Origin of the sequence: Microvirga sp. Mcv34 (genome assembly GCF_024519725.1) — a bacterium.
Lineage (GTDB): Bacteria > Pseudomonadota > Alphaproteobacteria > Rhizobiales > Beijerinckiaceae > Microvirga.
Window position 1 is genome coordinate 1 of record NZ_JALJRK010000003.1, and the last position, 115,343, is coordinate 115,343.

The 115,343-nt window shown below is 62.7% G+C and carries 103 protein-coding genes and 1 pseudogene (1 of these 104 running past the window's edge); 47 read left to right on the top strand and 57 right to left on the bottom strand.

Features of this window, described 5'->3' with window-relative positions; genetic code table 11:
- The 6 genes from OC446_RS02380 to OC446_RS02405 all read left to right on the top strand — a co-directional run.
- Nucleotides 1-1,767: glycosyltransferase (locus OC446_RS02380; RefSeq protein ID WP_262027446.1), on the top strand; the 1,767-nt coding region annotated here is incomplete at its 5' end.
- A gap of 185 nt (nt 1,768-1,952) precedes the next feature.
- The gene (gene rfbB / locus OC446_RS02385) at nt 1,953-3,014 is read left to right on the top strand and encodes a dTDP-glucose 4,6-dehydratase (protein ID WP_262027447.1); all 1,062 of its coding nucleotides are present in this window, start codon (nt 1,953-1,955) and stop codon (nt 3,012-3,014) included.
- A gap of 66 nt (nt 3,015-3,080) precedes the next feature.
- On the top strand, nt 3,081-3,638 hold the full coding sequence (rfbC, locus tag OC446_RS02390) for a dTDP-4-dehydrorhamnose 3,5-epimerase (RefSeq protein WP_262027448.1): 558 nt from the start codon (nt 3,081-3,083) through the stop codon (nt 3,636-3,638).
- A 144-nt stretch (nt 3,639-3,782) separates the two neighbouring features.
- Nucleotides 3,783-4,652: a glucose-1-phosphate thymidylyltransferase RfbA gene (rfbA, locus tag OC446_RS02395; protein ID WP_262027449.1), complete on the top strand. Its 870-nt coding sequence runs from the start codon at nt 3,783-3,785 to the stop codon at nt 4,650-4,652.
- Nucleotides 4,653-4,960: 308 nt separating this feature from the next.
- A complete protein-coding gene (locus tag OC446_RS02400) occupies nt 4,961-5,890 on the top strand; it encodes a glycosyltransferase (RefSeq protein WP_262027450.1) in 930 nt (309 codons plus the stop codon).
- A 6-nt stretch (nt 5,891-5,896) separates the two neighbouring features.
- On the top strand, nt 5,897-7,537 hold the full coding sequence (locus OC446_RS02405) for a hypothetical protein (protein ID WP_262027451.1): 1,641 nt from the start codon (nt 5,897-5,899) through the stop codon (nt 7,535-7,537).
- 33 nt (nt 7,538-7,570) lie between these two features.
- Here OC446_RS02405 and OC446_RS02410 read toward each other — a convergent pair whose 3' ends face one another.
- Nucleotides 7,571-8,365 (bottom strand): glycosyltransferase, encoded by a 795-nt coding sequence (locus OC446_RS02410; RefSeq protein WP_262027452.1) that lies wholly within the window; start codon nt 8,363-8,365, stop codon nt 7,571-7,573.
- A gap of 317 nt (nt 8,366-8,682) precedes the next feature.
- Entirely contained in the window at nt 8,683-10,581 is a 1,899-nt protein-coding gene (locus tag OC446_RS02415) for a glycosyltransferase family 2 protein (protein WP_262027453.1), read from the bottom strand.
- 570 nt (nt 10,582-11,151) lie between these two features.
- Here OC446_RS02415 and OC446_RS02420 point away from each other — a divergent pair.
- Complete coding sequence (locus OC446_RS02420) at nt 11,152-13,230, top strand: glycosyltransferase (protein WP_262027454.1); 2,079 nt, start codon at nt 11,152-11,154, stop codon at nt 13,228-13,230.
- Between the two features lie 172 nt (nt 13,231-13,402).
- Here OC446_RS02420 and OC446_RS02425 read toward each other — a convergent pair whose 3' ends face one another.
- A complete protein-coding gene (locus tag OC446_RS02425) occupies nt 13,403-17,959 on the bottom strand; it encodes a glycosyltransferase (protein ID WP_262027455.1) in 4,557 nt (1,518 codons plus the stop codon).
- Between the two features lie 273 nt (nt 17,960-18,232).
- On the opposite strand from OC446_RS02425, the gene OC446_RS02430 reads away from it, so the two are divergent.
- Complete coding sequence (locus OC446_RS02430) at nt 18,233-18,463, top strand: transposase (protein ID WP_262027456.1); 231 nt, start codon at nt 18,233-18,235, stop codon at nt 18,461-18,463.
- A gap of 39 nt (nt 18,464-18,502) precedes the next feature.
- On the opposite strand, the gene OC446_RS02435 is transcribed toward OC446_RS02430, so the two are convergent.
- Nucleotides 18,503-19,696: an acyltransferase family protein gene (locus OC446_RS02435; RefSeq protein ID WP_262027457.1), complete on the bottom strand. Its 1,194-nt coding sequence runs from the start codon at nt 19,694-19,696 to the stop codon at nt 18,503-18,505.
- A 615-nt stretch (nt 19,697-20,311) separates the two neighbouring features.
- Here OC446_RS02435 and OC446_RS02440 point away from each other — a divergent pair.
- The 3 genes from OC446_RS02440 to OC446_RS02450 all read left to right on the top strand — a co-directional run bounded on the left by OC446_RS02440 (nt 20,312) and on the right by OC446_RS02450 (nt 24,292).
- A complete protein-coding gene (locus OC446_RS02440) occupies nt 20,312-21,430 on the top strand; it encodes an acyltransferase family protein (protein ID WP_262027458.1) in 1,119 nt (372 codons plus the stop codon).
- Between the two features lie 415 nt (nt 21,431-21,845).
- Nucleotides 21,846-23,267: a mannose-1-phosphate guanylyltransferase/mannose-6-phosphate isomerase gene (locus OC446_RS02445; RefSeq protein WP_262027459.1), complete on the top strand. Its 1,422-nt coding sequence runs from the start codon at nt 21,846-21,848 to the stop codon at nt 23,265-23,267.
- Nucleotides 23,268-23,344: 77 nt separating this feature from the next.
- Nucleotides 23,345-24,292 carry an NAD(P)/FAD-dependent oxidoreductase gene (locus OC446_RS02450; RefSeq protein WP_262027460.1) on the top strand — a complete coding sequence of 316 codons (948 nt, stop codon included), beginning with the start codon at nt 23,345-23,347 and terminating at the stop codon, nt 24,290-24,292.
- A 9-nt stretch (nt 24,293-24,301) separates the two neighbouring features.
- Here the strand turns inward: OC446_RS02450 and OC446_RS02455 are convergent, their stop codons facing one another.
- Nucleotides 24,302-25,321, bottom strand: coding sequence for an alpha/beta hydrolase (locus OC446_RS02455; RefSeq protein ID WP_262027461.1), 1,020 nt, complete (start codon nt 25,319-25,321; stop codon nt 24,302-24,304).
- A gap of 165 nt (nt 25,322-25,486) precedes the next feature.
- Between OC446_RS02455 and OC446_RS02460 the strand changes: the two genes are divergently transcribed.
- Nucleotides 25,487-26,818, top strand: coding sequence for a solute carrier family 23 protein (locus OC446_RS02460; protein WP_262027462.1), 1,332 nt, complete (start codon nt 25,487-25,489; stop codon nt 26,816-26,818).
- A 134-nt stretch (nt 26,819-26,952) separates the two neighbouring features.
- Entirely contained in the window at nt 26,953-27,813 is an 861-nt protein-coding gene (locus OC446_RS02465) for an SDR family oxidoreductase (protein ID WP_262027463.1), read from the top strand.
- A 54-nt stretch (nt 27,814-27,867) separates the two neighbouring features.
- On the opposite strand, the gene OC446_RS02470 is transcribed toward OC446_RS02465, so the two are convergent.
- Nucleotides 27,868-28,164: a hypothetical protein gene (locus OC446_RS02470; protein WP_262027464.1), complete on the bottom strand. Its 297-nt coding sequence runs from the start codon at nt 28,162-28,164 to the stop codon at nt 27,868-27,870.
- Nucleotides 28,165-28,267: 103 nt separating this feature from the next.
- On the opposite strand from OC446_RS02470, the gene OC446_RS02475 reads away from it, so the two are divergent.
- Nucleotides 28,268-28,441 (top strand): DUF1328 domain-containing protein, encoded by a 174-nt coding sequence (locus OC446_RS02475; protein ID WP_009494036.1) that lies wholly within the window; start codon nt 28,268-28,270, stop codon nt 28,439-28,441.
- A 93-nt stretch (nt 28,442-28,534) separates the two neighbouring features.
- On the opposite strand, the gene OC446_RS02480 is transcribed toward OC446_RS02475, so the two are convergent.
- Nucleotides 28,535-29,080 carry a sigma-70 family RNA polymerase sigma factor gene (locus tag OC446_RS02480; RefSeq protein WP_262027465.1) on the bottom strand — a complete coding sequence of 182 codons (546 nt, stop codon included), beginning with the start codon at nt 29,078-29,080 and terminating at the stop codon, nt 28,535-28,537.
- Nucleotides 29,077-29,301: a NepR family anti-sigma factor gene (locus OC446_RS02485; protein WP_262027466.1), complete on the bottom strand. Its 225-nt coding sequence runs from the start codon at nt 29,299-29,301 to the stop codon at nt 29,077-29,079. The genes OC446_RS02480 and OC446_RS02485 overlap by 4 nt, the downstream gene beginning before the upstream one ends.
- Nucleotides 29,302-29,484: 183 nt before the next feature.
- Between OC446_RS02485 and OC446_RS02490 the strand changes: the two genes are divergently transcribed.
- From OC446_RS02490 to OC446_RS02515, 6 genes are all read left to right on the top strand, one after another.
- Nucleotides 29,485-30,291, top strand: a complete 807-nt coding sequence (locus tag OC446_RS02490; protein ID WP_009494033.1) for a response regulator — start codon at nt 29,485-29,487, stop codon at nt 30,289-30,291.
- A gap of 302 nt (nt 30,292-30,593) precedes the next feature.
- Entirely contained in the window at nt 30,594-31,109 is a 516-nt protein-coding gene (locus OC446_RS02495) for a hypothetical protein (RefSeq protein ID WP_262027467.1), read from the top strand.
- A gap of 403 nt (nt 31,110-31,512) precedes the next feature.
- Nucleotides 31,513-32,301, top strand: coding sequence for a PRC-barrel domain-containing protein (locus OC446_RS02500; protein WP_262027468.1), 789 nt, complete (start codon nt 31,513-31,515; stop codon nt 32,299-32,301).
- A 353-nt stretch (nt 32,302-32,654) separates the two neighbouring features.
- Nucleotides 32,655-32,891 carry a hypothetical protein gene (locus tag OC446_RS02505; RefSeq protein ID WP_262027469.1) on the top strand — a complete coding sequence of 79 codons (237 nt, stop codon included), beginning with the start codon at nt 32,655-32,657 and terminating at the stop codon, nt 32,889-32,891.
- Between the two features lie 11 nt (nt 32,892-32,902).
- Nucleotides 32,903-33,451 (top strand): hypothetical protein, encoded by a 549-nt coding sequence (locus OC446_RS02510; RefSeq protein ID WP_262027470.1) that lies wholly within the window; start codon nt 32,903-32,905, stop codon nt 33,449-33,451.
- 142 nt (nt 33,452-33,593) lie between these two features.
- On the top strand, nt 33,594-34,556 hold the full coding sequence (locus tag OC446_RS02515; protein ID WP_262027471.1) for a DMT family transporter: 963 nt from the start codon (nt 33,594-33,596) through the stop codon (nt 34,554-34,556).
- Nucleotides 34,557-34,578: 22 nt separating this feature from the next.
- On the opposite strand, the gene OC446_RS02520 is transcribed toward OC446_RS02515, so the two are convergent.
- On the bottom strand, nt 34,579-34,770 hold the full coding sequence (locus tag OC446_RS02520; protein ID WP_009494027.1) for a general stress protein: 192 nt from the start codon (nt 34,768-34,770) through the stop codon (nt 34,579-34,581).
- 411 nt (nt 34,771-35,181) lie between these two features.
- Between OC446_RS02520 and OC446_RS02525 the strand changes: the two genes are divergently transcribed.
- Complete coding sequence (locus OC446_RS02525) at nt 35,182-35,607, top strand: HIT family protein (protein WP_262027472.1); 426 nt, start codon at nt 35,182-35,184, stop codon at nt 35,605-35,607.
- A 184-nt stretch (nt 35,608-35,791) separates the two neighbouring features.
- On the opposite strand, the gene glpK is transcribed toward OC446_RS02525, so the two are convergent.
- Genes glpK through OC446_RS02540 form a run of 3 tightly spaced genes read right to left on the bottom strand, consistent with a single transcriptional unit; the run spans nt 35,792 to nt 40,113 of the window.
- A complete protein-coding gene (gene glpK, locus OC446_RS02530) occupies nt 35,792-37,288 on the bottom strand; it encodes a glycerol kinase GlpK (protein WP_262027473.1) in 1,497 nt (498 codons plus the stop codon).
- A 14-nt stretch (nt 37,289-37,302) separates the two neighbouring features.
- Nucleotides 37,303-38,823: a glycerol-3-phosphate dehydrogenase gene (locus OC446_RS02535; protein ID WP_262027474.1), complete on the bottom strand. Its 1,521-nt coding sequence runs from the start codon at nt 38,821-38,823 to the stop codon at nt 37,303-37,305.
- A gap of 54 nt (nt 38,824-38,877) precedes the next feature.
- Nucleotides 38,878-40,113 (bottom strand): MFS transporter, encoded by a 1,236-nt coding sequence (locus OC446_RS02540; RefSeq protein WP_262027475.1) that lies wholly within the window; start codon nt 40,111-40,113, stop codon nt 38,878-38,880.
- A 289-nt stretch (nt 40,114-40,402) separates the two neighbouring features.
- Between OC446_RS02540 and OC446_RS02545 the strand changes: the two genes are divergently transcribed.
- Both OC446_RS02545 and OC446_RS02550 read left to right on the top strand, forming a co-directional pair.
- Complete coding sequence (locus OC446_RS02545; protein WP_262027476.1) at nt 40,403-41,917, top strand: DEAD/DEAH box helicase; 1,515 nt, start codon at nt 40,403-40,405, stop codon at nt 41,915-41,917.
- 168 nt (nt 41,918-42,085) lie between these two features.
- Nucleotides 42,086-43,339 carry a DUF763 domain-containing protein gene (locus OC446_RS02550; RefSeq protein WP_262027477.1) on the top strand — a complete coding sequence of 418 codons (1,254 nt, stop codon included), beginning with the start codon at nt 42,086-42,088 and terminating at the stop codon, nt 43,337-43,339.
- Nucleotides 43,340-43,437: 98 nt separating this feature from the next.
- On the opposite strand, the gene OC446_RS02555 is transcribed toward OC446_RS02550, so the two are convergent.
- The 10 genes from OC446_RS02555 to OC446_RS02600 all read right to left on the bottom strand — a co-directional run bounded on the left by OC446_RS02555 (nt 43,438) and on the right by OC446_RS02600 (nt 56,362).
- On the bottom strand, nt 43,438-44,385 hold the full coding sequence (locus tag OC446_RS02555) for an acetamidase/formamidase family protein (protein ID WP_262027478.1): 948 nt from the start codon (nt 44,383-44,385) through the stop codon (nt 43,438-43,440).
- A gap of 92 nt (nt 44,386-44,477) precedes the next feature.
- Nucleotides 44,478-44,741, bottom strand: a complete 264-nt coding sequence (locus OC446_RS02560; protein WP_262027479.1) for a hypothetical protein — start codon at nt 44,739-44,741, stop codon at nt 44,478-44,480.
- Between the two features lie 11 nt (nt 44,742-44,752).
- Nucleotides 44,753-45,916 carry an ABC transporter permease gene (locus OC446_RS02565; protein WP_262027480.1) on the bottom strand — a complete coding sequence of 388 codons (1,164 nt, stop codon included), beginning with the start codon at nt 45,914-45,916 and terminating at the stop codon, nt 44,753-44,755.
- On the bottom strand, nt 45,913-46,932 hold the full coding sequence (locus OC446_RS02570) for an ABC transporter permease (protein WP_262027481.1): 1,020 nt from the start codon (nt 46,930-46,932) through the stop codon (nt 45,913-45,915). The genes OC446_RS02565 and OC446_RS02570 overlap by 4 nt, the downstream gene beginning before the upstream one ends.
- Nucleotides 46,929-48,842 (bottom strand): ABC transporter substrate-binding protein, encoded by a 1,914-nt coding sequence (locus tag OC446_RS02575; protein WP_262027482.1) that lies wholly within the window; start codon nt 48,840-48,842, stop codon nt 46,929-46,931. Before OC446_RS02575 ends, OC446_RS02570 begins: the two co-directional genes overlap by 4 nt.
- On the bottom strand, nt 48,842-50,707 hold the full coding sequence (locus OC446_RS02580) for an ABC transporter ATP-binding protein (RefSeq protein ID WP_262027664.1): 1,866 nt from the start codon (nt 50,705-50,707) through the stop codon (nt 48,842-48,844). The genes OC446_RS02575 and OC446_RS02580 overlap by 1 nt, the downstream gene beginning before the upstream one ends.
- Before the next feature lie 32 nt (nt 50,708-50,739).
- Nucleotides 50,740-52,680 carry a glycosyltransferase gene (locus OC446_RS02585; RefSeq protein WP_262027483.1) on the bottom strand — a complete coding sequence of 647 codons (1,941 nt, stop codon included), beginning with the start codon at nt 52,678-52,680 and terminating at the stop codon, nt 50,740-50,742.
- Nucleotides 52,681-52,689: 9 nt separating this feature from the next.
- Nucleotides 52,690-53,808, bottom strand: a complete 1,119-nt coding sequence (locus OC446_RS02590) for a glycosyltransferase family 4 protein (RefSeq protein WP_262027484.1) — start codon at nt 53,806-53,808, stop codon at nt 52,690-52,692.
- Nucleotides 53,805-55,076, bottom strand: a complete 1,272-nt coding sequence (locus OC446_RS02595) for a glycosyltransferase (protein ID WP_262027485.1) — start codon at nt 55,074-55,076, stop codon at nt 53,805-53,807. The genes OC446_RS02590 and OC446_RS02595 overlap by 4 nt, the downstream gene beginning before the upstream one ends.
- Nucleotides 55,077-55,084: 8 nt before the next feature.
- The gene (locus OC446_RS02600) at nt 55,085-56,362 is read right to left on the bottom strand and encodes a glycosyltransferase family protein (protein WP_262027486.1); all 1,278 of its coding nucleotides are present in this window, start codon (nt 56,360-56,362) and stop codon (nt 55,085-55,087) included.
- A gap of 242 nt (nt 56,363-56,604) precedes the next feature.
- On the opposite strand from OC446_RS02600, the gene OC446_RS02605 reads away from it, so the two are divergent.
- The 3 genes from OC446_RS02605 (at nt 56,605) to OC446_RS02615 (ending at nt 60,935) form a co-directional block, all read left to right on the top strand.
- Nucleotides 56,605-59,229 carry an ABC transporter ATP-binding protein/permease gene (locus tag OC446_RS02605; RefSeq protein ID WP_262027487.1) on the top strand — a complete coding sequence of 875 codons (2,625 nt, stop codon included), beginning with the start codon at nt 56,605-56,607 and terminating at the stop codon, nt 59,227-59,229.
- A complete protein-coding gene (locus OC446_RS02610; RefSeq protein ID WP_152712473.1) occupies nt 59,226-59,672 on the top strand; it encodes a Crp/Fnr family transcriptional regulator in 447 nt (148 codons plus the stop codon). Before OC446_RS02605 ends, OC446_RS02610 begins: the two co-directional genes overlap by 4 nt.
- Nucleotides 59,673-59,843: 171 nt before the next feature.
- Nucleotides 59,844-60,935, top strand: a complete 1,092-nt coding sequence (locus OC446_RS02615; protein WP_262027488.1) for a lytic transglycosylase domain-containing protein — start codon at nt 59,844-59,846, stop codon at nt 60,933-60,935.
- 18 nt (nt 60,936-60,953) lie between these two features.
- Here OC446_RS02615 and OC446_RS02620 read toward each other — a convergent pair whose 3' ends face one another.
- Nucleotides 60,954-61,619, bottom strand: a complete 666-nt coding sequence (locus OC446_RS02620) for a DUF924 family protein (RefSeq protein ID WP_262027489.1) — start codon at nt 61,617-61,619, stop codon at nt 60,954-60,956.
- Nucleotides 61,620-61,836: 217 nt separating this feature from the next.
- Between OC446_RS02620 and OC446_RS02625 the strand changes: the two are divergent.
- A pseudogene (locus tag OC446_RS02625) lies at nt 61,837-62,794 on the top strand (IS630 family transposase).
- A 12-nt stretch (nt 62,795-62,806) separates the two neighbouring features.
- On the opposite strand, the gene OC446_RS02630 reads toward OC446_RS02625, so the two are convergent.
- Entirely contained in the window at nt 62,807-63,043 is a 237-nt protein-coding gene (locus OC446_RS02630; RefSeq protein ID WP_009494007.1) for an Lrp/AsnC ligand binding domain-containing protein, read from the bottom strand.
- A 95-nt stretch (nt 63,044-63,138) separates the two neighbouring features.
- Nucleotides 63,139-64,443, bottom strand: a complete 1,305-nt coding sequence (locus tag OC446_RS02635) for a UDP-glucose dehydrogenase family protein (RefSeq protein ID WP_262027490.1) — start codon at nt 64,441-64,443, stop codon at nt 63,139-63,141.
- 168 nt (nt 64,444-64,611) lie between these two features.
- Here OC446_RS02635 and OC446_RS02640 point away from each other — a divergent pair, with 168 nt between their 5' ends.
- Nucleotides 64,612-65,625: an asparaginase gene (locus tag OC446_RS02640; protein WP_262027491.1), complete on the top strand. Its 1,014-nt coding sequence runs from the start codon at nt 64,612-64,614 to the stop codon at nt 65,623-65,625.
- Nucleotides 65,626-65,723: 98 nt separating this feature from the next.
- Here OC446_RS02640 and meaB read toward each other — a convergent pair whose 3' ends face one another.
- The 3 genes from meaB to OC446_RS02655 form a co-directional block, all read right to left on the bottom strand.
- Nucleotides 65,724-66,713 carry a methylmalonyl Co-A mutase-associated GTPase MeaB gene (gene meaB / locus OC446_RS02645; RefSeq protein WP_262027492.1) on the bottom strand — a complete coding sequence of 330 codons (990 nt, stop codon included), beginning with the start codon at nt 66,711-66,713 and terminating at the stop codon, nt 65,724-65,726.
- A gap of 85 nt (nt 66,714-66,798) precedes the next feature.
- On the bottom strand, nt 66,799-67,362 hold the full coding sequence (locus tag OC446_RS02650; protein WP_262027493.1) for an SMI1/KNR4 family protein: 564 nt from the start codon (nt 67,360-67,362) through the stop codon (nt 66,799-66,801).
- 53 nt (nt 67,363-67,415) lie between these two features.
- Entirely contained in the window at nt 67,416-68,174 is a 759-nt protein-coding gene (locus OC446_RS02655; RefSeq protein ID WP_262027494.1) for a DUF3750 domain-containing protein, read from the bottom strand.
- 174 nt (nt 68,175-68,348) lie between these two features.
- Here OC446_RS02655 and OC446_RS02660 point away from each other — a divergent pair, with 174 nt between their 5' ends.
- A complete protein-coding gene (locus OC446_RS02660; protein ID WP_262027495.1) occupies nt 68,349-69,320 on the top strand; it encodes an alpha/beta hydrolase in 972 nt (323 codons plus the stop codon).
- Nucleotides 69,321-69,326: 6 nt separating this feature from the next.
- Here OC446_RS02660 and OC446_RS02665 read toward each other — a convergent pair whose 3' ends face one another.
- The 5 genes from OC446_RS02665 to OC446_RS02685 all read right to left on the bottom strand — a co-directional run bounded on the left by OC446_RS02665 (nt 69,327) and on the right by OC446_RS02685 (nt 76,270).
- On the bottom strand, nt 69,327-70,103 hold the full coding sequence (locus tag OC446_RS02665) for a glucose 1-dehydrogenase (RefSeq protein ID WP_262027496.1): 777 nt from the start codon (nt 70,101-70,103) through the stop codon (nt 69,327-69,329).
- Nucleotides 70,104-70,182: 79 nt separating this feature from the next.
- On the bottom strand, nt 70,183-72,345 hold the full coding sequence (scpA, locus tag OC446_RS02670) for a methylmalonyl-CoA mutase (RefSeq protein WP_262027497.1): 2,163 nt from the start codon (nt 72,343-72,345) through the stop codon (nt 70,183-70,185).
- 237 nt (nt 72,346-72,582) lie between these two features.
- Entirely contained in the window at nt 72,583-72,954 is a 372-nt protein-coding gene (locus OC446_RS02675) for a hypothetical protein (RefSeq protein WP_262027498.1), read from the bottom strand.
- Nucleotides 72,955-73,154: 200 nt separating this feature from the next.
- Complete coding sequence (locus OC446_RS02680; protein ID WP_262027499.1) at nt 73,155-75,128, bottom strand: methylmalonyl-CoA mutase subunit beta; 1,974 nt, start codon at nt 75,126-75,128, stop codon at nt 73,155-73,157.
- A 761-nt stretch (nt 75,129-75,889) separates the two neighbouring features.
- Nucleotides 75,890-76,270: a DUF2267 domain-containing protein gene (locus OC446_RS02685; RefSeq protein WP_262027500.1), complete on the bottom strand. Its 381-nt coding sequence runs from the start codon at nt 76,268-76,270 to the stop codon at nt 75,890-75,892.
- 124 nt (nt 76,271-76,394) lie between these two features.
- On the opposite strand from OC446_RS02685, the gene OC446_RS02690 reads away from it, so the two are divergent.
- From OC446_RS02690 to OC446_RS02705, 4 genes are all read left to right on the top strand, one after another.
- On the top strand, nt 76,395-77,933 hold the full coding sequence (locus OC446_RS02690; RefSeq protein WP_262027665.1) for a DUF853 domain-containing protein: 1,539 nt from the start codon (nt 76,395-76,397) through the stop codon (nt 77,931-77,933).
- 30 nt (nt 77,934-77,963) lie between these two features.
- Nucleotides 77,964-78,422, top strand: a complete 459-nt coding sequence (locus tag OC446_RS02695; protein WP_262027501.1) for a GNAT family N-acetyltransferase — start codon at nt 77,964-77,966, stop codon at nt 78,420-78,422.
- 79 nt (nt 78,423-78,501) lie between these two features.
- Complete coding sequence (locus OC446_RS02700; protein ID WP_262027502.1) at nt 78,502-79,884, top strand: M20/M25/M40 family metallo-hydrolase; 1,383 nt, start codon at nt 78,502-78,504, stop codon at nt 79,882-79,884.
- A 23-nt stretch (nt 79,885-79,907) separates the two neighbouring features.
- Nucleotides 79,908-80,261 carry an endonuclease domain-containing protein gene (locus OC446_RS02705; protein WP_262027503.1) on the top strand — a complete coding sequence of 118 codons (354 nt, stop codon included), beginning with the start codon at nt 79,908-79,910 and terminating at the stop codon, nt 80,259-80,261.
- Nucleotides 80,262-80,424: 163 nt separating this feature from the next.
- Here the strand turns inward: OC446_RS02705 and OC446_RS02710 are convergent, their stop codons facing one another.
- Nucleotides 80,425-81,099 carry a haloacid dehalogenase type II gene (locus tag OC446_RS02710; protein WP_262027504.1) on the bottom strand — a complete coding sequence of 225 codons (675 nt, stop codon included), beginning with the start codon at nt 81,097-81,099 and terminating at the stop codon, nt 80,425-80,427.
- A 167-nt stretch (nt 81,100-81,266) separates the two neighbouring features.
- Between OC446_RS02710 and OC446_RS02715 the strand changes: the two genes are divergently transcribed.
- From OC446_RS02715 to OC446_RS02730, 4 genes are all read left to right on the top strand, one after another.
- Complete coding sequence (locus tag OC446_RS02715; protein ID WP_262027505.1) at nt 81,267-82,142, top strand: branched-chain amino acid aminotransferase; 876 nt, start codon at nt 81,267-81,269, stop codon at nt 82,140-82,142.
- A 106-nt stretch (nt 82,143-82,248) separates the two neighbouring features.
- Nucleotides 82,249-83,595 (top strand): esterase-like activity of phytase family protein, encoded by a 1,347-nt coding sequence (locus OC446_RS02720; protein WP_262027506.1) that lies wholly within the window; start codon nt 82,249-82,251, stop codon nt 83,593-83,595.
- A gap of 178 nt (nt 83,596-83,773) precedes the next feature.
- On the top strand, nt 83,774-84,493 hold the full coding sequence (locus tag OC446_RS02725) for a DUF1194 domain-containing protein (RefSeq protein WP_262027507.1): 720 nt from the start codon (nt 83,774-83,776) through the stop codon (nt 84,491-84,493).
- 147 nt (nt 84,494-84,640) lie between these two features.
- A complete protein-coding gene (locus OC446_RS02730; protein WP_262027508.1) occupies nt 84,641-85,819 on the top strand; it encodes an adenylate/guanylate cyclase domain-containing protein in 1,179 nt (392 codons plus the stop codon).
- A gap of 26 nt (nt 85,820-85,845) precedes the next feature.
- Here OC446_RS02730 and OC446_RS02735 read toward each other — a convergent pair whose 3' ends face one another.
- The 5 genes from OC446_RS02735 to OC446_RS02755 form a co-directional block, all read right to left on the bottom strand.
- Complete coding sequence (locus OC446_RS02735; RefSeq protein WP_262027509.1) at nt 85,846-86,547, bottom strand: RNA polymerase sigma factor; 702 nt, start codon at nt 86,545-86,547, stop codon at nt 85,846-85,848.
- Between the two features lie 68 nt (nt 86,548-86,615).
- Nucleotides 86,616-87,029 carry a plastocyanin/azurin family copper-binding protein gene (locus OC446_RS02740; protein ID WP_262027510.1) on the bottom strand — a complete coding sequence of 138 codons (414 nt, stop codon included), beginning with the start codon at nt 87,027-87,029 and terminating at the stop codon, nt 86,616-86,618.
- A gap of 98 nt (nt 87,030-87,127) precedes the next feature.
- On the bottom strand, nt 87,128-87,550 hold the full coding sequence (locus OC446_RS02745) for a DUF5602 domain-containing protein (protein ID WP_262027511.1): 423 nt from the start codon (nt 87,548-87,550) through the stop codon (nt 87,128-87,130).
- An 86-nt stretch (nt 87,551-87,636) separates the two neighbouring features.
- Nucleotides 87,637-89,163: a murein biosynthesis integral membrane protein MurJ gene (gene murJ / locus OC446_RS02750; protein ID WP_262027512.1), complete on the bottom strand. Its 1,527-nt coding sequence runs from the start codon at nt 89,161-89,163 to the stop codon at nt 87,637-87,639.
- Between the two features lie 5 nt (nt 89,164-89,168).
- A complete protein-coding gene (locus OC446_RS02755) occupies nt 89,169-90,155 on the bottom strand; it encodes a glycosyltransferase family 2 protein (protein ID WP_262027513.1) in 987 nt (328 codons plus the stop codon).
- 96 nt (nt 90,156-90,251) lie between these two features.
- On the opposite strand from OC446_RS02755, the gene OC446_RS02760 reads away from it, so the two are divergent.
- On the top strand, nt 90,252-91,103 hold the full coding sequence (locus tag OC446_RS02760) for a ChbG/HpnK family deacetylase (RefSeq protein ID WP_262027514.1): 852 nt from the start codon (nt 90,252-90,254) through the stop codon (nt 91,101-91,103).
- A gap of 5 nt (nt 91,104-91,108) precedes the next feature.
- Here OC446_RS02760 and OC446_RS02765 read toward each other — a convergent pair whose 3' ends face one another.
- The gene (locus tag OC446_RS02765) at nt 91,109-91,588 is read right to left on the bottom strand and encodes a DUF2938 domain-containing protein (RefSeq protein WP_262027515.1); all 480 of its coding nucleotides are present in this window, start codon (nt 91,586-91,588) and stop codon (nt 91,109-91,111) included.
- 70 nt (nt 91,589-91,658) lie between these two features.
- Nucleotides 91,659-92,258, bottom strand: a complete 600-nt coding sequence (locus tag OC446_RS02770) for a superoxide dismutase (protein ID WP_262027516.1) — start codon at nt 92,256-92,258, stop codon at nt 91,659-91,661.
- Nucleotides 92,259-92,565: 307 nt separating this feature from the next.
- On the opposite strand from OC446_RS02770, the gene OC446_RS02775 reads away from it, so the two are divergent.
- Nucleotides 92,566-93,525: a hypothetical protein gene (locus OC446_RS02775; protein WP_262027517.1), complete on the top strand. Its 960-nt coding sequence runs from the start codon at nt 92,566-92,568 to the stop codon at nt 93,523-93,525.
- Here the strand turns inward: OC446_RS02775 and OC446_RS02780 are convergent.
- The 3 genes from OC446_RS02780 to OC446_RS02790 all read right to left on the bottom strand — a co-directional run bounded on the left by OC446_RS02780 (nt 93,518) and on the right by OC446_RS02790 (nt 98,658).
- On the bottom strand, nt 93,518-94,072 hold the full coding sequence (locus tag OC446_RS02780) for a hydrolase (RefSeq protein WP_262027518.1): 555 nt from the start codon (nt 94,070-94,072) through the stop codon (nt 93,518-93,520). The two genes, OC446_RS02775 and OC446_RS02780, sit on opposite strands and share 8 nt — an antisense overlap.
- 5 nt (nt 94,073-94,077) lie before the next feature.
- Complete coding sequence (locus tag OC446_RS02785) at nt 94,078-96,459, bottom strand: PAS domain-containing protein (RefSeq protein ID WP_262027519.1); 2,382 nt, start codon at nt 96,457-96,459, stop codon at nt 94,078-94,080.
- 87 nt (nt 96,460-96,546) lie between these two features.
- Nucleotides 96,547-98,658: a S9 family peptidase gene (locus tag OC446_RS02790; RefSeq protein WP_262027520.1), complete on the bottom strand. Its 2,112-nt coding sequence runs from the start codon at nt 98,656-98,658 to the stop codon at nt 96,547-96,549.
- 424 nt (nt 98,659-99,082) lie between these two features.
- Here OC446_RS02790 and OC446_RS02795 point away from each other — a divergent pair, with 424 nt between their 5' ends.
- Nucleotides 99,083-99,517, top strand: coding sequence for a MucR family transcriptional regulator (locus tag OC446_RS02795; RefSeq protein WP_262027521.1), 435 nt, complete (start codon nt 99,083-99,085; stop codon nt 99,515-99,517).
- A gap of 478 nt (nt 99,518-99,995) precedes the next feature.
- Entirely contained in the window at nt 99,996-100,964 is a 969-nt protein-coding gene (locus OC446_RS02800; RefSeq protein WP_262027522.1) for a DUF6456 domain-containing protein, read from the top strand.
- On the opposite strand, the gene OC446_RS02805 is transcribed toward OC446_RS02800, so the two are convergent.
- A complete protein-coding gene (locus tag OC446_RS02805; protein WP_262027523.1) occupies nt 100,961-101,389 on the bottom strand; it encodes a SufE family protein in 429 nt (142 codons plus the stop codon). The two genes, OC446_RS02800 and OC446_RS02805, sit on opposite strands and share 4 nt — an antisense overlap.
- Nucleotides 101,390-101,457: 68 nt before the next feature.
- Nucleotides 101,458-101,778: a hypothetical protein gene (locus tag OC446_RS02810; protein ID WP_262027524.1), complete on the bottom strand. Its 321-nt coding sequence runs from the start codon at nt 101,776-101,778 to the stop codon at nt 101,458-101,460.
- A 353-nt stretch (nt 101,779-102,131) separates the two neighbouring features.
- Between OC446_RS02810 and OC446_RS02815 the strand changes: the two genes are divergently transcribed.
- A complete protein-coding gene (locus OC446_RS02815) occupies nt 102,132-102,980 on the top strand; it encodes a peptidoglycan-binding domain-containing protein (RefSeq protein WP_262027525.1) in 849 nt (282 codons plus the stop codon).
- Complete coding sequence (locus tag OC446_RS02820; protein ID WP_181053509.1) at nt 102,980-103,321, top strand: DUF1491 family protein; 342 nt, start codon at nt 102,980-102,982, stop codon at nt 103,319-103,321. The genes OC446_RS02815 and OC446_RS02820 overlap by 1 nt, the downstream gene beginning before the upstream one ends.
- 49 nt (nt 103,322-103,370) lie before the next feature.
- Here the strand turns inward: OC446_RS02820 and OC446_RS02825 are convergent, their stop codons facing one another.
- Together OC446_RS02825 and OC446_RS02830 are read right to left on the bottom strand one after the other, a co-directional pair.
- Nucleotides 103,371-103,955, bottom strand: coding sequence for a carboxymuconolactone decarboxylase family protein (locus tag OC446_RS02825; RefSeq protein WP_262027526.1), 585 nt, complete (start codon nt 103,953-103,955; stop codon nt 103,371-103,373).
- A 159-nt stretch (nt 103,956-104,114) separates the two neighbouring features.
- Complete coding sequence (locus OC446_RS02830) at nt 104,115-105,125, bottom strand: DUF2336 domain-containing protein (RefSeq protein WP_262027527.1); 1,011 nt, start codon at nt 105,123-105,125, stop codon at nt 104,115-104,117.
- Between the two features lie 249 nt (nt 105,126-105,374).
- Between OC446_RS02830 and OC446_RS02835 the strand changes: the two genes are divergently transcribed.
- A complete protein-coding gene (locus OC446_RS02835; protein WP_262027528.1) occupies nt 105,375-105,578 on the top strand; it encodes a hypothetical protein in 204 nt (67 codons plus the stop codon).
- Between the two features lie 33 nt (nt 105,579-105,611).
- Here the strand turns inward: OC446_RS02835 and OC446_RS02840 are convergent, their stop codons facing one another.
- Genes OC446_RS02840 through OC446_RS02855 form a run of 4 tightly spaced genes read right to left on the bottom strand, consistent with a single transcriptional unit; the run spans nt 105,612 to nt 109,542 of the window.
- Complete coding sequence (locus OC446_RS02840) at nt 105,612-106,121, bottom strand: GNAT family N-acetyltransferase (protein ID WP_262027529.1); 510 nt, start codon at nt 106,119-106,121, stop codon at nt 105,612-105,614.
- Between the two features lie 5 nt (nt 106,122-106,126).
- Nucleotides 106,127-106,690: a hypothetical protein gene (locus tag OC446_RS02845; RefSeq protein WP_262027530.1), complete on the bottom strand. Its 564-nt coding sequence runs from the start codon at nt 106,688-106,690 to the stop codon at nt 106,127-106,129.
- The gene (locus tag OC446_RS02850) at nt 106,687-107,337 is read right to left on the bottom strand and encodes a DUF1214 domain-containing protein (protein WP_262027531.1); all 651 of its coding nucleotides are present in this window, start codon (nt 107,335-107,337) and stop codon (nt 106,687-106,689) included. Before OC446_RS02850 ends, OC446_RS02845 begins: the two co-directional genes overlap by 4 nt.
- 21 nt (nt 107,338-107,358) lie before the next feature.
- Nucleotides 107,359-109,542: a transglycosylase domain-containing protein gene (locus OC446_RS02855; RefSeq protein WP_262027532.1), complete on the bottom strand. Its 2,184-nt coding sequence runs from the start codon at nt 109,540-109,542 to the stop codon at nt 107,359-107,361.
- Between the two features lie 239 nt (nt 109,543-109,781).
- Here OC446_RS02855 and OC446_RS02860 point away from each other — a divergent pair, with 239 nt between their 5' ends.
- From OC446_RS02860 to OC446_RS02870, 3 genes are all read left to right on the top strand, one after another.
- Nucleotides 109,782-110,285, top strand: a complete 504-nt coding sequence (locus tag OC446_RS02860) for a YcgN family cysteine cluster protein (protein WP_262027533.1) — start codon at nt 109,782-109,784, stop codon at nt 110,283-110,285.
- 244 nt (nt 110,286-110,529) lie between these two features.
- Nucleotides 110,530-111,921: a M10 family metallopeptidase gene (locus OC446_RS02865; protein WP_262027666.1), complete on the top strand. Its 1,392-nt coding sequence runs from the start codon at nt 110,530-110,532 to the stop codon at nt 111,919-111,921.
- A 23-nt stretch (nt 111,922-111,944) separates the two neighbouring features.
- Entirely contained in the window at nt 111,945-112,166 is a 222-nt protein-coding gene (locus OC446_RS02870; protein WP_262027534.1) for a hypothetical protein, read from the top strand.
- A gap of 54 nt (nt 112,167-112,220) precedes the next feature.
- Here OC446_RS02870 and OC446_RS02875 read toward each other — a convergent pair whose 3' ends face one another.
- The 5 genes from OC446_RS02875 to OC446_RS02895 form a co-directional block, all read right to left on the bottom strand.
- The gene (locus tag OC446_RS02875) at nt 112,221-112,565 is read right to left on the bottom strand and encodes a hypothetical protein (RefSeq protein WP_262027535.1); all 345 of its coding nucleotides are present in this window, start codon (nt 112,563-112,565) and stop codon (nt 112,221-112,223) included.
- Nucleotides 112,566-112,681: 116 nt separating this feature from the next.
- Nucleotides 112,682-113,764 carry an AI-2E family transporter gene (locus tag OC446_RS02880; protein ID WP_262027536.1) on the bottom strand — a complete coding sequence of 361 codons (1,083 nt, stop codon included), beginning with the start codon at nt 113,762-113,764 and terminating at the stop codon, nt 112,682-112,684.
- Nucleotides 113,765-114,157: 393 nt separating this feature from the next.
- A complete protein-coding gene (locus OC446_RS02885) occupies nt 114,158-114,472 on the bottom strand; it encodes a YMGG-like glycine zipper-containing protein (RefSeq protein ID WP_262027537.1) in 315 nt (104 codons plus the stop codon).
- An 85-nt stretch (nt 114,473-114,557) separates the two neighbouring features.
- A complete protein-coding gene (locus OC446_RS02890) occupies nt 114,558-115,148 on the bottom strand; it encodes a DUF2939 domain-containing protein (protein WP_262027538.1) in 591 nt (196 codons plus the stop codon).
- Nucleotides 115,149-115,306: 158 nt separating this feature from the next.
- Nucleotides 115,307-115,343, bottom strand: partial view of a TRAP transporter substrate-binding protein gene (locus OC446_RS02895; protein ID WP_262027539.1) — the 3' end only. Its footprint extends 1,052 nt past the window's final position; only the last 37 of its 1,089 coding nucleotides appear in the window; its start codon lies beyond the right edge, outside the window — the gene reads right to left on this strand; its stop codon occupies nt 115,307-115,309.

Below are 115,343 nucleotides of genomic sequence, written 5' to 3' on the forward strand. Positions count from 1 at the left end.
ACAAAGGATGCTCTGGTCACCAGGCTGCCGAAACGGACCGCGCAGGCCTTGTTCGGCCATCGGTGGGAGATCAGCGCTGACTTGGCTGAGCAGATCTCCGCCTATCGACGTTCCGCATCCGGCGGGCGGCGGATCGTTTTCTACACGGCGATATTCGGCGAATACGATACCCTGCTCCTCCCCGCGCGCATCGATCCCAGTGTCGATTATGTGTGCTTCACGGATCGGCCGCGAAACGACTACGGCGTCTGGCAGATGCGGGCCTCGCCGTATTATCACCCAGATCCGACGAGAATCGCCCGTTGGGTCAAGACGCATCCGCACGAGCTTTTCCGAGAGCAGGATGTGGCCGTCTGGCTCGACGCCAACATTATCCTGAAGGGCGACATCCGAAGCTACGTCGACCTCGTTGGAAGCAGCGACGCCCATCTCGGACTCATCACCCATCCGCATCGCGCCTGCTTCTACGACGAAGTGGAAGCCTGCAAGCGCTTGAACAAGGACTCCGCAAAGCTCATCAACCGCCAAGCCGAAGACTACCGAAAGGCCGGATTGCCCCTCAAGCAGCCGCTGTTCGAAACCGGCTTCATGGTCGTTCCTCTCCGAAAGCAGGAGAGCGCCGATGCGCTTCACCTGTGGTGGCAGCAGATCGAAAGGTACAGCCGACGGGATCAGCTTGGCTTGGCATGGGTGAGCTACCGCTGCCCGGGGCTCAATATCGTTTCCCTTCTGCCCCAAGGGGCCTCCGTAAGGGATCAAGACGATTTCACGTATTTCCGCCATAGCTTCGCGCGGACTCTCGTGGTCCCGGACGAACTCATGCGGTCGGGCGCTCTCGCCAACCCGCTGGCAGGCAACTCCTTCGCCGACGTGAAGAGGCAGCGGCTGACGCCCTTGGCCGACGTTCCTGTCGACATCATTGTGTGTGTCCACAACGCTCTTGAGGATGTTCGCCTCTGCCTGGAGGCGGCTTGGGCATGCCTCCTGCCTCAGCACCGGATCATCCTTGTCAATGATCGGTCCGATGAGGCGACGACCGCCTATCTTCGACAGTTCGCCACCGACAGAGACCGGATCGAACTCATCGAGAACAGCGACAATCTCGGTTATACGCGCTCGGCCAACCGGGGCCTCGCCGCCGGAACGGCCGCATTTCGCATTCTCCTGAACAGCGACACCATCGTCAGCCCGGATTGGGCCCTGAAGCTTCTCGATGCGGCCAATCGCAGCCCGAGAATCGGGGTTATCGGGCCGCTCTCCAATGCCGCCGGGGCCCAGTCTATCCCCCGGGTCAAGTCCAAGGGAAAGAACACGGCCATCAATCTGCTGCCGTCCGGCGTAACGCCCGCCGATCTCGACTTGGCCTGTGAGCGGTGGAGCGTCGCGGATCTGTTGCCGCGTGTGCCGCTGGTGCACGGCTTCTGCTTCGGCATCAAGAAAGAGGTCATCGACGCAGTCGGCTTCTTCGACGAAGAGAATTTCAAGCTCTTCTATGGGGAGGAGAACGATTACTGCTTCCGGGTGGGGGAGGCCGGCTTCGAGCTTGCCGTTGCGACCAACACGTTCGTCTTCCATCGCAAATCGAGGAGCATCGACGAGGAAAAGCGGGTGGTCCACATGGCGGAGGCCTGGAAGCGCCTGCGGGAGATATATGGTGCGGACCGAATCCTCGCAGCCTACCGGCAGGTGGAAGAGCATCCTCTGCTCGATCACATCCGCAAGGAGGCTGAGCGATACTTCCAGACATCTCCGGCCGGGAAGAGATAGTTTACGGATTCAATCTCGAGTTGTTTTCTTGAGGAGGCGTGGCGCAATGCCCCGCATTCCGGTCGGAGGCCGGAAGCCGTGGACGATGTTACCATTTTGGGTTAGTAGCCTGCCGGAGACGCGCCAAACGGGCGCCTGTGCCGTACGGCAAGGGGCCCATCCGTGAACGAAGAAGAGCAGGGGTCATGGCAAAGAGATATTTGGTTACCGGCGGTGCTGGCTTCATTGGCTCCGCCGTGGTCCGCAAGCTGATGTCCGACACGCCGCACGAGGTGCTCGTCGTCGACAAGCTCACTTATGCGGGCAATCTCGATTCTCTCGAGCCCGTCACCGGCAACGACCGCTACCGCTTCGTCCGCGCCGATATCGCCGATAACCAGCAGATGCAGACCGTGATCGGCGAGTACCAGCCGGACGTGATCATGCATCTTGCTGCAGAGAGTCACGTCGATCGTTCGATCGACGGTCCGGGGGAGTTCGTGCAGACCAATGTGGTGGGCACGTTCACGCTGCTTCAAGCCGCCTTGTCCTATTGGAACAAGCTCGATCCCGCCAGGCGCGACGCTTTCCGCTTCCATCATATCTCGACGGACGAGGTCTTCGGTTCCCTGGGCGAGGAGGGGTTCTTCCACGAGGAGTATCCCTACCAGCCGAACTCGCCATACTCGGCATCCAAGGCCGCGTCCGACCATTTCGTGCGCGCGTGGCACCACACCTACGGCCTGCCGACGCTGATCACCAACTGCTCGAACAATTATGGGCCGTATCACTTCCCCGAGAAGCTCATCCCGCTGATGATCCTGAATGCCCTCGAGGGCAAGCCATTGCCGGTTTATGGCAAGGGCGAGAACGTGCGGGACTGGCTCTATGTGGATGACCACGCTGAGGCTCTGATCCTCGTGGCCGAAAAGGGCAGAGTCGGAGAGAACTACAATATCGGAGGCTGGAACGAGCGCACGAACATCGACGTCGTGCGGTCCATCTGCCATCTCGTCGATGAGATGGCGCCGAGCGATGCGATCGGCCCCCGGGAGAAGCTGATCTCCTATGTCGCCGACCGGCCCGGCCACGATCTGCGGTATGCCATCGACGCGCGCAAGATCGAGCACGAACTGGGATGGCGCCCGGCGGAGACGTTCGAGACGGGCCTTAGAAAAACCGTTGCTTGGTATCTTGAGAATCGGCCCTGGTGGGAGCGCGTTCGCTCGGGAGGGTATCGCGGAGAGCGGCTCGGGATCACGATTTGATCGAACGGGCTTTGCCCTACGGGCCGATCTCCAAGCGAGACGTTATCGCATGAAGAGAGATGAAACGTGCTGAATGTCGAAACCACTGCAATCCCCGATGTGAAAATCGTCACGCCCGCACGGCTGGGCGATCATCGTGGATATTTTTCGGAGACCTATAATCGGCAGCGTTTCATCGGAGCGGGGATAGACACGGAGTTCGTGCAGGACAACCAGTCTCGTTCCGCGTCTGTCGGCACGGTGCGCGGTCTCCACTTCCAGAGTGCGCCGTTCGCTCAGGTCAAATTAATCCGCGTTGTAAAAGGCAGCATCTTCGATGTTGCGGTCGATATCCGCCGCTCATCCCCGACCTATGGTCAACACGTAGCCGTCGAGCTTTCGGCCGAGAACGGCCGTCAATTCCTCATCCCTGTTGGATTTGCGCACGGTTTTTGCACGCTTGAGCCAGATACAGAGATTCAATATAAAGTGTCGGCCTACTATTCAGCGGAGCATGACCATGGCTTGGCCTGGGATGATGCCTCGCTTGGGATCAAGTGGCCCGTTGATCCGGACAAGGCCATTTTGTCCGATAAGGATCGCCGACAGCCGACTCTCGCAGAACTGCCGGTTTATTTCCGTTGACGGAAGTGAACCGATGCTCATTCTCGCCTTGAGCACGAAGTTTCACAATACGGCGCAGGAGCAGGAGCGGTCAGAACTGGATCTTGTGCTGCTAAACCACGTAGTGTCTGTTGAGACACCAGATAAGGACGATGAGGTGCGGTCATGAAGGGCATCATCTTAGCTGGCGGGAGCGGCACCCGCTTACATCCGATGACCTATGTCACGTCGAAGCAACTGCTTCCGATCTACGATAAGCCGATGATTTACTACCCTCTGACCACGCTCATGCTGGCCGGAATCCGCGACATCCTGATCATTTCCACGCCGGAAGACCTGCCCCGGTTCCGGCAGCTCCTCGGAAGCGGAGAACAATGGGGGATTCGGCTGTCCTACGCAGAGCAGCCAAAGCCTGAGGGGCTGGCCCAGGCTTATATCATCGGCGCCGACTTCGTGGCGGGCGGACCGTCGGTCCTTATCCTCGGTGATAATGTTTACTATGGCCACGGCCTGACCGAGCTGCTGCGGTCGGCGGCCAGCCGGACCTCTGGAGCTTCGGTTTTCGCCTATCACGTGACCGATCCCGAGCGGTATGGCGTTGTCGAGTTCGATGGCAAAGGAAAAGCGATCTCAATTGAAGAAAAACCACGGCTCCCTCGCTCGAACTGGGCGGTCACTGGCCTGTATTTCTACGACCATCAAGTCGTCGACATTGCCGCGAACCTGAAACCCTCCGCAAGAGGGGAGCTCGAGATCACCGACGTCAATCGGGTTTACCTCGAGAAAGGGCAGTTGCAGGTCGAACTCATGGGCCGCGGTTACGCTTGGCTCGATACCGGGACACCGGACAGCTTGGTCGAGGCGGCCGAGTTCGTCCGCGCTCTCGAGAAGCGTCAAGGCTTCCGGATCGCTTGTCCCGAGGAGATCTCCTACAGCGCCGGTTGGATCGAGCGTGAGCAACTCATTGCTCTTGGCACGAAGCTCGCCAAAAGCACGTATGGGCAGTATCTCCTACGGATCGCCGAAGGGATGTAGGAGTTCGCAAGGGCTCGGCCGATGTGCGAAACGTCCTAGCAAAGTTGCCTAGAAAATCGCTGGTAATACCAAGGTGCAAAAATGACCTTGGAAGATACTCTTCTAAGAAGAGAAAGCCGCGTTTCCGGTGGACGAGGATAACTCACTTAGATTGAAGAGCCGCAACATTGCCCGTGATCAAGCGCCCGCCTAGGATCTGCTTTGTCTCTCATACAGCGCGGCACGACCGGCCGATCCTGGATCTATCGACGCGATATCGATGTTATCATCTCGCCGAGGCTCTTCAGGTGAAGGGACACCATTGCGCCGTGGTCTCACTCACCGATTTTCTTGAGAATCCATGCTTCGCGTATGATGTCTACGTTTTTCATAGACCGAGTGCTGATGTTTGCGGCTTTCAATCCTCTCTCGAAGACTTGCGCCGGCTCGGAAAGAGGCTGCTGGCTGATTATGATGACCTGATTTTTGGTACTGATGAGGAAGCGCTATCATATTCAACTTTCAGAAGTGGCCTGCGCTCTAAGAAGCAGGTCACTGCTATGTTCAGTGCAAATCTGCTGGCGTTGCTGGAGTTCGATTTATTCTCGACATCCACTGATCCCCTGAAACAGCAAGTCATGCGGTTTAAGCCCAGCGGTCGTTGTGAAACCATTCCAAATGCTGTGCCTGCTTCTATTATTTCCATCGCAGAAGAGAATGCGTTCTTTTTGGCGCCGCGCTCCTCCAATACAGTCGGCTACTTTGCTGGTACAAAGACCCATGACAAGGATCTTCCTGTGGCTGAGGAGGGGGTCCTAAGTTTCCTTGAAAACGATCGTACGGGACGATTTCTAGTGGTTGGGCCTGTGTCGCTTCCGGCCACTCTGACAGATCATCCGCGCGTGGTTCAGCACGGACTTGTCGATTACCTCTATCTTCCGAAACTGATGCAGCAGTGCTCGACCGTCGTTGCGCCGCTGGAACAGACAAGTTTCAACGATTGCAAGTCGCGAGTGAAGTTTCTGGAAGCCTCGTTAGCCGGGTGCCGACTCGTTGCCACCCCTATTCCTGATATAAGGGCAGTGGCCTCTCATTCGGCTGATCTGCCGCAAACCCGTGATGAGTGGGTGGCAGCCTTGGCGCGCCAGCACGTCGAGCCAGTTCGCGCTGCCTTGGCAGCCGAGAGATTCAGGTACTTGAAGGAGGAGTGCCACGCTGCGCGGTCTGCTGATGCCCTCCTATTATTGCTGGGAGAGTAGGCGAACATGCGCATTCTCCTCTATCTCGACCCGTATCCGATCCGCGGCTCTATGGTCACCCAACGGCAGGTCGCGTATAAATTTGCTCGCATGTTTGATGTTGCAGGCCAAGTGCCTGACAATTGTGACTATCGTTTGTACAGCAACTACGATGTCCTAGCGGCGACAATAGCAAAGTATCCAAGGGTCAAAGATATTTGCCTGATGCCTTTAGAGACGGAGCAGGCACTGTTCCAGCAAAATCTTTTCCCATGGCTTGAAAGAGGCATGCAGGAGTGGGTCGCCCTCGCGAAGGGCGAAGGATTGGCTGATCAATACTGCGAGATTCTTGCAGACATACACGCCCGTTTCCCCTTCGACTTGGTGGTTCACTGGGGGGCGAATGGCGCCGTTGCCCGCTTCTGTGACAAGAATGGTCTCAGACGAGTAGCTATGGAATGGGGATGCACCCATAAGCCGTACGTCAGCACCATTGTGTTCGATCCAAATGGTGTCCGTGGAAATGCCTCACCGTCGGTCGTGGACTTCGCCGATATCCATGAAACCGTTGGGGGTAAGGGTAGTTCAGCTGCACTGGATCTAATGACTTACGGCGAGCCTGGGGGGGCGAACCTCTATGAGGCACAGTTTCAGTATGAACCTACTTTCACCGAGCAGATTACTGGCATGGCTTCCGGAAGGCCGATTGCGTTCTTGCCGCTACCAGCGCACGATGATGCGAACCTCTTGTTGCACTCGGATTTCCTAAGCCCGACCGAAGTCATCGACCATCTGCTGCCACAACTTACGGAGGCCGGCTACTTCTGCTTTGTGAAGCCACATCCTGCGATGCTCGCACACCCTGGCGGTGGCGCTGAACTCTTCCGGGTACATCGATCCGTCTACAAGCACCCGAATGCATTTTGCATTGATCCTCAAGCATGGGGGGCGGAGAGCCGACGCTTTCTCGCCGTCTCAGATCTAGTTGTGACCGTCAACAGCTCTATGGGATTTGAGGCGATGCTTCATGATAAGCCGGTCTGTGTTCTAGGAAAGGCGATGTATAAGCCTGGCAACGTGTTTCCGACGCTCGACAACGTCAGATCGCGTGAGATCTTCGAGAAAGATTTCATGCTTGACTATAGAATTAAGATCTCCGTTTTGAGAAAGTTCTTTTTGGATGCCTACTTAGTGCCTGACACATATGCGTTTGAACTCACCGCGTTTACGGATCGGGTGCTTCATCTGTCAGGACTAAGGCATTCCGCAGCTCAGGCGGTGCAATCGATTTATAATCGGTTTGGCCCAGATGGACGACAGCAAAGGTTGGCACGAGTCTACAGCGTAGAACCAGAGCCCAGCTTCACTCCTACTAAGCGGGAACAGAACAGGGAGCTAGCCAATATTCAAGTTCGGGTCTCGGAACTCCTCAGTTCTACGTCGTGGCGAACAACGCTTCCTTTGCGACTTGCCGCTGCACTCCTGCGCGGTTCTCCTTATAAGGATCCATCTGAACCGAGGTCGATTGAAGAGGGGATCCGTACGATCGAGACCGTCATGTCGTCTGGCAGTTGGGCCGTTAGCTGGCCTCTGCGGTTGGCTAAGGGGTGGACCGCAGCAAGACGGCGGTCCAAAGACATAGCGGCGGACTCAAATGGGCCGACCTGAAGCACAAGAATGAGTCTGTGCTCCACCTATTAGTCAGCTTAACGGTTGGCCTGTACCCTTGAACCTGCTTACGATGGGAGTTCGCCGGCGCTCCTCTGGGTTCATGACGCTCGGCTCGTCCTCATGGATGAGGAGGGAATCCGTCACGAGATACATCGAGGCCTTCCGCTGATGGAGCCGTCGCGAAATCTGCATTCCGACACCGCTCGAGAGGTGGGGATCCTTGTCCCATCGACCCGGATCGACCGGATCGATCCGATACTCCAGCTCCTCCAGAAAACGGCGGTCAAACATCATCAGCATGTCGACCCACTGGGACTTGTAGACTTTGCCTTGAGGCGTCTCGACCAAGTGAGGCTGATAGTTGGTCCAGCACGGCTTCCCCTCGCGTTGATCCAGGAGAAGGTGAAGCGAAACTTTGTGGCGATCCTTGATCTCGTTCCATATCCCAATGGTCCGTTCGAAGAATTTCGGAACAAGCTGTACGTCGTCAGCAAGATAATAAAAGTAATCGCTGTTCGTGGATCGTAGTGTCGAGAGGGCTCGATGAACGAGCTTCCAATATTTCTTCTTGCCGTGATTGGTCGATCGTGAAATCGAAAGGCTCGCGATGTGCGCGTAGGAGGACCACTCGACTTGGGTTGGCTCGGAACTCCCGTCATCGTAGACATGAACACTGACCTCGAAGCCGGGGGCTTCTCTGTCGATTTGCGATAGCAGACGCCGCAGTTCGTTGGGCCGGTTGTAGGTCGGGACAATGACGTGCACACGGGGCCTTCCTGACAGTTCGGGGGCTTGGGTGCCGTCCGGCGTCGAGGTTGCGCGCATACGACCGCGGTCCTTCTGGTCCGAGAAGGCTTGGGCAAAGGACTTGAACCTTTGGTATCCACGACGAAGAAGAGAAGAGCGCATATTCGTGTCCTCTGGAAGCATCAGGGCTGTTGCGGGATGCGCCCGCGGTCTGAGTTTCTGCTGCTGTTCATTCTCTACACACCGACTTATGCCTTCAGGGTCCGTGGTCCCATCCTATAGCAGGCTTCTCGACCGGAGGTGGCGATTGAGCGTTTTCCCTGGGCTCCCGGCTGAAGCGAAACTGCCTGGAGCCGGTCCGCTCGCGTACCAGGCGAGCATCGGCTTCGGCGCTGTTAAAGACGCCAGTCGCCATGTTGTTTCAGGATCTCGGTATGCTCATCGTCGTTTTCCCGGAACTCCTCCCAGAGGCTTTGGTCATCCTGTCCTTTCACGAGAATAGGGGTTAGCCATTTTTCCGGTCGCGTGACGGCAATCATGTCCACATTGTTGACCTTTGCGGCGATCGCCACTCCGATATCGGCCATGCCTTTAGGGAGGGAGCCTGGCTCGAAAGCGATGGTTGACGAGTGGAAGGCCATCGTCCCAGTCCCGATGAGGTTCACTTTCGCGTCGACATCGAGCGCGCGCTGAAACCGGAACGTCGTCCTGTTCGGACTGAAGAACCGTTGGAGCGGGTGCTCGAAAATGACCCCATGAACGCCGACGATTGCTTTTCTGTCGTAGTCCTCGATCTTGCGTACAAGAGTATCGCAGTAGTCGTCGGGATATTCGATGTCGTCGTCGACAGTGAAGAAGTAGCCTGTTGGTACATCCGACATATGGTAGAACTTACCGATATCGCGAAGATCTTCCAGATGCGAGGCGGGTAGAGCCGTGATGCGCTCATTCAGCAGAAAATCGGGAATTTTCTCATAATCATTCATATAGATGAACAGATGATCGACCTGCGGGAGCAGGGACTGGACAGCCCGCGCCAAATGTTTCTGACGTTTCGGAAACGTGGCCATAAAAGCGACGACGGGCTCCGCCAGGAACCTCTTTCCTTCAACCAGGATGTCCTCATGAGGGGAGAATGACCGGTTGGTCACCGGAAACGGCACATAAGGCTGTGAACGGGCGTCCGAAACAGCCTTGTGCCAAGCTTGATAGGATCTGATATAGTGTGCCGTCTTTTCGGCTGAGATCTCCAGGGCGGAATGGCCCGCGCCCGGAATGGCGCTGCATACAGGGTCCGTCACGGCCTGAAGCGATCCCGCTCCGTAAGCGAGCTGGATCCGGTCGCGCATCTCTGCTTCTGCCAGCGCTGTGACGGTGTCGAAATAGCCGATCTCGTCGAACACATGCCTCTTGAGCATCAGCGCCGCCGGAGCAGGGGCGCTCACCAAGTCCGACCTGGATGTCGCGGGGCGGGGGGCCTCCAGTGCGGGTTCGCCATAGGAGACCGTGGCGACAACGCCCCTTTTGCGAAGCGCCTTCAAATGGACCTCAAGGAAAGTCGGGTGGCATCGTAGCCCGTCGGAAAGAAGCATTATGACCTCTCCGCGAGCCTCTGAGATGGCCGTATTCCATCCCCAATAAACGCCTCGGCTGCGGTTCAGCCGGATCAACCGGACCCTGGGATCCGCGGCCACCAGCTCATCGATGAGCGCGCACGTGCTGTCGCGGCTCGCATCATCGGCGACCAGCAGTTCCAACCCTGAATATGTCTGCTGCAGAACCGACTGTAGAACATCTCGTATATATGAGGCTGAATCACAGGTCGTCAGGATGATGGTGATCAGAGGCTCCGACGGGATTTGCGACCGCCCAACTGCCAGGGTTCGCGGGCGCTCCATACGGAGCTTACGGTCGACCCTCACGGGCCAGGGGAGATCTTCTGCCGGGGGCAGGGAAGCTTCCGCATAGGAAGGCTGTAGCGGTTGAGCGGCCTCGACGGACTTGGCCGGTCCGCGTAGTCCGCGTTCGTGCCAGCGCTGAGAAAGCGACCGGTAGTCGCGCCGGAGACGGCGGTTGAGCGAGCGTGCAAGGTCTTGAATGTGCTTCAATGTCCGAAAGACCGGTCCAGAGAGAAGGCTGTCCTCGCGTTGCTTCGCATCCTTGATAGCCGTCTCGGCTCTGTCGAGACGAGCGCTCTGCGCGAGAAGCGCCTTCTCAAGCTGAGCGATTTTCTGCGTCAAATCTTGGACTTGAGCAGCATCTCGTTCGCCTTCCAACCGCTTGTTATCCGTCATAGGATGCGCACTCATTCGTTTGTCTTGGCGACCGGAAGCGTCCACCAGAGTGCGAAGCTTTACGGGCCGCCTCCGCGGAAAGGCGCTTGCAACGTCTGATGAGGATATATTCTTTGCAAGCCAGTCCCCAAAGATTGTCAGGTTCTAAGAGATTGACCATCGTCCGGCCAGATACCGTAAGCGGCGAAGAAGAGCAATCAAGGGAGAGCCGTGAAGCTTGGCATTGCGGAAAGGCGCCTGCGGAGGGGCATCTCCGAGAGTATCCGGCAGTGAACCGCCCGATGCGATATGGCGGCGCCGCCTTCGCCGGGATGCCGCCTGGTTTTCTCGGAAGGCGGGCAGCGCCTCTCCTGATTCCCGCACTCCGCTTGTCTCGCGAAGAGGGTTGAAGTACCGCTTCACGCGCAGGCTGGCGAAGCACAATTCCATTGATGCGTGAGAGCGTATAAGACCTTGGCAGCCTGAAGGTGGATCCCTGGCGTTGCGGTCAAAGTCCGCACCACCGCCCCGCTGAACATTGCAGCGGGCCATGAAATCAAACAGTGGTCGAGATTACCCATGAATCCTTGCTTGACAGTTGGCGTTACCACCCATAATGAGCGTGATAACATAACTGTTCTGCTTGATCGCCTCCTTAGGCTTCCGAAGGGTCGCATTCTTATCCTTCTGTATGACGACAGGAGTGATGACGGTACGGCAGCGCTGATCGCGAAGCACCCGCTTTTCGGCCAAGAGAATTTCCAAGCTCACCTCGCCGATGTGAATTTCGGTTCACCTTCCATTGGGCGAAGGTACATCGCCGAGCATGCGACAACTCCGTATCTCACCTTCGTTGATGGCGATGACTTGATCGACCCGGATGCGCTCGCCGCCGCCGCGGAGCGTCTGAGGCCCGGGTTTGATATTGTGATGACCCCGTTCGTCCTCAGAAACAAAATAAACTTCGTGAAGGAGTTCGATAACGATCGGCCGATCTCCAACAGCACGATCAGTCGTCTTCTCTCGGGCATTGCCGGCAAGATTTACAATCGCGAAGCCGTATTCCTGCATGCGAAAGATGAAATCAAGGGGCGAAGCGAAGACGTTCGCCTCAACATGCGCATATTGCTGGCTGGATTTGATCGTGTCCGTATAGAAAAAATCAAGCCTTTCTACTTCATCGAAACGTCAAGAAAATCAACATACTCGAAAAATATATTGCCGAAGGAGTTATCGGCGCGCGTCTCGAACTATAAAGTGCTCAAGGATAGGTATGGACTCGACGACATTTACCTTAAGACGCTGCACAGAAATCTTCTTGAGGTGGTCCAGAGGGATCCCACACTGACGGAGTCTGAGCGGAAGATGCAGCGCAGGACCATCCACGCTGCAATGACCTTCCAGTTCAGGCATGTTATTCATGTGATGCGGGATCTCTCCGGCCTCGGCACCAGGATGCGCGCCACGCCGGCTATGATCCAAGCCGCTGACCATAGGGAGATCCGGCATACCTGGATGGCTTTGCAGGGAAGCGAGACCCATCCTGCCGTCAAAAACGCGCAGCGCCCGTCCGACGAGCAGGCGAGCTGCTCGTTCCTCGACCAATGTCACTTTGCAGAAGCAGTCGTGATCGTCCACGATGACAGCATCAAGCACTTTCCCATATCGATCCAGAGCCGGCTGTCGCGGCTGCCTGTCGTTCAGATGAGATGGCTGCCATTGATGTCCGCCCGCCCTAAAGCCCCCGCTCACGATGCCCCCGCATGGGAGACGATGGAATCGTGCACGGCCTCTCGGATCGTATGCGCCAACGGCCCGGATGTTGCGCTCTATAAACAGTGCGGCATCAATGAATCGGGAACGATCAAACGCCCTGTGCAGGTACGCTCTTCCAACAGCTATGATGTTCGGGAGAACAAGCGGTTTTCGTACGTAATGTCGTCGGATGGTCGCCCGGAAGAGGTCAACTTCCTTGTGGAACTTGCCAGGGTGATGAAGGATCGGGAGCTTGCGCCGCTGCATATCTTTGCTGTGAACCCCGAACAAGCGCCCGTTCTGGAGGAGTTGGCCGCGAGGCTGATGCATGTTGGTGCGCTTGAGGCCGCAATTGTCGAGGGCGGGCTTGCGAGCAGGAGCGCAATCCACGATCAAGCTCGGATCGTCATCCTGCCGCCGTGGGGCAACGATGCCGGGGATTCGATCTTGGAATCCTTCTCCTTCGGCGTGCCCGTCATTGCCCCCGGCTATGTCCCAGGAGCAGCCGAGATCATTCGAGATGGAGAGGACGGCTTCATCCTCGATGAGTTCTCCCCGCAGGACGTCGCCGCACGCCTCGCGCACGTATCGTTAGAGAACTATGCGGCGCTTTCGGCGAATTGCTTTGCCCGTCACAAGGAATTCTCGGTCGAGCAGTATCTCACCTCGATCGAAACGATCGCCTCCGACGTGGCCCGAGACTTTCCCGGTGAGAATTCTCTCCCGATCGTCGACAGCCTGCATGTTTGGGATGCTCTCGAGACGCACGGCGCTTTCCCTCTCCCGGCGATCAGATCCTATGCTCGCAGAAGAGTATTCAGGCTTAGAGGAAAGGCCGTTCGGGTCCTTGTCTTGCTCCGCGTGGCTGAGCCGCTGCGCTGGATCAAGAAGAGGATGACATCGGCTCGCGGATAGTCGCAGAGACTCATTCTTCATCCGTCGCCTTGAGCGCTGGACGCCATCGATGGCGCAGCACCGTCCTTCGAGAGCCACTCTTATCGACTTGGCATCATCCCGCTTCTCCCCAATCTTCCGACGCCGGTCTTGACGCCCTTTGCCGAAAAACGGCTCTGGGGACGCCGTGGCATCAGATCATGCGACGATTCCACTCCTGAATCTTGCGCATGATCGTCGCGGCACGGGCATCGAACGAATGATGTGCTGCTATGTAGGCTGCGATATCCGCACGACGCGCCAAGTCCACCGTTTCGGGGTGCCTTATGAGAGAGGCCAGTTCCTCCCCGTTCCTGAACACTTGGTATGACCCCTTTGGAAGCAGGTCGGACAGACCTTCGACAGGATCAACGGCCAAAGCTCCGCCCGACGCGAGGACGTCGAAGACCCGGTTCGAGACGTATCCCAGACGTCGCATGTCCTCCCAGTGGTCGCACAATACCAGCCGGCTCGATGCGTAGAACTCGCCCAGGACGGAGTTCGGCACCTTTCGGCCTTTGAGGCGATTGTCGGTGATGAATGGCTCCCAACCGCTCCCATAAATATGGATGTTCAAGCTATGCTCAACGGCCCAGCGCACCGAGTCCCGGAAGGTGCCGCGGGAGTTTCCGACGAAAACGACCCGATCCTTGGGATGGTTCACAAATGCCGGATCGAACTTGAAGCGGGTTATGTCGGTGCATTGAGGCATATGCTCCACCGACACCTTACATTGCTTTCGCAGGATCTCCGAATGTACGGATGACGCGACATAGATTTGATCGTATCTATTCAGCTCCTGCGTCGACACAGCTTCGGGGTGGCTGATCAGCCAGAGAATATTCTTCTGGTGTGGCTTCGGTTTCAGGCCCTTCAGGCCTCGCAGCATGATCACGATGTCGTCGATCTCGGATAAGGCGCATTCCCAGTCCTCGCGCATGTCCACCCGAACCACGCACCCGATGCGGCGGAGAGCGCCTGCGAGGCTTTGTGCGAAGTGGTAATCGCCCCAATCCGTCCCGCCGATCAACGGAGCCGGACATTTGATCGCCACGCGTGGTGAGACAGAAGAGGGCGTGAGAAGCTCCACGACCTTCTGGGCGCGGTGTTTATAGGTGTGCCGTTCTTCCACTGCCTGGCGGAGTTCCGCGACGCGCTGGTTCCGCTCCTCGTCGTGGCTGAGCCAATAGTTGAGTGTTTCGGTCAGTGATTGGCGATCCCGGTAGGTCGGCACTCGGTCGCCGAAGAGCTCACGGACGCTTTCCGCGCGATTCGTAATGACGAGGCAGCCTGCACTCAGCGCATCGAACAGCCTTTTCCCGCATGAATCCAATCCGCTCTCGAAACCTCGCGCATCGTCGATGACGATTTTCGTCGATGCGTACACATCCGGATATTTCCTGTCGTCCAAGGGCGACCGGCTGATCGGGGCGAGAGGGGTACGCTCCCAATTCGCGCCAAAGACAAGCCCTTGCCCATGGATCGATGGTGGATCAAGATTGAACTGGATGGTCCGCGGCGCTCCGGAATTGCTGCCGATGAAGCAGTAGTCACAAGTGAATTCCGCGTCTCCTCGGCCGTTCGAAGAGAGTTTCGTGTTGGTGGCCATCGTGAGAACGATGACTTCACGCCCAGTCTTCTTCCGAAGATATTCCGCCGCGTGCCCGGACCCCGTCCAAACATGGTCGTAGATGTCGATGCGCGGAGATTCAGCCCAAGGTTGATCCCAATGCTGGACCCAGCTTACAGTCGTCACATAGGGACTAATGGCATTGACCTTGGCAAGATCGAACCCGCTTGCCATGACAATCAGGATGTCGATGCCTCCCACGCTGTACCAATCACGCTTCCCTAGAAAACGGAGGTGAACCGGTGCCAGCGTTTGAAGTGCACGTCCGAGTTCGAGCGCCGCCAGAAAGTCATCGCTGTTTGACGTATCGCCGACGATGAAACCTATGGTTGGGCGGGCGCCGAGCCAATAGCCCGGTCGGGTCAACACATCATGACGGATGTTGCCGCGAAGCCACTGTGCCCATTGCCGGTTGAAGTGCTGATTGTTGTTGCGGCGCCGCAAGGCGGCACTGTCATCTTTGCTTCGACTGTAGCCGTGCCGATGAACGATCTCCAGTCCTTGATCGCAGAGCACTTCCTTCTTCAACTGGCTTTTGACCTTGAAGCTGAGGTCCACATCCTCGAGTCCGTAGGAATAGGCTTCATCGAAGCCTCCGACTGCGTCGAAGTCGCTCCGGCGCATCGCGATGAATGCGGCCGTGACCGCCGGGCGTGATTGCCGGGCGTTCGGAAGAACAGGTGTTTCTCTCGTCAGCCGCGACTCGTAGGGCCGCAGAAATCCATTCTCGATCCCAGGCTTCATGAAAACGCCGAGGTGTTGCACAGGAGCGCGAGCGTCCCAGCCTGGCGCATCGACATGATCGAGGAGCTTGGCGCCGACGATGCCAACGCGATCGTCTTCGAGGGTGTCGAGTATGCGCTCGTAGATCGAGTCTCGAAGGATCAAGTCGTTGTTGGCGAATACCAGCACGTCGCCGGTTGCCTTCTGGGCGCCGAAATTGTTGGACTCGCTAAAACTGAAATTCCCGTGCCGATCGAAGAAATGAATGATCGCTCCGCTGCTCTTAGCTTTGGCGCAGACGTCGGCCGAGGTGTCGGTCGACTGGTGGTCAACTACGATCCACTCGAACCGCCCGAGATCGCCTGTCTTCCGGGCCGATTCCAGAAGGCCCTCCAGAACGTCTGCACCATTGCGGTTCAGGACGATGACCGAAATCTTCTGACCGCGTGGAATCCGGGAACACGCCTCGAAGAGATGGGCTTCAGGGTCGCGCCTCGACCCAAGATGATGGCCCGGCAGATGGATCTCGCGAATGTTCTGAGCAATCGATGGTCGTCCCATCGAAGGTTCCACTTTTGCCTTGATGCTACCGCCGGCAAGGACATTCGGCGCAAGGGGAAATTCGAATCCGACGAAGCCATTGCCGCCTTCGACCTTTTGAACGTCTTCACGCAAGCTTATGGCTTTCGTGCGAGCGTAAGGCTCGTCGTCGACGGTTAGAATGACTTCCACCGGGGCGCTCCGGGGATTGCTTCTGTTCAAAGCCCAGCCGCTGATCCTGCTCGGCTTCGCCGTTTCGACCTGGCCAGCGATCAGATCAGTCGTGCCGACCTCCTCCTCCATGCTGGAGGATGTCGTTTCATCGCGCCGGGTGGATCGTCCGCTGCCCCAGTTTATGAGCAGATCCTCGAAGACGACGCCATCATTCACCGCCCGGATCTGGAAATCCTCGCCGACCAGGCTTTCGGGGATGTCATGCGAGATGGTGAAATACAGAGCGGAGTCAGGAAGTCCCCATGCGATGTCTCCAGACGGCATGGACGCGAAGAAGGTTTCGAGAGGGACGAGAGCACCTTTGGTCTCAATAGCAAGCTCCATGGGCAGGCCTGGATATTGCTCATGGATCACCCATCCTGAAATCGAGAGTGTGAAATCACGCACCTCCGCCGTCAGCAGGCCCAACCGCACCTGAGTGGGCTTGCTTGGGCGGATTTCGGTGGCCTCCCACTCGTCTGCCGGATGCGCTCCTTGGACACGGTCCTTCGCAGGCCGTAACGGCGGCATGCTGTCCTTGGAGGGGCGGCGGGTTTCCGTCCGCTGCACCGAGGTTTCAGCATTCATGCGGGCCCGCAGAAGCGCGATGCGCGCCGGCATCCGATGGGGTGTCAGGAGCCACCAGGCGGCTTTCGCACTGCGACTAACGAACATGCGAAGAGACTTGGGAACGCGTCCGATTAGGCTGCTAAGCTGCTGGAGCGCCTTTTCCTGAGCGGCGATCTCGGCCTCGTATCGATGCCTTTGCTCCGCCAGGTCGCAGCGCAAACGGCGTTGCTCCGCGACAGCGTCGACGAGACGGCTCTTGGACTCCCCGAGCTCGAGTTGTTTCCTTAGGGCGCCGCCCAATTGGGCATAGCTCGCACGAATGATGTCGATGTCGCCGTCACGCGCAGCAAATAAGGCTTGCAATGGAGCCGGCGCGTCCGATCCAGCCGCCAGCACACCCAATCCACGGCCGTGAACAAACGCAAACGACGGAAATTGCGGTCTCAGTTCGGACCAGAAGCGCCAGACACCGGAATTGTCGTCACGGGCATTGATATTGTGGAGCAGCACCACTCCGCGCGCGGAAAGCTTGGGTTGCCAGTTCTGAAACTTGGCTTTTATTTGCTCATAGCTGTGACAGCCGTCGATATGAAGCAGATCGATGCTGCCGTCGACAATGTGCGGGAGGGGAGTGTCGGACGTGACATCCAACACATGCGAGAAGTTCGCATAGCTCTCCTGATTGAGCGTCATTAAGCGAGCGAACGCGTCTTCGCGGGGCAGGCCCGAACCTTGGTCGCTCTTTCGAGCCCCGACAGCATAACAGGTCGCGGCGTAACCAAGGTCGCGCACGGCCTGGCAAAAAGTCAGATAGGAAAATCCATCCTGGGAGTTCAGTTCAACCAATACGCTTGGCCGGAGGGCGTCAATCAGCCATAGCGCGAACGGGGCGTGTTCCAGCCAGGCAGACTCGATGAGGTGCGAGACTGACCAAAAGGACGCAGGGGATATGCATTGTGTCCACTGTTCGGAGGCAATTGCACGCCGAGGTTCAGTTCCAAAAAGGAAAGTTCCGTTCGGGGAGGATTCGATCATGACTAATGCCAGTGGCTGTGAGGCCTAAATCTCGGCCCACTAAAGATTAGAAGATCAATAAGTTTAACCGACCAGGACCGCAATACCTTAACCCTAAGATACCATCCGCCGGAGCCTCCCGCCCAAGTACAGCGTTGGAAGTTCTGTTGTTTGTTAGGATGCAGGGGCAGCCGGGGGCGCTGACCACCTCGATACGTTCAGCCCGGAGCAAATGAGAGGGCCTGACCACCTTTGTCACACCAGCCCCGATTCTGATAACGCGTTCGGGAGATCGTGGATCTGCTCCAGGCTCTCCTCGATCAATCTCCTGACAAGACCATGTACGTGGCGTGGGGCAATGCCAGCACGCATGAGGAGGTAAAGGTGGCGCTGCGAGGCGCGGCGGACCGTCCCATGCTGCATTATCTGCCGACTACACTCGGCGCCCTGGAGAACCTGATCGCTGCCACCGGACTACTTTCGAACCTTGCAATCGCAGTCCCGGTAGAGTGCGCGCCGTCGTGACGCGCATCCTACATGAGTTCTGACGCTTTACTGAGAGACCTACTGTGAGGTTGTCGTTGCCCCTTTGTCATAGCTGCTCATGTGAGGCGACAGAAGCCTATTGCTTTCTCTATTGACCAATCTCACCCACCAGCGCTCAAACAATACCAATGGAAGCGCGAAGATCATGGACGCTGCGACAGTCACGGCGGCGGCAATGATGTTGGGGTACGGAGGCCTAATCATAGAATTCGTTAGTACGAGTGTAAGGCTGCCAATTGAGCACAACACTAGAACATGAATCAGATACAGCGGGAATGACAACTGACCAAGTAACAGGGCCCAGCGTTTTGATAAGAATTGCCGCAGCGCGAAAGATGACTCAACGGCAACGATCAACAGAACAGCACCGAACATGTAAACATAGTTTAGCCAGAGACTTGGCATGTTTGGCAGGATTATGTTCAGAGGGAGAAAAGCACCGACCCCCCGACCTGTATAGCCCCAAAGATAAATCGCTAGGATAATCATGCCAACAGCACCCCAAGTCGGCATGTTCAAGCGCTTCTCCGGCATAAGTGCCGCCAGCAACACCCCGACAGGGAACGCCACATAGTACGGTGACGCGAAATGGCAGAGAATAGCGACTACGCCCAATAAGGCAGCGGCGACCGCAGGGCGGGGTCGACGGATAGGTGATAGAAGGAGCGCCAGACCGAAAGCGATGAACTCATATCGCATCGTCCAGAGGCTTGTGTCGTAGTAAGCGTCCCCTCGAAAAAAAGTGAAATAGCTGACCTGAGTGAAGGCATCCCACATACTTGGAGTGAACGCGGTCATAGTCCCGGTTGCAAAAGTAGCGAGCCAAGGAGAACCGGTTATTCGACCCGCTTCTTGGTAGTGATAGAGTCCGAGTGCAAAAAGGATGGATGATGTGAGAGTGGCGACCGTCACGGTGCCGGCCAAGCGCGGCCAGCGCTTTACAGCGCCTCGAAGGATTGTTAAAGGGTTCTGTGAGAGGAAAAATCCTCTCGTCAGAACGTATCCCGATAATACGAAAAAGAATACGACGGCCGGAGTGCCATAGATAAGCCCAAACCACATCTTTCCCACTGCGGCTTTATCTGGGTCAAACCCATCAAATATCCCTGATTTACTCGGAAAAAACCCCAGCATCGTATGCCATAGTAGGACTATGATTGCGGCAAGGCCGCGCAGCGCCTCAAGGGGTGCATTTCGTTGTGCATGGGGCATGGGAAGTTCCAGATCGTGAAGTGATCCGTTACAGAACCTCACCCTCGAGGACAAGCCTCCCCATGGGCGCACCGAGGTGAGTGCCGACGATCGCAATGGATCGGGGGGCACCGGCTCGGGTCCTTCATGTCTCGCATCAGTGAAGCCGGGTTCATTGGATACGCAATGCCACAGCACAACTAGCTCATAAGCAGCGCCCAGACGTGGCCGTGATGCTCAGGATGATTTTTACCAGTACACGGCCAAGCGGCCCGGGAGCATCGGTCCCACTGGCTGACGTCCTGCGCGAGTGGTGCCCCTGGCTGATCAAGCCAATGCATCGCCCTGTGGAGTTGTTGGTGTACTTGGAAAGTGCAGCGGGAGGCGTGCCAATTCCTCTTGTAGGCGCGACGAGCAATGATGTCGGCTCAGCCGTGTCCGCGTTTGGAAGGCCCGGGCATGAACGAATCGAGACATTCACAGGCGGTGCTCTGACGAACAGGATATAACTCCACCAAGGAATATACTCGGCAACAACCTACAGGTTTCGTTATCATCCATTGCACGGAGCCCTGAGATAATATTGCCGTCACGTTAACTGTCGTGTAATCGAATCCGACAACTCAAGGGCGGCAGATGCAACGAGACCGGCTTGATTTTCTCGATAACCTTCGTGGGATGGCGGCTCTGTACGTGCTTCTCTTCCACGTTTATCGTGTGCTCACGCCGAATTTGGCGCCCCCTCCTGCCATGTCTCCCTTCATTGGGTTTGGTTATTCAGGGGTGTGGCTGTTCTTCGCAATCAGTGCATTCTCTTTGAGCCTGACGATGCCACGCCACATCGCAACAGGCATGCCTTTGACGAGCTTCGCAGCCAGCCGCTTCTTCCGGATCGCGCCCCTATTCTATGTGTTAATCATCTACTCGACTCTCCATTACTGCCTGACGTCAGGGAAGCCGCCTGAGTGGGGGCTCATCGCAGGATCTATTTCATTCCTCTTTAATCTTTTTCCAAGCTGGAGCCGAAGTGCCGTTTCAGGAGGATGGGCCATAGGCACGGAGGTTATGTTTTACGCTATGTTTCCGCTTTTGTACTTCTTCGCCAAAGGGATAAAGACGCGTCTCTTTATTATGTTTGCGGGAATTGTTCTGTACTACATCTTTGCGAACTATTTCTCGCCGCTGATCTCAAATGTACGTCTGTGGGAACGGTTTGAGACCCGCTCGATAGTCCGCTTTTTTCCCTCCTTCATGATGGGGTTGATCGCGTTCGACGTCTATGCAGTGCTCAAGGGAAGCCAACAGGCGAAAACTTTCGGCTCCGGAGCTCTGATCGCAGGCATGCTGCTGTTCGCGTGGCAGGTCTCAGGCGGGCAGGGGTGGGGAATACTTCACCAAGTCCACGTTGACTCGATCGCCTATGCATTGATCCTGCTAGGGGCTGGGTTGTGCCAGCCTCGAGTTCTGGCGTCCCGTATATTATCGTATTACGGACGGGTCAGTTATTCCGTCTATCTCTGGCATATCCCTATGATCGTCCTAATCGGGCCCTTCCTGCAGAGCGTATATGCTATCGAAGCTCCTCAATGGCTCCGGTTCGCTGCCGTGTCGGCCATTGTGCTTGGCTTGGTTACCGTCGTCGCTCAAATCAGCTATCGCGTGATCGAACGTCCCGTTGAGGAATATGGCAAGCGTCTGATCAAACAACTCTCGGAAGCACGTCGTCTAGCCGCATTTAGACATGGGGCTGAGTAGGCTCTCCGTGACCCCGATCCACTAGGCGGCCATGCGATTGACAACGGTTCTCGGGACGAATGAGAAATCGTCCAGTTAGTCAGGTTCTTCGTCATCGTAGTAGGCCGGCTACATACAGGCAGTGCATTCGCGGCTGACGAAGGCGACTGCGACTCCGCGATCAGGCAAACCATCTCCGAGGATAGGGCGGATTATTCGGCTCGACTCACGTGGGTCGTACAAACACTCCATTGCGGCATGTTCATTTCTCAGATGCATCGGAAGTTGGCTTCGAAACGGCCACCTGCAGGCCCTCGCGTGGGATGCATAAACATCTTCAGATCTCACATCATAGCCAATGACACTGGCTAAATCCAAACGGGACATTTATATGTTATATAATTTATGAACGCCCGCCGTTGCACGAGAAACCTGCTTGGAAGCTCATACCCATCGCATCTTCCCCGTCATCCTCTGCGGTGGTTCGGGGACGCGGCTCTGGCCTGCCTCGCGGGAGAGCAGGCCAAAGCCGTTCATCGATCTTCTCGGGTCTCATTCGACGTTTCAGATGACCGCACAACGGGTCGCGGCATCCGATATTTTCTCGCGTCCGGCCGTCATCATGAGCGGCGCGGCCCGGTTCATCGCCGCGGAGCAACTGGCGCAGATCGGGGTTGAGGCGGACATCGTCCTGGAGCCCGTCCAGCGTGATTCCGCGGCCGCCGTCGCGGTCGCCGCCTGCTATGCGGCGCGGCGTGATCCCGAGGCGCTCGTCCTCATCGTCGCCTCGGATCATGTCATCGACGATGTCGGGTCTTTCGTGGCGTCATGCGAAGCCGCTATGGAGCCGGCGCGGCAGGGGCACATCATGACCCTCGGCGTGGTGCCGCAGCGCGCGACCACGAGCTATGGCTATATTCGCCCTGGGGAACCCATCGCGGGGACCGCGGCCTTCACGGTCGGACGCTTCGTCGAGAAGCCCAACCAGGCGAATGCGGAGCGGTATGTCGGGCAAGGATTCCTCTGGAACAGCGGAAACCTCATCTTCCGAGCCGATGTGATGCTGGAGGAGTTGGAACGCCTCGCGCCGACCATCCTTGCCGCCGCGCGGCAGGCACTCGAGCAGGCCGCCATCGACCTGGATTTCATCCGCCTCCACGAGGAAGCCTTCAAGCGGGCGCTCCGAATCTCCATCGATCGCGCGGTCATGGAGCGAACGAAGCGGGCAGGGGTCCTGCCGGTGACCTTTTCCTGGTCGGATATCGGGACCTGGGATGCTCTCTGGGATGTCGCGCCCCGGGATGCGGACGGAAACTGCATCCGGGGCGATGTGGAGGTGGTCGGGTCCCGCAACAGCCTCGTTCACAGCGACGACATCCTCACGGCTGTCGTGGGGTTGGAGGATGTCGTGGTCGTCGCCAAGCCCGATGCCGTGCTGGTGGCCTCGCGCAGGAGCTCGGAGCTCGTGAAGGGGCTCGTGGCCACGCTGCGCGCCCGTCGCCGGTCCGAGGCCAGTGATCACATCCGTGTCTACCGTCCGTGGGGATGGTATCAGAGGATCGACCGCGGCTCCCGCTTCCAGGTCAAACGCATCATGGTCAAACCAGGTGGCCGCCTCTCGCTGCAGAAGCACCATCATCGCGCGGAGCATTGGGTCGTCGTGCATGGCGTTGCGGAAGTGACAGTCGGGGACAGCGTCTCGCTCGTGCATGAGAACCAGGCGATCTACATCCCGATCGGGGCCACGCACCGCCTTGCCAATCCCGGTCATATTCCCCTCGATATGATCGAGGTCCAGGTCGGCAGCTATACCGGCGAGGACGACATCATCCGGATCGAGGACGATTACGGACGCTGACAGGCTTCGCGGTCGCGATCTTTTCCCGCCCTCATGTGTTGTGCCTCCTGTGAAGCCAGCGGGAGGGAAGTGCCGGGATGGGGTCGAACGGTGATATTGTGGATTGCCTGATCGTGGGCGGGGGGCCTGCGGGGCTGACGACGGCGCTGTATCTGGCGCGGTTCAAGCGCCGGTTCCTCGTGGTGGACAGCGGCACACCCCGGGCGGCCTGGATTCCCACAAGCCATAACATCCCGGTCTTCGCGGAAGGCATCTCCGGCAAGGATATCCTGGCCCGGGCCCGCGCCAATCTCGCGCAATACGGAGACGCGATCCGGGCTGGACGGGTCACGGGGTTGAGCAAGCAGCCTGATCGCTTCATCGCGGTCGTCGAGGACAATGACGGGGGCATGAGCCAGATCGCGGCCCGGCGCGTGGTGCTGGCCACGGGCTCGGTCGATATCGAGCCGGACCTGCCCGACGTACCGAACGCCGTCCAGCGCGGCCTCGTCCGCTACTGCCCGATCTGTGATGGCTACGAGTCCCGGGACCGGAAGATCGCCGTCATCGCCTATGGGGCCCATGGGATCGGGGAGGCGGTCTTCATCGCCCGCACCTATTCCCGCGACGTGACCCTTCTCACCCTGGGGCAGCCGCTGGAGCTGAACCCGGAGCAGCGGGCCCGGCTCGATGAGCATCAGGTCAAGATCGTGGAAACCCCCGTCGAGTCCCTTGACATGGAGAAAGACCGGATCTCCGCCGTGCATATGGGCGGCAAAGAGCATCGCTTCGACGTGCTCTATTCGGCGCTCGGGCTGAAATACCGATCGGATCTCGCCATTTCGCTCGGCGCCGAGCACGACAAGTCGGGCGCGCTCATGGTCGACAGCCATTGCCAGACGACCGTGAAGGGCCTCTACGCCGCCGGCGACATCGTCCGCGGCCTCGACCAGATCGTGGTCGGCATGGGTCATGCGGCGCTCGCCGCGACCCACATCCACAACCATTGCGAATTGCCCACCGAGGACGAGCCGGGTGGGGCGTGATGCTGTCCCTCAGGCCAGCGCCTTCGCGAGAAGCGGCAGACTAATATCCATGCGGTAATCGACCGACGAATGGTCGTCGTGGAATTCCTCGTAGGTGTGGCGAATGCCGGCGGCTTCGAGCTTTCGGTGCATGATCCGCGAGCCGTAGACCATGTTGTATTGGTCGATGTCGCCGCAATCGATGTAGAAGGTCTTCAGCTTGCGCAGGTTCTCCTGGCATTCGGGCTGGTCGACCATGCGGAGCGGGTCCCAGCGCAGCCAGTTGGACCAGCGCTCCTCGATGATCTCGCAGGTCTGCAGATCCACCGGCAGGCGCACGCCGTAAAACTGGCTCGGATCGGGATCGAAGCTCGCCGCCTGGGCGAGCACCATCAAGGTATGCCAGTCCTTGTCCTTCGCCTTGGGGCCAGCCTCGAACTTGCGCAGGAAAGTCTCGATGGACATGTCGTGGCCGGCGAGGTGACGCAGCGCCCCGGCGAACTCGCCGAGGTGGTAAAGGTATTCGAAGCCTACATCGCCGGAATGAGAGGCCGCCGCCGACCAGACCGAGCCGCCGTGCCGCAGGGCATGGACCATGGCGCCGTAACCGCCCGAACTCTTGCCGAACACGCCCCGGTGTCCGTTCCCACCGCAGCCGAAGCGCTCCTCGACGAAGGGCAGCATCTCCTGGATGAGGAAGGTTTCCCAGGGGCCCATGGCCGCGCTGTCCACATATTGATTGCCGCCAAGGCGCGTGAAGCAATCGGGAAAGGCCACGACGACCGGTGGCATGGCGCCCGTGCCGATCAGGCGGTCGAGGCGTTCGGGGACGTTTTCGCCGTAGTTCTTCCAGTTGGTATGGGCGGGGCCGCCCGCCGTGTAGCCGACGAGATCGACGAGGAGAGGCAGGTCCCGGCCGTCATGGCCCGCGGGCACGTAGACGTCGATCCGGCGGCGGGACGGATCCCTGAGGAGGTTGTTCCGGAGGCTTGCGCTGTCGAGCCAGAGGCTGTGCACCGTGCCTGCCGGCACATCATGATCTTTCCGCATCGTCATCCTCATTCGTCGCCAAAGGGAATGATGTGGCGGCCAAACGGGCACTTGTCCAGAATCCGGGCCCTCGCGGCGGTTAATAAGTCCTTACCCCACCTAGCCATTCCGGTAACCCTGGGTCTACGGTGCCCCGATAACTCGTATGACCTTGGGGGATGATCCATGACCGATAGTTTCCTGCCACGATGGAGCCTGAAAACGGAAGGCGTCATCATGCCGGATGAGCGCCTTCCGACCGGCCAGATGGTCGTCGTGGGCCTGCAGCACGTCGTCGCCATGTTCGGCTCGACGGTGCTCGCGCCGATCCTGATGGGTTTCGACCCCAACGTGTCGATCCTGTTCTCCGGTCTGGCGACGCTCATCTTCTTCTTCGTCGTCGGCGGCCGGGTGCCGAGCTATCTCGGGTCGAGCTTCGCCTTCATCGGCCCGGTCCTCGTCGCCACCGGGGCGAGCGTGGGAAGTCCCAACCCGAATATCCCGCTGGCGCTCGGCGGCATCATCGCGGCCGGCGCGCTCTACTTCCTGATCGGCGTCGTCGTGCAGATGGCAGGCCATCGTTGGATCGAGCGGCTGATGCCGCCGGTGGTCACGGGCGCCATCGTGGCCGCTATCGGCCTCGTGCTCGCTCCCATCGCGATCAACAGCGCCTCGGGCGTAACGCCCGACAACGCGGCCGGTAGCGATTTCGCCCGCTGGATCGCGCTCGCCACCGTCGTGGCGGTGGGCTTCGTCGCCGTTTACGCTCCGGGGACACTGCGTCGCCTGCCGGTGCTGATCGGCGGCGCCGCCGGCTACCTACTCTACTACATCTGCGCCAACATCCTGGGCCTCGGGCAGCCGATCGATTTCACCCGAATCGGCCAGGCCGCCTGGTTCGGCCTGCCTACCTTCCAGAGCCCCGTCTTCGACGTCCGGGCCATCAGCCTCATCGCCCCCGTGGCGGTCATCCTCGTGGCGGAGAACCTCGGGCACATCAAGGCCATCGGGGCCATGACGGGCCGCAACCTCGATCCCTATCTCGGACGCGCCTTCATGGGCGATGGCCTGTCCACCATGCTCTCCGGCGCCGCCGGCGGCACGGGCATGACGACCTATGCCGAGAACATGGGTGTGATGGCCGTGACCCGCATCTACTCGACGTTGGTCTTCATCATCGCTGCCGGGTTCGCGCTGCTCCTCGGGCTGTCGCCCAAGTTCGGCGCCTTCATCGGGACGATTCCGGGCCCCGTGCTCGGCGGCCTGTCCATCGTGGTGTTCGGCCTCATCGCGGCCACCGCGGGCCGGATCTGGGTCGAGAACAGGGTCGACTTCTCGAATCCGCGCAATCTCATCACCGTGGCGGTCGCCCTGGTCCTGGGCGCGGGCAACTTCAAGCTGAACCTCGGCGGCTTCACCCTGGACGGCATCGGCACGGCGACCTTCGGCGCCATCATTCTCTATCACATCCTGCGCATGACGCCCGGACCTGTCGAGCGCCCGCAAGCGGCCGAATAGAACGAGCCTTATCAGGAACACGCTTCCGAAGCCCGCGTTGAGCCTCAACGCGGGCTTCGTCTTGCATGGTCTGTTTCATTCGGCCGCACGAGGTCACGCATTCTTTTCCCTCTCATCGCGAACGGAATGACGTCATGAGCTCCGAACAGCAGCAGACGATGCCTCCTCAGGTCCAGGACCAGCAGCCCGGTCACGAGACCGAAATGAATCCCCGGCCCGATTACGAACCCCGCTATCCCGGCAGCGGCCGTCTGAGCGGGAAGGTCGCCCTCATCACCGGCGGCGACAGCGGCATCGGGCGCGCCGCGGCCGTTCTCTTCGCCCGCGAAGGCGCGGACATCGGCATTCTGTATCTGAACGAGGGCGAGGATGCGCAGGAGACGAAGCGCCTGATCGAGCGGGAAGGGCGCTCATGCCTGACCATCGCCGGCGATGTCGGCGATCCGAGTGTCTGTCGCTCCGCCGTCGATCAGGTCGTGCAGCGCTTCGGCAAGCTCGACGTGCTCGTGAACAACGCCGCCGAGCAGCACCCGAAGAAGGACATCGCCGAGATCACGCCCGACCAGATCGACCGCACCTTCCGCACCAACATCTTCGGCTATTTCTACATGGTGCAGGCCGCCATGCCGCACCTCAAGAAGGGCTCTGCGATCATCAACACCACGTCGGTCACCGCTTATCGCGGCAGTTCCGAGCTGCTCGATTACAGCGCCACCAAGGGGGCGATCGTGGCCTTTACGCGATCCCTGGCGCAGAAGCTCGCGGGCGACGGCATCCGCGTCAACGGCGTGGCGCCGGGGCCGATCTGGACGCCTCTCATTCCGTCGACCTTCCCGGTCGAGAAGGTGAAGCAGTTCGGAGCCAACACGCCGATGAAGCGCCCGGGTCAGCCGAACGAGGTGGCGCCGTGCTACCTCTTTCTGGCGTGCGAGGATTCCTCATACATCACCGGCACGGTCCTGCATCCGAACGGCGGCGATCCGACGGAGGCGTAAAACGAAAAGGGCGGCTCGCTGAGCCGCCCTTTCCACAAATGCGATTGCGTTCGATCAGCGCCTGCGGCGCACGCGAACCGGCACGAGACTGGGCTCGGGCGTGGTCCATGCGACAAAAAGCATGAGCGCTGCAAGCGAACCGGCAATGAGGAAAAGTACTTCTGCGATTACGACCTGAGAAGCCATGCCAGTAATCGCCGCAAGGGCAGTAACAACGGCAAAGATACAAAATGCGCGAAGGGCAACTGAACGAGTCATTGACCATCTCTCCCAAGTGATCTGGAAAACGTACGGGCGTAAGGCGAGTTCCATGCGAATAAAAGCCTGCAAGATTACTTTTGAATGGCCCATGAACGCAGTGGATCCTTTTGAAGGCGTGGAACCCTACAGTCGCGCTTGGCGTTGTTTGAACATAATCGGCTTGACGTCGATCATCATTTAGCGAGGTAACACCATGCTCGGTTGGGCAGTCACTTTCCTGATTATCGCTCTCGTTGCGGCTCTCTTCGGCTTCGGCGGCATCGCCGGCACGGCCGTCGAGATCGCGAAGCTGATCTTCTTCGTTGCGATCGTCCTCTTCGCCATCTCGGCCGTGATCGGCCTGCTGCGCGGACGAAGCCCCATGTGATGCCCACAAGGCATCCAGGATCAGGACGCCGCCTCGCAAGGGCGGCGTTCTCTTTTGTGGGGTGTGATGCTGAGAATGGGCGAGGGGGGATGTTCAGCCCTGCAGGGCGGCGCGGGTCATGCTGTCCGGCCCCAGATCCTCGATGTCCTCGACGTTGAGCAGGGAGGCGAGACGGAAGCGGGCGCGGTTCACACGGCTCTTGATGGTGCCGACCGCACAGCCGCAGATATGTGCCGCTTCCTCATAGGAAAAGCCGGACGCCCCGACGAGGAGCAGCGCTTCCCTTTGATCGGACGGCAGCTTGGCGAGCGCGCTGCGGAAGTCCTCGAAGTCCAGGTGCGAGCCCTGATCCGGCTGCACCTTCAGGCGCCCCGCATAAGACCCGTCCGGATCCTCCACCTCGCGCCGCCGCTTGCGGTATTCGGAATGGAAGAGATTGCGCAGGATCGTGAACAGCCAGGCGTTCAGGTTCGTGCCCGGTTCGAACCGGTGCAGATTGGCCAGAGCCCGGAGGAGGGTGTCCTGAACGAGGTCGTCCGCCCTGTCGACCTGACCCGAGAGCGATATGGCGAAGGCGCGGAGGCTGGGAACCGCCGCGAGAAGTGCTTCCCGAAGCTCCGGATCGGGTTCCGGGGTCATTGAGACCCTTCCTTCGCCCCGTTCTTCTTGTCCAGCTGCTCGAGCAGATCCCTGAAACGATCGGGAACGGGCTGCTGCATGAGTTCGTCGTACATGGCGCGGAGCTGGTCGCCGATGCGTTTTTGACTGCCGCTATCGAGCTTGGGATCGGTTGCAAGCTTATCGTTCACGGACGCCTCCAAGGTAGTCCGCGCAAGCTTGTTCCCCTTATCAACCGTCATCTTCGTCCCCTTGCCGCCCTCTATCTTTCAGAGGGATGGCCAACCTTGGCAATATCCATATATTAGTTTTCGAGCAATAACGCTGGTTGCTGCACCCGGTTCCATCCATGGAACTTTCGCAGCTTTGCCACGTTGAATGGACCGTCGGTACAACGAGTCAAAAGCACAGTTAAGGGGAAGCGAATGTCGACAGCGCAGCTTGTCGTCCAGCACTTACCATATCTTCGCCGCTACGCACGCGCTCTCACAGGCAGCCAGATGGCTGGAGACGCCTATGTGGCCGCCACCCTGGAGACCCTCGTCAGCGAGCCCGAGACCATCGGTCCTTCCGGGAACGTCAAGGTGGAGCTCTTCCAGGTCTTCACGCGCATCTGGAATTCTCTGTCGGTGAATGGACGCAGCGAGCAGATCCAGCGCGATCTGCCGGCGGAGGTCCGTCTCGGACAGATCACCCCGCTTCCCCGTCAGGCGTTCCTCCTGTCCTGCCTCGAAGGCTTCGGAGAGGAAGAGGTCGGCCAGATCCTCGACGTGGACACGAAAACCGTTCGTGATCTCGTCGACGAAGCGGGCCGGGAACTGGCGGCCGATATGGCCACGGACATCCTCATCATCGAGGACGAGCCGCTCATCGCCATGGATCTCGAAGCGCTGGTCGAAGGCCTCGGCCACAACGTGACGGGCGTCGCCCGCACGCGCACCGAAGCCGTCAAGCTCGCCTCGGCCAAGCAGCCGGGCCTGATCCTGGCCGATATCCAGCTGGCGGACGGCAGCTCCGGCCTCGACGCGGTCAACGACCTCCTCAAGGCTTTCGAGGTCCCGGTGATCTTCATCACGGCTTATCCCGAGCGCTTCCTGACCGGCGAGCGCCCCGAGCCGGCCTTCCTGATCGCCAAGCCGTTCCAGCCCGCGAACGTCTCGGCCGTCATCAGCCAAGCCCTGTTCTTCCAGCAGAGCGCCCGCCGCCGCGAGCCCCGCGCCGCAACGGCTTAATCCCAAGGCACACTGGATTACCAAGTAATAGCCCGGCCTCTGGCCGGGCTTTTCTTTTATGATGATTGTATTGGGCACAAAAAAGACGGGCTTGAAAGCCCGTCTAAGGTGCCGGCCAATGCACAAGGGGAATGCGGGGAGGACCAGGAGGCCGGTGCTTAAAGAACGCCCTATCGAAAACAAAGGTTCCCAGCTTTTCCCCTCCTTTTTATTCTTCACTCCTTCGATCGGTGACAGGAACATCAAAGATATGGTCGCGTTATTTTTTCGAATTGTTGAGCTGGGATAGCAGGGAGATAGGAATGTTCCGCACACCTGTGGCTTTAGTCGGATTGGCTGGGGCTTTCTTCGTGGCCGGAAGCTTCGCCCCCGCGTCCTTCAACATGTCCCCTCTGGTTCAATCCGAGGCCTTGGCCCTGTCCGGGGGTGTGCTGGCGAAGGGAGATCGAATCGCCGCGCCAGTCTCGGCAAGCGAGCAAACCGCCGTCTCCATTGTGGAACTGGTCGGCGTGTCCAATGCGGCCGTGATCCTGCGCGACCAGAATGGAAAGGTTCTCTACAAGTCTGATCCCCGCACGGGGATCACGACCTTTGCCAGGGACACGGCGCTTCCCGTGCTGACCGTGAAGGACGAGACGGGCGGTTCCGTGGCGCAGCATCCCGTCCGCCGTCGCGAGGGCAACGACACCCCGCAGGAGCAGAAGCCCAAGAGCCGCAATCCCGTCGGCTGCCTGGGCGATGTCAGCCCCCTCGCCAAGGCAAGCTCCAACCGGATGCCGAGCCTCTGCCTGGCGCTGCTGGAACAATCGCTGTCCTGATTCCCGCATCATGATCCGCCACGGCGCGAAGGGGCATGCCAGCCTTCGCATGTTCGCGGCAATCTTTGAGCCCGATTCAGCGCATTCTTCTCCGCGCAGCGTACCGGCTTGAGCACTCGCCCGATCTTCGTTTATCCATCCTTGCTCTCATGGAACAAACTTTCCTCCAACCCAGTTGCCAGTATCGGCGTCTTAGCTGCTGAAATTCTATATTGAGCAGCGTTGAAGAGGGTGGACTTGGAGAGTGAACAAGTATTCATTCTGATTATTTGAATTTAGCTGCTCGATAACATTCTTTTGATCGACCGATTATATTGGGAACGGTCATTAAAGACGTGCGTTACACCCCAGAGCACCTCGGTGCACAACGCGATTCTCAATGCAACATCAGGAGAATAAAACAATGCTGAAGAAGCATATGGCAGCTTGTCTCGTCGTGACGGCTTTCGCGGCTGCACCCGCCCTCGCGCAGACCTCGACCTCTCCGTCGGCTCCGACCGACCGTCCGGCCGCGACGGGTTCCGGCACGACCGGCACCGGCTCGTCGGCCATGCAGCCGGGTTCGGCCGGCTCGTCCACCATGGGTCAATCTTCAGGCCAGTCCCCGACCACGATGGGCCAGAACAAATCGACCACGATGGGCCAGAACAGCGCCTCCGCCGGCCAGTTCATGACGCAGATGCAGGCCAACCAGATCATGGCGTCCGATCTGATCGGAACGCGCGTGGTCAGCGCCAACAATGAATCCATCGGCGACGTCAATGACGTGATCCTTGATCGCAACGGCCAGGTGATGGCTGCGGTCGTCGGCGTGGGTGGCTTCCTCGGCATCGGTGAGAAGAATGTCGCCGTTCCGTTCGACTCGCTCGAATTCATGAGCGCCCAGCAGGCCCAGGCCCTGGACAGCAGCAACAACGGCAACAACGTGAGCGCCACCGGCTCGACTGCGACCGGCAACACGGCCGCGACCGGCACCGGCTCCGCCGCTTCGACCAACACGGCCGCAACCGCGTCCTCGAGCGACCAGAACCAGCCCGAGCGCGTCGTCCTTCGCATGACGAAGGCCGAGCTCCAGGCTGCTCCGACCTTCGACAAGAAGGGCAACGCCGACGCCAACCGCTCGACCACCGGCACCACCGGTGCGGCCGGGACGAGTGGCGCGACGGGCAACACCACCGCTCCGAAGCAGTAAGCGAAACGCCGGGTCCTCCCGAAAACGGCGCCTGGGGAAACCCAGGCGCCTTTTTAGCTTTGAGCAAGGGTAGCGCGATGGTGCGCCCAAAACAAAAGGCGCAGCCGGATGAGCTGCGCCCTGAAGGTGCCGGTCCAAGGGGGCATTCGGACCAGTTGGAGTCAAAACGCCGGATATGCGCCAAGGTTCCGGAAAATGTTCATGCGCCATCGTTCGGGATCGGCCCGACTTTTTGCCGCACGAGGAACTGGGAATAGGCGCATACGTTGCCGTTTCGAGCGCATGAACATCGGTCCTGTCTGGGATCGGACGGATGCCCAATCCGAACGACGCGCTCGGCGGAGGAAACAACAATGACGGCGACGAATGAACTGGACGCGGTGCTCTGCCAGGAAGAGCTGCCGGACGAGTTTTCGCGGCTCACATCGAGTTCGCCTCCGAGGGATCGGCCCTCGGTGGCCTCCATGCTCAGCGGCATCATTCCGATGTACGCGCAGGACGAGGTGACCTGCCCCCTGCTGCTGCGGCGGCATCTGCTGGTTCCCGCCCTGCCTCATGTGGTGCCGACGGCAAGCACCCCGCGCATCTAAGGTTAGTGTTGATGGTTGACGCATTCTCCTCTTCTGCAGCTTCCGGATCGGTCGCCTTCCTGCTCCATCCGAGCATGGTTCCGGTGATCGATGTGTTCCGGTCGCTGAGCAGTCTCGAGGATCAATACGATCTGGCTCTTCTCGACGGGCCGGAGCAGGGGCTCTCGGCCTTCACGCGGCCCGAGACCGCCAAGGCCATCGTGTCCGATGCCTTGCTGCTCGCCTTTTCGATGACAAGGCAACGGGGCAGGCCGTTCCTGCATCGTCCTGTCGGCTCGCGGCATGGAAGCGTGGAGGAATACTGCCTGCTGACGCTGATCGGCTCGTCGCGCAGCGACCCGTCGGAGATTGCCCAGGAGGCTGCCGCGCTGCTGGATATCGCCTCGCGCGATTTCATGGTGTCCCTCGCTGGGGAAATCGTTCGCCAGATGGATCTCGGGACGCTCGTCTTCGAGCGCCCGAGCCTGCCCGAATTCAGGGCGTTGATGGGATACGGCCCCTCCGAGGAAGTGCTCATCGAATCGATGGTGGACAAGGCGGAGTTCAACTTCCGGAAATAGCGGTCCGACAGGATCGGAATGCATGTCTTGCCTGTGAAATCCTGATGGGCCCGGCTGTTCAGCCGCTCTTCCTGCTGTCACGATACAAAACGTCGTCACCTCTCAACCAGGGACATGGGATGCGTATCGTCGGACCCTTAGCGTGAGTCGCATTGCAGCCTTCGCCCTGATGGCTCTCATCTGGGGACTGACGTGGCTGCCCATGAAGGTGGCTTCGGAGGTCGTGCCTCCGATCTTTCTCGCCGCCATGCGCTTCCTGCTGGCCGCGCCGTGCTTTCTTGCGATCGCCATGGCGCAAGGGCTGGCGTTGCGAGCCGAACCATTCAGCCGCATTGCCGCTGCCTCTCTCCTGATCACCACGGGTTGCTACAGTTTTCTCTTCTGGGGCGTCGCGAGAGCGCCGAGCGGCCTGTCGGCCATCGTCAACCTGTCGTTGATGCCCATTTTCCTGGTCATCATAGGCCGGCTCTACGGCCAGGAGCGGATCACCCAGCGGCGCGTCGCCGCGATCGGGCTCGGGATCCTGGGGCTCGTCCTCTTGTTCTCCGGCCGCACGGGTGCGGCTCAGGACGGCGCGGCGTCCGTTCTTGGCCTTGTCGCAGTCGCCATCGGGACGGTTTCCTATGCCTGGGGCTCGGTGATCAGCAGGCCATTGACCCTGTCCATGCCGCCCCTGGTACTCGCCTTCTGGCAGAGCCTGATCGGCGGGATCGCCCTCGTGCCCGTCTCTCTGGTCGTCGAAGGGTACGATCCGGCTCACTTCGCCGGACTTGCGGACGGGCGGGCCATCTTCGGCTTGGCCACCCTGGTGGTGGGAGGGTCCCTGATCGCTTTCTGGATCTATCTGGGCCTCGTGCGCGACTGGGGGGCGTTCCGGGCGGGACTATACGCCTTCGTCAGCCCGGTCATCGCGGTGGCGGTCGGCGTCGCCTATGCGAGCGAACCGTTCGGATGGGCGGAAGCCGTCGGCATGGGGATCATGCTGGCCGCGACGGCCCTGTCCCTGTCGGAACGCAAACCTATGAAAACAACACTTTCCGGTTCAGGCGCCGCAAGTTCTCCGAAGGTAATTGCAAAAGTAAAGGGGCCGACAAGCGGCCCCTAAACCGATGTGGATCAGGAGTAGATTACTCCTGATTGCCGCGGGTGTTGCCCGAGGCCTGACCGCCCTTGCGGCCGGCTTCCGAAGCGAGTTCCCGATCCTGGGAGAAGGAACGCTTCTCGGCTGGAACGCTCTTGCCGCCTTTGCTTGCGATTTCACGCTGCCGGTCAGAATCCATCGACGCGAAGCCACGCTTCGAGGTCGAACCACCTGCCATTTATGCCTCCTTATCAAGGGTGTCCGTGCTTCTTCAACCGCAAGGGGATTCGATGGTTCCGGTTGGTTGGGGTCAACCTTTGCAACAATTTTCAGAAAATATTCAGCTTCCATGAATTGTTAGGCTTAGACTTGGCAATTTCCGCGAACTAAACGTGGCAACAACTTGTCCGTGGGAATAAGAACCCGGAAGGTACTTACCTCGATACCCGCAGCCCTGCGGTGTTCTATTTGCGAATATATCGTCCACAAAGGTATGTAGTTGATCCTCGGCGACATCTGTCGAGGATTTCGACCACGACGGGGCGAATTTCGAGAGATGATTATCCTGCGCGACCGCGATAAAAGGCTTGTCCCAGGCGCCCCTCGATGTGCGCCTCGAAGGACTGATTTCTGAGCCAGAGAGGGTGGGATGACCTACGACGACAACAACGTGTTCGCGAAGATCCTACGCGGGGAGCTCCCGTGCCATAAGGTCTACGAAACGGACCGCATCCTGGCCTTCATGGACGTGATGCCGCGTGGGGACGGGCATGTCCTGGTGATCCCGAAGGCCAAGGCCCGCAACCTGCTCGATGTCGAGCCTGACGATCTGGCGGAACTCGCGAAGGCAGTCCAGATCGTCGGGAAGGCTGCGAAGGAGGCCCTGTCGGCCGACGGCCTGACGATCCAGCAATTCAACGAGAGCGCTGGCGGACAGGTGGTCTTCCACATCCACTTCCATGTGCTCCCCCGGTTCGAGGGCGTGGCCCTGAAACCCCATTCGGGCCAGATGGAAAAGCCCGAAATCCTGGCCGACTTCGCCGCGAAGATCCGGGCGGCGCTGCCGGCCGCGTGATGGCGCGATGCACGATATTAGCGCCGGCTCGGTCGCATCTCTTTACTTCATCACCGGCCTTGTGCCGGTGATTTCGATTGGAAAGGCACAGCGCTTCACAAATCGAGATGGCCCGCACAAGGCCGGCCATGACGTGGTTGCGGGACGCGCCGATTTATTCACGGCGCCTTGGGGCGCCCGGTCGTCACTCCGCCCAGTCGAGGGAGCGGGCGATGGCCTTGTCCCAGACGGCGTTGAGCTGATCGCGGCGGGACGGGGCCATGTCCGGCGTCCAGCGGCGATCGACGGCCCAGTTGCTCACCAGCTCGTCCGTGCCGCTCCAGAAGCCCGTGGCAAGACCGGCCGCATAGGCGGCGCCCAGGGCGGTGGTTTCGATGACCTTGGGGCGCACCACCGGTACGTTCAGGATATCGGCCTGGAACTGCATCAGGAGCTCGTTCACCACCATGCCGCCGTCGGTGCGCAGCTCCTTGACGGCGATCCCGGTGTCCTTGGTCATCGCGTCCAGCACCTCACGGGTCTGGAAGGCCGTGGCTTCGAGCGCCGCACGGGCGATGTGGCCCTTATTGGCGAAGCGGGTGAGGCCGCCGACCAGGCCCCGCGCATGGGCGTTCCAGTGCGGCGCGTAGAGGCCCGAAAAGGCCGGCACGATGGTCACGCCGCCATTGTCCTCCACCTCGCGGGCGAGGGTCTCGATCTCGGTGCTGTTCTGGATCAGGCCCAGATTATCGCGCAGCCATTGCACGAGGGCGCCGGCAATCGCGATGGAGCCCTCCAGGGCATAGACGGTCTTGCCCTGGCCGAAGCGGTAGCCGACGGTAGTGAGTAGGCCGCATTTCGAAGGGTAGGGGGTCTCGCCGGTGTTCATGAGCATGAAGCAGCCGGTGCCGTAGGTGTTCTTGGCCTCGCCCTGCTGAAAGCAGGCCTGCCCCACGAGGGCCGCCTGCTGGTCGCCGAGAATGCCCGCGATGGGAACGCCCGCGAGGCCACCGGTCGCTTCGCCATAGACTTCGCTCGAGGAGCGGATCTGCGGCAGGCAGGCCCTCGGAATGTCGAAGAGGCTCAGGATCTCCTCGTCCCATTCCAGGCTCCTGAGATTCATGAGCTGCGTGCGGCTGGCATTGGTCACATCGGTGATGTGGCAGCCCCCGTCGACGCCGCCCGTCAGGTTCCAGACGAGCCAGGTGTCGATATTGCCGAACAGCACGTCGCCGGCGGCGGCCTTCTCCCGGGCGCCCGGCACGTTGTCGAGCAGCCAGCGCAACTTGAGCCCGGAGAAATAGCTCGCCAGCGGCAGGCCCGTCTTGTGGCGGAGCCGGTCGTAGCCGCCGTCCCGCGCGAATTCCTCCACGATGGAATCGACGCGGGTGTCCTGCCAGACGAGGGCGTTGTGGAGCGGCTTGCCGGTGCGGCGATCCCAGATCAGCGTCGTTTCCCGCTGGTTAGTGATGCCGATGGCCGCGAGGTCCCGGGGCTTCAGGCCCTTCTTGTCCAGCGCCTGGCGGATCACCTCTTGGGTGTTCCGCCAGATCTCGAGCGGATCGTGCTCCACGTGGCCGGCCGCGGGATAGATCTGCTCGTGTTCCTTCTGGCCGACGGAGACGATCGCTCCCGCCTTGTCGAACACGATGAAGCGCGAACTGGTCGTGCCCTGGTCGATGGCGCCGACGTACTGAGCCATGTCCTTCCCCAATGTCATTGCGCTGCGACGGGTGCGGCGTTCTTCTTGGCCAAGTAGGTATCGATCTTGGCCGGAGCGTCAACCGGCACATGCAGCCCGAGTTTCGAGCGCCGCCAGAGGATGTCCTCGGCCGTGCGCGCCCATTCGCGGCGCACGAGATAATCGACTTCCGCGGCCGTCAGGCCGGCGCCGAAATCCTCGCCGAGATCGGCCATGGACTTCGCCGCGCCGAGGAGCTCCTCCATCCGGGTGCCGTAGGCGCGGGCCAGGCGATGAGCGAGGTGCTCGGGCAGGAAGGGCCAACGCTGGCGCACGGTGGCGAAGAAGCGGTCGAAATCCGCGTCCGGCATGTCGCCGCCGGGCATCTTGGCGTTTTCCGTCCAGGCGGGCTTCATATTCGGGAAGAAGGGCTTCAGCTCCTCGAGCGCGTGCTCGGCGAGCTTGCGGAAGGTGGTGATCTTGCCGCCGAAGATCGACAGGACCGGCGCCCGGCCCTGCGGGGCGTCGAGGTCGAACACGTAGTCGCGGGTGACCGCGGAGGCGTTGCTCGAACCGTCGTCGAAGAGCGGGCGCACGCCGGAATAGGTCCAGACCACTTCGGCGGGCGTGACCTGCTTCTTGAAGAAGTGGTTCACGACGTTGCAGAGATACTGGATCTCGTCCTGGCTGATCTCGACCTTCTTGTCCGGCACCGACTCGACCGGGATGTCCGTGGTGCCGATCAGGGTGAACTTCTCCTGATAGGGGATCGCGAAGACGATGCGCTTGTCCGTATTCTGGAGGATGAAGGCTTCCTTGGTGTCGAAGAGTTTCGGCACCACGATGTGGCTGCCCTTCACGAGGCGCACGTTCTTGGTGGTGTTGAGACCGAGCTTGGCGTTGAGCACGTCGGCCACGAAAGGACCGCCCGCATTGACGATGACCTTCGCCCGGATCTCCTGGGTCTCTCCCGTCGTCACGTTCTGCAGGGTGGCCACCCAGGTGTCGCCGTCCCGGTGGGCGGAGACGAGCTTGGTGCGGACCCGGATGTCGGCGCCCTTCTCGAAAGCGTCGATGGCGTTGAGGGCCACCATGCGGCTGTCCTCGACCCAGCAGTCGGAATAGACGAAGGCGGTGTCGAAACCGGGCTTCAGGGCCTGGCCGGCCGGGTGCCGGGTGAGCTTGATCCCTTCCGTTCCCGGCAGCTTCTTGCGCGGCGCGAGGTGGTCGTACATGAACAGGCCGAGGCGCACGAACCAGGCCGGGCGGATGCCCTTCTCGTGGGGCAGGATGAAGCGCAGGGGCCAGATGATGTGCGGTGCGGAGTTAAGAAGGCGCTCGCGTTCGAAGAGCGCCTCGCGCACCAGCCGGAATTCGTAATATTCCAGGTAGCGCAGGCCGCCATGGATCAGCTTCGTCGAGGCCGAGGAGGTGTAGCCAGCCAGATCGCCCTGCTCGCAGAGCACGACCGAAAGGCCCCGTCCCACCGCGTCGCGCGCGATGCCCGCGCCGTTGATGCCGCCGCCTACAATCAGAAGATCAGTCACTGTCGTCACGAAACGCGTCTTTCTTCAAAACCAAGCCATTCTAATGCTCAGCAAATGAGTTCTTTAGCCGCCTAAGGCAAGTGAATTCTCCGGCTTTTCATGAGACTTTTGAAACACAAGCACAAGCACGAAGAAGCCGAGCGCGAGGAGGGACATCCCTAAGCAGAGGACGATGACGGCCGTGTAACCGCCCCACCAGGCCCAGAGCGCCCCGAAAATGAACGGGGCGGCCGCCGTGGTGAGGCGAACGGGCATGGCGATCATCCCCTGGACCGTGCCGTAGCTCTCGCGGCCGAACAGCTCGGACGGGAGCAGGGCGCGCACGATGGTCATCATCCCGTTCGAGGCCCCGAACAGCACGGCGAAGACCACGACCAGCCAGAAGCCTGCCGGAGTGAAGGGAAGGATGGCGAAGGCGAGGGCTCCTAAGGTCAGCACGATGATGCCGAGGCCCTTCATGCCGAAGGCGCGCTCCCCGAACGCCATGCCGAACCGGCCCGCGACCTGGGCCGGCCCGATGAGGGAGAAGGCGAACACGGCCATCTCCAGCGTAAATCCCTTCTCGACGAGAAGCGGAATCAGGTGGATCGGCAGGCCTGCGGCGATCACCCCCTGCAGAACCGAGGAGGCGACGAAGCACCAGAAGGAGGCACGCCGGAGAACCCATCGGGCATTGGCGGGAGGGGGATGACTTTGTCCGCCATCGGCATGGAGCGGTTTCCTCGGCGGCGCGCGTGGGATCATCAGCGCATGCAGGGCCGCGCAGACGAAGACGTTGAACCCGGCCAGGACCAGGAGGGCGCTCCGCCAGCCCAGATGCTCGATCAGCACATGGGTGAGGGGAATGAAGACCGTGCTGGCGAAGCCGCCGACCAGGGTCATGAAGGTGATCCCCCGGCGCGCCATGAAGCCGAGCCTGCGGGTCAGGACCGCGAAGCCCGGCTCGTAGAACACCGTGCTCATGGTGATGCCCATGCCGATCCAGATCAGCACGAAGGCGACGTAGCTCCCGACCCAGGACCAGAACACCAGGAGCAGCCCGGCGAGGAGGGAGCCGCCGGTCATTACCGCGCGGCCATAGCCGAGGTCGATGAGCCGCCCCACGGGCACGGCGCAGAAGGCCGAGGTTCCTAACGCAAGGGAATAAGCGGCCATCATCTCCGACTTGCCCCAGCCGAGCTCCTGGCCCATCGGATCGACGAACAGGGCGAAGGCGTAGAAAATCGTGCCGTAGGAGATCAGCACGTTCAGCGAGAGAGCGGAAACGAAGGCCCATGGCATGCGGGTGGGGGCGGACATGGGTCTATTCTTATGCCTGTCGGGATACGCATGTCAGCCCTAGAGGTTGACGGATTGGGCGTAAACCTCCATATGCACATCAGGCGACGGCGTCCGGCAATCGGAACGCTTGAGCGGGACTGCGTGACGGATATTCGCGAAACGGCGAAAACCCCGGTCCCCTTCTTCAATCGCTCAACCATACGACGGCCCCATCACGCGGGCTCTCGCCTCAAGAGCCCTGAAGCGCCTTTGCTTTAAGCCGAACCTGCTTTGCGGCTCACCGCATCCGTTCGAAAGATCATCGACTTTGACACTCTTCACCGATTTCGGATTGGCCCAGCCGATCCTGAAGGCCCTGTCTGCCGAAGGCTACGAGAAGCCCACGCCGATCCAGGCCCAGACCATTCCCTATGCCATGGAAGGCCGTGACGTCTGCGGCATCGCCCAGACCGGCACTGGCAAGACGGCCGCCTTCGCGCTGCCGATCCTGCATCGCCTGGACGCGAACCCGAAGCCGCGCAAGCCGAAGAGCCCGCGTGTCCTCGTGCTCAGCCCGACCCGTGAGCTGTCCGGCCAGATCGCCGACAGCTTCAAGGCTTATGGCCGCAACCTGCGCCTTTCCACCGAGGTGGTGTTTGGCGGCGTCACCATCTCCCGCCAGGAGAAGGCGCTGGCTCAGGGCGTCGACGTGCTCGTCGCCACGCCCGGCCGCCTGATCGACCTCGTGGACCGCCGGGCCCTGTCCCTGCGTGACATCGAGATTCTCGTCCTCGACGAGGCCGATCAGATGCTCGACCTCGGCTTCATCCATGCGCTGAAGCGCATCGTGACCCTGCTGCCGAAGGACCGCCAGAGCCTGTTCTTCTCGGCCACCATGCCGAAGACGATCTCGACGCTGGCGGATTCCTTCCTGCGCGATCCCGCCCACGTGGCCGTCACCCCGGTGGCGACGACCGCCGAGCGCGTCGAGCAGAGCGTGATCTTCGTGCAGACCGGCCGCAAGCAGGTTCTGCTCGAGACGCTCCTGCGCGATCCGTCCATCGACCGCGTCCTCGTCTTCACCCGCACCAAGCACGGGGCGGACAAGGTGGTGCGCGGCCTCGACAAGGCCGGCATCGCGGGTGCCGCCATTCACGGCAACAAGTCCCAGCCGCAGCGCGAGCGTGCGCTGGCGGGCTTCCGTGACGGTTCCTGCCGGGTGCTCGTGGCGACGGATATCGCCGCGCGCGGCATCGACGTCGAAGGCGTGAGCCACGTCATCAACTACGACCTGCCGAACGTGCCGGAATCCTACGTCCACCGCATCGGCCGCACGGCCCGCGCCGGGGCAACCGGCCTCGCGATCTCGTTCTGCAACGACGAAGAAAAGGCCTACCTGAAGGACATCGAGAAGCTGACCCGCCTCAAGGTTCCGGTCATGCCTCTCCCGGAAGGGTTGCCCGCTGCTCCTGCCGCTTCCGAGACCTCCGAGCGCCGCGAGCCGCAGCGCGGTCGTCCGGCTCCCCATGCCCGCGGGCACCAGGGCCACGGCCAGCCGCGCAGTGCCGATCCGAACGCGGATCGCGGTCCCAAGCGTCGTCGCGGCCGCAGCGGCAAGCCGGGCGGCAACGCCCAGCCGCAGGGCGGCCAGCCGGCCTCCGGCAACCAGCAGCGGCCCGCCCAGGCCCCGCGCTCGGCCCAGGGACAGCGTCCCGCGCAGGCACAGCGGACCCCGCAGGGCCAGCGCCCGGCTGCGCAAGGAAAGCCCGCATCCGCCCGTCAGGACGGACGCCGGGACGGGGCCCAGGTGGCCTGGCTCGAAAAGAGCCCCCGCCGCCGCTAAGGCACAATGATCGGAAAAGGCGCCTTCGGGCGCCTTTTTCATGAGGAGCCGCAACGGCATTCCCTCCCCACAAGGGGGAGGAGAGTTCCCGCGCCAGTCTCGTCAACATGCAGTTCTTCGTGGCATAGCAACTGCTCCTTCTCCCACTCTCCACGGAGACGTCACCCGATGGCCAAACGGGCCGGAAGCGCCGACCTGCCGCTCCATAGCGGCCACGTGCCGAAATGGCTGGCCGACCGGATGACGCGTCTCGGCGGCGTGGTGAGCGAGGCCATCGTGCATCATTACGGGCGCGCCGAGCTGCTGCGCCGGCTGGCCCATCCGTTCTGGTTCCAGTCGTTCGGGGCCGTGATGGGGATGGACTGGCATTCCTCCGGGATCACCACCAGCGTCATCGGGGCCCTGAAGCGCGGGCTGACGCCCCTGTCGAAGGAGCTCGGGATCCATGTCTGCGGCGGACGGGGAAAGCACTCCCGGCAGACGCCCCATGAGCTGATCGCCATCGGCGACCGCGTCGGCTTCGACGGTGCGGCCCTGGCCAATGCCAGCCGCCTGGTGGCGAAGGTCGACAGCGCGGCGATCCAGGACGGGTTCGACCTGTATCTCCACGGTTTCATCGTCACGGATGACGGCAAGTGGGCGGTGGTCCAGCAGGGGATGAACGACGTGAGCCGTCAGGCCCGCCGCTATCACTGGCTGTCGGAGGATCTCGAAAGCTTCGTCGACGAGCCGCATGCCGCCATCGACGGCAAAGGGCAAGGCACCATCGTCAACCTTACCGACCGGCGGGCGGAAGCCTCCCGGAAGGCGCAGATCGCCATCCTGGATAATCTCGGACCCGACAACATCGCCCGCAAGTTCCTGGCTCTGGAAGAGCGTGAGGCCGAGGCCGCTCCTGCGCCCAGCGCGCAGCCTCTGCTGCCGCACCTCGTCATGCCGGAGCATCACGACGTTCGCGCCAAGGACGTGGTGCTGCGGCGGCTGCACGGGACCCTCGCGGCGGCCGCCGACCGGGGACCGGCGGATTTCCCGGACCTGCTGATGACGCCCGGAGTCGGCCCGCGGACCGTGCAGGCGCTCGCCATGGTGGCGGAGGTCGTCCACGGCACGCCTTGCCGCTTCAGCGACCCCGCCCGCTTCTCCTTCGCCCATGGCGGCAAGGACCGGCATCCCTATCCGGTGCCGGTGCGGGTCTACGACGAGACCATCCGCGTGCTGAAATCGGCCGTCCAGAAGGCGAAGCTCGGGCAGCAGGAGGAGCTCTTCGCGCTCAAGCGCCTGGATGATCAGGCCCGTGAGCTCGAGCGCCACGCCATCGGCCCCACGGTGGAGGAGCATATTGCGCGGGAGCGCGCCACATCGCATTCCTACGGCGGCCGCTCCGTCTTCGGAGACGAGCCGCCGCCGGACGAGACCATTTAAACCACCGGACGTAAATCGAAGTCACGTCCGATGGTTTAAACTTTCAGGTTTGCGCATCTTTTCACGCAAAATCGGTTCCCACTTTTGCGTTGGATGCTTTAGCGCTGGGCTTTCTGAAGAAGGCTCTTGTCCAGCATCACATGGACGCCCTTGTTGCCGTTGACCACCTGGGTGATGCGCAGGTCGGCCGCGAGGCTGCACAGGGCATAGGCTTCCGCCTTGGTGATGCCGGTGCGGGCGACGATCAGGTCGATCATGTCGCGCAGCGCGATGACGACGCAATCGTCGAGATCCGGATCGAACGCCATGGTCATCACATGGGTCGGCGTCTCGGCCATGGGCCAGGTGAGATGCATGTCCTCGCGCAGGTGCAGCTCGAAGGTGCCGATCAGGCCGGTCTCGATCGCCGTGACGCAGACCTCGCCGTCGCCCTGGACGCCATGCCCGTCGCCGACCGAGAACAGGGCGCCGTCGTGATGGATCGGCAGGTAGAGAGTTGTGCCGGCCACGAGTTCCTTGTTGTCGAGATTGCCGCCGTTGCGGCGCGGCGGCAGGGTGCTCAAGCTGCCCCAGGCGGCGGGAGGCGCCACCGCCATCACGCCGAAGAACGGCCGGAGGGGCAGCTCGAGGCCCCATGGCAACCGGCCGGTCATCCGCTCGCGGTCGAGCGGGATGGTCATGGCGTGTATCTCGTCGAAATCGTCCGGGAGGGCACCTTTCTGTGGGGCTGAATAGGTGAAGCCCCAATCGTAATGCAGCGCGATGTCCTTGATGCGGACTTCGAGAACATGACCGGCCTTGGCTGCCCGCACCGCGACCGGGCCGGTGCAGATGTGGCCCGGCAGTTTCGGCGTGTGAGCCGCATGAATGTCCGGCAGGGCCTGTGGAATCACGAAGGGGGCCTTCGGCATCGCCTCCGGACCGCCCGACACGGTCGAGATCGTGACCGTGTCGCCGGAATCGATCGTCAGCAGCGGCTTCAGATTTGCGTCGAAATAGCCCCAGTGAATGGTCTCCGGGGAAGCATCAATCCGGTAATCGGTCACGAACGCCTCTATGTCGATGGAAGGGTATGAGCAGAAGAGTCTCACGTGCCGCCATTCAGCAGGGCAACAGCTCACCTGTCCATCAGATCCTCTTAGTCATTTTGACTGAGCCTTTGAGCGATTGCGGTCAGGACCGCATCTCCCTCGGATGAACTGGAAATCAGGCAGGGATCATCCCACTCGTAATAATAAGTAAAATCGGCATTGCCGATGGTGACAGTTGCAGAGACGGCGTACTCGTTCAGTTGCCGAGGTTCACCGAACAACTCACGGATAGCGGCCTGGATGAAAGGCGCATCCTCAGAACGAAACTCCAGCGAGTAGTGCCCACTGCCGAGGCGAAGCAAAGATACCACTCTGTCCGATCCTAATGATACGGGTCCGCCGCGTCGCGCAGCCCGTCGCCCATGAAGTTGAAGGCCAGCACCACGATCACCACGGGCACCATCGGGAAGAGCAGCCAGGGGTGGAGCTGCACGGCCGCGAGGTTCTGCGCCTCGTTGAGCAGCACTCCCCAGCTCGTCACGGGCGGGCGCAGGCCCAGGCCGAGGAACGAGAGGGCGGTCTCGCCGAGGATCATGGACGGGATCGAAAGCGTCGCCGAGGCGATCAGGTGGCTCATGAAGTTCGGGATGAGGTGGCGTGCGATGATCCGCTGCTTGGAGGCGCCCATCAGCTCCGCGGCCTTCACGAAATCCTCCTCGCGCAGCGACAGCAGCTTGGAGCGCACGGCGCGCGCGAGCCCCGGCCAGTCGAGCAGGCCGAGGATGATGGTGATGCCGAAGAACACCAGGATCGGGCTCCAGTTCGCCGGCAGCGCGGCGGAGAGCGCCAGCCACAGGGGCAGTTCCGGCAGGGAACGCAGGATCTCGATCATGCGCTGGATCACGTGATCGACCCAGCCGCCGAGATACCCGGCGAGCCCGCCGAAGAAGAGGCCGAGCGCGAACGAGACGGCGATGCCGACGATGCCGATGGTGAGCGAGATTCGCGCGCCGTAGATGATGCGCGAGAGCAGGTCGCGCCCGAGCCGGTCGGTGCCGAGCAGGAACATCGTGCCGCCTTCCGGCGGGCAGACCAGATGGAAGTTCATCTCCCATAGGCCCCAGAACTGGTAGGCATCGCCCCGGCACAGGAAGCGGATGGGCTGCGGCTTCGATTTGTCGGGCGTGTAGACGCGCCGGAAGCTCTCCAGGTCGAAGCTGTAATTGTAAGAATAGGTATGAGGTCCGACAAACCGACCTTCATGCATCAGGTGGACGGCCTGCGGCGGCGCGTAGAGGAAGTCGCCGTGGCGCTTGGTCTGGTTGTAGGGGGCGACGATCTCCACGAAGGGCACGAGGAGATAGAAGGCGAGCAGCACGAAGGCGGCCGCCACCGCCACCTTGTGGCGGCGGAACTTCCACCACATCAGCTGCCAGGACGAGGCCCGGTAGAAGCTCTCGCTTTCGGCGCCGACCGGTTCAGTCTTGCCCGGATCGAAGGGGGCGGGATCGACGTAATGGTGCTTGGAGGGAAGAGCCGTGTTCATCGTCCGCCTCCCATCCGGATCCGCGGATCGAGCCAGGCCAGCAGAAGGTCGGAGATCAGCATGCCGACGACCGTCAGCAAGGCGACGAACATCAGGATGAAGCCGGCGAGGAACTGATCCTGGCTCTTGAGCGCGCTCAGCAGGATCGGGCCGACGGTCGGAAGGCTCAGGACCAGGGAGACCAGGACGGACCCGGAGACCAGATGCGGCAGCAGGTTGCCGATATCGGCGATGAAGGGGTTGAGCGACATGCGGAAGGGATATTTCAGGAGGGCTCTCGTGGGATCGAGGCCCTTCGCCTTCGCGGTCACGTAGTATTGCTTGCCGAGTTCGTCGAGCAGGTTCGCGCGCATGCGCCGGATCATGGCCGCCGTTCCGCCGAGGCCGATCACGACGGTCGGCACCACCAGATGCGAGAGCAGGGACTGCGTCTTCGCCCAGGTCCAGGGCTCGCCCGCATATTGCGCGTCGTAGAGCCCGCCGATGGAAATGCCGAACCAGCGGTTCATGTAATAGAGCATGATCAGCGCGAGCAGGAAGCTCGGGGTCGCAAGCCCGATATAGCCGATGAAGGTAGCGAGATAGTCGCCGACGGAATATTGCCGCGTCGCCGAATAGATCGCGATGGGAATCGACACCACGTGGATGAAGATCACGACCGCGAGGTTGACGAGAAGGGTCAGCCACAGGGCGTCGCCGATCACGTCCACCACCGGCTTGTCGTATTCGAAGGACCAGCCCCAATCGCCCTGCAAAAGGCCCGAAAAGCCATTCGGCCCGGGCATCACGCCGATCCAGACCAGGTATTGCTGCCAGGCGGGCTTATCGAGCCCATATTGCTTGATGAGGAATTCCGCTTTCGCGATGGAGGCGGATTCCCCCTGCGCCCTCAGCTCGGCGATCTGGTTGCTCAGGAAGTCGCCCGGCGGCAGCTTGATGATGAAAAAGACCAAGGCCGAAATGATCAGCAGGGTCACCGCCATGGTGACGAAGCGACGCAACAGGAAACGGATCATCGACGGGCCTCTTTGCGGGCGGCTTTGTTCCAGTGGATTTCATCCAGGCGATAGATGCCCAGCATGGCCGTCGGCTCCCAGCTGTAGAGCTCCTTGGCCGGTAGCCCCTCGAGACCGTTGCGGACGACGATGGGTTGCAGCGCGCCGGAGATGGTGCCGATGGCCCATTGGTTCTCCGCATGATTGCGCAGCATCTCGCTCCAGACGTTCCGCTGAACCTCCCGATTTCCGGTGCTCATCCAGGTCTCATAGAGCTCGAGCAGGCGCTGGGCTTCGGGAATGTCGACCTGCTCGCCGTTCTTGCCCTTGGTCTCTACGTGCTGCCCCCATTTCGGCCAGGTGTAATTGTCCTGGCGCATGGGGGCGAGCTCCGTCGGCGGCATGATGGCCGTGGGAATCGCGTTGTCGAGGCCGGGCGCGGCCACCATGACCGTCAGCCCGGCATAGGAGCGGTTGCGCAGCACCGTGCGGTCCTGCGGCTTCACGAAGAGCCTCACGCCGATCTCGCGCCAGAATTCGCCGATCAGGGTCAGGCCGTCGACCACGAGGCTGCTCTCGCCGTCGGTCTCGACGATGATTTCCAGCTCGCGCCCGTCGGGGAGCAGGCGAATGCCGGCGCCGTTGCGCTTCGTCAGGCCGATCTCGTCGAGGAGGCGCGAGGCCTCGGCCGGATCGTAACCGGCATTCATCGTGCGCAGCTCCTCCTTGAACAGCGGGCTTTCCGACACGATGGTGTTGTTGCCCTCGGTGCCGAGCCCGAAGAGCAGCGCATTGTTCAGAGTCTTGCGGTCGATGCCGAGCGAAAGGGCGCGGCGGAAGCGGACGTCCCGGTTCAGCTGGCGCCAGACCGGATCCACCGTGTTCAGGTTGGGATAGAGCGCAAGCTCGGTGCCCCGGGCATAGGGCCAGAGCAGGGTCTTGTAGCCTTTCGCCTTCTCGCCTTCCTTCAGGACCGGGATGTCGCTCATGGACAGGCCGCGGAACAGGAGGTCGACCTCGCCCGCATTGGCCTTGGCGGCAAAGAGGCCGGGGGCCGACACGTCCATGATGAGCCGGTCCACGTAAGGCAGCTGCTGCCCCTGGCTGTCGACACGGTGGTAGTAGGGATTGCGCTCGAAGATGAAGCGGTTGGCCGGGGCCGCATTCATCACGCGCCAGGCCATGAGGGTGGGCAGAGCCGGGTTGGTCTGCTCCTTCATGTCGTCCATGCGGTTGTGCAGGGCCGCCCAGGATTTCAGCTTCTGCTGCTTCGCCTTCTCGTCGAGAGCGGCCTTGTCGGCGTATTTGGCGTGGAACTGCTTAAGATAGGCGGAAGCCCGGTAGATGCCGGGATCGAGCGGGCCCGCCAGTTGCGGCAGGAAGCGCGGATTGGGCTTGTCCCAGGTGTAGCGCACCGTCCGCTCGTCGAGGACCTCGAAGCGCGGGGGCTTGCCGTCCACCATCATGAATTCCGGCGGCCCGGCCGGCGAGAGGTCCTGGTTCTGGGCCACGTCCTCCCAGTAATAGCGGAAATCCTCCGCCGTGAACGGAGAGCCGTCCGACCAGCGGTGCCCTTCACGGAGTGTGAACGTGAAGACCCGATCGTCCTCGTTCTCGTACTTCTCCAGGAGATCCGGCTGAAGCTGGAGATCCTGGTCGTAGCCGACGAGGCGGGTATAGGCGAAGGTCGAGATGTAGCGGATGTCGCGAGGCCGCGGCACCAGGGTTACGACGTCACCGCCGTACTGGCCGGCGGAATTGACCACGATCGGGGATTTCGGGAGCCGTTCCGCCAGAGGCGGCAGCTTCTTGTCCTTCACCTGTTCGGCAAGGAACGGGGCGTCCTTGAAATCCTGTCCCATGGCGGGTAGCGCGAGCAATCCGAGCGCGACGGCAAGGGCGAGCTTCTGTGTTCTGGCTTTGAGCAGCATCACGCAGCCTCCCGGGCTGTCAGGTGCCCCACGCGAACCTTGTGGCCTGGTTCGATCTCTTTCATCACGCCGAATTCTCCGGGCGCGATGCGGAAAGGCTCGGGCCATTCCGACGGCTGCGAGAAGCGGCCGCTCCGCAGCTTGGCGAAGTCCAGCGGCCGGTCGATGTCCGGATCCGGCACGGCGGCGAGCAGGGCCTGCGTGTAGGGGTGGACCGGGTTGCGGAAGAGGGAGGATTTCGGCGCCTCCTCGACGATGTAGCCCCGGCACATGACCGCGATCGTATCGGCGATGTAGTCCACGACCGCGAGATTGTGGGACACGAAGAGATAGGACAATCCGAGAGCCGATTGCAGGTCCTTGAGCAGGTTGAGGACCTGTGCCTGCACGGACACGTCCAAGGCGGAAACCGGTTCGTCGCAGAGCAGCACGCGCGGCTCGAGCGCGAGCGCCCGCGCGATGCCGAGGCGCTGGCGCTGCCCGCCGGAGAAGGAATGCGGATAGCGCCTCAGCGCGCGGTGATCGAGCCCCACCATGTCGAGGAGCTGCTTCACCCGTGCATAGCGCTCGTCAGAGGTGCCGATGTTGTAGATGCGCAGGGGCTCGGTCAGAAGCTCATACACCGTCATGCGCGGGTTGAGGGACGAGAACGGGTCCTGGAAGATGAACTGCACCGAGCGGCGATAGGTGGTCAGCGCATCGCCTTCCAGCTTGTGCACGTCCTTCGGCCCCGTGCCGTCGTCGAACAGCACCCGGCCCGAATTCGGCGTGAGCGCGCGCATGATCATCTTGGACACGGTGGTCTTGCCGCATCCGGATTCGCCCACGAGGCCCAGGGTCTTGCCGATGGGAAGCGACAGGTCGACCTCGCTGACCGCGCGGATCTCCTGGGTGTTGCCTGAGAACCAGCCCGACCGGAGCGTGAAGCATTTCGTGAGGTGCTCGGCCTTCAGGATCGGCCCCTTCGGCTGAATCCGCTCCGGGGCCGCGGCCGACGTGAGCGTCGCGCTCGTGACTTCGCGGATCGGCGTCAGGCGCTCGTTCTCCGCCATGGCGAAGCGCGGAACGGCGCGCATGAGCGCCTGAAGATAGGGGTGTTGCGCGTTGCGGAAGATGTTCTCGCGGGAGCCGGCCTCCATGACTCTCCCGCGATACATCACTACCACCTCGTCGGCCACGTTGGCGACGACGCCCAGGTCGTGCGTGATGAGCAGGACCGACATGCCGGTCTCGCCCTGAAGCTCCTTGATCAGGTCCAGGATCTGCGCCTGCGTGGTCACGTCGAGAGCCGTCGTGGGCTCGTCGGCGATCAGGAGGACAGGGCGCGTGATGAGCGCCATGGCGATCATGGCGCGCTGGCGCAGGCCCCCGGAGAGCTCGAACGGGTAGCTCTTCAGAGCCCGCTTCGGATCGGGGAAGCCGACCCGGGCCAGCACCTCCATAGTCCGCTGGTTCGCCGCAGCCTGATCCACGTCCGAGTGGATCATCAGCGCCTCGGAGATCTGGTTGCCGATGGTGTGGAGCGGCGACAGGGACGTCATCGGCTCCTGGAAGATCATGGCGATGCGCCCGCCGCGCAGGGCATGCATGGCGTCGCTTTCCGGCTGCAGGGCGGCGATGTCGATGGCGGCGCCATTCGCAGGATCGTTGAACACGATGGAGCCGCCGGTGATGCGGGCCTTCTTCGACAGGATCTGGAGGATGGCTTGTGCCGTCACCGATTTGCCCGATCCGGACTCGCCGACGAGCGCCACTGTCTTGCCTTTCGGGATGTCGAACGTCAGCCCATCGACGGCCCGGAAATTTCCGGCATCGGTGTTGAAGTCAACTGTCAGCTGGCGAACCGACAGGAGTGGCGCTTCCATATGCTCCTCCAGGAACTTATGAGCATAACGCATCAGATCCCATTAGATCTCAATTGTGATCTTGTTTCCAACGTGAAACACGCATCGGGGCACAGAAAACCTATGCCCCGCGCGGCAAGGCGGGCGATAAGCCTTTCGCATAACGCCCAGATGACGTCGTCATGAACGAGATGATGCGTCAGGAACCCGATCGGTTCCTGGGCGTCCGCTTTGCCGGCGACCCGCCGCTCGACTGCTCCGGCAAGAGCGGCCACGATCAGGGCCGGGTCGGCGAGGCTCCGGGTGCCGTGCCAGTCGATCGGATCCACATGGGTGTTGACCTGAACGAGGCCCGGCACGGGCTGGACGCTCGTCCTGTCGGTGAACGTGGACAAACTCCGAAAGCCCAGCTCCGACAGGCGCGGGACGAGATCGCGGGAGATCCGGTTCCAGGGCGGCACGAAGACCGGCAGGAGCCTCGGTCCGAGGCTCTCCCGCGCCACGTGCAGTGCCCGCTCCGCTTCCGTCGCCATGTGCTCCAGGGGACGGTGAGGACCGAATTCGGCCCTCTTCTCACCGGCGGACGCATGGTCGGCATGGCTCCAGCCATGCACGAGAGCGAAGACCTTCGGCTCTTCCGCCAGCCGCCTGGCGAGCGAGGCCTCGATGCCGCTCGGAATGGCCGCGAGGCCGATCCCTGCGGCGTAGCGGCGGGCGAGGCCGAGAAGCCGGTCGAGGGCGGGCGTATCGGCCACCGCATCGTCGTCGCGCCACCAGAAACGGATGGGGACGCCCTGATCCATGGCTTGGTCCAGCGCCCGGTCGAGGGGCGACCAATCGATTTTCCGGTGGAGCGCCGGGGCGGACGACACGAGGTTTTCGACTGCGGCGACGGTTCGCACGGCTCCGTCCAGGGCGATGGCTGGAGCCGGGGAGGGTGGGCGCGCCAATCCGCGCCGGACGGCACCCTCCAGGCTCTGCACCGAAAGCTCCGCCTCGGGCACCATCTCGGCGAGGCCCAGCGCGGCCAGGCGCTCCGCGCGCAGACGCTGCTCGGTTTCGTGGCCCGCTTCGAACGGGACGAGTATCGAGGGTACGCCGCAGCGCAGGAGATCGACGACCGTGTTGTACCCGGCTTGGCTCACGGAAAGTTCCGCTCCGGAGAGAAGAGCCCGGAAATCAGGCCGCGCCCGCTCAACGGTGACGTGAGCCGGCGCACTCGCCTGAAGGTCCAGGAACTCCGCTTCCGCCACACCCCTGCCGACGAGGATGCGCCAGGGCCGATCCGCGATGGTCCGCGCGGCCGCGAGGGACGCGCGGTAGAGAGGCAGGCCCGCCGCGCTCGACCCGCCGGAGACGATGATCCCATGCCGGTGAACCGCCGGCATGGGAGTTTCGTTCTCGTCCACGTAGCCCGTATAGCGAATGAGGGGCCTGATCCGTTCGTCCACCGGCCACGACGCCTCCAACGGCGCGAGCGTTGGATCGCCATGGACGAGGACGGCATCGTAATCGCGCAGCACGCGCTCATGGGTTTCCGCGAGGCGCGACGCCTTGGAGGAGGGGACCAGAATGTCCCGGATCGAGGACAGAACCAGCGGACGCGGGCTCATGTGGCGCGCCGCATCGAGCAGAGCGGAGAATTCATCCGCCAGGACACGGCGGCCGAACGGAAAAAGCTCGGTGATCAGGATGTCAGGCCGGGCGGCTTCCAGGGTTTCGAGCAGGAGGGCGCGGCGCTTGTCGAAATAGGCCTGGTCGACGGGCGCGAGATCCTCGCCGAGCAGCGTCTTGAAATCCGTACCGACGGTCCGCACGGGCGGCAGCTGAACGAAGGTGACGCTCTCCGGGACGGCCGCGCGGGCAGGGGTGCCGCCCGAGACGAGCGTCGTCGCATGTCCCTTCCGCGCAAAAGCCCGCGCCAGAGCGGAGGCCCTGGTGAGATGGCCCGCTCCCAGAAGATGTGTGACGGCGATCAGAACGCGTAAACTCATTTTTGCACTCTACCCCGTCAGTACTTGCAGCGCATTGCGCAAGCGCAATGCGGCGTGACCGAGGTCGCGTTCCTGTTCGACGAAACGGGATGCGTCGGCTCCGAAGGTCTCAAGCCTTTCACGGTCCTGCAGGAGGCCGCTCATGGCCTCGGCGAAAGCCGTGACATCGCCGGGTGGCGTCAACAATCCGGTCGCACCGTCCCGCACTACGCTTGCGACGCCGCCATAGGCGCCCGCAACCACCGCGCAGCCGAGGGCCTGTGCCTCCAGCAGCACCATCCCGTAGGCCTCGTTGACGGCGGGCCAGACGAAGAGATCGGCCGCTCGATAGAAGGCTGCCAGATCGGCCTTGCTCTCGACCTGTCCGTGGAACCGCACCCGGTTTTGCATGGGGGAGAACAGCCGCGCGATCTCGTCCCGCGCTTCGCCGTCTCCGACGATATCGAGGGTCCAGGGCAGGTGCGGGAGCCGCTCGAGGGCGGCCGCGAGAATGCGATAGGAGGCGAGCTTGTCGCCTTCCCGCATCATGGCCACCGTGAGCAGGCGCGGTTCCAGCGCCCGCGGAGGGCGGGTGTTCGACAGGGGCCATTCGGCCAGATCCAGGAACGGCGGCAGGTCCACGAGAATCTGGTGCGATGGCCTCGCGGCCTCCAAGGCCTCCCGGTCATGGGCCGTCATGCCGAAGATCACATCGGCCCGGTCGAGCGCCGCCTGCGCGCCTTCATGCCCGAGAGCCCATGGGCCGTGGGCGCGCTTGGATGCGCGCGATCCTTCCGCAATGGCATAGGGGATGCCGAGCGCCCCGGCGACGTGCGGGCCGATCCAGTCCGGCGCCTTGTAATAAACGTGGTAGGTGAACCACAGGCAGGGGCGGTCCGCCTCGGGCAGCGCCCTGTAATGCGCGACGAGGCTTTCGGCTTCATCGAGCGATTGCCGTCGGACGTCTTCCTGGCGCTGCCTGTCGCCTACCTTGTCGAGGGTTCGCACTTCGCTCGCGAGACGAGGCGAGAAGCCGGCCCGGTCGAGCGCCTTCATCAGCAGTCGGGCCATGGTGCGGTCGCCCGACGGGAGAGGATGGTTCGGGCTCTTCAAGGGGGCATAGAACGCGACTGGCCTCGAATTCGTCACACGCGCTCCGGTTCTGTCCTGGCGTTGTCCGTCACGGCCCGGAGACGATCCTCCAGCACGTCGATCCCGCCTTCCATGGAGAAGTCCCGCCGCAGGCGCGCGAAAGCGGCGGCGCCGAGCGCTTCTCGCTGCGCCGGGTCGCGGGCCAGGAGGTTGAGCGCGTTGGACAGGGCCGCCCAATCGGCCGGCGGCACGAGCACGCCTTCCACGTCGTTGCGGATGAATTCCGGGATGCCGGCGAAGTCCGTCGCGACGATGGCGAGCCCTTGGCTCGCCGCTTCCATGATGACGTTGGGAAGGCCGTCACGGTCGCCCGATTTCGCTTCCTTGGACGGCAGGACGAAGAGGTCCGCCTCGCGCAGGAGCGCGACGATATCGGGCTGCGCCTTGGAGCCGAGAAACGCCACCTTGTCGGCGATGCCGGCCTCCTGAGCCTGCTTATTCAAGGTGTTGAGCAGTTCGCCGCCGCCCACATGGGCGAAGCGCCAGTGGAGGTCCTGGGGCAGGGCGGCAAGCGCCTGGATCAGGTCGCCGAAACCCTTCTTCGCCACGGCCCGCCCGACCGACACGATCCTGACCGGATCGAGCGGGTCCGAGCCGTCCCGTGCGGGGCGGCTTTCGGGCGGCGCCGGAAAGCGGGAGAGATCGAGGCCGTGATAAACCAGCGACACCTTATCGGGCCGCGACAGGGAGCGAAGGTTTCCTGCTCCCTGCGCCGTGCAGGTCACGCCCCAGAGCGATTCCCCTATCTTCTCGCGCTTTTCCCAATCGGGCGTCGTCCAGATGTCCTTGGCATGGGCCGAGAAGGTCCAGCTCCGGCCCGTGAGCAGGGCCGCGTAGCGGACCACGGATGCGGGCGTGTGGAGATAATGAACGTGCAGGTGCCGCACGTCCTCGGGCATCTCGCGCGCCATCACGAAGGCCTGGCCGAGGCGGCGTACGCGATTCGCGGTGAAATCACGCTTCAGGTCGCGCCGGAAAGCGCGGATCGTCGGCACGAAGCCTTTCTGGCCCAGGCTCCAGAAGGCGCCGCGCAGGACGCGCAGGGGTTCCTCGTAAAGGTATTCCGGGAGATAGGCGACCCGCGCCTTGATCGCCTTGTGCATGGGATGCACGGCCCGTTCCGTCGGATGCCGGAGAGACCAGATCTCGAGCGGGAGGCCGCGCTGCTCGAGGGCGAGGATTTCCTGGGCGATAAAGGTTTCGGAGAGGCGTGGGTAGCCTTTCACGACGACGGCGATGCGTCGGGCTGTCTTGGAAGGAAGCATGTGTACGGTTACTCGGCCGCCTGATGATACGCGGTGGCGAACGGCGCCCGGGAGGCCGTGAGCGCCTTCAGCCGATCCTGCACCCGATCGAGGCCGTCGAGAAGGCCGGGAACGATCACTTCCGACGGCCGGGGCTGGGACGACAGGGCGCGCAGGGCGGCGGCCATGCGCTCGGGTGTGCGCGGCTCCTTGTAGTCGCTCAGCATACTCACCAGCCCGAGACGCTCGCCCTCGACGGCGCGGATATATTGCTCGAGGCGGGGCTTCGTGCGCGGGACGATGAGCGTGCGCTTGTCGAAGGACAGGGCCTCGCAGAAGGTGTTGTACCCGCCCATGGCCACGATGGCATCGGCCTTCTTCATGAGCCATTCGATCTTGTTGTCGAAGGACATCACGTCGAGCTTCGGCTGCCGGGCGATGCGCTCCACGAAGGAACGGCGCTTGTCCCGGTCGATGAAGGGACCGAACAGGATGAGGGCCGGCTGTTCCAGCGCCGCGTCAGACTCATAGGCCGAGATCACCCAGTCGATCAGGTCGTCGCCGTCGCCGCCTCCGCCCGTGGTCACCAGGACGAAGGGCTGCTTGGTGATCTTGGGATATTTGGTCAGGGACGGCGTCGGCGGCACGTCCCGACGCAGGTAGCCGGTATAGGTGATGCGCTCTTCCACATAGGCGGGCAGGTCGAGCGCCTTGAGAGGCTCATAGATGTCCTTCAGGCCATAGACCCAGATCTCGTCATAATAGCGGATCAGGGCATCCTTGGCGCCCTTGCGCTCCCACTCGGGCACCAGAAGGGCAGGCTCGTCCATCACGTCGCGAATGCCGAGCACGAGGCGGCAGCCGGCGGCCTTGAGGTAATCGAGCGCCGGCACGACCTCGCCGCGGAAGCCCGTGGGCTCCTTGTCGACGATGAACACGTCCGGCCGGAAGGCCTTGGCTGCCTGGAGGATGAGGGCCTGACGCAGGCCCACGGCCTCGTCCAGTTCGATATTGAGGTTGAGACTGCGGTAATCCCCGTCCGGCAGCTTCGTCACCCCCGGAATGCGGATGTAATCGACGCCGCTGTCGAACTCGAAATTGCCGATGACGGGCGATCCCGAGATGATGACGATCGAGGTGTCGGGCCGATCCTGCACGATGGCGTTCGCGATCGCCCTCGAACGGCGCAGATGCCCGAGGCCAAAGGTGTCATGGCTGTAGATCAGGACCCGCGTTCCGCGGCTACGCTCGGCTTGCGCCGCGACAGAACCTGCGTCCTGATCGAAATCCATTGCCAGGTCTGCCATGCGGCTGCCCCTTCGGTCAGGCGGCCGGGCCGATTGACGACCGATCCGCCCTCTCTACCTTCTAAGGTCCCTAACGATCAAATAAGGCGTTGCCCGAGATCGGAAAGAGGTTCATCCAGGCGTATAGAAGTGGTGACCTTACGGCAATGGAAAAGAGCCTCTTTAGGTACATTTGGACACATTCAAGGCGCGATCAGCTGATCGTTTGCGCGGTCGTGCTCGCGTCCCTTCCATTTTATTTCATGTCTCTCGATCTGCCTCGCCAGATCGTGAACCAGGCTATCCAGGGCGAGGCTTTCAGGGACGGAAATGCCACCGCGCCTTTTCTCCATTTGAGTTATCAATGGCCCAAATGGCTGGGCGGCGGCACCCTGGAGATCTTCGAGGGCTTCCAGGTGGGCAGGCTGGGGCTTCTCTTCGGCCTCTCGACGCTTTTCCTGTTCTTCGTCGTGGTCAACGGGGCGTTCAAGTACTGGATCAACGTCGCGAAGGGCATCCTGGGCGAGCGCATGCTGCGGCGCATGCGCTTCGATCTGTTTTCCATGGTGCTCCGGTTCACCCCCGATGCCCTGCGCACCGTGAAATCCTCCGAGACGGCGACGATCATCAAGGATGAGGTCGAACCCATCGGCGGCTTCATCGGGGATGCCTTCATCACGCCGATTTTCCTGGGGATGCAGGCCATCACGGCCCTCGTCTTCATCATGATCCAGAACGTCTGGCTCGGTCTGATCGCCCTGGCGGTCATCGCCGTTCAGTTCACCATCATCCCGCGGCTGCGGCGGGAGCTGCTCCGTCTGGGGAAGCAGCGGCAGCTGGAATCACGTCAGCTGGCGGGTCGCATCGCCGAGGTGCAGGACGGCATCGAGGTCGTTCACGTTCACAACGCCTATAACTGGGAACGGGCCGAGATCGGCCACCGGCTGTTCAATCTCTTCTCGGTCCGGCTCAAGATCTATAACCGGAAGTTCTTCGTCAAATCGCTCAACAACTTCCTGGCGCAGCTGACGCCGTTCTTCTTCTACGCCATCGGCGGCTATTTCGCCCTTCGAGGCACCCTCGACATCGGCCAGCTCGTGGCCGTCATCGGGGCTTATCGTGAACTGCCGCCGCCCTTGAAGGAGCTCATCGACTGGGACCAGCAGCGTCTCGACGTCCAGGTGAAATACGACCAGGTCACCCAGCATTTCGCCGAGGAGCGGCTCGCACCCCTGCACGAGCCCCGCGAGGCGGCCGAGGAGGACGTGCCCCTGACGGGTCCTCTGATGGCCGAGGACATCCGCGTCGCCGGTATCCATGGCGACATGATCATCGAGGGCGGCGCCTTCACGGTCGACCTGCCCGCGAGCATCGCCCTGATTTCCAATGGCGGGGCCGCGGCCGGCATGCTCGCGCGCATCATCGCCCGGCGGACCTCGGAGTTCAGCGGCCGGATCCGCATCGGCGAGCGCGATCTGATGCAGCTCCCCGTTTCCGTGGTCGGGCGCCGGATCGCCTATGCGGGCGTAGATCCGATTCTCTTCCCCGGCAGCATCCGCGACAACCTGATCTACGGCCTCCGCTCGAAGCCCCTCGGGAGGATCGAGGAGGAGAAGCGGGAGATGGACCGCCGGATCGCCGAGGCGATCCGAACGGGAAACCCCATCGAGAGCATCGCCGACCAATGGGTGGATTACGAACGGATCGGCGCACGGGATGAGAACGATCTCGACCGCATCCTCCTCGATCTTCTGGACAGGATCGGAATGGGCGACACGATCTACCTGTTCGGCCTGGCCGGGCGGATCGATCCCGAGCGCCACATGGCGCTCGCCGAGCGCGTGGTCGAAGCCCGGCACCGCCTGCGCGAGACGTTCCAGTCGAACGGCATGGCCGACCTGGTCGAACCCTTCGATCCGGAGCGCTACAACAGCCAGGCCACCATCGCCGAGAACCTTCTCTTCGGGGTGCCGATCTCGGACGAGTTCAAGGGGCGCAATCTGGCGGAGAACGGCCAGTTCCGCAGCGCCATCGACCGGGCCGGGCTGACCGACGATCTCGTCCGCATGGGCCTGCAGATCGCCGAGACCATGACCGAGATCTTCGAGGGGCTGCCTCCCGGGCATTCGCTGTTCGAGCAGTTCTCCTTCATCGGCGCCGAGGAACTGTCCGAATTCGCCGCCATCCTGCGCCGGCACGCGCGGGGGGAGGGCAACCTGAAGCGGGAGGATCGCACCCGGCTTCTGGCCCTGCCGCTCGCCTATATCGAGGCCCGGCACCGCCTCGGCCTCCTCGACGACCGGCTCATGGCCCGGATCGTGGAGGCGCGCGGCCGGGTCCGGGAGGTTCTGGCGAAATCCGCCTCCGAGGGGGTGGAGTTCTACGATCCCGAGCATTTCTGCGCGGCTGCGCCGCTGCGGGACAACCTCCTGTTCGGGCGCGTCAGCTACCAGGTCGCCAATGCCCGCGTCCGGGTCACCGAAGCGGTCGCGACCGTGGTGCGGGAACTCGACCTGCTGGAGGACATCGAGCGGATCGGCCTCGATTATCAGGTCGGAACGGCCGGGAGGCTCCTGTCGCCGCAGGAGCGGGCGAGCGTCAATCTGGTGCGCTGCCTCGTGAAGCGACCGGACATTCTCGTCATCGACGGGGCGTTCGCTCCCTTCGACGAGGCGCGCAGCCAGCAGATGCTCGAACTGCTGCTGGAGCTTCTCGACCAACAAAGCCTGTTCATGGTCCTTCCCAATGATCGACAGGCAGGCACTTTCGATGTTCAGTTGCGCTTCCGTGACGGACAAATCATTACAGAAAAGACGGCCGCTCCGGCTCTCAGGTCCGCCAGACCCGAGCCGGACGCCGCCCAGAGAGTAGCAGGAGAGGTGGCATGACCCTTGAAACAGAGGTTCAGTCCTTGCGGCAGGTGCCGATGTTTCGGGATGTGGATCCAGCCCGCCTGAAGCTGCTCGCCTTCACGAGCGAGCGGGTGCAGTTTTCCGGTGGGCAGCGCTTCTTCTCGCAGGGGGACCCGTCCGACGCCGCCTATGTGATCCTCGACGGGCGGGCGAACGTTCTCCTGAACACGCCGGGCGGAGACATCCAGGTGGCGGAGCTGGGGAGCAACGCCCTCGTCGGCGAGATGGGCATTCTCTCGGACACGCCACGCTCCGCCACGATCATGGCGGCCGAACCGACGACGGCTCTGCGAATCGACAAGAGGGTCTTTCTCGAGCTTCTCGCCCAGTTTCCCCAGATGTCCCTGGCGATCATGCGGGAGCTGGCGAAGCGCCTCGAGCGGACGAATGCGCAGCTTGTCGCACAATCCTCATCCTGAATTTCCAGGCAGGCCTTGAGATTTTTCGGGGAAAACCCTGCTTAAGGTTAGCAAAATCCTACCGCGAATGGCCAAGCTGACCGATTCTCGTCACATCTACCCGTCAACCCTTGTCCCAGAATGACACAAGGGAAGGCCCAATCATCAGGTCGGGCTGTTGCGGGATAAGTGATGATGAGTAACGCGAGAACGCTGCTGTGCGCAGTTCCGCAGCCTGTTGCGGATGTGTGCAAGCCCGGACGTCGCCGCCGTTTCCTTCAGCTGACCTTGACCGCGGGCATGATCCTGGGGCTTCAGGGGTTCTCCGCCGGACCGGCGGCCGTGGCGACCCTACCAAGCGCTCTCATGGCAAGGCCGGTTGCGGCCTCGGTTCCGCAACCGGTTACCACCGGCTCCCTCATCACGGCATCGATGGATTTCACCCCGAAGCTGATGAAGGATCCGAGCCTCTTCAAGGCCATTCTCGACGGCGCATTCACCTTCAGGAAGCCCCATGCCGCGAAGCCGGCGCCCCACGAGATGCAGGACGAGGCCGCTGGCGATCCGGATGAGCTGATCCCCTTCAACGGGCGCAACGTTCCCCGCTGGCTCGTGCATTCCATCCTCAAGGCCGCCCACGTGACCGGGGTCGATCCGGTCTACATGATGACCCTGGCCGACGTGGAATCGAGCCTCTCGCCGGAAGCCAAGGCGCCGACCTCGTCCGCGCAAGGGCTGTTCCAGTTCATCGACCGCACCTGGCTCGAAATCGTGCAGCTCCATGCCGCCGATTACGGCTTCGCGGCTGCCGCTGAGGCCATCAGGACCGTGGACGGCGACCCGGTCGTCGGCGACAAGGACCGCGCCTGGATCATGAACCTGCGCACCGACCCGTACTTCTCCGCCCTCATGGCCGGTGAGCTGATCAAGGACGTGGAGCGCGCCCTCCAGGCCCAGGGCGAGCGGGAGCTGGCGGAGGCGGAACTCTACCTCGCTCACTTCCTGGGCGCTTCCAGCGCCGTCCGGTTCCTCGAAGTTCTCGACCAGGACCCGAACATGAAAGCCTCCAAGCTCTTCCCGAAAGCCGCGAAGGCCAATGCCGGGCTGTTCATGGAAGGCAAGGGCCGCAAGCGCCGTCCGGTGAGCGTGGCCGAGCTCTACAACAAGATCGATTCGAAGATCGTCCGCCGCCTCGACCGCTACGAGGGCATCGGCCCCTATCTGGCCGAGATCTCCCGCCAGAGCGAGGAGCGGACCTCCGAGGCGACCGCTCTCGTGCAGTAAGGGCGGCCCAGCAGCCCGTCACCCGATCGCGCTGATCGCCGATGATGCCGAGATGGGCAGCGAGCGGGTGTGGATGAAATCGTCCTTGGCCAAATAGGTAAGCTCCTGCGGCGTGGAGGCGCGCCCGAGAACCGGATTCCGATGCGGGAAGCGGCCGAACCGGGAGATGATGTCGAACCGGGCCCGAGCCTGATCGAGGGAAAACCGCCAGACCGGCTTGAGATCCTTCGGGGCTTCGTCGACGGCCCGCTCGGCGATGGCGACGACGCGCCTCATCCGCCCGACATGATCCGGTCCCTCCGCGTGGACGAGGGGCAGGAGGTAGAAGAACTTTTCATACGGGGACGTCAGGGCATCGTAATGCCCGTTTCCGAATCCCTCCTCGGCCATCCGCAAGGCATCCGGGTCGGAGGAATACGCTTCCGGCGTCCCCGCGAACAAGCCGCGCGGGAACCGGTCCAGAACGATGATCAGGGACAGCCGCCCGGGCGACGTGGCACACCAATGGTCGAGCCGGCCGGACCTGGCCGCGTGAACAAGGGGAGCGAAGGGGCGCAGTTCCGCTTGCGCTCCGCCATGCAGCCACCAGGCCACCATTTGCCAGTGAGCCGCAATGCCGGAGTCCGCAAGGTCTGCCGGGAACCAGAAGTCGTAAACCCTGCGCCAGTCCAGCTGAGATGACATCCATTCCTCCCTGAAGGAATCCGATGTTATCCCGATCGGAAAGGCCGCGCTGTGCTTGGGAGCACCTGAGGGACCGGATAAGAGGGTCTGACAAGATTGGTGGGCGGCCGCCAAAGGGGCGGTCTGGCCTGCCCTAGAGCCTCGGACTGAAAGGTAGATTCAAGAGGTTTCGGCCTGGGCTGAAATGTGATTCCCTTCTGAGAGCAGGAGGTGGATCATGACCCAGAGCTTCTCCTTGGATCTGCGCGTGCGGATTGCGGCCTTTGTCGAGGCGGGCCATCCCTGCCGGGCGGCGGCCCGCCACTTCGGGGTCAGTGACAGCTGCGCCATCAAGCTGATGCAGCGGAAGCGGCAGTCCGGCTCACTCGCGCCAGCCCGTCAGGGCCGCCCGCCGGGAAGCGGCAAGCTGGTGCCTTATGAGAGCTTCCTGATCCAGGCCGTCGAGGCCAAACCCGCCATCACCATGCCCGAACTGGCCGCTCGCTTGCGGGCGGAACACGGGATTGTGGCAGCCCCCGCGATGCTCTCGCGCTTCCTGTGCCGGCGTGGCTTCTCATATAAAAAAATCCCTGATGGCGGCAGAGTGCGCACGCGCCGACGTGCGGGATGAGCGTCGGGTCTGGAGAGGCCACCGTCAGCCTCGCATGCGCCAGGAGCCGCACCGATTGGTGTTTCTCGATGAGACTTTCGTCAACACCAAGATGACCCGCCTGCGCGGACGCTCTCGCCGCGGCCAGCGGTTGCGTATGAGCGCGCCCTTTGGCCACTGGAAGACCCACACGTTCATCGCAGGGCTGAGGTGCAGCAAGCTGATCGCCCCGTGGGTGATTGATGGTCCGATCACCCGCTTGGCGTTCGAGGCTTACATCGAGACGCAGCTCGCGCCGACCCTGCACACAGGCGACGTGGTGATCCTCGATAATCTGGCGGTTCACAAGAGCGAGAAGGCCGCCCAGTGTCTGAAACAGCGAGGGGCTTGGTTCCTGTTCCTGCCGGCTTATTCGCCCGATCTTAATCCCATTGAACAGGCCTTCGCCAAGCTCAAGGCGCACTTGCGCAAGGCTGAGGCCCGAACGTTCGACGCGCTCTGGCGAGCCCTCGGCGACATCTGCAATTTGTTTGCGCCAGACGAATGCTGGAACTACCTCAAGGCCGCCGGATATGCGTCCGTGTAATCGTCCGATGCTCTAGAAAGCCTTGAACGTGATGATCGTATGCGTGTCGGCGATCTCGGGGATGACCTGCACGTTCTCTGCGATGAAATGGCCGATATCGACCCCGTCATCCACGTGGAACTTGGCGAGGATGTCGTAATTGCCGGCCGTCGAGTAGATCTCGGAGGCGATCTCCCGGTCGGCAAGCGCGTTCGCGACGGCGTAGGTCTTGCCGAGCTTGCATTTGATCTCGACGAAGAAGGTCTGCATGGGAGGCTCCGGGGCGTCGTCTGGAATGTCTCAGTCCGAGACATATGGCACGGGACCGGGCCGGTGAGAACCTCCGGGACCGGTCCTGTGGAGTGTCATTCCCGTCCGACGCTGACATAGGTGAAGCCGTGGCGGCGCATCTCCTCCGGGCGGTAGACGTTGCGCAGGTCCACGACCACGGGAGCCGCCAGGGTGGCCTTCAGGCGGGTGAGATCGAGGGCCCGGAACGCGTCCCATTCGGTCACCAGAACGAGTGCATCCGCCCCGCGGGCGCAATCATAGGCGTCCCGGGCATATTGCACGTCCGTCAGGACCGCCCTGGCGGCCGACATGCCTTCCGGATCGTAGGCCCGTACCTGCGCTCCCGCATCCTGCAGGGCGGTGATCACGTCGATGGAGGGCGCGTCACGCATGTCATCGGTGTTCGGCTTGAAGGTCAGGCCGAGCACCGCCACCGTCTTGCCGCGCACGGAGCCGCCGCAGGCGGCGATCACCTTGCGGCCCATGGCGCGCTTGCGCTGGCTGTTGACCGCCGCCACCGTCTCGACGATGCGCATCGGCGCCTCGTAGTCCTGCGCCGTCTTGATCAGGGCCAGCGTGTCCTTTGGGAAACATGAGCCGCCATAGCCCGGGCCGGCATGCAGGAACTTCGCCCCAATGCGGTTGTCGAGCCCGATGCCGCGGGCCACGTCCTGGACGTTGGCGCCCACATGCTCGCACAGGTCGGCGATCTCGTTGATGAAGGTGATCTTGGTCGCCAGGAAGGCGTTGGCCGCATATTTCGTCAACTCCGCCGTGCGCCGGGACATGACGAGCAGGGGAGACTGGTTGAGGTAGAGCGGGCGGTAGAGCTCATTCATCACGCCCTTGGCGCGCTCGTCCTCGGTGCCGACCACGATGCGGTCAGGCCGCTTGAAATCGGCAATGGCCGCGCCTTCGCGCAGGAATTCCGGGTTGGACACCACGGCGAAATTCGCATCCGGCCGGGTCTCTCTGACGATGCGCTCGACCTCGTCGCCGGTGCCGACCGGCACGGTCGATTTGGTCACGATGACGGTGTAGCCGTCCATGGCGGCGGCGATGTCGCGGGCGGCCTGGTAGACATAGGACAGGTCGGCATGACCATCGCCGCGGCGGGACGGGGTGCCGACCGCGATGAAAACGGCCTCGGCGTTGCGCACAGCCTGAGACAGGTCGGTGGTAAAGGTCAGGCGCTCCTCGCGCACGTTCTTGGCGACCAGTTCGGCCAGGCCCGGCTCGAAGATGGGGATCTCGCCCCGGTTGAGGGCCTCGATCTTGGACGGATCCTTGTCGACGCAGCAGACCTCGTGGCCAAAATCCGCAAAGCAAGCACCGGACACCAGGCCGACATAGCCTGCTCCGATCATCGCGACACGCATCGAGAACTCCCAGTTTGTTCGGACCTTGGGTTTAGAGTGGCAGGGGCCCTGCAGCAACCCACGGCACCTAACGATTTCGAGGCAGTATTCCCACTATTGCAACAATACCCCCTTTGACTTCTGGACCGAGTGCCTCCACAACACCGCCGCTTTTCAAATGGGGCATTGATGCACAATCCATTTCTTGTCGAGGTCACCCGCGGACATCTCGTCGAGTCGCGCCACCGGGGCAGCGTCTCCGTGGTCGACGCCGAGGGAGGCATGATCCTGTCGATCGGGGATGTGGACCGGCGCGTTTTTCCGCGCTCCGCCGTCAAGGCGCTCCAGGCGATGCCGCTGGTCGAAAGCGGCATCGCGGACAAATACGGCCTGACCGACGAGGAGATCGCGCTCGCCTGCGCGTCCCATTCGGGCGAGCCGGAGCATGCGGCGACCGCCAAGGCCATGCTGGCCAAGGCCGGTCAGGATGTCGGCTGCCTCGAATGCGGCGTGCACTGGCCCATGGGCGAGGCCGCCAATCGCGCTCTGGCTGCCTCGGGGGCCAGCCCGAGCGCCCTGCACAACAACTGCTCGGGCAAGCATGCGGGCTTCGTCTGCCTCGCCTGCGGCCAGGGCCAGAGCCCAAAGGGCTATGGGCTGGCGGATCATCCCGTGCAGCGCAGCGTGCGCGAGGCCCTGGAGGAGATCACCGGCGCCTGCCATACGGTCGAGAAGAGCGGCATCGACGGCTGCTCGATCCCCACCTATGCGATTCCGCTTCCGTCGCTGGCCTTCGGCTTCGCCCGGTTCGGCGCCGGGACGGGCCTGCCGGGCGACGGCAAGGCCGCTGCGGCCCGGATCCGCAAGGCCGTGGCGCGCCATCCCTTCATGGTGGCTGGGTCCGGCCGCTTCGACACCAAGCTCATGGAGCTTCTCGGCGAACGCGCCTTCGTCAAGGTCGGGGCGGAAGGGGTCTATTGCGCCTCGTTCCCGGAACTCGGCTATGGCGTGGCCCTGAAGGTCGAGGATGGCCATGGCCGCGCGGCTGAGGCCATGATGGCCGCGCTCGTCCTGCGCTTCCTCCCCTTGAGCGCCGACGAGCGCAAGGCCGTCGAGACGCTGGCCCAGCCAGTGCTCAGGAACTGGAACGGCACCGAAGTCGGTCAGATCAAGGTCTCACCGGAGGTCAGGGGCGGGGCCTGACCGCGCCCCACGGCTTCGGCTTCACCTCCGGTGCTCTGACTTTCGAGTTGGACGCATCTCTACACGCAGAGCCGGTTCCCGTTTTTGCGTCCGATGCTTCAGATCCCCAACAGCTTCACGATCTCCCCGGCTCCGGCCGTGGGCGACAGGGAGCCGTCCGCGATGGCCTTCTCGATGGCGGGCACGCGCTCGCGCAGGGCGGGATCGTGGTGCAGGCGCTCATAGAGGCGCTCGTGAACGAGGGCCCACATCCATTTCGTGTCCTGCGCCCGGCGCTTGGCCGCGAGTTCTCCGGTGGCCTCCAGGCGCCTGCGATGATCGAGAACCTTCGCCCAGAGCTCGTCCAGTCCCTGGCCGGTGAGCCCCGAGACCGTGAGGACGGGGGCCGTCCAGGTGGGGGAGGCGGGCGTCAGGATGTGAATGGCGGCCTTGTACTCGGCGGCGGCGGCCTTCGCCTTCGCGCCCGCATCGTCCGCCTTGTTGACGGCGATCAGGTCGGCGAGTTCGAGAATGCCCTTCTTGATCCCCTGCAGTTCGTCGCCGGCGCCCGGCAGCATGAGGACGAGGAAGAAATCGGTCAGGTCCGCGACGGCCGTTTCCGACTGCCCGACGCCGACGGTCTCCACCAGGATGACGTCGAAGCCGGCCGCCTCGCAGAGCAGCATCGTCTCTCGCGTCTTGGCCGCCACGCCGCCCAGCGTCCCGGAGGACGGGGAGGGACGGATGAACGCGTTGGGATCGGCCGAGAGACGGGCCATTCGGGTCTTATCTCCGAGGATCGCGCCGCCCGTTCGGGTGGACGAGGGATCGACCGCCAGCACGGCGACCTTGTGCCCCTTCCCGGTGAGCATGGAGCCCAGCGTGTCGATGGTCGTGGACTTGCCGACCCCGGGAACCCCCGTGATGCCGATCCGCACCGCCTGGCCCGTGCGGGGCATCAGCTCCTGAAGCAGCGCGCGCGCCGCCTCGCGATGATCCTTGCGGCGCGATTCCATGAGCGTGATGGCGCGCGCCAGGGAGGCCCGGTCGCCGGAGAGGATCGCGTCGGCCGAGATCGTGCTACTCCGGCGCTTGAATGCCTCCGTCATCTGACTTTTCTGCCGACGTTGAGAGTGGGATGCAATAGCCGATGCTTAGGTATGCGCTGGTATTTTTCCCACATATCAGCATCATTCAGTCTATCGTCGAGAACTTTATTCTTTCGATGAAATCGACGAATCGAGGCGCTACGAAGCCCATGTTGTGAAATGGATCTTGGTCTTTCAGCTCCCAGCTGAACCAGTCGCGAGCCCAGAACCAGACGGAGCTTGGTTGCGGATTACCTGTGCAAATCAGGAAGAGGCTTCCTCCAGGATCTCTACCAATGGGGATGAAGTCTGAAGGTATGCGCGGTTCCTCCAGAACGAAAACACGATAGCACCCCTCAAGCGTTAGGCTGCTGCCTTTCGATTCTTCATAAACATTCTCCCAGCTCTCTACTGACAACAAGTAGTCCACGATCGCGACATCATGCGAAACGGCTGGAGGTCTTCCTTGCCAGTCAATATCGATCAATGCGTATTCCCGCGAGCCCGCATCCGTGGATCGGCACGGACGTCCGCCATTGATATCGAGCAAAAACTGGCGGTAGTCCTCAGGAAGAGACACTCTGGCAAGCTGTTCAAATGCTTGGACCCGCGACGGCAGACCGGGCCTTGTGGCCTTGGAGTGAAATGCTATCTTATGCCACGGCAGCATCGAAACTCTCCACCAACCTTAATGCTACGACCTAAAGTATTGGCCTCATTCGTTCACCATGTGATCGGGTCCATGCCGATTCGTCCCCAGGCAGGAATCTTGATGGCGGGTCGGCGCAGGTCGACGCCGGCAACGAGGCCCATGAAGTCGATCTCGACACCCTCGACCCAGCCGAGGGCAAGGCCCGCATAGCCGCCGAGGGAGACCTGGATCCCGGTCCGGCTCGGGGTCAGGCCGACGATGTCACGCCAGGGCTGCCAGTCCTTGCCCAGGGCCGTGGGCGGCAGAGCGGCGTCGAGTTCGGGAACCGAGCGCATCACGTGCGCCACGAAGGTGTTCGAGTTCGGGCCCGGCCAGGCATTGTAGGCGCCGAAGGTCTGGTAGGGGTAGCTCGCCACCGCCTGCCGCACCTGCGGGATCAGCCGTTCCGCCGCCTTGCCCTCGATGACGACCACCGGATGCGGCGCATTGCCGAACCAGCGCCCGTCCGGCGCCCATCCGTTGGTGCGGACCGGGCTGCCCCAGCCGACCTTGTCGTAGCGAGTATAGGTGCCGGCTCCGGCCTCCTTCACGACGATCCACGTGTGGTGGGCGAAGATGCCGCGCCAGCGGCCGACCCGGGCCGCGTAGACCGCCACGATGGCCTGGGGCGCTTCGGACGCGGCGGGCAGGAGCTTCGCGCTCGACCAATCGGCGGCGCGCCAGCTCGGCGCGACATCGTCGCGCAGCGCCCACCAGAGCGCATGGGCCCCCAGGGGCAGGAGAAACAGGCCGACGATGAGAAGGAGAACACGGGAGAGGAAGGCAAGCATCGGGCGAAGGTATGGATCCTTCAGCGGAGCATCAAGGCGACGAGGCGACACCCCCGTTCACCATTGGGTTACCATATTTCCGTTCGGATGCGTCTTCGTCGGTCGTCTGCCTTGTGCGCGCCATGTTCAGGGACAAAACAGCACTGCCCTCATTGTCTCTTGAAATCCGGCCCTATGCTTTTTCCCGTCTCCCGCCTTGCCCTCGTGTGCCTCGCAAGCCTCGCCCTGTCTGGCTGCCTCGGAGAGGATTCGGCGCTCACCAGCCCGGTCTCGTCGCAGGTGGGGCTCGCGCGAGATCCGAAGCTCCTGGTCGCGACCACGCGTCTTCCCGTGGGCGATCCGCCCAAGAAGCCCTGGTTCAGTAGCGAGCGGTCCCCGGACTTGGTCTTCGCGGAAGCGCGCCTGAAGCCGCCTTCGGATTCCCTGATCGGCGGCAGCGGCTGGAGCATCGCCAAGGTCGATGGCGTGGATCATAGCAACGCGGCCCAGACCTTCGCCCAGGCGGCCTTCGGGCACAATCTGCTGCTCTACATCCATGGCTATCGCGAGAGCTTCGAGACGGCCGCGACATCGACCATCGATCTGTCCGAGGGGATCAAGTTCGCCGGGGTGACGGGCCTGTTCACCTGGCCTTCCGCAGCGTCCACCTTCAGCTACGTGGCCGATCGCGAAAGCGCCATGTGGTCCCGCGATGCCCTGGAGGACCTGCTCACCGCCATCGCCAAGACGCCGAGCGGCGGACGCATCCACATCGTCGCCCACAGCATGGGTACGCTGCTCACGCTGGAGACCTTGCGGATGCTGCGGGCGTCCGGCGGCGAGAGCGCCATGGACCGCATCGGCGCCGTGGTGCTGGCCGCTCCCGACATCGACATCGACCTTTTCGCCCGGGGCCTCGAACGTCTTGGACCGGACGCGAAGAAGATCACCGTCATCAGCTCCACCAACGACCGGGCGCTCGCCGTCTCGAGCCGTCTGGCCGGCGGCATCATCCGGGCCGGAGCGGCCGACCGCGAGCGTCTGGAAGCGCTTGGCGTGCGCGTGGCTGACGCCTCGGAATTCGGCAGCGGCATCATCAACCACGATATCTTCCTGACGAACAAGGAAGTGCAGCAGGTGATCAAACGGGCCATCGAGCGGTCGTAGAACGCGCTACTGCGTGGTGTAGCCGCCGTCGATGACGAGTTCGGCGCCCGTCATGAACTTCGACTCGTCCGAGGCGAGATAGAGCACCCCGTAGGCGATGTCGTCGGGCTCTCCCACATGGCCGAGCGGATGGAGGCTTCCTGCGGCCTTGCGCCCTTCCTCCACGTCGCCGTGCTGGCCCAGATAATGCTCGACCATCGGGGTCCAGATATAGCCGGGATGAACGGAGTTGACGCGGATGTTGAGGCCGTTGCTGGCGCAATAGAGCGCGACGGATTTCGTGTAGAGGCGCACGCCGCCCTTCGAGGTGCAATAGGCGCCGAGATCGGGAACGCCGACCATGCCGGCGATGGACGACAGGTTGATGATCGATCCGCCGGGCGGCTGCTTTTCCTTCATGGCCCGGATCGCATGCTTCGTGCCGAGAAAGACGCCTTCCATGTTGATGCTCATCAGCCAGCGCCAATGGTCGAGCGTTTCCTCGTCGGGCGGGCAGGCATCGGCCACCCCGGCATTGTTGACCAGCACGTCGAGGCGGCCGAAGCGGGACAGAGTCTCCCCGATGACGCTCTCCCAGGCGGGTTCCTGCGCCACGTCGTGATGAAGGTAGATCGCCTCTCCGCTCGCCTCCCGGATGCTCTGCGCGACGGCCTCGCCGTGCTGGTCCTTGATGTCGGTGAGGACGACTTTGGCGCCCTCCCGTGCCAGAAGATGCGCCGTGGCCTGGCCGATGCCGAGCGCCGCTCCGGTGACGATGGCGACCTTGTCCTGCACGCGCTCCATGGAGATCCTCCCCTGAGAGGCCCCCACGAAGGCTCATCGTTCATGCGCTGCTTCTGACCGGCAGGATTGGGCGGCGGATCTACTCCGCCGCCTGCTTGGGTCCGTAACCGAGCCGCTTGTTCAGATCTCCGATCAAGTCGACGGCCGCGTCGGCGATCACAGTGCCCGGCGGGAAGATCGCCGAGGCGCCGGCTTGGTACAGCGCATCGAAATCCTGCGGCGGGATCACGCCGCCGACCACGATCATGATGTCGTCGCGGCCGAACTTGGCGAGTTCGGCCTTCAGCTCGGGCACGAGCGTGAGGTGACCTGCGGCGAGCGACGACACGCCGATGATGTGCACGTCGTTCTCGATCGCCTGGCGGGCTGCTTCGGCGGGTGTCGCGAAGAGGGGGCCGATATCCACGTCGAAGCCGAGGTCGGCGAATGCCGAGGCGATCACCTTCTGGCCGCGGTCGTGCCCGTCCTGGCCCATCTTGGCGACGAGGATGCGCGGGCGCCGGCCGTCGTCGTGCTCGAATTGCTCGACCAGGGTGCGGACCTTCTCCACGGCTGGCGACGCCATGCCGACCTCCCGTTTGTACACGCCCGAGATCGCCTTGATCTCGGCCCGGTGACGGCCCCAGACCTTCTCCAGCGCGTCAGAAATCTCGCCTACCGTCGCCTTGGCGCGGGCGGCCTTCACGGCGAGATCGAGCAGGTTGCCTTCGCCCGCCGCCGCCTGCGACAGGGCGGCCAGTGCCGCATCCACGTCGGCCTGGTTGCGCTCGGCCTTCAGGCGCCTGAGCTTCTCGATCTGGCTCGCGCGCACGGCGGCGTTGTCCACCTTCAGAATGTCGATGGCGGCCTCGTCCGTGGTGCGGAAGGCGTTCACGCCGACGATCTTCTGATGGCCGGAATCGATGCGCGCCTGCGTGCGGGCCGCCGCCTCCTCGATCTTCAGCTTCGGGATGCCCGCCTCGATGGCTTTCGCCATGCCGCCCAAGGCTTCCACCTCCTGGATGTGGCTCCAGGCCTTCTGTGCCAACTCGTAGGTCAGGCGCTCGACATAATAGGAGCCGCCCCAGGGGTCGATGATGCGCGTGGTACCGCTTTCCTGCTGCAGGAACAGCTGCGTGTTGCGGGCGATGCGCGCCGAGAAGTCCGTCGGCAGCGCCAAGGCTTCGTCCAGCGCGTTGGTGTGGAGCGACTGCGTATGCCCTTGTGTCGCCGCCATCGCCTCGATGCAGGTGCGCGTGACGTTGTTGAACACGTCCTGCGCGGTGAGCGACCAGCCGGATGTCTGCGAGTGCGTGCGCAGCGGCAGGGACTTCTCGCTCTGCGGGTTGAAGCCCTTCACGAGCTTCGCCCAGAGGAGGCGCGCGGCGCGCATCTTGGCGACTTCCATGAAGAAGTTCATGCCGACCGCCCAGAAGAAGGACAGGCGCGGCGCGAACTGGTCGATGGTCAGACCCGCGGCGATCCCGGCGCGGATGTACTCGACCCCGTCGGCGAGCGTGTAGGCGAGCTCCAGGTCCTGCGTCGCGCCGGCTTCCTGCATGTGATAGCCGGAGATCGAGATCGAGTTGAACTTCGGCATGTGCTGCGAGGTGTAGCCGAAGATATCCGAGATGATGCGCATCGACCCCTTGGGCGGGTAGATGTAGGTGTTGCGCACCATGAACTCTTTCAGGATGTCGTTCTGGATCGTGCCGGAGAGCTTCTCCGGCGGCACGCCCTGTTCCTCGGCGGCCACGATGTAGAGCGCGAGGATCGGCAGCACCGCGCCGTTCATGGTCATCGACACGCTCATCTGGTCGAGCGGAATGCCGGCGAACAGCGTGCGCATGTCGTAGATCGAATCGATGGCGACCCCCGCCATGCCCACGTCGCCCGAAACGCGCGGATGGTCGGAATCGTAGCCGCGATGGGTGGCGAGATCGAAGGCAACCGACAGGCCCTTCTGGCCGGCCGCGAGGTTGCGGCGGTAGAAGGCGTTGGAATCCTCGGCCGTGGAGAAACCCGCATATTGGCGCACGGTCCAGGGCTGGTTGACGTACATGGTCGGGTACGGACCGCGCAGGAACGGTGCGAGGCCCGGCCAGGTGTCGAGGAAGTCGAGGCCGGCGCGATCCTCGGGGCCATAGGCGGCCCTGACCGCGATACCCTCCGGCGTGAGCCAGGGCTCGGCGCTCCCCCGAGAGGAGGATGCCAGGAGAGCGTCAGTGAAGGCGACGCTCGAAAAGTCCGGGATGCTGGTCATGGCCTTGACGGGTGAAACAATGTGAACCGCATCATTTTAGGGCATCCGGAACCGGGATGCTATCGGCGCATGGTCGGAGAAGGTGGGTCTGGCCTGCCGTTGCGTCATCGTCGGCCGTAACGTGGTGAGTGTCATCCCCGGCGGCCGCAGGCCGGGAAGGGGATCCATGGCGTTGCGCCCGATCGTGGATTCCCTTCCCCTCCGCTGCGCTCCGGCCGGGAATGACACGCTCTGACGTCATCCCCGCTTCTCCGCGTTCCAGTAGCCCGAGCAGGCCCGGCCGCCCGAGGTCGACCATGTGCCGCGACCGGTGCTGCCGGACAGGCCTCCGGTGACGTCGGCCCGGTCCTTGCCGCGGGAGATGCTGGCGGAGACGGCGCCGTTCCGGCCGACCTGGCCGTTCACGTCGAAGTTCTCCGGGCCGCCATAGCGGGCGCGCCCGTTCTCGACGATCACGGCGTAGCGGTAGGCCCGGTCGCAGGAGCCGTTCTCCGTGACGACCTCGACGCTCCAGCGGCCATCGAAACGGTTGGACTGCTGTGCATGGGCCGGGGGAGACAGGACGAGAGCTGTCAGGGCCGCCGCCCCGAGACAGGACATCACACGCATGGAAGGCTCCGGAATACCGTGAAACAGGCTGAACCAACGGGAGGTCTCCGGGGCCGGTTCCTGCGCGGCGCCTCAGCTTTCCGTGAGCCGCCTAGCGCATCGGACGTGCATTCGAACTCGCGTCCGATGCGCTAAGTTTTTGTTTTGTCGCATCTTTCCACGCGAAACCGGCGCCCGCTTTTGCGTTCGATGCTTTAGACTTACGAGCAGGCCTCGTCGAGCGCCCGGTTCAGGATCGCCAGCGCGTCGCATCCGGCAAAGATGAAGGTCGTGATCCCGGCCCGGGTCAGCGGCTCCTCCCGTTCGCCCGGTCGTCCCGCGAGGGCGATGAGGGGCGATCCCGCCAAACCGAGAGCCTGGGCGGCACCTTCCGCGTGCTTCTCGTAGATTTCATCGGTGGAGCAGATGCAGGCCAGCCTGGCCTTGCTGTCGAGATAGGCCTTCCGAAGCGCGTCGTTGTCCGAAAATCCGTCGTTCGTGACCGCTTCGATGCCGCCCGCCTCGAAGAAGTTCTTCGCGAAGGTGGCGCGGGCCGTGAAGGCCGCGATCGGCCCAAGATTGGCGAGGAAGATCTTCGGCCGCTCCCCCGTCTTGGCGAGATGCGCGTCCGCCCGGTCGCGCAGGCGCTCGAAGGGCTCGGCTATCCGGGTCGAGGGCAGGGGCGCGATCGCGACAGGCGAGGGGCCGGACGCCGTGCCGACCAATTGGAGCAGGGTCGCCCCCTGTCCGGCCATCCGGACCAGGGCCGAGAAGGAGGTTTCCGCAGGCGCGACCTGCTCTCCCGCCGCTTTGTCTTCGCCCTTGGGAGAGGAGGGCTCCTCCGAAGCCGGCATCAGCACGGTGACCTGCGCCTCATGGATGTTCGGGAACTCGCTCGTGCCGGTGATCGGCTCCCGGCGGGTGGCGACGGCTTTCTCCCGCTGCGTTCGGACGGCGGCGATACGGGCCTGGAGCTTGTCGCCCTTGAGGCTCTCCAGAATGCCGCCCTCGCGCTCGATCTCCTGGAACAGCCCCCAGGCCTTGTCGCACAGGGCATCGGTGAGCGCCTCGAATCCGCCCGCGCCCGCAGCCGGATCGGCCACGCGGGAAAGGTTCGATTCGTCGAGCAGGATAAGTTGCGTGTTGCGAGCGACCCGGCGGGCGAAGGCGTCGGGCAGGCCAAGCGCCGCCGTGAACGGCAGAACCGTGACCGAATCCGCGCCGCCGATTCCGGCCGAGAAGGCCGCCACGGTCGTGCGCAGCATGTTCACCCAAGGATCGCGCCTTGAGGTCATGCGCCAGGCGGTTTCCGCATGGAGGCGAATGGGCTTCGGGTCGAGACCGCAGGCCTGCTCCACCCGCGCCCAGAGGCGCCGCAGGGCCCGCAGCTTCGCCACGGTGAGGAACTCGTCCGCATCGGCCACGAGAAGAAAGGAGAGCGCCCGCCGGGCGGCTTCGAGCATGTGCCCCTGCGTCTCCAGGGCACGCAGGTAACCGACGCCCGTCGCCAGCACGGCGGCGAGTTCCTGCGCCTCGCTGGCTCCGGCCTCGTGATAGACGCGACCGTCCGCCAGGAAGGCGCGGCCGGCAAAGCCTTGCTCCGTCAGGTGGCCGAGGGTGTCGCCCATCCGCCCGGCCATGGTGCTCCAGGAGGCGGACATCTTCCCCTGCGCGGCCATGGCGCCGACGGGATCGAGGCCGAGATCGAGAGAGAGATCGGCGAGCTTGTGCCCCCGCCGCGCCGCCAGGGCGAGGACCAGCGCGGCCATCTGGCGGCCATGCCCGCCCGCATCGACTCGCAGATGGATGAGGTCCAGCATCACGCCCGACAGTGCCCGATCGAGATCGTCGAGGGAGCCGATCCGCACGCCGAAGCCGCGCGCGGCGGGGGCCTTGTGGATCACCAGCGTCAGGGCGTCGGCGCCGCCTTCGAGATCGAGGAGGGCGAGGTCGTTGGCCTTCTCGGGATCGGGATGGTCCAGGCGCTGCGAGATCCGCCAGCGGCCCGCCTGCTCGCGCGCGACGGGGGCGGATCCCTCTGCCTTGGGATAGAGCGGCTGGATATCGATCCCGTCATGGCTGCGGGCGACGAGCTTCTTCCCGAAGTCCGCGCCCTTCAGCACGCCCTCGACCCGCTTCAGCCATTGCTCGCGGGTGGCTTGCGGAAAATCGGCCGCGAGAGAGAGATCGTCCATAGGTGTCCTCATCCGAAGGAGGGCTCATCGGTTGCGCCGGACAATACCGGGACGGGGCGAGAGTGGGAATGCCCCAAAGGGCGGCATTGCGTGGGTGTGCGGTCGTTCCTCTGCAACTCTTCTTCCTCCGCCGTCATGGCCGTCCTTGTGCCGGCGATTTCCATCTGCGGGCCACACCACAGCCCTCATCCTGAGGAGGTCACGCCAGTGACCGTCTCGAAGGACGAGGGCGCTTCCAGAGATCACTGGAGCCTCCTTCGATACGCCGCTACGCGGCTCCTCAAGATGAGGGCTCTGGGTGGAGAGGTCGATGCGATGTTCTTACTTTGTTCTTGACAGCAGGATTAACCTTAGCTATATCATTACCCATCCCCGCCTGACGAGGGGCGCGCTCGCGAGGCGTCGCAAGAACGGGGCGGGGAACGGTCCTGTCGCAGGTCTCGCACCCCTGTGGCCGGAGGCCCTTGGCAGCCATGTGCTGGTCCAAGTCTAAACGCCTAAAAGTACCGTGCGGGACGAGCAGTTCGGCTCTTCCAACAAACCTACACACAGCGAGCCGGGCTGCCCGACACGCCACCCTCGACCCTGCAGGCTCGCAGCGCAAGCTGCGGGCCCACAGGTGCTGGCTCTTTGACATGAACGGATCAGCACCACACCCGCGCCGTCATGGCCGGCCTTGTGCCGGCCACCCACGTCTTCGGAGCCGCACCGTCGCCAAGACGTGAATGCCCGGCACGAGGCCGGGCATGGAGCAAGACGGTTCAGACGAACTGCGACAGGCCGGGAATCGAGCCCATGATGGTGCCCATCGTGTCTTCGCCGGCCTTCTCGCGGCCATAGGCGAAGAGCTCCTTGCCGAGGGGCTGCATCTGGCCCATGGAGACGCCGATGCCCATGAGCTGGCCGCCCAGCGCCATCACGCCGCCGCCCATGGAGCCGACCATGCCCATGAGGCCTCCGCTCGCGCCGGTCTTGGATTGCTCGATGGCTTCCTGGGCTCCTGGCAGCGCTTCGATCAGCTGGTTGACCTCGGTCTGCGGTCCCTCCTTCTGGAGATAACCCAGGATAAGCCCGATGGCCTTGTGGGCGGTCGCCTGATCGAGGCCGGTCTTCTGCGTGATGCGGGCGATGAGTTCTTCCATCTGATTCTCCTGAATACTGGAATGGGCCTGATAGTTCATATCTAAACTATTAAATCAAGGAACCCGACAGTGGAAACTCGCCACAGGACATCTAAGATCCTTCGAGCGAGTTGGGAGAAACATGATGCTCGAAGACGGAAAGATCTTCATCGGGAAAAGCACCAAGCCGGAATATCTGGATCTGAGGCTCGCCAACCGCCATGGCCTGGTGACCGGCGCTACGGGCACGGGCAAGACCGTCTCGCTGCAGGTGCTGGCGGAGGGTTTCTCCAATGCGGGCGTCCCGGTCTTCGCCGCCGATATCAAGGGTGATCTCTCCGGCATGGCCGCTCCCGGTAACGGCAAGGAGCCCCTGGTCAGGCGCGCCAAGGAGATCGGCGTCGAGTACGTGCCGGACAAGTTCCCGGTCGTGTTCTGGGACCTGTTCGGCGAGCAGGGGCATCGCGTGCGGGCCACGATCTCCGAGATGGGACCGCTGCTCCTCTCCCGCCTCCTCGATCTCAACGACACCCAGGAGGGCGTGCTCAACATCGCGTTCCGGATCGCCGACGAGCAGGGATTGCTGCTGCTCGACCTGAAGGATCTGCGCGCGCTGCTGCAGCTCATCTCCGACAATGCGGGCGAGCTCACCACCACCTACGGCAATGTGTCGAAGGCCACCATCGGGACGATCCTGCGCCAGCTCCTCGTCCTGGAGAACCAGCAGGGCGACGAGTTCCTCGGTGAGCCGGCCCTCGACATCAAGGACCTGATGCGCACGGATCGCGACGGGCGCGGGGTCGTCAACATCCTGGCGGCCGACAAGCTGATGAGCAATCCGCGCCTCTACGCCACATTCCTTCTCTGGCTCATGTCCGAATTGTTCGAGGAGCTGCCGGAGGTGGGCGATCTCGACCAGCCCAAGCTCGTGTTCTTCTTCGACGAGGCGCACCTTCTCTTCAACGACGCCCCGAAGGTGCTCGTCGAGACGGTGGAGCGGGTCGTGCGGCTGATCCGGTCGAAAGGGGTCGGCGTCTATTTCATCACGCAGAACCCGGTCGACGTGCCGGAGAGCGTTCTCGCTCAGCTCGGCAACCGGGTGCAGCATGCCCTGCGTGCCTATACCCCGCGCGAGCAGAAGGCGGTGCGCGTGGCGGCACAGACCTTCCGCCAGAACCCGGCCTTCGACACGGAGAAGGCCATCACCGAACTCGGCGTCGGCGAAGCCCTGGTCTCGACCCTCGAAGGGAAGGGCGTTCCGTCCATGGTGGAGCGCACCCTGATCGCCCCGCCCATGGCGCAGGTCGGGCCGATCGAGCTGACCGAACGCCAGCAGATCATGGCCTCGAGTCCGTTACGGGGAAAATACGACCAGCCGGTCGACCCGGAATCCGCCTACGAGATGCTCGCCAAGCGGGCCGAGCAGGCCGCGGCCGATGCCAAGGCGGCGGAAGGAGGAGGGGGCATCCTGGACATGCTCGGCGGCCTCTTCGGAACGTCGGGCCAGCGCAAGGGCTCCATGACCATGACGCAGCGGGTGACCCGCGAGGTCACGCGCACGGTGGTCAACCAGACGGTCGGAAGCCTCGCGGCCGAGATCGGCAAGTCCATCGGCGGCCGCCAGGGAAGCTCCATCGGCCGCGCCATCGTGCGCGGCACCCTGGGCGGGCTGTTGAAGCGGTAGCGCTGGCCGGCCGCTCGCTTGGCATCGACGATGCAGAATATCCGCCGGGCACGACCTGACGATCTCGCCGCCGTCGAAGCGATCGTTCAGGCCGCCTACTCGCCGTACATCCCGCTCATCGGGCAAAGGCCCGGTCCGATGCTGGACGACTATGCCGCACTCATCGCGAAGGGCTGCGTCCATGTGCTCGTCGTCGAGAACGAGGTGGCCGGAATCCTCGTTCTCACGCGGGACGACGGGGCCATGCTGCTCGACAATGTGGCCGTCCATCCAGATCGGCATGGACGCGGCTATGGGCGTGCCCTGATCGCCTTTGCGGAAGAACAGGCCCGTGAGCGTGGGTTCAGAGCCATCCGGCTCTATACGAACGAGGCTATGCGCGAGAACATTCGTCTCTATGAGCGGCTCGGATTTGTGGAGACCCATCGCGCCGAAGATAAGGGTTTCCGCCGCGTCTACATGACGAAGCTGTTGACCTCCAACCCCTGAGGCGAAAGCTCATGCTTGCGATGACCGGAGCGATGAGGGTACGTCTTGGGACGACCCTTTCACAAGGCAGATGTTCCCCATGTCCCAGCTCGACCAAGTTCTCTCCAAGATCGATTCGGATCTCGACGCCTCCCTGGAACGGTTGTTCCAGTGGTTGAAGGTTCCCTCCATCTCCACCGATCCGGCCTACAAGGATCATTGCCGCACCGCCGGGCAATGGCTGGTGGACGAGCTGAAGGGCATCGGCGTCGAGGCTTCCTTACGCGAGACGGGCGGGCATCCGGTGGTGCTCGGCCATGCCGGCGGCGACGCGAAGCTGCACGTGCTCTTCTACGGCCATTACGACGTGCAGCCGGTCGATCCACTCGAGCTGTGGGAGCGGCCTCCCTTCGAGCCCCGCATCATCACGCTGCCGGACGGGCGCAAGGCCATCAGCGCTCGCGGCTCCTCCGACGACAAGGGTCAGGTGCTGACCTTCGTGGAGGCCTGCCGCGCCTGGAAGGCCGTGACGGGCTCGCTGCCGATCACCATCACATTCCTCGTCGAAGGGGCGGAAGAGGACGGCTCCAAGTTCCTGCCCGAGTTCATCGAGGCCAACAAGGCCGAGCTGAAGGCCGACGTGGCCCTCGTCTGCGACACCGGCATGTGGGATCAGGAGACGCCCGCCATCACGTCCTCCCTGCGCGGCATGGTCTATGAGGAAGTGATCGTGCGCTGCGCGGACCGCGACCTGCATTCCGGCACCTTCGGCGGCGCGGCGCGCAACCCGATCCATGTGCTGTCGAAGATCATCGCGGCGATCCACGACGACAACGGCCGCATCACGATCCCGGATTTCTACGAGGGCGTGTCGGAAACGCCGACGCAGCTTCTGGAGCAGTGGAAGGGCCTCAATCTCACCGAGGAGGAGTTCCTCGGTCAGGTCGGGCTGAAGCACTCGGCCGGCGAGAAGGGGCGCATGCTGATCGAGCAGATCCAGTCGCGGCCCACCTGCGACGTGAACGGCATCATCGGCGGTTATACGGGCGAGGGCACCAAGACGGTGATCGCGTCCGAGGCGCGCTGCAAGGTGTCCTTCCGCCTCGTGGGCGATCAGGATCCGGCGAAGATCTCCGAGAGCTTCCAGGCCTTCGTGCGCGAGCGCATCCCGGCCGATTGCTCGGTGGAGTTCATCAAACACAAGGGCTCCCGCGCCCTGGCGCTTCCGCACGATTTCCCGGCGATCACGGCGGCGAAATCGGCCCTGCACGACGAATGGAAGAAGGATCCCATCGTCATCGGCATGGGCGGTTCGATCCCGGTCGGCGGCGATTTCAAGCGCACGCTGGGCCTCGACACTCTCTTCGTCGGCTTCGGCCTCGATGACGACCGCATCCACTCGCCGAACGAGAAATACGACCTCAAGAGCTTCCACAAAGGCACCCGCTCCTGGGCGCGGATCCTGGCGGCTCTGGCGAAGTAAGGCAGCTTGCGAGGCCGATGTAGATGCAGCGGTTCATACAGAGGGCGCGGCATCTTCGTCGGCGGCAAACAAGCGCCGAGGCCCTGATCTGGCAGGCTTTGAGGAACAGAAAGCTGGCGCGCTGGAAATTCAGGCGTCAGCATCCGATCGAACGGTTCACGGTCGATTTCGTCTGTCTGGATGCGAAACTCGTCATCGAAGTGGATGGAGCGACCCATTCGACCGAAGAAGAGGGACGGAAAGATCAAGAGCGCTCTCGATGTTTGGAAGCCTACGGTTTTCAAGTCGTTCGCATTTCGAATTCTGACATCTACGACAATCTTCAGGGTGTCATGGAGACGATCTTGGCCGAACTCGATCGGCGGGTTCATGTCTAGGTCGCAGAACGTGGCGCAGGCTCACCTCTCCCAGAGGGAGAGGTCGCGTCTTCAGGCGCGGGTGAGGGGTTAGTGTCCTCTCCGGAGAGCGCTCTCCCCCTCACCCTCGCTACGCTCGACCTCTCCCCACCGGGGAGAGGTGAAGGCGTCGCGGATCAGCGTTCTAAGCAAGCTCGCTCACCGACCCGATCACCGCGCTCGGGGCAAGCTCCAGGTATTCATCCGGTAAGCCGAGCCGATTCACCCACACGGGCGTCAAGCCCAAGGCGGCGGCTCCTGCGATGTCCCAACGGTTCGAGGACACGAAGACGACTTCGTCGGCAGTGACGGACAGGGCGCGAAGAACAAGCTCGTAGGTACTCGGGCTCGTCTTGAAGACCTGCGCCGCATCGACGGACAAGATCGCGTCGAGATCGTCGGCAAGGCCTGCTGATTCCACGGCGGCGTTAAGCATGCCCGGATCGCCATTCGACAGGATGCCCGTTTGTCGGCCCTTCTTACGTAGAGCGCGCAAAGTCTCCCGCACTTCCGGATAGGCATCCAGGCTGCGATACGCTTCCAGCAGGAGCGGTCGGATCGAAGGATCCACGTCTGGAAACCGGGCGAAAGCGTAGTCGAGCGCTTTCGTGGTCAAAACCCAGAATGTCTCGTAACGGCCTGCGAGCGACAACACCCAGGAATATTCGAGCTGCTTGGACCGCCAGACCTCCGAGAAGCGTGCAGCGTCCGGCCCGATCTCGGCCATATGGCGGGCAACGGCCGAGTGGACGTCGAACAATGTTCCGTAGGCATCGAAGATGACGGCTTTGGCCCGGGCTGGGATGATCGTCGAGGACATGCGCCAAGAGTCGCATCGGTGATGCGCGATGGCAATCCGGCCAATGATCAGCCCTCCTCATGGAATCGATCACAAGTCTTTATGGGCCAATGGCCGAAGGGACGATTGACGGTTCGGTCCGCAAGGGATTCGATACGGCAGTCATTCTGACCCAAAGGATTGAGAAAGTGGCTTGGTATTCGAAGACCTGGAACTGGTTCGACGGCGCATGGCATGAGGGCAACCCGCCCCTGATCGGGCCGCGCTCCCACGTCTCCTGGCTCGGCTCCTCCGTGTTCGACGGCGCACGCGTGTTCGAGGGCGTCGCGCCGGATCTCGACCGGCATTGCGAGCGCGTGAACCGCTCGGCACCGACGATCGGGCTGAAGCCCACCATGGAATCCCAGGCCATGATCGATCTCGTCCGCGAGGGCGTGAAGAAGTTCGCGCCGGGGACCGCGCTCTACGTGAAGCCCATGTACTGGGGCGAGGCCGAGGGTCTGGCGACCATCGCGCCGGATCCGGAATCGACCCAGTTCTGCCTCTCGCTCTTCGAGGCGCCGATGCCGGTGCCGGGCGGCCTTTCCGTCATGAAGTCGAGCTTCCGCCGCCCGACGCTCGAATCCATGCCGACCGACGCGAAGGCGGGGGCGCTCTACCCCAACAATGCCCGCGTGATCCGCGAGGCGAAGGAGAAGGGCTTCGACAACGCGCTCGTCTGCGACGCCCTGGGCAACGTGGCCGAGACCGGCACGTCCAACGTGTTCATGGCCAAGGACGGCGTGGTCTACACGCCGTATCCGAACGGGACGTTCCTTAACGGGATCACGCGCCAGCGAGTGATCCAGCTCCTGCGCGACGACGGCACGACCGTGGTCGAGGGAACGCTGCGCTACGAGGACTTCGCCACGGCGGACGAGATCTTCATCTCCGGCAACTATTCCAAGGTGATGCCGGTGCTGCGCATCGACGGCCGCGACCTCCAGCCCGGCCCGTTCTACCGCCTGGCGCGTGAGCTCTACTGGGCTTTCGCCCACGACAAAGGCATCCTCAAGGCCGCCTGACGCTTTGACGCGTACCTGAGCTAGACCTGTCGCCGATCTGTTAACGGAGGGACATGGGGCTCCTGCAAGAGCAACCTCGCTTGAACAAGCAAACGAGGTTTACACCATGTCCCTCCGTCTTCTCGCGGCGCTGCCTCTGACCGTGCTGCTCGGCACAAGCGCCCTGGCACAGCAGCAATTCCCCGCCGTTCTTGCAGGCCATGCCGTTCTGCCCGCCCTGAGCTTCGTCGATGCTCCCGCGGATGCGCCGGCTGACCTGAAGGTTTCGGGCAAGTTCACGACCGGCAAGCGCATCGACGCTCTCGGCACCGTCGAGGGCACCTCGGGCGATCGTCCGACCAGCGTGACGCTGCCGTTCAAAGGACAGCCGCTCCAGGGCCATTCCGGCATCAAGTCCGTGGGCGACGGCACCTTCTGGGTGATCACCGACAACGGGTTCGGGTCCAAGGCCACCTCGCCCGATTCGATGCTCTATCTCAACCGGTACCGCATCGACTGGACCAATGGCTCGGCCGAGCGCCTGGAGACGGTGTTCCTGCACGATCCGGACAAGAAGGTCCCGTTCCGCATCTCCAACGAGGCGACCGAGAAGCGCTATCTGACCGGATCCGATTTCGACCTCGAGAGCTTCCAGCTCATCGGCGACAAGCTCTGGATCGGTGAGGAGTTCGGACCCTACCTGATCAAGACCGACCTTTCGGGCAAGGTCGAGGCCGTCTTCGAGACGGTCGTCGACGGCAAGCCCGCCCGCTCGCCCGATCATTATGCCGTAACGACGCCGCCGGCTCCCAACGGGACCGTCAATTTCAACGTGCGCCGCTCCAAGGGCTATGAGGGTATGGCCGCCTCCAAGGACGGCAAGTTCCTCTACGCGCTTCTCGAAGGTCCCGTCTGGGACGCCGAGAAGAAGCAGTGGGAGACCGTCGACGGGCGCGAATACCTGCGCATCCTCGAATTCGACGTGGCGGGCGAGAAGTGGACCGGCCGCCACTGGAAATACGTTCTCGACCAGAACGGCCTTGCCATCGGCGACTTCAACATGATCGACGGCACCACGGGCCTCGTCATCGAGCGCGACAACGGCGAGGGCACCGCCGACAAAGCCTGTGCGTCCGGCGAGAAGCGTCCCGACTGCTTCCAGGATCCCGCCAAGTTCAAGCGCATCGTGAAGGTCGAGCTGTCGGACGCCAATGTGGGCAACCCGGTCCGTAAGATCGGCTATATCGATCTCATGCAGATCGCCGACCCGAACAAGAAGGCGAGAAAGCCTCTCAACGACACGGTGCTGACCTTCCCGTTCTTCACCATCGAGAACGTGGATGTGGTCGATGAGCGTCACATCGTCGTCGGCAACGACAACAATCTGCCCTTCTCCTCGAGCCGCGAGCCCAACAAGCAGGACGACAACGAATTCGTTCTGCTCGACGTGGCGGACCTGCTGAAGGCGAAGTGATCCACGTCCGCGCTATCCGCTCCACCACGTCATCACCTCCCGGCCTTGACGTGGCGGATAGGATCTCCGAATCGGAATGTCGCGACGACCTCAACAAACTTGTGATCGTCGCGACTGCCTTCTCGGCTGCGGAACGCCCTAAATGGCTCCAGCATCGCGTTCAACGCCGGAGTCCTCGATGCGATCCGTTCTGACTGGCCTTGTCGCACTTTCTCTCCTGAACGCCCCGGCATGGGCCGAAGCCGTCGACCTGGAGCTGGTCTTCGCCGCCGACGGATCGGGCTCCATCGACGATGACGAACTGCGTCTCCAGCGGCAGGGCTGGGCCGAAGCCCTCACGAGCCCCGATGTGCTCAACGGCATCAAGGACGGGCCCCTCGGAGCCATCGCCGTGGCCTTCATGGAATGGGGCGGGCCGAGCTCCCAGGTGCTCATCGTCGACTGGCACGTGATCCGCGATGCGGCGAGCGCGAAGGTTTTCGCCGATAGGCTCACGAGCGCGCCTCGGGGCGCCTATGGCTACAACTCCATCTCCAACGCCATCGATTTCTCCGTCCGTCTCGTCGAAACCAACGCCCATGAAGGCACACGCAAGGTCATCGACGTGTCGGGCGACGGTCCGAACATGAACGGCCGGTCCCTGGAGCAGGCGAGGGCGGACGCTCTCGCGAAAGGCTTCACCATCAACGCATTGGCGATCCGCCGACCCGGCAGCGGCCGCCCGGGCGGACCCGGCGGGATGTCGCTGGAAGATTATTACGGCCAGAGCGTCATCGGCGGCCCCGGCTCCTTCGTCGAGATCGCCGACGAGACGCGTCCTTTCGCGGTCGCCGCCCGCCGCAAGCTGCTGACGGAGATCGCCGGAACGGCCGGCGCCGCGCGCCATGCCGGCCGGTGACGAGGGTGTTCAGGGCCTGAAGACATTCTCGAACGGAATGCTAGAGCATTTTTCGATGAAGTGGATTCGATTCACCGTCAGAAAATGCGGTCAAACAAACAAGAGAGGTGATTCCACGTCAGTGGAATCACCTCTAGACTCGCCGCCATGGCGAATCTCCAAGACTGGATCATCGAACAGGGCCTGCGCGGAGCGGATGTCGGCTCCCTCATCGCAGGCTTGGCCGAGCGCCTGGCGGCCGAAGGGATGCCGCTGGTCCGCGTCTACCTCGCGATGCCGACGGTCAATCCGACGATCCGAGTCTATACCCATGTCTGGACCCGCTCGGCCGGTTTGCTCGTCGAGGGCGTCTCGCATGAGCGCAATGCCCATGCGTTCCAGCAGAGTCCCTTCAACTTTATGATGCAGACCGGGCAGACCAGCTGCCATTGGCTGGTCGACGATCCGGATGCGCGCCAGTTCGACGTGTTCGAGGATATACGCCGCGAAGGTGGGACCGACTATCTTGCCCGCCTTTTCAGTTTCGACAACGCCAGCGCCCCGGACCTGCAGGGAATCGGTATCTCCTTCGCCAGCGATCGCCCCGAAGGCTTTCGGTCGGAGGAGATCGAGCGGATCGACGCGCTTCTGCCCCTGCTGGGACTCGCGGCCTATCGCATGACGCTCTTCGACCTCACGGTGGGGATGCTGGACACCTATGTCGGGCTCTCCGCCGGCCGGCGGGTCCTGAGTGGCGAGATCCGGCGCGGGTTTGGCACCACCATCACGGCGGCGCTCCTCTTCGCGGACCTGCGCGGCTTCACGGCCCTGGCAGACACGGCCGGAATCGATTTGATTGCCCGGCTCGACCGACATCTGGAAGCCATGGCGGATCCGGTGGCCGAGCAGGGCGGCGAGGTTCTCAAGTTCATGGGCGACGGTGTCCTCGCGGCTTTTCCCATTACGGAGGAACGCTCCCGCGAGGAGGCCTGCGCGGCGGCTATTCGGGCCGCGCAGGCGGCGCTCGAACGTAATGCCGAGACCAACCGGCGCCTTGTCGGCGAGACACCGCTCAGCCTGGATGTCGCGCTCCATTGTGGCGACGTGTTCTACGGCAATATCGGGGCGGCCGGGCGCCTCGATTTCACGGTGATCGGCCCCGCCGTCAACGAGGTCGGCCGCATGGAGGCGCTCTGCAGCGACCTCGACTGCTCCGTGATCCTGTCCGACAGCGTCGCATCCGCGAGCCCGGTGCCCGTGCGCTCGCTCGGTCGTCATCGGCTGCGGGGCATCGCGGCGGAGCGGGAGCTCTTCACCTTCGCGCCCGTCAGCGTCTGGACGGCTTGAAGATCCTGGCGGCTATCGAAGAAACGCTACGACTTCATGTCGGTTAGCCGCTCCAGAACAGTCTGCGTGATCCGTGCACAGCGGGTACCCGCGAAGGGGAACGCATCAGTAAGGGCCGCCGAGAGCGTTTCATGAAGGCTCTGCCGGAGGAGGCGTCGGGCCCGGTGAAGACGCGTCTTCACTGTCTCGGGACGCAGCCCAAGCTGACCTGCTGTCGCTTCGATGCTCATCTCCTCGATATCCCGCAGAACAAAGACGATGCGGAACGGGTCCGGTAGTCCGTCGATCGCCCGTTCGAGCGAACGCCGGATTTCGGCTCGGGCCGCCGCGGCCTCGGGATCCCCGTCCTGGCGCGCTGAGGGTAGGTAGATCACGCGGGCCTCCCCTTGTTCGTTGATCGTGTCGATCTGTTGCAGGTCGACCGAGGGACGCCGCTTTCGGAGACGTTCCAGCGCTTCATTCAGCGCAATCCGAGTGAGCCATGTTGCGAGGCGCGCCTCACTGCGGAAACCCTCCAGATGGGTAAAGGCGCGAAGATAGGCTTCCTGCACCACATCCTCGGCCTCCGCGTCGTCACGAAGGACGCTGCGTGCAACGTGATAGAGCTGGCGGTTGTGGCGCTCCATGATCAGGCGGAGAGCCGCCCCATCCTGCCTCCGGGCCCGCTCGACCAAGGCCCGGTCGTCCAGGCCATCGAGCTGTATCGTTGCGGCGGTTTCCGGTTTCATGGTCAGTCTCCCGACTCGGGCCGTTAGATGAATGGGCGTTTCAACGAGTCCTACGCGACGAGGGGTACTCAAGTTCTGCGAACGACCCCCCGATGCATGATCTCGTCAATCGAGGGGAATGTCTGCAGGACGACCTCGGGGAGCGCCTGCGCGGCAGAGGTGCTCGGAGGAGGGCGACCTGGGCTTCCCACGATGATCCGTCCGACCATTCCGGCATGCTCGTGCGGAATACAGAAGAAATCGTACACTCCTTCCACCTCGAGCGTGACCGAAAAGGTTTCGTTTGGCAGTAGGTAATCCGAGTTCCATGGGTCGGCACGCTCAGGAATGCGGAGTGGGTGATCGAAATTCTTCGGATGATATGCGGTTGTCGTATGCGAGTTCCCAGGGTCGTGATTGACCCAGCGGATCGCTTGATCGGGCTCAACGTGAAGTCCGACCGGATCGAACCATACCTGCGAACCGTCCGCATTGCCCTGCATCCTGATCTCGACCGGCTCGCCGGCCAAGGGCAGGCGAGGGAATGCGTGACCGGCGAGAAGGCCGCCGCCGATCCGCAGGATATGCCGTCGCGACGGCATCATTTGCCCGCAACCCGAGTTTCGTCGGCCTTCGGCACATGCCACAGGACCACATGCACATGGGGCTTCTCGACGCCTGGATGCCCTGCATTGAAGTAGACATCGACGTGGTCGACCTTTCCGCCAGGGGATGCGAGATCGTCGAAGCGCTTGTCCTTGTTGGAGAGGTCCTCGATCGGGAGCATATAGACCGTGCTGACCAGCCGGCCCTCATGATCGTATGCGAGGAACGGGCCTGCCGGCAGGGTCTTCGGGTCGACATAGAGCTGACCGAGTCCGGGCAGGAAATCGGGCAGTTTCACGAGCTCGCTTACCTTCTTGTAGGCTCCCGATGGGGGAGCTTTCTCGACCTGATCGGCGGCCAAGGCCGGCATGGCGAGTGCAGCAATTCCAATCGCAGCGGCAGCGAAGCGCATCTTCATAGTCTCATCCTCTCAGGGCCAGGTAAGTCCCGGCGCATCTGATTGGATGGAGCCTACGTGAAAAGGTTCCCGATCAAGCCGGGGTATCAGCGTCTGGACAGCCTGATACCCAGCACCTTGAGGCCAGCCAGCAGGACGCCGCCATAGATCACGGCCCCGGTGGCGCCGAGCACAGCGAGGAGGGCTTCGGTCCGCCAGGCCGGGAGCCGGTGCGTCCAGGCCGCGATAGGTCCCGGGGCGAACCAGGCGAAGATGGTGAGGAGGAGAGCGGCCGCCCCGATGGCAAGGCAGGTCCGGCCCAGCGTCGCGCTCGGAGCTGTCCAGCCGCGGCGATAGGCCAGGATGAAGAGCAGCCCCAGATTGACCCAGACGCCGATGGCGGTGCCCAGGGCCAGGCCGATGACGCCGTAGGTCTGCATGAGCATGATCTTGACGATGACGTTGACCCCGACGGCCGTCAGAGACGCAATCAGCGGCGTGGCGGTGTCAGAGCGGGCGTAGAAGCTCGACACGGCGGAGCGGATCAGCACGGCCGCGGGGAGGCCGAGACCGTAAGCCGCCAGGACGGCGCCGGCCCGCGCGGCCGCCTCTGCATCGAAGGCGCCGCGCTGGAACAGGGCCGACATGATGAGTTCAGGCATGACCATGAAGGCCACCAGGAAGGGGGCCGCGAGCGCGAGCGTCAGGCCCACCGTCCGGTTCTGGGCCGCATAGGCACCGGCCTCGTCGCCGGCCGCGATGCGGCGGCTCATCTCGGGCAGCAGCACGGTGCCGGCCGCGATGCCGATGACGCCTAGGGGCAGCTGATAGAGCCTGTCCGCATAATAGAGGGACGACACTGCGCCCGTCGGCAGGAAGGACGCGATGATCGTGTCGGCGAAGATGGCGAGCTGGACGCCGGCGGACCCGATCACGGCCGGTCCAAGGGCCTTGAAGAAGGTCTTCATCGGAGTGTCGATGCGGGGACGTTCCAGTCCGGGACTGGACTCGATCTTTCGGGCATCCCACCAGACCAGGATGAGCTGCAGCGCGCCCGACAGAGTCACGCCCCAGGCGGCCGCATAGCCGGCATTGGGGAACAGGAAGACGACGCCTAAGGCGACGATCATGGCGACGTTGAGCAGGATCGGAGCCGCCGCGGCCGCCCAGAACCGGTCATGGGCGTTGAGGATGCCCGAATAGATCGTCACGATGGTGATGAAGAGCAGGTACGGGAACGTGATCCGCGTCAGCGTCACCGCAAGGTCGAACTTCGCCGGCTCGTCCGAAAAGCCGGGGGCGAGCAGGGTCACGACCCAGGGCATGGCCGCGAAGGCGACGGCGAGGAGCGCGAGCTGCACGACGAGCATCAGGGTCGTGATGCGGCTCGCGAAGGAACGGGCGGATTGCTCGCCTTCCGTTTCGAGAACCTGTGCATAGGCCGGCAGGAACGCGTTGTTGAACGCGCCTTCGCCGAAGATGGCCCGGAAATGGTTTGGGATGCGGAAGGCCACGAAGAACGCATCGGCGATGGGGCCGACGCCCATCACGGCGGCCAGCACGACGTCGCGGATGAAGCCGGTCAGGCGCGAGACCAGCGTCCAGCCGCCGACGGAGAGGATCTTGCGGAGCATCGCCGTCAGGCCCGGCGCAGGGGATAGGTTTCCGGAACGATGCTGCTCGAAACCTCCGCCGCGCCGCCGATCCGCTCCGCCACCACGTAAAGCGGCCGGCGCTTCACCTCGGCGAAGATGCGGCCGACATATTCGCCCACGATGCCGAGCGACATGAGCTGAATGCCGGAGAAGAACATGATCGAGACGATCAGGCTCGGGAAGCCGGGCAGATCGGTGCCGAACAGGAGCGTACGGATCATGAAGAACACCGCGGTGGCGATCGACAGGATCGAGATCAGGAAGCCGATATAGGTCCAGATCCGCAGGGGCACCGTCGAGAAGGCTGCGATGCCGTCGAAGGCGAAGCGGAAGAGCTTCCTGAAGCTCCATTTCGAGGTGCCGAAGCGGCGCTCCTCCACCACGAAGGGCACGCCGGTCGCCTTGAAGCCGATCCAGGCATAAAGGCCCTTGGAGAACCGAGCCTTCTCGCCGAGCGTCCGCAGCACTTCCACGCCCTTGCGGTCGATCAGGCGGAAATCGCCTGCGCCCTCGGGCAGGGCGATTTCGCCGAAGCGGGCGAAGAGCTGGTAGAACAGGTGGGCGAAGCCGCGCTTGACCCGGGTCTCGTCGGACCGGTCCGTACGCTGGCCGTAGACCATCATATAGCCTTCCCGCCAACGCTCGACGAAGGTCTCGATCATCTCCGGAGGGTGCTGCAGATCCGCGTCCATGATCACCACCGCGTCGCCCTGCGCATGGTCGAGCCCGGCCGCGATGGCGATTTCCTTGCCGAAGTTGCGGCTGAAGGAGACGGCGCCGACACGCGGCTCGGCCCGGCTGACCTCCCTGATTCTGTCGAGGGTATCGTCCGGGCTGCCGTCATCGACGAAAACCACCTCCCAGACCGACGTGATCCGGTTGAGGATGGGAAGCAGGCGCTCGCACAGGGGCGCGATGTTCGCGCCCTCGTTGTGCACGGGGATGATGACACTGAGCTGAGGCGACGCCACTGAGAAAACCCTTGATGATCGGGCTGCATCAAGAGCCGAGTTTGCGTCTTTCCTCAAGAGGATTAGGGTGCGGCAAAGCTGATTTTAAGGTCCTTCATGAGCTCCTTCCGTTCCGTCATACTTTGCGCCGACGACTTCGGCATCGCCGACGGGGTCAGCCGGGGCATCGTGGAACTGGCCGGAATGGGACGTCTGTCCGCAACCGGTGCCATGACCAACATGCCGGGCTGGCGCCGGGCGGCGGAAAGCCTGGGGGGCGTTCGCGATCGGATGGCTGTGGGGCTGCATCTCAACCTCACGACAGGTTCGCCTCTGGGGGCCATGCCGGTTCTCGCCCCCTCGGGACGATTTCCAACATTGAAGGAATTGCTTCCGAAAGCCCTGAAACGGCAATGGCCCGCCGTCGAAATCGCCCGGGAAATCGCCCGTCAGATCGATGCCTTCGAGGAGGTCTTCGGGGCGGCTCCGGCCTTCGTGGACGGGCACCAGCATGTCCACGTGCTGCCTGTGATCCGGCCGGCCCTGATCGCGGCCCTGAAGGCGCGGGGCTATGCGAGCCGCGTCTGGCTGCGTGATCCCTCGGACAGGGCCACGGCGATCCTGCGCCGCCCCATCGGGCGCAACAAGGCGCTGATCGTGAAATCCCTGGCTCGGGGGTTCGCCAGCAGGGCCCATGAGGAGGGCTTCCGGACCAACAAGGGCTTTTCAGGATTCGCCCCGCTCGACCTCTCGGTTCCGGCCGCCAGGGTTTTCGAGGAGGCCTTTTCGAGCCTCGGGACCCACCCTCTCGTCATGTGCCATCCGGGCTATGTGGACGACGAGCTGCGATCGCTCGATCCTGCGCTGGAAAGCCGGGTGGCGGAGCTGGACTATCTGAAATCAGACGCTTTTGGCGAATTGCTGGAGCAGCGGGGCTTGAGGCTCGCACCGAGGTTCGAGGCCACCTGAGAGCCTTACCGGACGAGAAAGGCACTCGCGTAGAGGCCCAGTCCGAACACGACGTGCCCGGCGATGTTGAGAGCTCTGATCTGGCCGGCATTGGGCCGTTTCGATGCGGCGAAGCCGGCGCCCATGCCGGGCTGAAGCAGGAACCAGCCTGCGCTGACTGTCACCAGGCCGACGATGAGGGCAGGTCCCAGGGTCGGTTGCTGGACCCAGCCAGGGGGCGTGACAGCCAGCAGGATCGCCGCAAAGAGGATGCCGACGGCGTAATGCCCGATCCAGCCCACGGACTTTTCGTGGGCAAACGGACGGGCCTTGGCGATGTCCTCGTGATAGACCGTGCCGCCGGCCAGATGGCAGAACCAGCGGCCGACCAGGCCCCAGTTCGCTCCCGGAAGCCCGAATGCGTGCTTCAGGAACAGCCCCCACAGGTCGAAAACGACCGTTGCGCCGATCCCGATCAGAATGGTGCGATACAGGAAGTCGATCACGGCTTGGTCTCCATTGGGGCAACATGAAACGGGCCTCCGAAGAGGCCCGTTCGACGTATCGTTACTCAGCTTACTTGGTCGCGCTCTCGTACATTTCCTCGACGTGCTCCCAGTTCACGAGATTGTCGAGGAAGGCCTTGAGGTAGTCGGGACGGCGGTTGCGGTAATCGATGTAGTAGGAGTGCTCCCACACGTCGCAGCCGAGGATCGGCTGGGCGCCATGCACGAGCGGGTTTTCGCCATTCGGGGTCTTCATGACGGTGACCTTGCCGTCCTTGACCGCAAGCCAGGCCCAGCCGGAGCCGAACTGGCCGACGCCGGCCTGGACGAAGTCTTCCTTCATCTTGTCGACCGAGCCGATGTCCTCGATGATCTTCTTCTCGAGCTTGCCCGGGAGGGCGCCGCCGCCATTGGGCTTCATCCAGAGCCAGAAGTGGATGTGGTTGTAATGCTGACCGGCATTGTTGAAGAGGGCCTGGTTCTTGCCGTAGGAGCCTTTCACGACCTCCTCGACGCTTTTGCCCTCGAATTCCGTGCCTTTCAGCAGGTTGTTGCCGGTGTTGACGTAAGCAGCATGGTGCTTGTCGTGATGAAACTCGAGCGTTTCCTTCGACATGTAAGGCTGCAGGGCATCATAGGCATAAGGCAGTTCGGGCAGGGTGAACGACATCGGCGTCTCCTTTGGATTGAGCGACCCGGGGCACCGGACCCAAAAGTGAGGACCACTTCCGGGGTTGATCCGATGCCCTTCGTTTGACTGCGCATCGCCCGATGCGGACCCAGGGGGCCGCGTCAGCGGAAACCGTGGCAACTTTTCCGCACGATGCGCCTCGGGCTTTAGTTAAAGCGCCACCCCTCCAAGAGCAACGGCCAAGCTCGCGACTTTTTTCTGCCTAAGCTTCACAGGCGGTTGTCTTTTGCCTATAGAGGCATAGCTTTGCCTTGGTTATCTTCGGTTTGCGTATGATGGAGACTGCATGATCATCGCTCTTCTGGCCCTCGCTTTTGCGATGATCGTTGGTGGGCTTTTCGCGGCTTTATTCGGATGGGACATCGTTCTCGTCGAGCGTGGCTGGACGATGGTGATTGCCGGAAGCGTCACAGCCGCGAGCGGCGCGCTCCTGCTCGGCATCACCGCCGTTGTGGCCAAGCTGGCAAAGATCGAGAAGCGGTTGTTGCGGCTGCAGGCCGGTTTCGACGAAGATGCCGTTCTCGAAACACCTAAATCCTTGAAGGAGCCCTCCCTGGCGGCGCTCTCCGGCGGAGCCATGGCGGGCCATGCGGCCGACTCAGCCCCAGAGGAGGGGGAGCGCGTCGATGAACTGCAAGCGACCCTTCCGCTCTTCGAGGGCGAGGATCGCCGGGAGCCGGCTGAGGAAGACGTGAATGTCGCCGCATGGCCGGAGCAGCCGCAGGTTGCCGAGCCGGTCGTGCCGTTTCCGCCCAGGCCGGCTCCATCGCCTGCACCGATCCACGATGAAGACGAGCCGGACATGAAGGTGCCCGATTTCCTTCTGGCGGATCGGGTGCGCGACGAGGAAGAAGAACCGCGCGTCATCGATGTCTCCGATCTCTATCACCGTAATCAGGACGCTCCTGAACCCGCGCCCGCGAGGCAAGATCACGACGAACGTGACGAAGCTCGTGAACTCGCGGCCGAGTCCCTTACGGAGAGTGAGCCGGAGCCCGAGCCCGAACCTGAGGTTGCCCCTGATGCCGAAAGGGAAGGCGAAGAGGAGCTCGAGGCGGCTCCCGACGCCTCCCATCCTCCCGTAGTGGTCGGCACCTACAATTCCGGCGACAACAAATACGTGATGTTCTCGGACGGCTCGATCGAAGCCCAGACCCCGAGCGGCGTGTTCCGCTTCCAGTCCCTGGACGAGCTGAAGGCGTTCATCGCAGCGGGAGGCGAGGGCGGCTCGCCGTCCTCTACCTGAACAAGGGAGCCAGGGCGCGGAAGTCATCCGTCGCCGCTTCGCCCATCCACTCGAAAGCGGCCATCTCCGTGGTCACCCACTGGCAGCCCGCGTGAAGCAGCCGCGCGCAGGCGGCGTTGACGCTGTGGCTCGACCGGCTCGACACCGCATCCGCCACCACGAAGACGTCGAGGCCGGACGTCTTGAACTCCAGGGCGCTCTGCAGCACGCAGATATGCGCTTCGGTTCCGCAGATCACGAGCTGGTTCCGTCCGCCCCCGCGCAGGGTTGCGATCCGTTCCGCGATCATCGGGTCGCGAGCGGCCGAGAAGGCGGTCTTGGCCAGAGTGGCCGCTTCCGGCGGCAAGGCCTCCTGCACCGGCGGCACGGTCGGACCCAGTCCCTTGGGATATTGCTCCGTCACCGTGACGGGGATACCGAGCCGTTTGGCCGCCTCCAGCAGGATGCGCACATTCCGGAGGACGGCCTCGCCCTCGTGAATGGCAGGCATGAGGCGGGCTTGCAGGTCGATGACGACGAGGTGGGAGCGTTTCGCGTCGAGCAGCATGGAACTCAACCATCCGGATTGAAGGGAGGGGGATCGTTCGGAATCGGCATGCGCATCGAGAAGCGCAGCCCCTCCTGGGGAAATTCCATGGAAACCTCAGCCTGCAGCTGGGTGGACAGGACACGCTGCAGCAGGCGCGTGCCGAAGCCTTGGCGCCCGGGCGCGCTCACGTGCGGCCCTCCATGCTCCTCCCAGGAGAAATGCAGCATCGGACGTTCGTCGCCCAAGATCTCCCAGCGAACCTCGACTTGGCCGCCGAAGGTAGACAATGCTCCATGCTTGGCCGCGTTCGTGGTCAGCTCGTGAATCGCCATGCCGATCGGAACGGCTGCTTCCGAGGGCAGCTCGAGGTGAGGCCCCATGATGGTGATGCGATTCCTCGCCTCGTCCTCGTACGGCCCGAGCTCCGTCTGGACCAATACTTCGAGGTCGGCCTTCTGCCATAGATCCTCGGTGAGCAGGTTGTGCGTGCGCGCCAGGGAGACGATGCGGCCGACGAAGCCCTGGTAGAACTCGTCGATGCTCGACGCCGTGCGGGCGGTGGATCCGACGATCGCCTGCACGGTGGCGAGAGTATTCTTGACCCTGTGGTGCAGCTCCCGGATCAGAAGGTTCTGACGGTTCTCCGCTTCCTTGTAGTGTGTGATGTCGATGTCGACCCCGACCATGCGGAGTGGCGATCCATCCGCCTGATAGAAGAACAATGCAATGGTCTGCATCGTACGGATCCCGTCTGGACGCTGGATCCGGAAGATGAAGTCGATATCCTTGTCATGGCGGGCCAGCGCATCGGCAATAGCCTGAATTGCGTATTCCCGGTCTTCGGGGATGATACGCTCCGCCCAGTCGGACGAGGATCCCTTGAATGATCCAGGCTCCATTCCGAAAAGACGCTCCTGTTCCACCGTCCAGGTGATGGTGTCCGACGGAACATGCCAGTCGAAGACGCCGATGCCGGCGGCACTCTGGGCGAGTGACAGGCGTTCTTCGCTCGTGCGCAACGCCTCTTCCGTCATCTTCAGGTCATGGATATCGACGCTTGTGCCCACCCATCCCTTGAATTCTCCCGTGGCGGCATTGCGCACCGGGGCAGCACGAATGATGTGCCAGCGATACTCCCCGTCCGCTGAACGATAGCGCGCCTCCGTCGTGTAAGTGGTTTCGCCGGCTATGACGGGCTTTATCTCTTCGGTCATCTTGGCCCAGTCGTCCGGATGAATGGCAGCCGTCCAGCTGAGACCCAGCGCATCCTGAGGCGGAAGACCCGAGTAAGTGACCCACCTTTCATTCGTATAGGTCAATTCCAGATTGGGCTTGATGATCCACACGAGAGCGGGGAGGGACTCCGCGATAAGCTTGAAGAGTGCTTCCGTTTCGCGAAGCTTCGTCTCGGCGCGGATCTTTTCGATGGCCAGCCAAGTGCGCTCGGCCACGTCTTCGACAAGGGAAATCTCGTCGCTCGTCCAGTCCCTCGGGCTCGAGGAATACACGTAGAACTCAGCGATGAAACGCCCATGCTTGTGGATGGGGATGGCGAAGCCCGAGCGCACGTTGATGGTGTTATAGAACGCTTGGGCGGCCGGGTCGCCGAGGCGGGGATCGGTCCTGACATCATTGATGATGGCGGGCTGCCCCCGCTTCAACGCTTCGATGACCGGGCTAGCATGCTGGTCGATCTTCTCGACCTTTCCCTCGTTGCTGATGAGACCTCGCGACCACTCCCGTTCGACGATGATGACGCCGCGATCCTCGTAGACCTCCCCATAGCCCGCCGTATCCACTTTCAGGAAGTTGCTCACGTTGCGAGCCGCAACCTCCATGACCCGGTGAGGATCGTCGAAATTGCTGAGCTGATCGTTGAGCTTGAGGAGAAATTCCTGGCGGCGCTGGGCCTGGCCCATCTCTTCCCTGATTTTCTGCCGCTCCCTGATATCCTGCAGAACACCGGCGAAGCGGGCAGGTTGGCCGTCCTCGTAGATGATGCCACCACGCATGTGGACATGGCCGATGCTTCCATCGGGCCTCAGGACCCGATACTCGATGTTGAAGTCCGTCTTGGTGCGGAGCGCATAGGCAATCGCTTGGTTGATGCGATCGAGATCCGACGGGTGGAACATGGCCTGCAGATCGGCATAGGTAAGCGTGGCCTCCGGCGCGAGCCCGAGATACTCCTTGAAGGCCGCCGTGCCGATGATCTCGTCGGTCTTCAGGTTACGTTCCCATGCGCCGAGCCGGGCGACGTCGAGCGCGATCCTCAGCTTGAAATTGCTGGTGTGCAGGGCCGCCTCCGCCTGAGCCAGGCGAGCTTCCAGCTCTGCGATGCGCTCATCGCCACCTTCCTGAGGGGCGATTTCGTCGTCGACCAGTAAACTGCCGCGTTTGGTCATCGCATTGAACTCTCGGCCTCTCTGTAAGGTCTGCGGCTTGCTAGGCGGCATCTCTCGCGATGCTATGTTTTAAAATAGCGCATCCCGTCAGTTCTGAAAGCCTTCGAGGCAACGAATGGCAAAGGTATAGGCGAGAGCGACTTCCTCAAGCCGGTCGAAGCGGCCCGCCGCGCCGGCATGGCCCGCCTCCATGTTGAGCTTGAGAATGACCGGCCCGCCGCCCGTCATGGTCGATCGCAGCTTCGCGACCCACTTCGCCGGCTCCCAATAGGTCACGCGCGGATCGGTGAGGCCGGCGAGTGCCAGGATCGCCGGGTAGGCTTGCGGCTTCACGTTGTCGTAGGGCGAGTAGGACAGGATCGTCCGGAACGCGGATTCGTCTGCCGCCGGGTTTCCCCATTCTGGCCACTCGGGTGGGGTGAGGGGCAATTCGCTGTCGAGCATGGTGTTGAGGACGTCGACGAAGGGCACCTCGGCCATGATGCCTGCGAAAAGGTTCGGCGCCAGGTTGGCGACCGCGCCCATGAGCATGCCGCCCGCGCTGCCGCCATGGGCCACGATCCGCCCACGGGACGTATAACCTGCCTGGATGAGGGCCTCGCCGCAGGCGACGAAATCCGTGAACGTATTGGTCTTCTTCTCGCGCTTGCCGTCCATGTACCAGCGCCAGCCCTTTTCGGTGCCGCCGCGGATATGCGCGATCGCATAGACGAAGCCGCGATCGACGAGGGACAGGATGCCGGTTCGGAAGTTCGCCGGCATGGACATGCCGTAGGAACCGTATCCGTAAAGCAGGCACGGGGCTGAGCCGTCGAGCACGACCTCGCGCCGATGCACGAGCGAGATCGGCACCTGTTCGCCGTCTGGAGCCGTGGCGAACAGACGCCGCGTCACGTAATCGGCCGGGTTATGCCCGCTCGGCACTTCCTGCCGCTTGCGCAGCGTGCGCTCTCCGGTGACCAGATGATAGTCGATCACCTCGCTCGGAGTGGTCATCGACGAGTAATGGTAGCGGATGATGTCGGTGTCGAATTCGTATCCGGCCGAGAAGCCGAGCGAATACGCCTCCTCCTCGAACGCCACAGTCTCTTCCCGTCCGGTGGCGAATTCGCGCAATACGATGCGCGGATTCGCGTTCTCCCGTTCAAGTCTGACAAGGTAGCGGGCGAGCGCCACGGCCGAAAGGATCATCGTCCCGGGCCTGTAGGGAACGAGATCCTTCCATTGGGCGCGACCCGGCGTGGCGACGGGTGCCGTGACGATCTTGAAGTCCTCGGAGCCGTCCGCATTGGTGAGGATGATCAGGCTGTCGCCGTGATGCTCCACTTCGTATTTCAGCTGAGGCGTGCGCGCCTCGACGATCCGCGGCGATGCCGAGGCATCCGTTCGGTCAAGCAGCCAGATTTCGGAGGTTTCGTGGTCGCTCGCTTCGATGAGAACAAACGCATTCGACTGCGTGATACCAAGCTTCACGAAGAAGCCGGGGTCCTTTTCTTCATAGACGACCTGATCATCGTCGATGCTCGACCCGACCAGATGGCGTTTGACGCGCACCGGGCGGTGGTTCTCGTCGAGTTCGACATAATAGAAGCCGGAGGAATCGTTGAGCCAGACGGCGCCGCCGGATGTCTGCGGGACCTCGTCCGGCAGATCCGCGCCGCTGTTGAGATCCCGAACGCGGATCGTGAAGTATTCCGATCCCTTGATGTCCGCGCCCCAGGCCAAAAGACGGTGATCGGGAGAATGATCTGCGCCTCCGAGATCGAAGAAGGGGCGACCTTCCGCTTCCTTGTCGCCGTCGAGCATGATCGATTCCGGCCCGCCGTCACGGGGCTGCCGGCACACGAGCGGATGCTGGCCGCCCTCCCGGTAGCGGGTGAAGTAGGCGAAAGGCCCGTCCGGCTCGGGAACTGAGGAATCATCCTCCTTGATGCGACCGCGCATCTCGGCCACGAGACTAGCCTGGAACTCTTCTGTTCCGGAGAAGGCCGCCGCAGCGTACGTATTCTCCTGTTCGAGGACGGCCCGGATGGCGGGATCGAGAACGGACGGATCCTTGAGGACGTCCTTCCAGTTCTCGGCCTTCAGCCACGCATAATCGTCCTGAACCCGAATCCCGTGCACCTCGAACACATGAGATTTGGCAGGAACCGAGGGAGCGGCAGGCAAATGAGCAACAGGAAGGCGTTGAATATTCATGAAACTGTCCGGGTGGATGATCAAGAAGCGAGATTATGCACAGATAACGAGGATTTCCCATGTCGGGTCCGGATGGGGGCGAATGGGCACCGAACCCGCAGAAAAAATGCCTTCTTAGTTACTTCTTCGGATCAGAGCGATGAAATTTACGTGATGAACGCCTTAACCTCTGGTCAATGGCACCAACTGTTCAGGGTAGGTTTATTGCATAGTGATAGTTGATACGAAGTTTTCCAAAGTTTTCCTTTTGCACATCTTGCAATGCGGCTCAATTTGCCATACTTGGGAAAAACGAGCACGATTTCTGTGCAAGTAGGGCGCGGCTCAAGCAAGAAGCAAGCATTGCTTCAGACGAGAATGCTCAAACGTAGGTTGAAATGCTTTTTTGAGCGATTCTAAAGAGCCGGAAAGGAAGAAAATCAAAATGAGCGACAACATCGCTGCTTCGAACTACATTGAGCTGGCTGCGGATATCGTCTCTGCTTACGTCAGCAATAATTCTGTTCCTTCGGGCGACCTGCCGACGCTAATCAATGACGTCCATTCGGCTCTTCTGCGTGTCGGGGGCGGCACCGTGGAAGCTCCTATGGAAGCTCCGAAGCCGGCTATCCCCGTGAAGAAGTCCGTCACGCCGGATTACATCGTCTGCCTGGAAGACGGTAAGAAGTTCAAGTCTTTGAAGCGCCATCTTCGTACGCAGTACAACATGACGCCCGAGCAGTATCGCGAGAAGTGGGCTTTGCCCGTCGACTACCCGATGGTGGCTCCCAACTACGCCAAGGCTCGCTCGGAGCTCGCTAAGGAAATGGGCCTCGGCCAGCAGCGCCGTAAGCGCCGTTCCTCGCGCAGCAGCAGCTAAGATCGGCCTTCTGGTCGATACAGCCGCCCTCCGGGGCGGCTTTTTGCTTTTCAGGACAGGTGTTCCGCTCGCCGGCCGAAGCTCGATCAGGAGGAGCGAAACGGGGTGGGCGGGACCGCACCGTTTCACCGTTCGTCTTGCCCTGGCCGCGCCACGGCCCGGGTTTCAAGGACAGGCGCCTGCGCTTGGTCGAGTGGGACAGACTTCTCACAACGATGAGGATCGACCTTGCTGAGGTCGCAGCACGGGCATCCGAAGACAGCACTCGTCGTTCGGGACCAGCCGAGGGATCGTCAGTAGCGTCGGCACTGTCGAATGCAGAGGCCCATTGCGGCGGTTCTGCGGATGAAATCGACTTCGTCCGAGTTATCCTCAGTCTTATCAACAGTTTTGAATCCTCGTTGACAACTAGGAATATGGCCCCACTATCGAGGACGGAAGGGGGACCCCTTCCTTACTTTATTTATAGGAACAAAACATGAACATTAGCGACGGCGATGCGGTTCATCGGAGTATTGCCGCACAAAGGATTTCAGGCTCCAAGAAGTCTCGTTCGGAGAGGCGTAGACGCAGTGGAAGCCGGAAGACGGACATCGCGGCTGCCGCGGCAGGAGCCGATTCCCTGACCAAGGAGGCTCGGCGGCTTCTCTCGACGCTGGCTCAGCCGGACGTGTCGGCGATCATCGATCCGACGGATCCGGAGAGTGTACTTGTCCACAGGCGCCGGTCTGAAATTTCCGTAGGGGCAGGGCGCTTCGCCTCGGCGGTGGCGGACACTCTCGTGCGCCAGGATCTCACGCGCTGGGAGCAGACTCCTTCGGGCCGGAAGGGCTTGAGGCTGACGAAGGCAGGTGAAGCGTATCTGCGTCGCGCCTCGGCGCCCGAACCGGATATGGCGTTCTTTCACCAGCACCGCGAAACGGAGTTGGCTACGGTCGAGACGGAAACGGGCGCGACCCGGGTTCGCGTGGATTCAGAGGAGAGCCCGCTCGACTGGCTGCGCCGCCGCAAGGGCCGCGACGGCGAACCCATGATCGACGAGGCGTCCTATCAGGCCGGCGAGCGACTGCGAACCGACATCATGGTCGCCGGTCTTCTGCCCGGGGTGACCGCCCGCTGGGATGGGATGCCGAGGAGCGGAGGGCCGGCTTCGCCGGGTGAGGCGACGGACCGGATGGTCGCCGCCCGCCAGCGGCTGCGGACCGCCTTCGACGCCATCGGAGGCGATTTCAGCGACCTGCTTCTCGACCTCTGCGGCTTTCTGAAAGGTCTTGAGCAGATCGAGCGCGAGCGGCAATGGCCCGCGCGCTCCGCCAAGATCGTGGTGCGTCTCGCCCTGGTGCGGCTCGCCGAACACTACGGCATCGAAGCCTCGGCTCGGGGGCCGGCCGCGTCGCGCGGAATCCGGACGTGGCAGGCGGTGGTGATCGAGGGTGGAAAGCTTTAAGGCGTCGCGATAGCCGCCTGGGCATCCCGGCGGATGCGTTCGACCATGGATCTGACGCCGTTCGACCGTTGCGGCGTCAGATGCTCGGACAGGCCGAGTTCCTTGAACAGCGCGAGGGCGTCGGTGGAAAGGGCTTCCGAAGGTGTCTTGCCGTTATAGAGTGAGATCAGGAGCGCCACGAGGCCGCGCACGATATGGGCATCGCTGTCGCCACGCAGATGCAGGACAGGCTCGCCGTTCGTGGACGTCAGCTCTGTCTGGAGCCAGACTTGGCTCGCGCAGCCCTGAACCTTGTTGGCGTCGCTATAGGCCTCTTGCGGCAGGGGCTCCATCAGGCGGCCGAGCTCGATGATGTAGCGGTAACGCTCTTCCCATTCGTCGAGCAGTTCGAAATTGGAAACGATTTCGTCGATTGTCGGCAGCATGGCAAATCCGGGTTGTCTGCCCGTCATATAGCCATCGCCGCGGGGTTTGGCGACGGACCGAGCCGGATTTATGTGCGCGGCCTGGACGCAGCCGGTTCCCGGTCCTCGGGCCGCAGGGTGTCTGAAGGCCTCGTGGAGTCGGAAACCGGGAGGCCGGACGTGCTGAGAACCTTGTCGACGACGGCCTGCTTGGCGCTTTCGGGCAGCGCTTTCCAGATGGATTCGAGATGACCCGAGTGATCCGCATCGAGGGCATGGCCCGTCGCCGGCTCGGTCTTCTTCGGGGTAAGCAGGGCCTCGACGGCCGCCGTTCCCTCGCCCTGCTGGCGTACCGGCGAGAAGTAGAAAATGGTGCCGACAATGAGGATGAAACGGAGAATCGAAAACATGAGGCTGCGGGCGGCTCAAACCGAGGGACGATGCAGCACCATAACGTATCCGGCATACCCCGCGTAGGACCTGCTGGAGAAAAATGGAAACAGGATGAACGAAACCTTTATTTCGCTTTCCTGTATTAAGCACCTGAAAGGAAAGGATAAATTTTGGAACATTGTACGCTGTGGGGCGCGCGTGCCGCTTTCGACGGGCCGTTTCTCCGCCTGAACCGGGGCAATTAGGTTTCGCTTAAACCCGGTCTGTCAGGCTTTGCCCTCAGAAGGACAAGAAGCGGTGAGCTGCCGTCTTGTCTTGCAGCCTGGGCGGACCACAACGACATCATCCTTCGAAGACGGAAACGACTCCCTTGCGTGAAGCTTTTGTCGACCATCCCGATGACGATCTCGACCTGCCGGCCGTCGTACGCCGGAAGGCGCCGGCGCGGACGACGCAGAAGCGCGCCGCCAGGCCGCCGCGCAAGCCGGGCGTCGGCGAAAGGGCAGTGTCGTTCGTCTTCAGCCATCCGCGCCAGATCCTCGCGGCCCTGTTCCTGACCGGATGCGGCGGCGTGATCGCCTGGAACGCGCTGGCGCTGCAAAGCAGCCGCCATCCGGCGCCGCTCTTCAACACGCGGGAGGTCGTCTTCGCGCCCGAACCCAAGGCCGAGGCCGAGGTGCGCCAGCCTCTGCCGCCCGCGCGTCCCGGCGCCCAACCAGTCGGGGACTTGGCCGCGGCCCCGCTCCCCCATGAAGCCGTCCCTCATCCAGTCGCTGAGGCGGCAGCCCCCTCCGTCGCCACGCCCAAGACCCCGGCGCGTAATCCGATCGCAGACATGATCCGCAACGGAGGTCAGCCCGTTCCGGCCGCCGTGCCGATGGCCCGCCCGACATTGCCCAGCGCCGCCGCCCCCGCGCCGGCGAATCCGCCCACGCGGAGCGCCAGCCGCGATCCGATCGCCGACATGATCCGCATGGGCGGCCCGGTGCCGGTGCCGCCCGCCAATGTGGGCCGCTCGGACCAGGCTGATACGGTCCTTGCCGGCCAGCGCGCGCTTGCGCGGCTGGGCTACAGCGTGAAGGTCGACGGGATGATGGGTTCGGGGACACGGCAGGCCATCGAACGGTTCGAGCAGGACCGGCGTCTGCCCGTGACGGGCGAATTGAACGCGCGGACGATCCGCGAACTCTCCGCCGCATCCGGCATCGCGGTCCCATAATGTCCCGCCTTCGCTCCGACTTCTGGGTGTCCGCCTACCTTCGCCGCTGCTCGGTCGAGGGTGTCGATGCCGCCCTGCGCAAACGCGGCGCCGCCGAAGCCGGCGCGGTCTTCGTCAAGGTGGATCGGCTCGACGGCACCGCGAGCCTCTATGGTCCCGCGCCGCAGCTCTTTCTCGACGAGAGCGGCGAGCGGCTCTTCTCACCGATCCTGAAGGACGTCATGCCCCTCGACGTGGAGGAGCGGATGACGCGCGAGCTGCGCTTCGACTCGGATCTGTGGCTCGTCGAGGTCGACGATCGGGCAGGGCGCCACTTCCTCGACCTCGCATCCGAGGACTGAGTCGCTCGTCGATCTTCCGAACAGACGCGGCTTTCCTGGCGTTGATGGCTCAGAGTGGCCGACCAACACTCATCGCCGATTGGAACTCGGAATTCTCGTCGACAAACGCGGCCTCGGTTCCAGCGCCCATGGCGTCGAAGAAGCGGCTCACGAAGCATCGGAAGGATGCGCAAAGGGCAATGTCGCAGATCTGCTGGTCCGAAAAATCAACCTGCCTCAGACGTTCGATATCACCCTGGGTAATCTGCGAGGCATTTCGGACGACCTTTTCGGCGTAAGTCAGCATCGCGATGTCCCTGTCAGACAGGCCGGCGGTTCGGAAATCCCGCTGAACGGCGAGCACGGCTTCCTTAGAGCCGAGATCGTCGGCGAGTTGCTTGCTATACACGTGAGAGCAATAGGTCGAGGGAATGTGCTTCGCGGCGATCAGCGTGATCAGGCGCCACTCCCGGAGGCCGAGGGAGAAGCCTGCGCGGATGCGGTCTGAAAACTCCGTGTAGATCGGCAACAGGTCCGGTCGAGCCGTGAAGCATTTCGCGGCTTCCATGACAAACCCGAGTTGCGCTCTCTGCTTCTCGTAGATCTCTGCGACTTTGCCGGTGGCGTTCTCTTCCTCGATGACCTGCAGGAACATCCGACCCTCCAGTTAGATCACACCCCGACACTCTAGCAGAAATCCGGCGGTGCCCACATCCACCCCGAAGCCGGGTCTGGAGGTGGGACGGCGATTCTTCCTCGCGGACGAAAGCATCGTTCCGAGCGGAAAACCGGATCCACTTTTCCGCACGATGCTTTAAGCCAACGCCTCACCGGAGAGGGTCCTGACATCCAGGATGCATTCGACCAGTGTGAGCGCGACAGGTGCCGGAACGTCCCGCATTTCCCGCAGCAATGTCCTGATGGCGGAAAGCGGATAGGACAAGGCCGGGTGCAAGTTGAGAAAGATCCTGATCGCATCGCTCCGCGGCACGCCCAGGACGCTCAGCGCGAGAGCCAGAAGACGGTGACGCCCGAGTTCGAGGAGGCGCCATTCCGTGGAGGTCGGAAAACCGAACAGGGCCGTCAGGTTCGTTTCCAGCCTGTGATCGTCGCCCTTGAGAGCCGCAGCCGAAAGGTCGGCCACGTCCTGCTCGGTCAGCGTGAAGGACAGGCTCACGCGCCGATGGGCCAGGGAGGCGGCGATACGCTCCCGGATGGCCTCGCGACGCTCGCTGGACGCGGAGAGGTAAAGAGACGCCTGAGCGGCGGTTGGAAGGTCGGCGCGCTCCAGAAGAATGGTGGCAAGGGCCGGACGCGCACGCGACCGCCGCAACAGTTCCGCGAAAGGCGCCGTGTCGGGAAGAAGAGTCGGATTGGCCGCAAGCCCGTCCTCGACGGCGCTTTCCCTCAGAACCAGGAGCCTATGGATCATCGTCGGATCGAGGTCCGGCTGCCCCGCGAGGGCGAGGCGGCCTTCCGGCGTGGCAAGCTGCCTCTCGCCGAGAGATGGCGGCACGGCGTGATGAGGCGCGACGTGCACGGCATCGGGTGAATGCCGCGCCAGATGCTCCAGGATCGATGCGGGGGTGTCCGGGCAGGGCGCCAGAATGCGGGCGAGGTCGCGACGGGTCGTGGCGTCGATCTTCGGCAAAAAACCGAGAACGAGGGTCTCGAAGGTTTCGATGCTTTCGCGGTCTCGCGCCGCCGCCGCGACGAACATCTCCGCGTTCACTTTTAGGAGAGCGGCGCGCGCTTCGGACGAGCCGTCCGACGATCCGAAAGCCGACAGGTCCGACCAAAGGTCCGGATGTGCAGACGACGCCATGCTCGCACTCGCTTCATCGCAATTGACCTTAGGTTAGGAGGCGCTCCTTAGCGCACCTTTAACAGCCTTGAACATCCCGGGAATTAAGGGTTTCACAGGAGGAACTGAAGCGCGGCAGCGAGTGTTGTTTTCTTGTCAGGGCGCGCGTTTTTCTGATGCGCTCACCGTGGCGGCAACGAACTGTTAACCATAGATCTCTTTTTGTGAGTCAGGCGTAGAGGCAGAAGTGGCACGATAGAGGAGGGCGACATGCGAGACATCTGGACCAGATCGCCGGGAGTGGTGATCGCATTTCCGGATAGTACGGAGCGTCCGCAGCGCCCGATCCTGGCGGCCGATGAGCCTCGGGGCGAGATCCTGTTGTTCACAGGCGTCCGCTATGAGAGGCCCTCACCCAATCCGGGACCGTCCCGCCCGCTGGCGTCCAACAGCCCTGGCCGTCGCCGCTCCTGATTTTCATTCTGATTTCATGACGATGAGACGCCGTTAGGCGTCGCGGTTCGGGCTTGCCAGATCCTGCACCATGAGCACCGCGTCCGGCCCGTAGCTCGTGAGCTTCGCTTCCAGGCCCGATCGGGTCAGAACCCGAAAGCCGATCCTTTCCCAGAATGCCTGAGACCTGTTGACGGCGACGAGCGACAGATTGTCGAAGCCTGCGGCGCGGGCATGTTCGATTAGTCTGTTCGCGGCCTGCGCCGCATAGCCCTTGCCGCGTGCGGTCGGGAGCAGGGCGACGTCATGGATGTAGTAGGTGGTGGGCGCCTCGGGGAGCTTGCCCAGCGGCTCGTTCAGGGGCGGCGGTTCTCCCAGGCGCCAGGGATGGGTGAGGGCATAGCCGATCGCGCGCCCGTCCTCGATCATCATGAGGCAGCCCTGCGGATAAAGTCGTCGGCGCTCGGCGAGCACTTCGCGATCTTCCGGGTGATCGACGTGGATCGTATCCGCCAGAACCTGGACTTCGTCCAAGTCCTCAGCGGTCATAGGGCGCCAGGGCATGATGATCAGGGATCCTGCTCGGCCGTGCAGGAGACGGATTTCGCTGCCTCCTCCGCCTGGGGCCGCAGGCTGGCGCTGGGAGCGGCGACACGCACGATGACGAAGCCCTGCTGCTCGGGAGAGACGATCCTCACGTCCCGCGAGGGATCGTTCTCGTCCTCGGCGGCACGGGCCTCGTCGAGCTGGCGGGCTGTCAGAGTGACGATCTCGAGCTCACCCCGAACGGCAGCACGGTCCGTGACCGCAAAATAGACGCCGCCCGACTCCTTGTGAAACGAGAAGGACAGAGGGAGGGAGCCGGTCTGAGCCGCGACGCGCATGGGGCCATTCCGCAGATCGAAGACGCAGGTCGCCACGGCGATGGCCGGGTCCGGTCGTGGAAGCCAGGTGTTCTCGCCGCCCGGCTTGCTGATGATCTGAGCCTTTTCGGCGGTCAGGGTCGTCTGAACCTTCGCGAAGGCATCCTGGTCCGCAAGGTAGGGACTGGCGAGGATCGCCACGATGTGAACCCCCGCCGCAATCACGATGCCGCAGAAGGTGGCGACCAGGAAACGGGAAAAGCCTCTCATGCGCCGCACCCCAGACGCTGGATGACAGGAAAGTCGACCTGTTCGAGATTGGCGCCGGCGGCCCCGGGAGGGTCGTAGAGACGAAGGGATACCGCGAAGGGGCCCGCGGCGGGAAGCTGAATCCAGTTGCCCGGCTGCAGCGTACGGGACAGGGCGATGGTGAAGCGATCCTGGGCATCCCGGAGCACTTCAGCCGAGGTGAAGTTCCTGCGCCCAAGCTCCGTGACAGGCAGGCGCCCGTCGCCGTCGTAAAGGGTCAGCGTCCAGAGACGAGCGGTAGGGGCAACCGCGCCGATCGTGTAGGTACAGGCGGAATCGAGTGGTCGGCCTTCGCTGTCGGTCTGGGCGGTGAAGCCCAGTCCTTCGCCCGTCGCCAACGGAACGTCGCCACGCCGGGCGAGGATCGCACGCATATAAGGATCCGCCTCGGGCGAGCCGAGCTTGGGCCAAGCCTGCCAAGGTCCGAGCCTCAGGCTGCCGAAGGGCGGCTCGCCGTTGATGGCCCAGTAGGCGGACCCCAAGCCGAGTCCCAGCGCCAGAAGCAGCGCATAGACGATGAAGAGGATTGTGGGGACGCGTCTCACGGTGGCAGGCGATAAAGCGGTCGTTGAGGCGCGCATCGAAGCGGCCGCCGGGGCGTTCGTCAAGGGAGCCTCTATGTGCATTCGTTAGGGCATCGCGACCCGGCGACGGACATCCACCGCAGCGGAGCCGCCGGTGGTTTCCGGAGCCTTACCCGTCGTCACCGAACGGTCGACCGACTGGAACAGGGTGCCGATACCGCCAAGGACCTCGTAGGACTTGCGGGAGAGCGTACCGGCCAGGAAAGACTGGGCGGGGGTCTGGGCCTGGTCGGCCGACTGACCCTTCGAGGAGGCGACCCGGAACGCATTGGCCGGGCTTGCTCCGGGGATGGGACGGATCTCGAGGTTCTGATGGGCGAGGCCCATTACCTCGTGCCATGTCATCGCCGGAAGCGTGCCGCCGGTCATCTCGTTCATGGGGCGGGAATCGTCATTGCCGTACCAGACGCTCGCGACGAGATTGCCCGTATAGCCAACGAACCAGGCATCCTTATAGCCGTTGGTGGTCCCGGTTTTTCCGGCGGCCGGGATGCCTTCGAGTGCGGCGCGCTTGCCGGTGCCTTCCTCGACCACCTTGTTGAGCATGAAGTTCATGTCGTTGACGACCCGAGTGTCGAGCACCTGCTTGGGCGGCGTGTCCCGGTCGTGCCGGTAGATGACCTCGCCCGACGAGTTGCGGACCTCCCAGGCGGCATAGGGGTCGGCTCGGTAGCCGCCATTGGCGAAGACCGCGTACGAAGCCGCCATATCGATGGGCGTGACCTCGGCGGCGCCGATCGGCAGCGAGCTCGAATCGGTCAGCGGGTGGGTGAGGCCCATGCGCTTGGCCGTATCGACGATGACGGCGCGGCCGGCCTTGGCGTTGCCCTTGCCGATCTCGACGGACATCTGGACCGGGATCGAGTTGATGGAGCGGGCGAGGGCGGAGACGAGCGGCATGGCGCCTGCGAAGGAGCGGCCGTAGTTCTGCGGACACCAGTTGCCGAGGCAGATCGGCCGGTCGACGACCGTCGAGTTGGGCCGCAGCTTCGGGTTGGTGGTCAGGGCGGCGGCATACACGAACGGCTTGAAGGACGAGCCCGGCTGGCGCAGCCCCGCCGTGGCGCGGTTGAACTGGCTCTGGCCGTAATCGCGCCCGCCGACGATGGTGCGGACCGCGCCGTCCACGTCCATGACGACGATGGCGCCCTGGCCCGCCCTGTACTGACGGCCGTGCTGGCGCAGCATGTTCTCCAGGGTCTCTTCCGTATGCCGCTGGAGCGCTGTGTCGAGCGGCGTCTTCACGATCAGCACCCGCTCGTGACCGAACTTCTTCTCGGCCGCGAGCGCCTTCACCTGTTCGAAGGCCCAATCGAGATAGAAGTCCGGGGTTGTCTCGCGCTGGCGGTTGACCGGGGTCGCCGGATTGCGCCGGGCCGTCTGGATCTGTCCTTCCGTCAGGAAGCCGGCCTCGACCATGTTACGCAGGACCTCGTTCGCCCGGGCGCGGGCCGCCGGCAGGTTCACGTGCGGGGCATATTTGGTCGGGGCCTTGAACAGGCCGGCCAGCATGGCGGATTCCGCCAGGGTCAACTCCTTGGCCGGCTTGCCGAAATAGTAATCCGCCGCCGCCACGACGCCGTGGGCGCCGCCGCCCATATAGGCCCGGTCGAGATAATGTTTGAGGATTTCGTCCTTGGTCAGGTGGAATTCGAGCCAGACCGCCAGGAAAGCTTCCTTGATCTTGCGCTCCAGGGAGCGCTCGTTGGTGAGGAAGAGGTTCTTGGCCAACTGCTGGGTGATGGAGGAGCCGCCCTGCACGACGCCACCGCCCTGGGTGTTCACGACGAGCGCACGCAGGGTGCCGATCGGATCGATACCCCAGTGATCGTAGAAGCGTCGGTCTTCCGTCGCCAGCGCTGCCTTGATCATGTAGTCGGGAAAATCCTCGAGCTTGTAGGAATCGTCCAGGTGGAGGCCGCGCCGCCCGACCTCCTGGCCGTAGCGGTCGAGGAAGGTGACGGCGAGATCCTGGGTCTTCAGCCAGTCATCCTCTGTCTCCCGGAAGGCCGGCAGCGCGAGCGCCAGCATCACGATGCCCCCTGCGGCGCCGAGGGTCGTCGCCTCGCTGGTCAGGTCGAGGATGCCGCGAAGGGACCCACGAAACCGCAGACACCTCATCTTCTCCGAGTACCAGCCCCACGCGCTGCCCAGCCCGCGCCCGCTCTGGTACAGCGTCGAGTTGAGCCACGCGTCGAACCACAGCGCGCCGCGCTTGATCCGCGTCATAAGAGGAATTGGGGGCTTCTGACTCACGACGGTCCTCGAACAGGTCGGGGCCTGACCTGCCTATTTTATGATGTTCGAATGTCCTACCGGCAATACCGAAGCGTGGCGATGCCGATATATATAACTCAGAACCTTGTTTGTAGGTTCACAGAGATTTACCTCTTCCGAAGGATAAGCTGCCCAGTGTGCGGCTTAGCACCTTCCCTCAAACCGCCTCAAAGAGACGTCAAAGCGCCCACATGCCAAATGCCGCACCCCTCTTTCACCCTCAGCCGGAGGAGCAACCCTTCTGGCGCGTGACGCCGCTCGAAGCCATGACCATGGACGAGTGGGAGAGCCTGTGCGACGGCTGCGGCCGCTGCTGCCTCGTCAAGCTCGAGGACGAGGACACGGCCGAGGTGATGTACACGGACGTAGGCTGCACCCTCCTGAACGACCAGACCTGCCGCTGCCGAGACTACCCGAACCGCCAGGCCAAGGTGGCCGATTGCGTGCGCCTCACGCCCCAGGCCGTGCGGAGCCTTTCCTGGCTGCCGAATACCTGCGCCTATCGGCTCCTGGCCGAGGGGCAGGACCTCTATTGGTGGCACCCGCTCGTCTCCGGCGATCCGGAGACGGTCCATGCGGCCGGAATCTCCGTCCGCGACCGGGTCGCTGGCCCGGAAGAGGATTTCACCGTCGCCGAACTCCTGGAGCGGATCACCAACTGGCCCATGGAGGATCCCAGTACCCGTCGGGACTGAAGGTTCGAGGGCAAAGCGTCGCAGATTGCGACATGGCGATCACTCCTGACGCCGTCGGCCCTCCTAGGGAAAACATGGAAAGACGCTGCCTGATCGCAGCGTTCGTGCAGCAATATCCGCGAACTTGGCGACCAAATACCCCTTCTGGAGTAGTTGCCAGTGCCACTCCCGCCCGGCAACCCTCATCGGACTTAGAGCGGTTCTGATTTCATTTCTTCAGAATATTTTCCGAATAGGGTGTTTTATGTCTGCGATTGCTACTTATAGCCTGACTGGCAATGCGTATATCGATGGCGTTCTCGGTGATTACAAATGGGCTGCGAACAGCGTAACTTATAGTTTCCCGATGAGCGGATCCATCTACGGGAGTTCGTACGGTTCAGGGGAGAACACGACGAATTTCGCAAGCCTCGGCTCGATTCAGCAGACAACCGCCCGCAACGCGCTGAAGGCCTATGCCTCCGTTGCGAATTTGACCTTCACGGAAGTGGCTGAAACGGCAACCCAGCACGCCGATGTGCGCTTGGCCATGTCGGATGCGACGCCCACCGCATGGGCTTACCTCCCCTCGACGGCAGCAGAGGGTGGGGACGTATGGTTCAATCTTTCCAATGCGTACTTCGCCAGTCCTGCGAAGGGCAATTATGCCTATATGGTTTTCCTGCACGAACTCGGACATGCGATCGGGCTCGAACATTCGCATGAAGGCAACATCATGCCGCAGGACCGGGATTCCCTGGAATACACGGTCATGAGCTACCGCTCCTACATCGGAGGCTCGACGACGTCCGGTTACACCAATGAGACTTGGGGCTTCGCCCAGTCCCTGATGATGTATGACATTGCAGCCGTCCAGCACATGTATGGGGCGAATTATGCCACGAACAGCGGCAACTCGACCTATTCCTGGAGCCCGACCACGGGCGAGATGAGCATCAACGGCGTGGCCCAGGGGACCCCCGGCGATAACAGGGTCTTCCTGACGATCTGGGACGGCGGCGGCAACGACACGTATAATCTCTCCAACTATACGACCAATCTGAAGGTTGACCTGCGCCCGGGCGAATGGACCAAGACCTCCAGCACTCAGCTTGCGAAGCTGAGCTGGGACGGTTCGAAGGTCGCAGTCGGCAACGTTGCCAATGCCTTGCTCTACCAGGGTGACACTCGATCCCTCATCGAGAACGCGGTCGGCGGCTCAGGAAACGATTCGATCACCGGCAATCAGGGCGCAAACCAGCTCACAGGCGGCGCGGGGGCGGACAAGCTGTCCGGGCTGGATGGGGCGGACCTGCTGAATGGTGGCTTCGGAGCCGATACGCTTTCCGGCGGCAGCGGCGCGGACATCTTCGATTTCAAATCCGTCAAGGACTCCGCCTCGAGCGCCCGCGACACGATCATGGACTTCGTGCACGGCACGGACCATATCGATCTGCGCAGTATCGATGCCAGCACGACGGTCCGCGGCGATCAGGCGTTCTCGTTCATCGGCGGTGCGGGTTTCTCGGGCCATGCCGCCCAGCTGAACTTCAGCGGAGGTGTGCTGGCGGGGGACGTGAACGGCGACAAGATCGCTGACTTTCGCATCAACATTGCGGGTATCTCGACATTGACGTCCGCCGACTTTTATCTCTGATGAAGTCTCATGAGGTGACGCCGATGAGCGATTGGGTCGATTTCGACCAATGGCAGAACTGCGCACAAATGGCGCGGCCGGGATTTGTGTTCGAGGTCCGGAACGGTGAGGGAAGGAGTCTGCTGACCACCTGTACCGTTCCGCTCCAACTGCCGGCCGATTGGAGGTCGCCGCCCGTGCATTTCCGCCTGGTTGAAGAGCCTAAGCCGCGTCACTCGCATCCCATCCCGAAACCGAAATCCTGACGTTCCGGGCGGAATGGTCGCGCCAATCATGGGCCTGGTGCTTCTTTCTAATGCCTATTGCGCGGGTTTCCGGCGTGGCGTCACCGTCGGGGTCGTGCCCTGCGCGACCTGCAGGCAGGTGAGCATGTCGACATAGCTCGGCGTCCCGCCGATCTGCGCCTCCCGCGCACAGGTCGTGCGCAGGCCTTCGGCCGTGCTGCTCCAGATGTCTCGAAGCTGGCGTTCGGCTGCCGTCTCGTCCCTCATACAGCTCTCGTAGGGGTTCGTATCCTGCGGGGTGAGAGGCTGAGCCTCCTTGCAGGTTGCCTCGACATTGAACCGGGGAAGCTGCTGCGCCATGGCGGGGATGCCTGGAAGGCATCCGAGCAGCGTAATCGTACAGAGCGTATATGCCTTCATGGCGGGCTCCCTGGGCGGCGCATCATTTCAGATCCGTTCGAGCCTGACGTAAATCCACCTAAGCCTTTAGATCCGTGCCGCAGGACGAGAGCTCGACTCCTGGGCTAGTCCGGAGGTCATGGGCTCGCCTCTTTCTTTGGATCGCTGCCGGATTCGCCAGGGACCTCCGTGTGCTCCCCGAGGGTCTCACGCACGTAGAGCTTCTTGACGAGCACATAGGCCACCACCGCGAGCGGGAAGCCGAAGATCAGGCCGAAGGCGCCGAACAGGGCGCTGCCGATCAGGATGGCGAACAACGCCAGCGCCGGCGGGATGCTGATGACGCTGCGCGCCACGAGCGGAAAGATGATGTTGCCTTCAACCTGCTGGATAGCAATGACCGCGAGCACCGTCCAGAGCGCCGTCTCTCCGCTCACGCCGAAGGCGATCAGGACGGCGGGCAGTGCCCCGAGGATCGGGCCGAGGAAGGGAATGAAATCGGCCAAGCCAGCAATGAGGCCGAGCGCGATGGCCGAGGGCAGGCCGATCAGCCAGAAGGCGATGGTCGAGAGGATTGCCACGCAGGACATCGCAATCAGCTGGGCCGTGAGCCACAGCTTCAGCGCCTGCCCCGACGCCTCCAGCGAACTCTCCACGCGGGCATGATGGCGCATGGGAAAGAGTTTGACGAAGCCTTGCTTGTAGAGACGTGGTGCGGCCGCGATGTAGAGGCCTGCGAGCACCACCAGGGCGAAATCGGCAAGCCCATTGAGAATCGCGCCGCCGATCCCCGCAAGGCGCGCCGCCATGCCGCCGACGGGTGCGTTGCTCATGATTTCGGACAGGTCATCGCTGACGGCGCCGAGGCCGAGCTGCTTGGCGAAGTTGTCGATGGCTAGGGGAAGTTGCTCAACCACGTTCGAGAATTGAGACCTTACCTGCGTTCCGAACAACGCGATGATGGCGAGGAACACTGCGAAGATGACGAGGGCGGCGACGGTCAGGCTCCAGCGTTCAGGAACCTTGAGATAATGCACGAGCGCATCCGAGGCCGCGTGCAGCAGGAGCGCCACGAGAACGGAACCGAAGGCGAGAAGGAGAACGTCCGACAGCTTCCACAGCAGGAGGGCTAACACGCCTATGCCGAGCACGATGAGAGTTTTTCGGACGAACTCCGCATCTCCCATAAATCCCCGCACGGAACGGTTCTGATCATCCATCGTTTACGCCTCACCTTTGACCTTGTGACAATCAAGGCGGCCGAGCTCGGTTCCCATCGCGTACGGTGATGTATAACTAGGTTAATACAAAAACCGTATTCTCAAATTGAGCAGCATCGATTTTAAGGAATTGGTCATTTTTGCGGAACGTATTTCGGTATCCAAGGTTATTGTGACATGGAGGGAATGGAAATGACCTCACAAGTCATCTGTTTTATTCTTGGCACTGTATTTCCGCTTGCCACGGTGGGGTGGTTGTTCGTCCACTGATGAACATCATCAATACTTTGCCGCCTGGAAGGCATGTGCCGGAATTTGCGTTTGAGTCCCGCGTAACGAAAAGCCCGCCTGAACCATCAGGCGGGCTTTTCGGTGCTTGTACGGCTTCGATCTTTACCGGATGACCTCCGTGCAGGCCTGATTGCCGCGGGTATCCACCGTGCAGGTCCGCTGCCTGATGGACCCAGTCGTCGCCGCATCCGGAACAACGACGACATGCGGGCTGGTTTGTGCCCTGGCGTTCTGCTCGGCGAGGCCGCCCGCGATGCCGCCGACCCCGGCCCCGACGACCGCGCCCACAGGTCCGCCGACGATGGCGCCGGTGACGGCTCCTGTCGCGACGCCCGCAGCCGTGCCCTCCTGTGCCGAAGCGATGTGGGGCACAACGAAAAGAGAAGCGGTTGCGGCAATGAAAGCAATACTACGCATAACTCATTCCTGCATCGGTAATATTCCGATGAAGAACGCCGGCGTTATGCTTCAGGTTCCGGAAACAGAGAGAAGATGCGGATTATTACTTTGTGGCGGCGGCCGCACGCTTGGTCAATTCTTTTCTTAATGTCTCTGGAAGATCGATCCCGGTCAGTCGCCACGTGGTGTTGCTCAGGCGAAGCGTCATCTTGAACTGCCGGTTCTTCGGCTCATCCACCGGGACCGGGATGGTAATCGAGCGAAAACCTTGCGACTCAGACAGGACGAATGTCCGCCAAGCTTTCTCGATGGACGCTGCATCGAGGCCCAGAGGGGTGAATATTCCGCTGCCGCCCGTCGCTGCCTCGTAACGCTGCAACTGCCCGTCGTCGAGGAGATCGAGGAGGGCGTGCGGTGTGATGAGTTCCTCGAGAACGGGGTTGAGCGTTGCAGTTCCGGCCTGTGCGGCCGTCTGCGGGTCCAAGCCGCCGAGATCCTGCGTCTTGAGAAATTGGCCCAGGATCTGTCGGGCCAGGGAGGCGCGAAGTGCGTTGAAGTTCACGCGCTCCGTGATCCGGTCCATGTCCCTGGCTTCAACGGCCTTGGCCAGGTCGTAGAGCGCAACGAAAGGCGAGACCATGAAGATGGCCCAGGCCAGAAGGATGAGAAAGCTGATCCGCAAAGTCCAGCGCATCGTCCAGGAAGTGCCTCTGAAGGGAAGGGAATTCTTGCCGTAGAGTTGAAGCCGTCAAGAACGATGCCTCGACGTGAACGACTTCATGTGGGGATCGCGCGGGCAACAAAAAAGGGCGACTGGAAGGTCGCCCTTTTCAGGATTGTCTTTGGTGAAGATCAGCCGCGGGCGCGGGCGCGGATCATAAAGGTGTCG

Coding starts and splice junctions, on each gene's coding strand:
- OC446_RS02585 (WP_262027483.1), bottom strand. CDS start 52,680: ATGAGTTTACGCGTTCTGATCGCCGTCACACATCTTCTGGGAGCGGGC.
- OC446_RS02760 (WP_262027514.1), top strand. CDS start 90,252: ATGAGCTCCTTCCGTTCCGTCATACTTTGCGCCGACGACTTCGGCATC.
- OC446_RS02465 (WP_262027463.1), top strand. CDS start 26,953: ATGAGCTCCGAACAGCAGCAGACGATGCCTCCTCAGGTCCAGGACCAG.
- OC446_RS02725 (WP_262027507.1), top strand. CDS start 83,774: ATGCGATCCGTTCTGACTGGCCTTGTCGCACTTTCTCTCCTGAACGCC.
- OC446_RS02890 (WP_262027538.1), bottom strand. CDS start 115,148: ATGCGCTGGACTTTGCGGATCAGCTTTCTCATCCTTCTGGCCTGGGCC.
- OC446_RS02605 (WP_262027487.1), top strand. CDS start 56,605: ATGTCTCTCGATCTGCCTCGCCAGATCGTGAACCAGGCTATCCAGGGC.
- OC446_RS02875 (WP_262027535.1), bottom strand. CDS start 112,565: ATGAAGGCATATACGCTCTGTACGATTACGCTGCTCGGATGCCTTCCA.
- rfbB (WP_262027447.1), top strand. CDS start 1,953: ATGGCAAAGAGATATTTGGTTACCGGCGGTGCTGGCTTCATTGGCTCC.
- OC446_RS02405 (WP_262027451.1), top strand. CDS start 5,897: ATGCGCATTCTCCTCTATCTCGACCCGTATCCGATCCGCGGCTCTATG.
- OC446_RS02805 (WP_262027523.1), bottom strand. CDS start 101,389: ATGCTGCCGACAATCGACGAAATCGTTTCCAATTTCGAACTGCTCGAC.
- OC446_RS02885 (WP_262027537.1), bottom strand. CDS start 114,472: ATGCGTAGTATTGCTTTCATTGCCGCAACCGCTTCTCTTTTCGTTGTG.
- meaB (WP_262027492.1), bottom strand. CDS start 66,713: ATGACGGAGGCATTCAAGCGCCGGAGTAGCACGATCTCGGCCGACGCG.
- OC446_RS02630 (WP_009494007.1), bottom strand. CDS start 63,043: ATGCAGACCTTCTTCGTCGAGATCAAATGCAAGCTCGGCAAGACCTAC.
- glpK (WP_262027473.1), bottom strand. CDS start 37,288: ATGGCTCAGTACGTCGGCGCCATCGACCAGGGCACGACCAGTTCGCGC.
- OC446_RS02730 (WP_262027508.1), top strand. CDS start 84,641: ATGGCGAATCTCCAAGACTGGATCATCGAACAGGGCCTGCGCGGAGCG.
- OC446_RS02575 (WP_262027482.1), bottom strand. CDS start 48,842: ATGCTGCTCAAAGCCAGAACACAGAAGCTCGCCCTTGCCGTCGCGCTC.
- OC446_RS02610 (WP_152712473.1), top strand. CDS start 59,226: ATGACCCTTGAAACAGAGGTTCAGTCCTTGCGGCAGGTGCCGATGTTT.
- OC446_RS02580 (WP_262027664.1), bottom strand. CDS start 50,707: ATGGAAGCGCCACTCCTGTCGGTTCGCCAGCTGACAGTTGACTTCAAC.
- OC446_RS02830 (WP_262027527.1), bottom strand. CDS start 105,125: ATGGCGTCGTCTGCACATCCGGACCTTTGGTCGGACCTGTCGGCTTTC.
- OC446_RS02820 (WP_181053509.1), top strand. CDS start 102,980: ATGTCCCGCCTTCGCTCCGACTTCTGGGTGTCCGCCTACCTTCGCCGC.
- OC446_RS02810 (WP_262027524.1), bottom strand. CDS start 101,778: ATGTTTTCGATTCTCCGTTTCATCCTCATTGTCGGCACCATTTTCTAC.
- rfbA (WP_262027449.1), top strand. CDS start 3,783: ATGAAGGGCATCATCTTAGCTGGCGGGAGCGGCACCCGCTTACATCCG.
- murJ (WP_262027512.1), bottom strand. CDS start 89,163: ATGCTCCGCAAGATCCTCTCCGTCGGCGGCTGGACGCTGGTCTCGCGC.
- OC446_RS02615 (WP_262027488.1), top strand. CDS start 59,844: ATGATGAGTAACGCGAGAACGCTGCTGTGCGCAGTTCCGCAGCCTGTT.
- OC446_RS02440 (WP_262027458.1), top strand. CDS start 20,312: ATGCAACGAGACCGGCTTGATTTTCTCGATAACCTTCGTGGGATGGCG.
- OC446_RS02470 (WP_262027464.1), bottom strand. CDS start 28,164: ATGGGCCATTCAAAAGTAATCTTGCAGGCTTTTATTCGCATGGAACTC.
- OC446_RS02700 (WP_262027502.1), top strand. CDS start 78,502: ATGTCCCAGCTCGACCAAGTTCTCTCCAAGATCGATTCGGATCTCGAC.
- OC446_RS02685 (WP_262027500.1), bottom strand. CDS start 76,270: ATGGAAGAACTCATCGCCCGCATCACGCAGAAGACCGGCCTCGATCAG.
- OC446_RS02860 (WP_262027533.1), top strand. CDS start 109,782: ATGCCAAATGCCGCACCCCTCTTTCACCCTCAGCCGGAGGAGCAACCC.
- OC446_RS02570 (WP_262027481.1), bottom strand. CDS start 46,932: ATGATCCGTTTCCTGTTGCGTCGCTTCGTCACCATGGCGGTGACCCTG.
- scpA (WP_262027497.1), bottom strand. CDS start 72,345: ATGACCAGCATCCCGGACTTTTCGAGCGTCGCCTTCACTGACGCTCTC.
- OC446_RS02455 (WP_262027461.1), bottom strand. CDS start 25,321: ATGCGGAAAGATCATGATGTGCCGGCAGGCACGGTGCACAGCCTCTGG.
- OC446_RS02845 (WP_262027530.1), bottom strand. CDS start 106,690: ATGAGAGGCTTTTCCCGTTTCCTGGTCGCCACCTTCTGCGGCATCGTG.
- OC446_RS02550 (WP_262027477.1), top strand. CDS start 42,086: ATGGCCAAACGGGCCGGAAGCGCCGACCTGCCGCTCCATAGCGGCCAC.
- OC446_RS02640 (WP_262027491.1), top strand. CDS start 64,612: ATGCACAATCCATTTCTTGTCGAGGTCACCCGCGGACATCTCGTCGAG.
- OC446_RS02415 (WP_262027453.1), bottom strand. CDS start 10,581: ATGACGGATAACAAGCGGTTGGAAGGCGAACGAGATGCTGCTCAAGTC.
- OC446_RS02435 (WP_262027457.1), bottom strand. CDS start 19,696: ATGCCCCATGCACAACGAAATGCACCCCTTGAGGCGCTGCGCGGCCTT.
- OC446_RS02490 (WP_009494033.1), top strand. CDS start 29,485: ATGTCGACAGCGCAGCTTGTCGTCCAGCACTTACCATATCTTCGCCGC.
- OC446_RS02720 (WP_262027506.1), top strand. CDS start 82,249: ATGTCCCTCCGTCTTCTCGCGGCGCTGCCTCTGACCGTGCTGCTCGGC.
- OC446_RS02520 (WP_009494027.1), bottom strand. CDS start 34,770: ATGGCAGGTGGTTCGACCTCGAAGCGTGGCTTCGCGTCGATGGATTCT.
- OC446_RS02710 (WP_262027504.1), bottom strand. CDS start 81,099: ATGTCCTCGACGATCATCCCAGCCCGGGCCAAAGCCGTCATCTTCGAT.
- OC446_RS02485 (WP_262027466.1), bottom strand. CDS start 29,301: ATGACGGTTGATAAGGGGAACAAGCTTGCGCGGACTACCTTGGAGGCG.
- OC446_RS02855 (WP_262027532.1), bottom strand. CDS start 109,542: ATGACGCGGATCAAGCGCGGCGCGCTGTGGTTCGACGCGTGGCTCAAC.
- OC446_RS02505 (WP_262027469.1), top strand. CDS start 32,655: ATGACGGCGACGAATGAACTGGACGCGGTGCTCTGCCAGGAAGAGCTG.
- OC446_RS02775 (WP_262027517.1), top strand. CDS start 92,566: ATGATCATCGCTCTTCTGGCCCTCGCTTTTGCGATGATCGTTGGTGGG.
- OC446_RS02620 (WP_262027489.1), bottom strand. CDS start 61,619: ATGTCATCTCAGCTGGACTGGCGCAGGGTTTACGACTTCTGGTTCCCG.
- OC446_RS02675 (WP_262027498.1), bottom strand. CDS start 72,954: ATGCGTGTGATGTCCTGTCTCGGGGCGGCGGCCCTGACAGCTCTCGTC.
- OC446_RS02735 (WP_262027509.1), bottom strand. CDS start 86,547: ATGAAACCGGAAACCGCCGCAACGATACAGCTCGATGGCCTGGACGAC.
- OC446_RS02495 (WP_262027467.1), top strand. CDS start 30,594: ATGTTCCGCACACCTGTGGCTTTAGTCGGATTGGCTGGGGCTTTCTTC.
- OC446_RS02540 (WP_262027475.1), bottom strand. CDS start 40,113: ATGTCCGCCCCCACCCGCATGCCATGGGCCTTCGTTTCCGCTCTCTCG.
- OC446_RS02480 (WP_262027465.1), bottom strand. CDS start 29,080: ATGACCCCGGAACCCGATCCGGAGCTTCGGGAAGCACTTCTCGCGGCG.
- OC446_RS02650 (WP_262027493.1), bottom strand. CDS start 67,362: ATGCTGCCGTGGCATAAGATAGCATTTCACTCCAAGGCCACAAGGCCC.
- OC446_RS02500 (WP_262027468.1), top strand. CDS start 31,513: ATGCTGAAGAAGCATATGGCAGCTTGTCTCGTCGTGACGGCTTTCGCG.
- OC446_RS02835 (WP_262027528.1), top strand. CDS start 105,375: ATGCGAGACATCTGGACCAGATCGCCGGGAGTGGTGATCGCATTTCCG.
- OC446_RS02410 (WP_262027452.1), bottom strand. CDS start 8,365: ATGCGCGCAACCTCGACGCCGGACGGCACCCAAGCCCCCGAACTGTCA.
- OC446_RS02690 (WP_262027665.1), top strand. CDS start 76,395: ATGCTCGAAGACGGAAAGATCTTCATCGGGAAAAGCACCAAGCCGGAA.
- OC446_RS02825 (WP_262027526.1), bottom strand. CDS start 103,955: ATGTTCCTGCAGGTCATCGAGGAAGAGAACGCCACCGGCAAAGTCGCA.
- OC446_RS02680 (WP_262027499.1), bottom strand. CDS start 75,128: ATGGACGATCTCTCTCTCGCGGCCGATTTTCCGCAAGCCACCCGCGAG.
- OC446_RS02785 (WP_262027519.1), bottom strand. CDS start 96,459: ATGACCAAACGCGGCAGTTTACTGGTCGACGACGAAATCGCCCCTCAG.
- OC446_RS02795 (WP_262027521.1), top strand. CDS start 99,083: ATGAGCGACAACATCGCTGCTTCGAACTACATTGAGCTGGCTGCGGAT.
- OC446_RS02660 (WP_262027495.1), top strand. CDS start 68,349: ATGCTTTTTCCCGTCTCCCGCCTTGCCCTCGTGTGCCTCGCAAGCCTC.
- OC446_RS02510 (WP_262027470.1), top strand. CDS start 32,903: ATGGTTGACGCATTCTCCTCTTCTGCAGCTTCCGGATCGGTCGCCTTC.
- OC446_RS02870 (WP_262027534.1), top strand. CDS start 111,945: ATGAGCGATTGGGTCGATTTCGACCAATGGCAGAACTGCGCACAAATG.
- OC446_RS02565 (WP_262027480.1), bottom strand. CDS start 45,916: ATGAACACGGCTCTTCCCTCCAAGCACCATTACGTCGATCCCGCCCCC.
- OC446_RS02800 (WP_262027522.1), top strand. CDS start 99,996: ATGAACATTAGCGACGGCGATGCGGTTCATCGGAGTATTGCCGCACAA.
- OC446_RS02460 (WP_262027462.1), top strand. CDS start 25,487: ATGACCGATAGTTTCCTGCCACGATGGAGCCTGAAAACGGAAGGCGTC.
- OC446_RS02790 (WP_262027520.1), bottom strand. CDS start 98,658: ATGAATATTCAACGCCTTCCTGTTGCTCATTTGCCTGCCGCTCCCTCG.
- OC446_RS02425 (WP_262027455.1), bottom strand. CDS start 17,959: ATGATCGAATCCTCCCCGAACGGAACTTTCCTTTTTGGAACTGAACCT.
- OC446_RS02450 (WP_262027460.1), top strand. CDS start 23,345: ATGGGGTCGAACGGTGATATTGTGGATTGCCTGATCGTGGGCGGGGGG.
- OC446_RS02695 (WP_262027501.1), top strand. CDS start 77,964: ATGCAGAATATCCGCCGGGCACGACCTGACGATCTCGCCGCCGTCGAA.
- OC446_RS02840 (WP_262027529.1), bottom strand. CDS start 106,121: ATGCCCTGGCGCCCTATGACCGCTGAGGACTTGGACGAAGTCCAGGTT.
- OC446_RS02880 (WP_262027536.1), bottom strand. CDS start 113,764: ATGGATGATCAGAACCGTTCCGTGCGGGGATTTATGGGAGATGCGGAG.
- OC446_RS02770 (WP_262027516.1), bottom strand. CDS start 92,258: ATGTCGTTCACCCTGCCCGAACTGCCTTATGCCTATGATGCCCTGCAG.
- OC446_RS02655 (WP_262027494.1), bottom strand. CDS start 68,174: ATGCTTGCCTTCCTCTCCCGTGTTCTCCTTCTCATCGTCGGCCTGTTT.
- OC446_RS02665 (WP_262027496.1), bottom strand. CDS start 70,103: ATGGAGCGCGTGCAGGACAAGGTCGCCATCGTCACCGGAGCGGCGCTC.
- OC446_RS02865 (WP_262027666.1), top strand. CDS start 110,530: ATGTCTGCGATTGCTACTTATAGCCTGACTGGCAATGCGTATATCGAT.
- OC446_RS02740 (WP_262027510.1), bottom strand. CDS start 87,029: ATGCAGGGCAATGCGGACGGTTCGCAGGTATGGTTCGATCCGGTCGGA.
- OC446_RS02525 (WP_262027472.1), top strand. CDS start 35,182: ATGACCTACGACGACAACAACGTGTTCGCGAAGATCCTACGCGGGGAG.
- OC446_RS02600 (WP_262027486.1), bottom strand. CDS start 56,362: ATGGCAGACCTGGCAATGGATTTCGATCAGGACGCAGGTTCTGTCGCG.
- OC446_RS02745 (WP_262027511.1), bottom strand. CDS start 87,550: ATGAAGATGCGCTTCGCTGCCGCTGCGATTGGAATTGCTGCACTCGCC.
- OC446_RS02635 (WP_262027490.1), bottom strand. CDS start 64,443: ATGCGTGTCGCGATGATCGGAGCAGGCTATGTCGGCCTGGTGTCCGGT.
- OC446_RS02780 (WP_262027518.1), bottom strand. CDS start 94,072: ATGCTGCTCGACGCGAAACGCTCCCACCTCGTCGTCATCGACCTGCAA.
- OC446_RS02595 (WP_262027485.1), bottom strand. CDS start 55,076: ATGCTTCCTTCCAAGACAGCCCGACGCATCGCCGTCGTCGTGAAAGGC.
- OC446_RS02475 (WP_009494036.1), top strand. CDS start 28,268: ATGCTCGGTTGGGCAGTCACTTTCCTGATTATCGCTCTCGTTGCGGCT.
- OC446_RS02705 (WP_262027503.1), top strand. CDS start 79,908: ATGCAGCGGTTCATACAGAGGGCGCGGCATCTTCGTCGGCGGCAAACA.